Below are 95,014 nucleotides of genomic sequence, written 5' to 3'. Positions count from 1 at the left end.
CCCGATACGGGGATTTAACACCTACAAAATGTGCCGTTGCCCGAGAAAACAGAAACTCAAGGCTAAAGGAGCCATATTAATGGAAGCTAGAACTGACGCCCGTGAAAAACTTGTGAAGTGGAGAGATCCTGCTGACGCCATGGATCAGCTCCCGTTACTTTCCGGACTGGAATATCTGAAACAGATGGCATCCGGTGACCTTCCTGGTGCACCAATCGCGTCGCATCTCAATATGGATCTAGTCGAAGTCAGCGAAGGGTCGGTCACTTTCACAAGTACACCGGATGAGTCTTTGTATAACCCGATTGGGACTGTGCATGGGGGACTAGTTTGTGCAGTGCTGGACTCTGCACTCGGTTGCGCTGCACACTCGACGCTTCCTGCAGGAATGGGATACACCTCCATCGAAATCAAAGTGAACTACCTACGTCCGGTGTTGGCGGATAGTGGACCGCTACGTTGCACCGGAACTGTTACCAAGCCGGGACGTCGAGTGATCTTCGCCGAAGGAGAAGTTGTAGATAAAAACGGGAAGGCAGTGGCTACTGCGTCGGGATCGCTTCTCGTGTTTCCGCTTGATATTCCTAAAGACTGAGTGCTGAAAAGTGTCGGTTACACGGGATAACTTGGATTTACCGCCAATACATTGGCAAGGTGCAAGTTTTCTGATGGGAATGGTATGAAGCTTTCGTCTGATATGAAAGACCGTATCTGTGGAGTACTTACAGGTATGGCCGCGGGAGACGCTCTTGGCGCGGGGTACGAATTTGGTCCTCCCATGCCGGCTGACAAACCGGTAGCCATGATCGGTGGCGGGCTTGGTGACTTTGCCCCCGGAGAGTGGACAGACGATACCTCGATGGCGATCGTGATTGCACGCGCACTAGCGAACTCCGGAGGACAACTCGACGCAGGCGCATCTGACTATATGGTGCGTCAGTGGGCTATCTGGGTGAAAGATGCGCCGGATGTAGGCACCCAGACTCGGGCTGTTCTCGGTGCGGCGGAACAAACCGCACGGGTAAATAAGCGCGATGCTCCGAATACGGAGGATGCAGTCTCGGCTGCGACTGCGATTCACCGGCAAACAGGTCGTTCGGGCGGCAACGGAAGCCTGATGAGAACTGCTCCCGTTGCCTTGGCTTATCTAGACCGTACGCCGGACGAGACGTACCAAGCGGCAGTCGAGATTAGTAAACTCACTCATTTCGATGATGAGGCAGCCGAAGCCTGCGCTTTATGGACGCTAGCAGTACGTCACGCCGTACTCACCGCAGAACTAGATATCCGCGTAGGGCTGCCACTTCTAAATCTTGAACGCGCCTTAGTTTGGGAACGACGCATTCAGCAGGCAGAAGAAAATAGCCCACGCGATTTCTCACATAACGGCTGGGTGGTTGAAGCCTTCCAAGGCGCTTGGAGTTCCATCAAAGTTTCCAATGTTGCTGAGGGTGGGAGTGCTGAGCATCTCGTCGCATCAGTCGAAGCTGCGGTACGTGGCGGGGTCGATACGGACACCGTGGCCGCAATTGCAGGATCGTTGGTCGGGGCTGCTTATGGGTTACCGGCTATTCCGGCGCAGTGGTTGGAAATACTGCATGGTTGGCCGGGTATGAACGCAAAAAATCTCGTTGAGCTCTCACTCAAACTCGTCGATTAGTGGACCGTCGGGCCGCTGTGGTGGTTTCACGCTCACTGCGTGGCGTACCCCGCGGACTCCCAATCCGCTGAGATCAACCGCTAAATACCAGGGGCCTGAACGGGGAACCTTGATTCGGTACGGTGCTTTACGCGCGAAGCCACCTCGGAAATCGTAATCTTCTGAATCTTGGAATGCTGCGAAATTTTCCGGGTCCATGAGCCTGAGGTAGGCAGGTCCGCTGAGCGTGACTACCAAGATGCTGCCACGTTCAAGATGATCCCAAGAGTATTCGGTGAAATCAGGAACGGTCATTGAGATTCCTCTGTAATCGAGCAGCGTTATGCGTAACCGTTAGCTGTGTCCCGAAGCCGCATGCGGATACGGCGTTCGAACTATCAACTGTAAGTTAATAGTTCGAACGCCGTGCTTAGAACGCTGGATACTACTTTTAGACCAAAGTCGCGGTGTCAATCACGAAGCGGTAGCGAACGTCAGACTTCATCACGCGCTCGTAAGCTTCGTTGATCTGCTCGGCGCCAATGACCTCGATTTCAGCACCAATGCCGTGCTCGGCACAGAAATCCAACATCTCTTGGGTTTCTTCGATGCCGCCAATCTGTGAACCGGCGAACGAACGGCGTCCACCGATCAAAGCGAAGGCATTCACCGGCAATGGCTCCGCCGGGGCACCCACATTGACCATGGTGCCGTTGACCCGCAGCAGCTCAAGGTAATTGCTGATATTGATCGAGGCGCTGACCGTGTTAATGATCAGGTCGAAGTTCTTGTGCAGATCCTTGAAGGTGCTCTCGTCGCTGGTGGCGCGGTAATCGCTGGCACCCATGCTCAGTCCTTCGTCTTTCTTCTTCAACGACTGGGAGAGCACGGTAACTTCGGCTCCCATAGCGCTAGCGATCTTCACGGCCATATGGCCTAGACCGCCAAGGCCCACCACTGCCACCTTCTTGCCAGGGCCTGCACCCCAGCGCTTCAGTGGGGAGAAAGTGGTGATGCCGGCGCAGAGTAGCGGCGCGGCCACATCAAGCTCGATACCTTCTGGGATGCTCAAGACGAAGTTTTCGGTGACCACCACGTGGGTGGAATACCCACCCTGGGTGATGGTCCCATCGCGATCGACTGAACCATAGGTTCCGACGGAGCTGTCGCAGAATTGCTGGTCGCCAGCGAGGCAGTTTTCGCACTCCATGCAGGAGTTAACCATGCATCCCACACCAACACGGTCACCGATCTTGTGTTTGGTGACTTCGGATCCGACCTCGGTCACGATACCGGCGATTTCATGGCCTGGAGCCAATGGGTAGGACCGAGGTCCCCATTCGCCGCGCACGGTGTGAATGTCCGAGTGGCAGATGCCGGAGAACTTGATGTCGATCAGGACATCGCGCGGACCTACCTCGCGTCGCTCGATCTGAGTTGGAATCAATCCTTCGGTAGCCGAAGGTGCAGCGTATGCATTGACCATGGTTGTCATAGTTCTCTTTCCTCGTACTCAGTGAATGCGCCTTACCCCAAGAGAATCGGGTAGATCTGATCGGGCAAAGCGTGTGTTCCAGAAATTAACAACAGCCCAAGAAGCCAGAATAATCCCGCCGAGCCTGATTATTTGCCAATTCCCAGCTAGCTCGGCGAAATCCATGAAACTAGGGCTCAAAGGGCTCAAAGGACAGGGAAGAAGGCTGACTGTCATTTTTGTCGTCCCGTTATGAACCTAAGTATTTGATACGTGACAGTCAAAGAGACCCATCCGAGTTACTCAATGGTAGTCTCCCATTTACTAACTGGTGTGGCGTTGAAAGGATCTCTCATGGATGACACTCAAATAGGCGCTGTTACTGGCGCTGGCGCAATCAACGCACTGAATTGGAAATTGCCTGAGAACCTGCACTGGTCTTTTCAGCATATGGCTGATTTCTTGCCCACAGCCGAAATTCCACGTGGTTCAGCGACGCCTTCGGAACTGCCCGTTGCGCTTCGTAATCTGGACTTGGTTCTAGCGCCGTCCAGCATTCCGGGTGCTCCGCTGGTGACCGTTGGATCGATCATGGCTACAACACATACCGATGCCTGGATGGTTTCGCATCGGGGCACAGTAATCACAGAACAATACTTCGGGCAGATGAATGAAGATTCCTCTCACCTATTGATGTCGATGAGTAAATCTCTCATTGGTGCCGTTGCCGGTTCCTTATGCGACTCGGGAGTACTAGATCCCGATGCCCAGATCACGGACTATATCCCTGAATTGGCCGACTCAGGTTATGCCGGCGCGAGGGTGCGTCACTTGCTCGATATGTGTTCAGGAATTGATTTCTCTGAAAATTATTTGGATCCACTCTCCGGGATCCGCCGGATGTCGGAGGCCATCGGCTGGGCACCAACCAGTACGCCTGGACCGACCGGGATGTACCCGTTCCTGAAAACACTTCAACGCAAGACAGCTCACGGCGGAGTATTTGAGTATCGCTCCTGCGAGACTGACATGCTCGGCTGGGTGTGTGAGGCCGCTTCAGGAACCGCAATGCCACAGCTGATGTCTAAAGTTTTATGGAGCAAGCTGGGTAGCGAATCTGACGCGACGATTTGCATTGATCAGTACGGGACCGGAACTTTCGACGGCGGGATCAATGCCACGCTACGAGATATTGCCCGATTCGGTGCAGTATTCCTCAATGACGGACTGTCCTTGACGGGGGAACGTGTGCTCTCTGAAGACTGGATTACACAAACGTTGGAAGGCGATCCGGATTCACGAGACGCTTTTGCCGCTAGCCCGGGGGATTACCGTATGCCCGGCGGTATGTACCGTAACCAAATGTGGTTTCCATATCCCGGTAATGACGTGGTGTTATGCATGGGTATCCATGGACAGATGGTCTACATTAACCGTCCCGCGCAGATGGTTGCCGTGAAACTCTCCAGTTGGCCATTGCCGCAGGACCCGATCAAGCTTTACGCAACATTGGGCGCTTTCGATTCGATTGCTGCTGCCCTAATCGTAGAAGCACAGACCGCGCCAGAAAACGCATAGAAGTTACCAACGTCTTCGTGCGGTGGTGATCGGATTCTGTCGGTGAAGTCGTTGCGATGCTTCTGTGCGGTCTTTGCAACCTGAACTAGTTGGTTTCGCTGCAACAGGGTGAACGCCACCTGCTCCGACATTTAAATAAGAACTGCTGCCAGTTGCGAGGTCAGTGTATTTAGATCTAGCGGTTCCACAACGACGCTCTGAAAATGCGCTCTCATGAATTCAAAAGTCGATCGAGCCCGTTGGCGGTGTTAAAAGTGCGAAGTTCTCAATGAACTGGACGCCAGACAGCGACTCCAGAAGCGGCTGCGGATGGGTGAACTAGTTGGGTCGATCAGTGGGTCTGGTTGTTCTTAGTTTAAATTTGAATTTTTACTTTGATCTGAGCTAATTACCACAATCCGTCGGATTGTCGACATATCGTGGTTGGTATGGAGACGCGGCTAGGACAATCTAAAACTTCAACTATTCACTCATTGGCCCAAGTGAGAGGATTTGTGGCCAGCCACATCTCTTCGACTCGCATGGTGCAATTTCGCGGAGAAGTCATTGGAAAAGTAAGGGGGACAGCCGATAAAAGGTGGCTTACACTCATTGACGGTGGGACTGCATTAGAAATTGAAGCACCGTCGCACGCTTTTCCCAGCAAGCTCCGCGAAGGGCAACAGCTAGTTGTCACAGCCAAGCCGAACTTTGACGTGTGGCGAAGGAACCCGGTATGGAAAGTAAGCGACCCCATTGCCGGTGATAGGCAAGCAGCGGTTCAGATCCTTCCCGAAGTTGGCCCCCTGGAACTTTCCCGACAAAAAGTAGCCCGAGAATTCGGGATTCGACCGAAGCCAATTCGCAACTTAGAAAGTATTCGTCCCACAGGAAAAATCAAAAACGTGGTGGTTATCTGTGGTCAGGACGCTCAGGTGTTAGCGGATTTTAAGAGGGGCCTGCACGAAAGCGACAGAGAGCATCGGGTTTCGGTCATGGCTGTGGAAGCACACATCCAAGGGACACGAGCGGTTGACGATATATCTAGCAGGCTAAAAAATCTCAAACCTAGTGATGCCGATGCCGTCATCATTATTCGCGGTGGCGGATCTTATGCGGATTTCGCTGTCTTCGACGAACGAGATCTCATCGAAGCTGTAGTTCGTTGTCAGGTTCCAGTTATTACTGCCTTAGGGCACAGTGAACATATTCCAGTGGCGGCTAGGGCTGCGTCTGCAAATTTCACCGTTCCGCATGATGCCGGTGCATCGATCCGCAAAGAAAATTCCAAACGTTATTTCGATGGTCAACCTTCATACGCAAATCTCAAAAATGAGAACCAGAGACTAAATGCAGTAGAAAAAACATTGCGGGCGCAGGCAAGAACAAACGAACGGTTGCTCGATAGCCTCAAGCGCGATTTGGATTTGGAACGAATAAAGCACGCAAAGTCACAAGAACAATGCATAGTTGCCCAAAAGGCTGCTAGCGAAGTCCATCAGCAGTCTTATCGGGATTACTTAACGATTGCGCTGCAGTCGGTACGTTTGAAGTCACTATCTAACGGATTGTGGTGGTGTCTTTGGACAACGCTGGTCGCCATCTTGACCTTCTCCAGTGCCAGTCTTTCTGTAGGTTCTGCCGTAATGATCACGGTATTTCCTGCGCTCTGGATGTTACTGACGTTCACAGGAGGATATCGAGGCAGAAAGATTATTGAGTCACAGGCCTGGCGAACGTCATCCATTGGGGAGGACTTGCGGTGGTTAAGGAAGAGCTTGCAGGGAGCGAGCTCACCTAGAGACCTTCGGTGGGTGCTGAAGCGGAGAACCGATATCGAGAATCCTGGATCAAAATAAATACTGCTGTCCGCCGAAGTGCATAGGGCGTTCTCAACACCCGCGAAAATCGCGTGGAACTGCACCTTTTGCCAATTCCCGGTAGGCTTAGAGTAGGACTTGGCCGCTGGCCAAGACCTCAACGATAAAAACACTCCCTTGACCGCGTCACCGTGAGTCCTGACCGCCAGTATCGCGGTCCTCGGTAGTGGCTTTCGCTTTAGCCCATTGATGGCTGAAGCGCGGGTCTCGATCGAAGACCAGATCTGGGTAGGGCGTCACGGATCGCTCGTCAGCTATGGGAGCGATCGAAAGGAGAACCCCCTTAATGGAGGGTCCAGAAATTCAATTCGCCGAAGCACAGATCGACAACGGTCGCTTCGGTACCCGCACCATTCGTTTTGAGACCGGCCGTTTGGCTAAGCAGGCCGCTGGCGCTGCAATGGTTTACATCGACGAAGAGACCGTACTGCTCTCGGCCACCTCGGCCGGTAAGCACCCACGCGAAGGCTTCGACTTCTTCCCACTGACCGTGGACGTTGAAGAGCGCATGTACGCAGCTGGCCGTATTCCGGGCAGCTTCTTCCGCCGCGAAGGTCGCCCATCGACTGAAGCCATCTTGGCTTGCCGTCTGATGGACCGCCCACTGCGCCCAGCATTCGTCAAGGGCCTGCGCAACGAGGTTCAGGTTGTTGTAACCGCCCTAGCCATCGACCCAGATGAGCTGTACGACGTTGTAGCAATCAACGCTTCCTCGATGTCTACTCAGCTTTCGGGTCTGCCATTCTCCGGCCCAATCGGTGGCGTTCGCGTTGCCTTGGTTGACGATGGAGAAGGCGCCCAGTGGGTTGCATTCCCTAAGCACAGCCAGCTGAAGAACGCCGTGTTCAACATGGTCGTTGCCGGCCGTGTTGCAGGCGACGACGTAGCCATCATGATGGTTGAAGCCGATGCTACCGACAACGCTTGGGAACTGATCCAGGGCGGCGCTACCGCGCCAACCGAAGAGGTCGTTGCCGAGGGTCTGGAAGCTGCTAAGCCATTCATCAAGGTACTTTGCGAAGCGCAGGCCGATTTGGCTTCGCGTGCAGCGAAGGAAACCGTTGAGTTCCCAATCTTCCGCGACTACGAAGATGACGCCTACGCAGCGGTTGAAGCAGCAGCTTCCACCCGCCTGGCAGAAATCTACGCCATCGCAGACAAGCAGGATCGCGACAACGCGGCCGGCGAGTTCAAGGACGAGATCGTTGCATCGCTTACCGGTGAAGGCTCAGCCTTCGCCGAGCGTGCAGGCGAAATCTCCAAGGCTTTCGGTGCCGTGACCAAGCACATCGTGCGTCAGCGCATCCTGACCGAGCAGATCCGTATCGACGGCCGTGGTCTAGCTGACATCCGTCAGCTTTCCGCCGAGGTTGAGGTTCTGCCTCGCGTCCACGGTTCGGCAATCTTCGAGCGTGGCGAAACCCAGATCATGGGCGTCACCACCTTGAACATGCTCAAGATGGAACAGCAGATCGACTCGTTGAGCCCGGTAACCCGCAAGCGTTACATGCACAACTACAACTTCCCGCCATACTCGACCGGTGAAACCGGCCGTGTGGGTTCACCTAAGCGCCGCGAAATCGGCCACGGTGCCCTGGCAGAACGCGCCATCGTGCCTGTTCTTCCAACGCGTGAAGAATTCCCATACGCAATCCGTCAGGTCTCTGAGGCATTGAGCTCCAACGGCTCGACCTCGATGGGCTCGGTTTGCGCCTCGACCCTGTCGCTGCTGAACGCCGGCGTGCCACTGCGCGCACCGGTTGCAGGTATCGCTATGGGTCTGGTTTCGGACACCGTTGACGGCGAAACCCGTTACGCTGCCCTGACCGATATCCTTGGTGCCGAGGATGCCATGGGTGATATGGACTTCAAGGTGGCTGGTACTCCTGAGTTCATCACCGCGATCCAGCTTGATACCAAGCTTGATGGTATTCCTGCATCGGTGCTCGCCGCAGCGCTGACTCAGGCTCGCGAGGCTCGCCTGCACATCCTGAACGTGGTCAACCAGGCCATCGACACCCCGGATGAGCTGTCCACCTACGCGCCACGCATCATCTCGGTGAAGATCCCAGTGGATAAGATCGGCGAGGTCATCGGCCCGAAGGGCAAGATGATCAACACCATTCAGGAAGACACCGGAGCTGACATCTCGATTGAAGATGACGGCACCGTGCTGATCGGCGCCACCAACGGTGAGTCCGCTGAAGCCGCACGTTCGGCCATCAACGCCATCGCCAACCCTCAGGTTCCTGAGATTGGCGAGCGTTACTTGGGTACCGTAGTGAAGCTGACCACCTTCGGTGCGTTCATCTCGCTGACCCCAGGCAAGGACGGACTGTTGCACATCTCCGAGCTGCGCAAGATCAACGACGGCAAGCGCGTCGATGATGTTGAGGACGTAGTCTCGGTCGGCCAGAAGATCCAGGTTGAGATCACCAAGATCGATGACCGCGGAAAGCTGTCGCTGTCTCCAGTTGTTGAAGAGGACGAGGCTTCGGAAGAAGCAGCAGAGTAATACTCTCCTCTAGTTTGAAAACCCCGGTTCACATTTGTGAGCCGGGGTTTTCTACTGCCCAGACGCGATTGTTAACTGAAGGCAATCGGAGAGGGGCACAAATTAGCCACTGCAACGCGCAAAGTTGCAACGACTAAATTAAAATGTAGATGTACTACGTTGGCGCATACCTTTAGCAGGAAGCTAAGCGTTCTGTAAGATACCGATTCAGTGAAACTCTCTGGTCGGCAGCAGCGATGGTTAGGTCTCGATGCTTTTCCGGGCTAACGCGTACACGGATGCTCCCGCTGAATTTCCGAACCGAAAAAGGGACAGGCACCTCTTCGCCGGAATCTCTCATATCCTGAATAACTTCGGCGATAAGATCGCGCAGACCAGTCAGGGCCAAGATCTGGTTTTCATCTATCCATGACAATGATGGGAATTCTGCAACGGTTGCAATAAACTCATCATCTTCCGGAGACCAAGACACGTTGTATTTATAGTGAGCTGCGACTGCCGGTGTAGGCAAATTAGTCAACTCCGCTCATCTCCTTCATTTTCTCGATTGCCTCGAGAACTTGCCTTACCTGGTAAGGCTTAGCCATTCCGTCTTTATTTTGAATATTAACTCGAGGATCACCGGGCTAAGGAGTCTTATATACTAAGTGGCTTCCTGCCCGATTTCTGGGTAGTCCAAAGTGCGCATCGCAAACTTTGCGAATGTCAGCGAACTTAACGTTCTTTGGGCTCTCCCTCATTTTAACTTCTATGTCGTCTATTCCCGACATATCTCTATGGTTCCACTATTGGCACCACTTTGGCAAGAGGTGCTCGATGTATGTTGGATCATAGATGAATCATATTGAATATTCGAGAATGCGACTAGAGCTGTGGAAAACTTGCTCACGGAACACGTTTGATCTCGGGACTCTTGTCCTGAAAATAGTCAATGCAAGATCGTCTAGGACGATAAAACCCCGGCTAATCTGCGAAGCCGGGGTTCTGCGTGATTAGGGTATCCTCGCCGTCGATTCCGTTAGGAACCTACAGCTCAGAGACCGAATATAGGGTAGTTCTAGCTAATTGGGCTAGCCGGAATCAGGTGCGCATCATAGAACTCACGTAGCTGAACGCTCTTGGCGATGACAATCGCATCCCAATCGTCCATGCTGGTGGAGCTATCGGCGTAGTCCGAAGGAACCTTGAAGATCTGCAGTGGAACGTCAAAACGCTGGCACATGCTCGCGTAGGCGTAACCTTCCATATCTACCAGCTGCGCATTCAAGCCGGAAATGTGGGCGCGCTGCTCGTCGTTGCTGACAAACACATCTCCGGTAGCCATAGTGGCTTGAGTATCAGGCAGTAGGATCTCGCCGGTTGGCACCACATCATCTGAGGCCAATGGGAAATCGTGCTGGATCAAACGAGTCACCTGGTAAATTGTATCCAAGCTCGGACGGTCTTCGTCGGCATTACCGACTACCCCTGCGGTGCCCAAAACGATAACTCGCTCTATGCCGCCGTCGGCAAGCGCACCGGCAAGTGCTACCGAAGCGTTGACCTTCCCTACTCCGGATACGATGTGTGGCACGTCTGCGAAGGCAGATGCTTCATCACTGTGCGCGAATACGAGCAGGGTCTTCTGGTCCGACATTCGGTTCCTCTCAACAACAAATAAGTCTTTTTGATTCTGACCGGAAACAGATTCGACGGCCAGCATGCTCACTCGAGTTTATCGGTTACGGGCTATGAAGTTTTTCAATTTTGCTAATGGGGGAGCGGATAGACTGAAACCATGAGTGAAATTGAACTTGCAGCTGTTGAAAGTTTTGCCCTGGACCACACCAAGGTCAAGGCTCCCTACGTGCGTAAGATCGGCGTTGAGCGTGGCCCCAAGGGTGACGCCATCACGAACTACGACATTCGTTTTGTGCAGCCAAACCACGGTGAGATCCCTACCGCTGGCCTGCACACCATCGAGCACACCATGGCGGGTCTGATCCGTACCCGCTTCGAAGGTCTCATTGATTTCTCGCCTTTCGGTTGCCGTACCGGGTTCCACATGATTGTTTGGGGCGAGCCAACTCCTGAAGAAGTTGCCAAAGCGATCAAGTCTTCACTTGAAGATCTGGCAGAGCGAGTCACCTGGGATGACGTTCCGGGCACCGAAGCGGTGAGCTGCGGTAACTACCGCGATCACAGCCTGCACTCGGCAAAGGAATGGGCCAAGCTGATTCTGGAACAAGGCATCAGTCTGGACGCGTTTGACCGCAGCAATATTGCCTGAGCGAAAGTAATGGGCCGGTGGCACCAGTAATGCCCGCCCGCGCCCATGAGCATCCAGCGAGGCCCAGCGCTTGCCGTCAGACGGCGCTGGGCCTCGCTGCACTTATTTTCTGCTGAGTATTGCCTGAAGCCTCTTGCTTTACCAAGTCGCTGGATCTTGAATGGTCTCACTCGTATTGCTAAGCGAGCGCCGATCGAAAGCAGAGGACTGATCATGGAGTCGACAAATCCGCATTCGGCAGAAGACTCAGGCCGCACGTTGCCGCCAGATCCAGCCCGGCCGAGTATTCCTGAGGAACCGACGACACCGATTGACCCGCCCGATCCGACGAATCCACCAAATCGTCCAGCTCCCGATGGACCAATTGGACCTCCGCCATTTGACCCAACAGCTCCGGCCACGCCAGATCGGCCGGCAGATCCAACGACTGCAGTGCAGGAACCAGGATCGGAAGACCTCCATTAGCCTTCAGACCCTAATATTCCGGGCGGCAAAACCGACCGAGGCAGCGCTTGGGCCATCAAAGCAGACTGCCTCAGAGTTCCCTAAGGGGTTGTCTGCCAGAGCATTCTGTCCTTGAATGGAAGGAACCTGGCGTGAAGTCAGGAGACTAGGAGAGCATCATGGAGAACACCATCGATCCGACCCACGCGCCCGCTCCGGAACCGCCACCTCCGCCGGCGGAGCCCACTAGCCCGGATCCGACGAGTCCAGGCAGTCCCAGCAGTCCCGAGCACCAACCGTCTGCCCCTGGCGCGCCTCAGGATCCTGCATCCCCACCCGGTGCACCAATGCCGCCTCCTGAGATCCCGAACGACCCTTTCGGGTAAGGCACCGGAGTAGGAGAACGAATCAGACGTGAACGCAGATGCCCTTAAGGTCGCTGAGCCGCTGATGCTAAGCCGGGAACACCTTCCACAGCAGGACCCGGAAGGTGATTCCGGCGTGTTCATGCTGCGGCAGTGAGCTGCAACGAAGCTGAACGCCGTCCACAACCCCCTGTGGGAGAATAGGGACAGTGTTCCGCCCGGCTTGAATTGCCGGGACCCGATGTTTAAGGATGTTTCTCTGTGGTCATGATTCCGTTGCCGTTGCACTCGGTTGAGGCATACCAGTTCTCTCCGATTGATCCGGCTGACCCATCGTTGGTCCACCGCGGCGAGGGCGGGGCGGAAGTACGTCGAAGTATTCTTCCCGGCGGTGTTCGTGTACTGACCGAGGCAATGCCTGGCCAGCGTTCAACCACCGTTGGATTCTGGGTGCCCGTTGGATCCCGCGATGAAGAAGCTGGGCACTACGGTTCGACGCATTTTCTTGAGCACCTATTGTTCAAGGGAACTAAGAAGCGCACTGCGCTTGAGATCGCTCAGGCTTTTGATGCAGTGGGCGGCGAATCAAATGCTGCGACCGCGAAAGAATCCACCTGTTACTACGCGCGAGTGCTTGACTCCGATTTGCCAATGGCCATGGACGTCATCGCAGACATGGTGACCTCCGCTGTCATCGACCCCCTGGAATTGGAGCAAGAGCGTGGGGTGATCATCGAGGAACTAGCAATGGACGCTGACGATGCCACCGAGGTAGCCCACGAACACTCTGTCGCTAAGGTCCTTGGTGATCACCCGTTGGCGCGACCCATTGGTGGCACACCCGCCGAGATCATGGAAATCTCCCGCGAGGCAGTCATGGAGCACTACCGGGCGCATTACCGCCCGAGCGAAGTGATCATCACCGCGGCAGGCTCGTTAAACCACGAGGAACTATGCGCAATGGTTCTCACCTCGCTGTCCGAGGCAGGCTGGGATCTTGACCCGATGGCGGTTCCGGAACCGCGTCGTTCTTCGGAACCGGCAACTATTGTTTCGGTGCCCGGCATTGAAGTGATCAACCGCCCGGTTGAACAAGCCAGTATCATCATCGGTTGCCCTGGTATCAGTGGACAAGATGAGAGGCGGCAGGTACTTGCCGTACTCAACGCGGTTCTCGGTGGGGGCATGAGCTCGCGTCTGTTCCAAGAGATCCGTGAAAAGCGTGGACTTGCGTACTCCACGTATTCATTCTCGGCTGCGTATACCGATGCCGGATATTTCGGTATGTATGCCGGTTGTTCGCCAGCTAAGGCAAGCGAAGTGATCGGTCTACTTGAATCCGAACTGGATCGATTGGCTGCGGACGGTATTACCGACGCTGAATTATCCCAGGCCAAGGGCCAGCTCGCGGGCGGTACCGTGTTGGCTCTGGAAGATCCAGGAAGTCGCATGTCGCGCCTGGGCCGAGCTGAGATGGTCACCGGAGAATTCCAAGACATTGATGAGGCACTGAGCCGTGTAAATGCGGTCACCAAGGAAGATGTGCAAGGGTTGGCTCAAGAGCTTGCTGCCAAGGAACGCACCATCACCGTGGTCGGGCCATTCGAATCAGCAGCCACGCTGGGGCGCTAAATACTTCAACAAAAAATATAAGGGACGCTCACCACTTCAACAGTGTGGGGCGTCCCTTATTTTTTGACGGTGGAGTCTTTGCGCTTAGCCCGCTGCACGGACCAGCTGGGCTAGTTGTTCAAAATGCGAGTAGTTGAAACCGTGCGCTGCATCTTCGAATACCGACAACTTTGCATTCGGAGCGTCAGCCACAAGGCGTAACCCAAAGTCCGGTGGCGACAGTGAATCCTTCGTGCCACAAACTACATCGACAGGAACAGGCACCGATCCTAAATAGTCAATGGTCGGGTAATCGAGCATCTGCGCGCAACTCTTAGCCCACCACGGAATACCGCATCGCAGATAGTCAACGAGCAAGATAGCCTTGACCGCATTTAACTCATGGGGAAAATCCTGCAAGAGCCTGCGAGCCTGCCGGAAGAGCGTATCTTCTCGGTCATTAACCGCTGGCGCAGCAATGATCAGGTGTTTGAGTAGCTCAGGACGACTACGAGCAATCTCGATGGACACCTGAGCTCCCATCGAATGTCCCAAAATGACCGCGTCTTTCACATTTAATGTGCGTAAGGCGAGGGAGACCTCGTGAGCAAAGCGTGCCACGCTGACCGGCCTGCCGTCATCCATGTTCTTACCGTGGCCAGGCAACTCAGGAACGATCACTCGATGGTCACGGGACAACTCTTGAGCTAGGGGAGTGAAATACCGGCTGGAGGCTCCAAGCCCATGAATGAGCACCACATCAGGGCCAGTTCCTGCCACGCGTACCGATAATCGGGTACGTAACGTCTCCGGGATCTGTCCAAAATAGCCGTGCCGCACACGTACCCTTCCGTCCGCGGACGATGCCACGAAAAAACTTAGTATTTATTTGCTGAAGGCTCTACTCTAGCCAAGATCTGCGCCGAGTAGATGCAGGTCAGCTTTAGGGCAGCCCTACGGAATGTTCCTCGATGGCTGCCCGCAAATCTTCTGGGAAGATTTCCTTGAGATCCTCTTCGTAGGCACCTCCGTCGCCAGGGACACGGATCTGATCGCCATCAATGCGAAAAGGATAGGACTCACCCTGTAGTAGTTCTTGCTCAGAAGTTGAAGCAGAAGCTGACGTCATGCAATCGGCCCAGCCATAGGTTGTATCGCCGTCTTGCCGAAATACCTCAACTTGGCAGGAAGGTGATTCAATCCACGAGCTTTGCTCTTCGACTCTATCGACGAGTCGAGCGCGTTCATCATCGCTCAGGGTCGGCGGTACATCGCCAGAACTACACGCGATGGTACCGAACGTGACGACGGCTACTAAAAAAGTGCCAGCGCACCATCGCTTCAGGACAGTCCCCATTTTACTTGCCAACTCCTTGGAAGATCGTGAAGCTTATTTTTCCTTGAGTTGCCCAGCAATACAAGCTGGGCACCGTATATCTCAAGCTGTTCGCAAAAAATCTGATGCGTGTTCAACGCATTGCGGTGAGGACTCGAACGGGTAGACGTCACGTCATCGATGCCAATCGCGACCGTCTGCAAGCGATACGCTTAAAGACATGAGTGCACAAATTAAGGTTGCGGTGCTTGGTGCCGCAGGACGAATGGGCGAGGAAGCTGTTAAAGCTGTTTCCGCGGCCGCCGATATGGAACTCGTGGCCAGCCTCGGACGCGGCGCGGACCTCAACGAGATTCTGGAGGCCGGAGCAACCCACATCGTTGACCTGTCGGTCCCGGCAGCTACCGAAGCTAACGTGCGTTTTGCCGTGGAAAATGGACTGCACGCCGTGGTGGGAACCACTGGATGGGATGAGGAACGCCGCTCCAACCTTGAAGGGTTGCTCGCGCAGCACCCGGAAGTTGGTGTGTTGATCGCGCCAAACTTTGCCCTCGGCTCCGTGCTTGCCAGTGCATTTGCGGCCACCGCTGCTAAATACTTTGAATCGGTAGAGATTATCGAACTCCACCATCCGAATAAAGTGGATGCTCCCAGCGGAACTGCGGTACGCACCGCCGAGCTGATCGCTGCCGCTCGTAAGGCTGCAGGTGTTGCGAAAAGCCCAGACGCCACCGATACACAGCTCGATGGTGCTCGAGGTGCCCTCGTAGACGATGTGCATGTGCACTCGGTGCGTTTACGTGGCTTGGTAGCCCACCAGGAAGTCCTCTTTGGCGGGCCGGGCGAGCAGTTCACCTTGCGCCACGATTCCTATGACCGCGCCTCGTTTATGCCAGGTGTGCTCTTGGGTCTGCGAAAGGTTTCGGCACATGCCGGCCTGACTTATGGACTAGACGGATATTTGGAGTTGGGCCAGTGAAAACGAAACTCTGGGTAGGCGTAATTCTGCTTGTATTTGCCTTGTATATTTTTATGTCCTTCACCCAAGCGGTGCGTTTCATGAGCACCGGCGAACCGATCGCTATCGCCATGGGAGTAGCGGTCTTCGTGATTCCCGCTTTGGGTGTGTGGATCTTGATTCGCGAGGTGCTCTTTGGGCTTCGTACGGAAAAAATGGGCAAGACCCTTGCCGAGCTTGGGGAGCTTCCCGAAGATCTTCCTCGGATGCCCTCGGGGCGGTTCATTCGTGAAGCCGCGGATGCTGACTTCCCACGTCATAAGGAAGATGTCGAAGCGAATCCGGAGTCGTGGAAGTCTTGGTACCGTTTGGCTTTGGCTTATGACGCCAGCGGGGACCGCAAGCGTGCACGTTCTTCGATGCGTACAGCGGTGAACTTCTTTGTTGCCGATAAAAAAGCTTCGGCATCTAGCGACAAATAGAGCTTCAGAGCACTGATAAGGGAGTACCTAAACCCGCTTGGGTTTTGGTACTCCCTTTAGTTTTCGCTGCAGAATCTCGTCGGACTAGGTCACCGGTAGCCAGATGCACCGTTCAACAGAATCATCTTTCTCAACCACGTTATAAAGCTTCCATCCCTCGGGTTCTGAGTCTTCGGTAGTGCTCATCCCGTTGCCTGCGATGCTAATGCCGCGAATTTGATCATGGGCCGCGAACTCTTGCTTCGTTGCTTTGTTTGGTGCCAAATAGTATGGCTCGTCAAAGGGGAGGATATCTCCAGGAATGGCTTCGTTACAGATGCCGCCATAACCGCGCTTTGGGGCGGTCTGTACCGGGAGCCACGTCTTGTTTTTGCCGATCTGCTCTACGGAGATGGTTCTAGTTTCTTTCCAGGTTCCTCCTTGGGCACATGACCGGTCTGTATCAAACATGGTTCGTCGTGTTTCCATGATTTTGATTCCACCTGGTACTGCGGTGACCTTGTTCACCGAGTCCCCGCAACTACGTTCCACAGCAATTGGCTCTAGCAGCTGTTTCGGCTTCTGTTCATCAGCCAGCCAAAGATACATGAAGGTTGCATAGGCATTTCCATCTGAATATTCCAAGGTGGCTGCGGCGTCTTCAATGCCATCGTCGTTCAAGTCTGAGTACACTACGTCGCCGAGTTTGTAGGATGGCGAAAGCTTCTCGTCATCCTTGTTGACGGACTTTCCGTCCTGTAGTTTTACGATGGGACGTGGCTTGTTCTCATACCCTTCGCCCAACTTCCAATCTGTGTTGCCCAAGTCAAAATCTCGAAGGCTTAAAACTGACGGTGAGGGAGAAAGCGTCGGCGCGCTGGGCTGTTCTGCTGGGGCAGAAGAGCACCCTACGAGGGTAAGTAGAAGTGCAATAGCTGAAATTTTTACCGAGAGGGTATCGGTTTTACTTCTGCCACGTCCATGTTTTCTCATAAGGAAAGTGTAACTACACACTTGTCAGTCGTTCAAAACGCCTAACTTTTATTTCGTTCTTGAATGACGCCGGTAGGCTATTTCGGGTCACTATTCTTTTCGTCAGTTGGCAGGATGCTCAGATAACGTACGCCAGCCTCAAGCGGCCCGGCCTTGCCCGAATGGTGCAGTATCAACGCAGCCAGCAACATGAGAACACACAGCGTCCACCATTGAACCCAGGCAGAAAGGCCCACCTGCAACAGCGGCAGTAAGACCAAATGCCCAATGTATAACGTGAGTGGTGCCCGTCCAGCTGCTGCCAGCAGCGCTCCGGCATACCCTAGGTGGGGAGTCACTAAGAGCAGTATTGCCAACAGCGCCAGCGCGCATGCTGCGGCATGAATCGTGAAGATCATCGAACCCGAATGCGCGGTTGGCAACCAGATGTAGGACGATTCGCTCAAAAAACGGTCAAGATTGCCGGACGGAGAACGTCCAGTGACCATTGCGGTGAAAATCTGTGATCGTGGGATGCCAGCGACGGTACCTACTGCGGTTATCCACGGCAAGATTTTGAGCCAACCAATGAGCAGACTTAGTGCCGCGATAACTACTGCGCCGGCGCCCATCCAAGCGACGGTTTTCTTCTGTGAAAGGGGGAGCTTTCCGACAGCAACCCCCAATAAGCCAAAACCTATCCAAATCAACAACGGGTAATAGCCGGTAACTAGCAGATCAGCCAGAAGCAGACCGGGATGCGCGAAGTCGGTAAATGTGGGGTTATGTCCTAAAGATTGCGCAGCTTCGGCTGCAGCAAGCGGCCGCCAAGCCAACGGTGCGATGACCAGCCAGAAGACGGACAGAACCCATAATGCCCGCGCAGGCAGGTAGAGCGCTGGAATTAGCAGCAGAAATAGTAAGCCGTAGTGCACCAGGATGTTTGCTATCGATTCATTGACTGGGCCAATGAGTAAACCTAACACCGCGATGACCAAAGCTCTGCGCACTAACACGCCCACAGAAGCCTTCCGGGATAGCCCCTTGCGCTGTAAGGAACGGGCAAAGAGAGTTAGTGAAACGCCTGCCAGCACCATAAAGAGTACCGAAGCGCGGCCATTGGCGGTCGCTCCAGTGAAGGTCGGGGATAAGATCCCGGAATTGTCGAGGGCAAAGAGATCAAAGATGTGGGCGGCGAACATTCCCAAGATCGCCAACGCCCGAGTAGCGTCTAATCCGGTCAGTCTGCGCGACTTCGTTTGCACGTGCATAGACATATCGCATCACGTAACTACATGAATATGCCATCGTGACACTTCCGCGTGTAGATTTAAGCCATGGCAACTAGTGAAATTGATAATCAGTCATTCCCCTTCGGCACCGTACTGACCGCGATGGTCACCCCTTTCACCGAGGCAGGTGAGGTTGACTATGATGTCGCCGCGAAGCTGGCTATCAAACTCGTTGATGAAGGCTGCGACGGATTGGTCGTTACCGGCACCACCGGCGAGACTTCCACGCTGACCGATGACGAGAATATTGAAATGTTCCGCACCGTCGTTAACGCCGTGGGAGACCGTGCAGCGGTACTTGCGGGGTCCACGACTAATGACACTCGCCACTCTATTCGCCTGTCTTTGCGCGCCAAGGAAGCCGGAGTACACGGCATCCTGATTACCGCTCCGTACTACAACAAGCCAAGCCAGGCCGGTGTTATCGCCCACGTTAAGGCGATTGTCGAGGCCGTGGATCTTCCAGTGATGATGTATGACATTCCTGGACGCACCGGAATCGCGCTGAGCCCAGAAACTATCATTGAATTAGCGCAGATCCCACAGGTGATCGCGCTCAAGGATGCCAAGGCCGACTACCAGTCGACCACCACGGTGTTGGCGAACACCGATTTGCACGTTTATTCAGGCGATGACGGGTTGACCTTGCCGCTTATGGCAGCAGGCGCCGCAGGAGTCGTCTCTGTGACGGCTCACGTTGCGGCGGCTAAATACCGTACGCTTGTTGATGCGATGCATGCTGGCGATTTGGCCACTGCACGCGCTACACACTTCGAGCTGGATCCGATCCAGCGCGGCATCATGGGCCACATTCAGGGCGCAGTTGCTGCAAAATATGGACTTCACTGGCAGGGTGTCCTGCCGAACACCGTCGTTCGATTGCCACTACTGGCACCATCGGACGCAGAACTCGATGCCATCCGCGCGGATCTACGTGAAGGTGGATGGGATCTTTAACGAAAGGGCTTAACCGCTTATGACTGAAAGTTCGGTAGGCAAGGCCGATACTGCGCGTATGCAGAAACCATCCAAGCTGAAGAAGGGGACTTTACGTACCGTTCCGCTGGGCGGATTGGGCGAAGTTGGCCGCAATATGACCGTATTCGAGATCAACGGCAAGCTGTTGATCATCGACTGCGGAGTGCTCTTCCCAGAAGAGCACCAGCCAGGCGTGGACTTGATCCTGCCTGACTTCTCCTACATCAAGGATCGCCTCGAGGACATCGTTGGTGTGGTGCTGACTCACGGTCACGAAGACCACATCGGTGCCGTTCCGTACCTGCTGCGTCTGCGCGAAGATATCCCGCTGTACGGTTCGAAGCTGACCCTGGCGTTTATCGAAGCTAAATTGGCCGAGCACCGTATCAAGGCGATCACCAACGTAGTTGCCGAGAACGAGATCGCTCAGATCAGTGAATTTGAATGCGAATTCGTCGCTGTGAACCACTCGATCCCTGACGCGTTGGCAGTGTTTGTACGTACCGAAGCCGGTACCGTGCTGCACACCGGTGACTTCAAAATGGATCAGTTGCCACTGGATGGCCGCATCACCGACCTGCGCCACTTCGCCAAGCTGGGTGAAGAAGGTGTGGACTTGTTCCTCACCGACTCCACCAACGCCGAGGTACCGGGATTCACCGTGGCCGAACGCGAAATTGGTCCGGTGCTCGAAGCAAAGTTCGCTCGTGCCCGTCGCCGTATTATCGTGGCCTCCTTCTCCTCGCACGTTCACCGCGTGCAGCAGGTGCTCGATGCCGCAGCGATGCACGGCCGCAAGGTCGCGTTCATTGGCCGTTCGATGGTACGCAATATGGGTATCGCTGAGCGTCTGGGTTACCTGCACATCCCGCAGGGTGTCGTTGTAGACCTCAAGCAGATCGATCAGTTGCCCGATGACAAGGTCGTGCTGATGTCCACCGGTTCGCAGGGCGAGCCAATGGCAGCACTGTCCCGTATGGCCAACGGCGAGCACAAGGTTCAGATCAACCCGGGTGACACCGTCATCCTGGCTTCGAGCCTTATCCCAGGTAACGAGAATGCAGTCTTCCGCGTGATCAATGGTCTGATGCGTTTGGGCGCAGAGGTCATCCACAAGGGCATGGCCAAGGTGCACGTCTCCGGACACGCCTCGGCCGGCGAGCTGTTGTACTGCTACAACATCGTCCGCCCTAAGAACGTACTGCCGGTACACGGCGAAACCCGTCACCTGATCGCCAACGGCCGTCTGGCCGCGCTGTCCGGTGTTCCTGAAGAGAACGTGATCTTGGCCGAAGACGGCTCGGTCATCGACCTCAAGGGCGGCGTAGCCGAACTTGTTGGTCAGGTTGAATGCGGTTATGTCTACGTTGATGGTTCCAAGGTTGGCACCATTACCGACGAAGATCTCAAAGACCGCGTCACCTTGGGTGAAGAAGGTTTCATCTCGGTCATCACCGTGATCAACCGCCAGAACGGCACCTTGATCTCCGGACCGGATATCCACGCCCGCGGCGTTGCCGAGGACGATGCGGTATTCAACGAGATCAAGCCGAAGATCGCAGCAGCAATCCTGGAGGCAGTGGCGAATAACCCGAACCACTCCACCCACCAGCTGCAGCAGATTGTCCGTCGCGTCATCGGTTCGTGGGTGTCGCGCAAGCTGCGCCGCCGTCCGATGATCGTGCCGGTCGTGCTCGAAGCCTAAAGAACAAAATAAGTATTGCCTCAAACCAATTCTGGTTTGAGGCATTACTTATATCCGCGGAAGTATCTCAGGCTTATGATGTGCTCATGAGAAAGATTTCGGCGCAGAGTTCAAATAGATTGTTGCTCCCGATGGGAGCACTAGCGCTGATCGCGGGCGTGATCTGTGGCCTACTCGTGGTAGTGCTGATGTGGTTTTCGTCCCGCGATGAGGCGGTTATGGAGCCGGGCTCCGTCTCAGCGACGGGCGGATTTTGGCTCGAATATGGAGTATTTGCGGTTTATGCGGCGCTCATCGGTGGGGGAATTGCATTATTTCCGGGGCTGGGAGCTTATGTTGCAGTCTTCATTCAAGAGCTCAATAACCCGGATGCCTCGGGACAACGTCAAGCACTGTGGGCCGGATGGGGAGCTAGCATTGGTTCACTGCTACCCGCGCTGGTTTTGCTTGTTTTCTACCTCTCGGATCCATCGGATCACAGCATCTTGTATGTGGCCGCAGGCTTTGTTCTTCTCTGTTTTGCGCTGACTTACGTGCTCATTTATATGTTGCTGGGCTATTTGCAACGAAGAGATCACCGGACCGTCAAGAATAGTTTGCAGGCTCAAATCTCCTAATTGGTGATATCAGGTTTTATCGATATCACTGCAACGTCTTAAATATCGACAAGTCGACTTCGACTCGCATACGATCAACCCATGGCAAATCCTGCAAAACAAGCCAATGACTCGTTCACGCTACCGATCTTTGGTGTGGCGATAGTACTAGGGGTGCTCTTCGGGGCCGCACTGAGCACAGTCATTTTCTGGCCGGTGCTAACTCACGGGTCTTCGAATACATCGGTTAATTTTATCGGCGGACTTTTGCTTGCGGCGTTTAACGGTGCCTGGATTGGTGGTGTCATCGCAATCTTCCCAGCCACCGGTGCGGTGATTGGCTTAGCAATCGGTGACAAGAAGAACGCCAGCGCTGACGCCAGCCAACAGGCCAAAGTTGGTGCAATCGGAGCGCTGGTTGGCGGACTATTGGTCGTCGTAGGGCTGTCCTTGTTTCTTTACGTGAGCCTTGGGCCAGCTGTTTTTCTTGCCACCGCTGTCATCTTTCTCGGGCTGTGCTTCGCCGTTGCATGGAAAACTATTGGTTCGTTAGAGCAACGACGCGCGTCAAAGAGGAACTTTTAGCTGAAAATCGGCCGACATACTCGCATGAGTCGCAGGCTAGGTCAACTGAAAGATTCAAAATTAGGTTCGCATGAATCTATTCCGGCCCGCAATTCTCTCCTTGGTTAGAACGGTCTTTAACAAGAATGAACGATATGGTTGGCGAGAAAAAGCGCTGCCTTCTGCAAAAAACTTCGTGGCAGCTGCTTCCGCTGATCTCCAGCATGGTCTGGATGTTCTTGTTGCTCGTAGTGGACCCACTATTGGTTGACGCACCGTGGTGGAGTTACTTTGACTTCAGCTTTTGGTTTGCTCTGGCCATCCCACTAATTCCTTGGCTCGGAATCGCATCTCTCATGGCGATCCTGGGTGTGGCCGTCTCTTCTCGGCTGAGCAGTTTGCTACTTAGCCTGACCGCTTTAGCGATGGGAATTATCCCCGGCATTGTCTGGACGTTGCTGTTAAGTGACGTTTTTGATGGGGCAAGTTCTTTGCCGCTTACGCTCAGTGTCTCCCTCGCTGCGGGAACAATAGCGGTACCCCTGTCGTTGATCGTGCTCGCAAGGACATTTGTGGCCCGACGAAAGAAAGCTAGGGTGCCAACGAGTGCGTTTAATAATGGGTCTGAAGGCCAACCTGACCAATAAATTATGCGGGTAGATCTCCATCCCAGCTGTTTTTCAAGTGACGAAGAAGAAAACGGCATCGGCAGGAGGATCTGCACGCCCTGCACGTCTCTGGAATATTCCAGCAAAACCTTGCCAGTCTAAACTTCCGCGAGTATCGCTGAACCCAACGCGTTAGAAAACCCGCTTGTAACCGCGTCTTCGGCCTGAGCCAGAGGCATTCCACTCAAGCCTGTGATCATCACGGCTGAAGCGATTCGGACGGAGGGATCGGCGAAGCAGTCCTCCACGATAACTTTGAATTAGATACCCTCCTAAGGCTGGCCTGTATGGACCTAGCGTGTCGACACGGATTCCATTAAATGAGTAAATCCTGAACTGCTGTGATCGTGGAGCCGTTTTAAGGCAGAATTAGGCGCAACGACATGACAAGGAGTCAACGATGCTCGGGTACAACGCATGATCGAGTTCGAGAATGTTTCCAAGCACTATGCCGACGGAACGATGGCCGTCGAGAATTTCAGCCTGACTATCCCTGCTCGCAAGACCACGGTTTTTGTTGGTTCCTCGGGATGCGGCAAAACCACCTTGTTGCGCATGATCAACCGCATGGTTGATCCAAGCTCGGGGTCGATTCGCATTGACGAACAAGAAATCTCTACGAAGCCCGCCGTGGCCTTGCGCCGTAGCATTGGTTACGTCATGCAGAATTCCGGACTGCTGCCACACTTTACCGTCGCGGAGAATATTGCCACCGTACCCAGGCTTGAAGGTCAATCCCGCAAAGCCTCACGAGTCCGCGCCTTGGAACTTATGGAAACCGTGGGCCTGCCCGCATCCATGGCAGATCGGTACCCTCATCAGCTATCGGGTGGGCAACAGCAACGTGTGGGCGTAGCTCGGGGCCTAGCTTCAGACCCGAACATTTTACTTATGGATGAACCTTTTGGTGCGGTGGACCCAATCGTCCGCGCAGAGCTTCAACAAGAGCTCATCCGCCTTCAACAGGACCTTGGCAAGACCATAGTTTTTGTTACCCACGATATTGATGAAGCATTTTTGCTCGGCGACCAAGTTGTGATCCTCGCAGCCGGAGCGCAAAAGCTACAAGTGGGCAGTCCGAGCGAAATCATCGAAAACCCTGCCAATGACTTTGTTGCCTCATTCATCGGTACCGATAGGGGTGCCAGAGCGCTGAGCGTCAAACACACGCCACACGGCATGGTCCTCGTTGATTCGCAGGGGCGTACTCAAGGACGACTCATCGAAGACGGCTCCAGCTCGTGAACTGGATATCTGAGAACATAAGCCTCATCGGTTCACTGTCGCTAGAACACCTGCGACAGAGTCTGATTGCGATCTTAGTGGGATTCTTATTGTCGATTCCGTTGGGCTGGGTGGCTTGGAGATATCGACTCGTTAGAGGGCCTGTTGTGACGTTGACCGGGCTGCTCTACACCATTCCTTCGCTGGCCCTGCTGATGATCCTGCCTGTGCTCACCGGCATGAGCGCAATCAGCGAAGCGAACCTCATCGTCGCGTTAACCCTCTATGCTGTGGCAATTATGGTTCGTGGGGTTGTTGATGGACTGGATTCAGTTGACCCAGCGGCGCGCTCAGCGGCGACTGCGCTGGGCTATGGCTCAGCACGCAGGTTTTTTGCGGTAGACCTGCCACTTGCAGGACCTGTGATCCTGGCAGGTCTTAGAGTGACCGCAGTCAGCAGCATTTCTTTGGCAACGGTAGGAATTTTGGTGGGAGTCACCAACCTGGGTTACCTATTTACCAACGGATTACAACGTCGCATCATTGAAGAGGTATTTGCAGGAATTCTCGCCGTCGCATTGATTGCCTTGGCTGTGGATCTATTGCTCATCCTTGTTGGCCGCTGGCTGATGCCATGGACACGAGAACCTAAGAAGTCACAGCAAGCCGTCAAGAACGCTACTCGGCAGCAGGTGTCCTAATGGATCTTATTAACAAAGCAATTCAGTGGCTTTTCGCTCCGGAGCAATGGGAAGGCAGCGGGGGACTGCAGACTTTGCTCGGACAGCATCTACTATTCACCGTGGTGACAGTAGCCATCGCTGGGCTGATTGCAATTCCGGCCGGATGGGCCATTGGGCATACAGGTAAGGGACGCGAGATTGCAGTGGGTGCCGCAGGGATCGCCCGAGCCGTGCCATCTTTTGGTCTTTTGATCTTGTTGGTATTGATATTTGGTGTACTGCACAAGCCTGAGGCCGCGGTGCTTACCTTCGTGTTGTTAGCCATTCCCTCGCTCCTTGCCGGTGCATACACGGGCTTTGAAGCGATCGACAGGAAAACCATCGATGCGGCCCGCGCCATGGGCATGACCGAATGGCAAATCCTCTTCAAGGTAGAAATCCCGTTAGGTTTACCGTTGCTCGTAGGCGGAATCAGGTCAGCTGTCTTGCAGGTAGTTGCGACGGTGACCATCGCAGCCTACGTCAACCTTGGTGGATTGGGACTGCCCATTATCACCGGGCTGAACTTGCGCCGCTTCGACATGGTGCTTGGGGGAGCACTTATGGTTGCCGTGCTCGCGCTGCTTTTGGACTTGATTTTTGCCTTAGCGCAAAAACTCGCGGTACCGGCTGGGGTGGGACGCATAAATACAAAAATGCCTGGCAAAGTTGCGCCGGTCAGCGAAGCCGATAAAGATACAAAGAAGAGCCCTAACTATTTGCAGTCCAACGAAAAGGAAATGTCATGAAGCTAAAACGCATCATCGCTACGTCAGCCGCAGTCATGGCTGGAAGCCTCGCCTTGACTAGCTGCGGTGGGGGAGATCCTCTGGCAACCGAGAGCAACTCCGCTCCGGCAAGTGGTGAGAAAATTGTTGTCGGCTCACAGGCTTACTACTCCAATGAAATCGTTGCGGAAATTTACGCCCAAGCGCTAGAAGGCGCCGGCAAAGAAGTTGAACGAAAGTTCAACATCGGTCAGCGCGACGCTTACATGCCACAGCTCGAAGATGGTGCCATCAATGTGTTCCCCGAGTACACCGGTAACCTGTTGCAATTCTTTAAGGACGATACTAAGGCCCGCGCTTCGGACGAAGTGTACAAAGAGCTCGAAACTGAGTTGCCAGATTCGTTAGCAGTTCTTGAGCAAGCGAATGCTTCGGACCAAGACTCATACACTGTGACTCGAAAGTTCGCTGATGAAAATAAGCTGAAGTCCATTGAAGATTTGGCTGGCGTTTCAACGAAACTAACGTTGGGTGGGCCCCCGGAACTTGCTGAACGTCCATACGGTCCCAAGGGGCTTGAAAGCGTCTACGGAGTCACTGCTGACTTCTCCGGAACAGGCGACACCACAGTAGAAGAGTTGGTCGCCGGTACCGTGAACGTGGCCAACGTATTTACCGCTGACCCGCGCATCAAGACCGAGAATCTAGTGGTACTTGAAGACCCGAAGTCTATGTTCCTTGCCTCGAACGTTGTGCCAGTAGTATCTGCTGACTTGTCTTCGGACCTGGCTACCGTGCTGAATCCAGTCAGCGAAAAGCTGGATGCAGGCACGCTGGTGGAACTAAACGTGCAGAGTACCGTTGATAAAAAATCGGCTGCAGACATTGCTTCGGCATGGTTAGCTTCCGAGGGGCTCTGAGAATACACCCCGCAGAATTTAATATGTAGACGATCGGCTACCAGACTCGGATTACCCGGGACTGGTAGCCGATCGTTTCTGTTCGGTGCTTACGGCCCTTTACCTGATCCTGCTATTCCTTAGGGTCTGCATATTTTTGGGTGTGACTGCCGTCTAAACGATTGTTGACCTCGTCGTTAGTGATCAAGCTTCCGTCCACTTGGCTGGGTAAAGCGGCGGGGCAATTCTCGAATGAATGTCATGGAAGTTGCCGTGGGGCCTGAAGAAGGACAATAGTCATTTTGACAATTGATAATGATTCTCATTAGTGTTTGCTGTTGATGGCCAGGTGCGCCCCTTGAGACCCGACGTCTCAGCACTGGTCACCTCGAATGGAGCACTGATCTATGAAAAGAATCAATCCTTGGATGGTAGCCATGCCAGCACTCATCTTGACCGTGGCAACAGCCTGCGGATCCCCGGTTGGTTCCGCCGATAGCGCACCGACTGGATCATCGGCCGGGCCCATCACCTTGGACAGCTGCGGCCGGGAAGTCGTGTTCGACGCGGTGCCACGCAGCGTGCTCGCGGTCGGGTCGGAGGCGCCAGCCTTGCTGGCAGCCGCCGGGGCTGGCGACAAACTGACGCACTACGCCGGAAGCCTTCAAGTACCTTTCGACGAGGCCACTAAGTCCTTGGTCGATGACGCGGTGCGGATCACCGAGGACTCGCACGATGTCTCCTACGAAATGATTCTCGGCTCGGGGGCGGACGTAGTCATCGGAACCGATATTGCCGCCGGAGTAGATTTGGATTCCCTCGCCGAGCGCCTGGACTCGGCCGGGGTGCAGATGCTGACGGTAAGCGGCTACTGCGCCGGATTCGAAGACCGTTCTACCGGCGGGCTGAGCGGGTTCGAGCAGATCTACCGCGACGTCGAGTCCTACGGCAAGCTCTTTGGCACCGAGCAGGTCGCGGCAGAGTCCGTCCAAAGCATGCGCGATCGCGTCGCCGCGGCCGCGCAGCGCGTGGATCAGGAAGTCGGTCTGCGTGGGTTGCCGTTGTACGTGCCGGCCGCCGGAACCCTCGGCTCCTACGGGCATGAGTCACTGGTCTCCGAGCAAATGTCGTTGTTGGGCATGGACAACGTGTTCACCAAGGTGCCTAAGCGCTACTTCGAACCCTCCACCGAAGAACTGATCGCAAGCGCGGCCGACAAGGTCTTCGCCATGTACCTGCCAACCGGATCCTCAGCACTGGAAACCGACCAAGACGTGCGCGAGGCACTGCGAGATCGGCCCGAGCTGGACGGGCTATCGGCCATCGACGACGACGCAGCCGTGGTGCCGCTGAACTACTACTACTCATCGCCGGGCCCACTGGCCGTGGACGGAGTCGAGTTGCTGGCCGAACGACTGGCCAAGCCATGAGCCAGCCGGCGCAGCTGAGCCGTCCCGCGCACGGTGCTGGTGGCTTTCGCGCACACGCGGTGTCCACCGCGGGCCGGTCTCACCACGCCAAGTCCCAAGACACCCTCGAGGTCGACTTCGTGAAGCTCAGTCCGACCTGCAATACCACCGTGCTAGTCACCAGCAGGCACCCGACGTCTCAGTACCGTTCGATCGCCGACCAGCTGCTGCGCGCCGAGCATGTGCACGCCGAGCAGGTTGGATTTGTTCTGCCCGCCGTTTCATCGCAGGCGCAGGTGCGCCTGCACATGGCGGGGAACGAGTTCTGTGTTAATGCCACCCTGGCATTGGCTGCGTTGCACACCGCGACGCAGCACCTTCCGGGCCCGGCCGAACTTCGTCTGGAGACCTCGGGGTCCGCAGACCTGCTGGACTGCCGCGTCGAACGCCGGAACTCGGGCTACAGCTGCCAGCTGGACGGCCCGTTGCCGGTACGGATCGAACCGTACCGATTCCCGGGCTCCGCCGAGAGGACCTCCATGGTGCGGTACGCGGTCGCGGTGCACCTGGTCATCGAGTGCTCCGCGCACGACCAGGCGTTGCGCGAGCGTGCCGAGCAGGCCGCCGTGCAGTTGGGGCGAAGCGAAGCCGTCTCCGTGGTCGGGGTGATGCTTTATGACCCGGTGCGTGGCGAACTGGCCCCGCTGATCAACGTCCCGGCGCTGGGCAGCCTGGTGTGGGAGGGCAGTTGCGGTTCGGGAACTGCATCGCTCGGCGCCTATCTGGCCGCGAAGGCTCAAGCGCCGGTGTCCATCGCCGTGCGGCAACCCGGTGGCACCATGCACGTACAGGCAGACTACGAACGCGGAAAGGTGACCGGGCTGCGGGTCGCCGGGCAAGTGACCATAGTGGCCGAAGGGACGGCATACATCCATGGCTGAATCAACAATAGACACCTCGCCGGCTCTTGTCGGAAGCACACCGGACATGCCGGGCACGCTGGCTGAATACCTGAGCCGCTTCGAGGCGGGCGCCAACGGGTACGACGGCTCGATGCGGGATGCAGATGAGCTCGAAGAGCTACTGACCGAATATGCGAACTTTGTCACCAACCCGGCCAACGAGGCAGCCTTCGCGCAGTTTGCTGCAGCCACCGGCACTGATGAGTTGGTCGATGGGCTCCGCACCCAGTCGGCGCGCTGCGTGGCAGTTATCGAGAAGTACCGGGCGCTGCGGCTGTTGGAAGGGCAGGCGGGAGCGGAGGGCTACTTCGCCAACATCGAATCCTGCATCGCCGAGGAATTCGGGGCCGTCGTACTGACCGGGGACTCGAAATTGTTACTCGTCGGTTCGGGGTCCTTCCCGATGACATTGCTGAACGTCGCTTCGCGCACCGGCGCGTCCGTGCTTGGGGTTGATATCGACGCCGAGTCCATTGCACTGGGCCGCCGGGTCGTGGCCCAGCTCGGCGCGGGACTGGACATCGCGCTGGAGCAACGCGCACTGCACGAGCTGGACTTCACCGCGCAGGCCACCCACGTGGTGATCAGCTCCACGGTTCCGGTGAAATACGAGCTGCTGCAACAGATGCACGCGCTGACTCGCGAGGACGTGGTGGTGGCCATGCGATTCGGTGACGGGCTGAAATCGCTATTCAACTACCCGATGCAGCAGGTCGATCCGGCGCTCTGGCGGTTAGTGGACATCATTGATCAGCCAGAGCAGGTATTCGACATCGCGCTGTACGTGAAGCAGCAACCTACAACGGAAAGTAATTAGCAGATGGACGAATTAGGAAATATCCTCATCGCCGGGACCGGACCGGTGGCCGTGCAAAGCGCGGTGCTGCTTGGGCGGCTGCCCGGGCAGGTGGGCCTGGCCGGACGCGAATCGCGTCGTTCGGACGCCTTCTTCGCCGCGTTGGAGGCCAACGCGGGTACTCTTCGCGCCGAGGTCCAAAACGTCGCCCACCAGCGGGTAGCAGGTCACCTGCGTCTTGTGCACCGCTACCACGGTTACGGATCGGTATCCGGATCGTGGAACACCCTAGTGCTAGCGGTCACGGCGGATGCCTACCTTCCGGTGCTTCGCGAGCTGCCACCGAGCGTGTTAGCGGGATTCAAACGCATCGTGCTGCTCTCACCAGCCTTGGGCTCAGGGGCACTGGTGCGCGAGTTCGCCAGGACGCAGGACACGGACCTGGAAATCATTAGCTTCTCCAGTTACCTAGGTGATACGCGCTGGCCGGAAGGAACCCCGGGCGCCTGTGTGCTGACCGTCGGGGTCAAGGCACGCATCTACGCAGGGTCTACTCGAGGTGCATCACCGGCGGTGGCGCGACTGTGCGCGGTGCATGAAGCGGCAGGTACCTCGGTCCAGGTACTTGAGCAGCCGGCCGAGGCCGAGGCTCGAAACATCTCCCTGTATGTTCATCCGGCGTTGTTTATGAACGAGGTTGCGCTGCGCGCGGTCTTTGCCCGGGCCCTACCCGGGCAACCGGTGCAGCCTGCGCAGTATGTCTACAAGCTCTACCCGGAGGGGCCGGTCACCCCGGCGCTGATCCACTCCATGCTTCAGCAGTGGCACGAGCTTTCGGCTATCATCGCCGCACTGGGCGGGAAGGGTGTGAACCTGCTGGCCTTCATGCTCCAAGACAGCTACCCGGTGCACCCACAGAGCATCGACCCGGCCGACGTGGCCGCCTTCGAGCAGCTGCCGGCCATCCACCAGGAGTACCTACTCTACGTGCGCTACGCCTCGCTGCTCATCGACCCCTTCTCCAAGCCAGATGAGCAGGGGCGGTACTTCGACTTCTCGGCCATCGCCTTCCGCCCGGTCTTCGAAAATGACCAGGGTCAATGGGATGTGCCGCGGATGCCGAAGGAAGACTACTACCGCACCAAGATCATCCAGGGCCTAGCCCGCCACCTAACGGTGCCCTGCCCGACGATCGATCGCCTGTTGGCCGCCTACGAGGGTGCGCTACAAGAAGCTGCGCGCCAGCTCGATGGGCAGCCGCGCTCCGCGGCCTTCTCCGTCCAGGACTTCGCCGAGGACCTGCGCATGATCTGCTCTGGGATCGCGGTAGGCGCATGAGCGAGGCAGAATTGGACACCACCGAAAAGCTTCCTAGCGAGCGCAAGATCATCACCGAAATCTGGCCGGCCCTGCTGGCCTCGGCCCTTGGGTTGTTGCCCTTCACCGTGCTCTCCACCTTCCTGGTGCCGATTGCCGATTGGGCCGGAGCCGGTTATGCAGAAGTTGGTTCCTTACGCGGGCTGGCCGGGGTGGGCGCGGTGCTCGCCGGGGTCGGGCTAGCCCCGCTGATCGGGCGCATCACCCCGGGCAAGATCGCCGCCGCAGCCCTGGGGCTGATGGGGATCGCCGCGGTGCTCGGCACCTTCTCTGGGATGGCCGCGCTCGCGGCTTTCTGTCTGGCCACCGGGGTGGCCAACGCGTTGCTTTACCCGGCCCTTTCCACCGCGGCTGCAGATCACTTTGGCACCACACCGGCCGCGGGCCGTGCCGCCACCTTAGTCATGACCGCGCAGACTCTGGCCTCCACGGTGGGCGCACCGCTGCTAGTGCTGCCGGCCATGTTCTGGGGCTGGCAAGGCAACCTCATCGCCATCGCGATCGCCTCGATCGCGCTGATCCCGGCTTTGCTGCGCTATGGTCAGGGCGGCGGAGCCACGTCCGTGCCGGAGACAAGCAAAACAGCTGCGCGGCTAGGTTATGTCGCGGCCTTCCGCAACCTGGCTGCCATTCCTGGGGCGCGCGCCCTGCTGCTGGTCTCTTTCGGACGCGCCGGCGCGCTGATGGGGCATTTGGCCTTCCTCGCCCCGCTCTATGCGGACAAGCTTCAGCTTTCGCCCAGTTGGTTCGCCTTCGTCTGGGCCACCAGCGGCGGTGCGTTCTTCCTCGGGCACCTGCTGGCCGGCCGGATGCTGAACGCGGAGGACTCCGAACGACGCACCCGGGCGGTGATGGCGCTCTGCTTGGGCACTGCCCTGCTGGCATTGTTCTGGGTCTACCTCGCGCCGGTTCTGCCGTTGGCATTGGCTGGCACCGCGGTGCTCTCGGCCAGCCACGCGGTGGTTTCCGCCGCGGTAATGACCCTGCTGGTGGGACGTTGCACGCAAGTGCGCGGCACTGCGCTGAGCCTGAACGCCGCGGGGATGTCCCTAGGGCTTTTTCTGGGTACGGCAGCTTCAGGAGCAGCGCTGGCTGCCTCGGGGTACCTGGCTGCGGCGGTGGCGCTCGGCGGGTTCACCCTGATCGCTTTGGTCGCCGCGCTTAGCCTGCGCACCACAACCTCCAATAAGAAACTAGAAAGGTCATCATGACCACATTGGATCCAAAGCTGCTTAAGCCGCGCAGCGCTCCGGAGGTGGCTCCATTGGCGTTCACCGCAGATGATCTGGAGCATGAAAAGCGCACTCGGCACACCGCGCTGTGGATCGCCGGACTGCTGGCCGCGCTACTGGTCACCTTGCCGGTGGCAGTGGGTCTCGGTCCGGTGGCTATCGAGCCGGGCACCGTGCTTCAGATCCTCACACAGCACCTGTCCGGCGGCCAAACGACGGGCCTCTGGACCGACTCCGAAGAATCCATCGTGTTACTGCTGCGGGTGCCCAGAGTCCTTCTGGGATCCGCAGTCGGTGCCGGCCTAGCGCTGGCCGGGGTCGCCCTGCAGGCGCTGACCCGAAATATCCTGGCCGAGCCCTACCTGCTGGGTGTGACCTCCGGGGCCTCGACACTCTCGGCAGCCTCGATCCTGTTTGGGGCCGCGGCCGGCATCGGCTCGGCTTCGCTGGCGACCAGCGCTTTCGCCGGGGCTTTGGCCGCCGGACTCGCGGTGTTCCTGCTGGCCAAGGTCGGCTCACAGATGACCTCCACCCGGCTGGTACTGGCCGGGGTTGCCATCGGCTACGTATTACAGGCGCTCACCTCGTTGCTGATCTTCGCCTCTGATGACCCCAACGCGGGTCGCTCGGTGCTCTTTTGGACGCTCGGCTCGTTGACTCAGGCCACCGGCCAGTCTGCGCTGCTCACCTGGGTGGTCGTGCTCGGAACCGCCGCGCTGTTGCTGTACTGGTCCCGTCCACTAGATGCGTTGGCCATAGGCGATGCCACGGCCCAGACGCTGGGGATCTCTCCGGCGAAGCTGCGTGCGGCGGTGATGGTGGTGACCGCGCTGTGCGTCGGTGCGCTGGTTGCTTCCTCCGGCGGCATCGGTTTCGTCGGGTTGATCATCCCGCATATCGCCAGGCTCTGCGTGGGCTCCACACACCGCAAGCTACTGCCGGTGGCGGCGCTGCTCGGCGCGATCTTCTTGGTCTGGGCCGATGTGCTGGCTCGCACGGCATTGGTTCCGCAGGAGCTGCCGCTGGGTATCGTCACCGCCTTGCTCGGAGCGCCGTTGCTCTTCGTGCTGGTGCGCAAGCTGAACCCCACCCAATGACAACCAACCGCCCAAGGGGGCCCCAAACATGATCACAGCAACCGATGTATCCGTGGGCTACGGCGGCAAACTCGTCGTTCAATCCGCCGGCTTGCAGGCTGGGCCTGGAGAAGTTGTCGGGCTGATTGGCCCGAACGGCAGTGGCAAGTCCACCTTCCTGCGCACCATGTACGCAGCCTTGCGACCACGCGCCGGTCTAGTCACCCTCGATGAGCAGCCAATAGCCCAGCTGCGTGGCACCGAGCTGGCCCGCCGGGTGGCAGTGGTCGCCCAGGAAACGCCGACCGATCTGCCGGTGACCGTCGCTGACATGGTGCTGCTTGGCCGCGCACCGCATCGCAAGGCGCTGACCGCTTTCACTCGAGAGGACCACCAGGCAGTGGCCGCGGCACTGTCCCGGGTCGGTGCCCGAGAATTGGCCGATCGCCGCTATGCCACCCTCTCGGGTGGGGAGAAGCAGCGCGTGCTGGTGGCCCGCACGCTGGCTCAACAGGCGGACCACCTGCTGTTGGACGAGCCGACCAACCACCTGGACATCCGCTACCAGCACGAGTTGCTGCGCATGGTCGGGCAGCTCGGGGTCACCACGGTGGTCGTGCTGCACGACCTAAACCTGGCCGCACGCTATTGCACGAAGCTGGTCATGCTCCAAGACGGGAAGATGGTGGCCAGCGGCACCCCCGAACAGGTGCTCACCCCTGAGATGCTGCTGCGGGTATACGGGATCCATGTCGAACCGGTGTCCGTGCGCGGCACCCTACAACTAGTCTTCAGCATGGCCGACGAACTAGTAAGTGCGCCGGAGACGATTGCGCGATAGTGCTGTGGCCGTCACCACGGTAGAAGAACTGGTTGCCGGTACCGTGAACGTGGCCAACGTATTTACCGCCGAGACGCGCATCATGATTAAGAACCTTGGTGGCAGGTGAAGACCCGAAACCTATGTTCCTTACCGAGCGTTGTTCCAGTGCTTTCGGCTGATTTGGCCTCGTGACGCGGCAAGATCTATGGAGCGTTCATAAGTATCTTGTTTAGTTTCGATACCCGAATCTTTGTACTGTGGACTGCCAAATTTTTAGCCGCGATGTAGCTTTGCGCGCTGTACACAGGACTGAGAGTTTGTCGCTTCGGAGCATGCTCATCGATTCAACTAAAACACCGTAATCTGTTCGCAACCTTCGCCACGAGTGTTTCACTGAATAGCTTGCTGGTTTGCCAAGTAGTATTTTTCGTTTAGGCATGGCACCGAACAACAGCAGGAGAAAAATGTCGGTTTCCCCGAACAACTATCAATACACCGCATCTGAAAATGGTGCGTATAACGGTGAAGGCAAGAAGAACTTCATCGTTACCTGGCTGCTGTCGTGGTTCCTAGGCGTTTTGGGAGTCGACCGATTTTACCTAGGGAAAATTGGCACAGGTATCCTAAAACTTGTCACCCTGGGAGGCTTCGGAATTTGGGCCTTGATAGATATCATTCTTATCCTGTGTGGCACCATGCGCGACAAGTCAGGTTATACCCTGGCCGGCTACGAGCAGCACAAGAAGATGGCGCTGATAGTCACGGTCATCTTCATGGTTCTCGGTATCGGCACTAGCTGGGAAAACTTCAGCTACTAACCCGAACAGTGCTCAGCGGAGTGGCCAAGTACGTCGCACGATTCTTTCTTGGGAGTTTTTGCTCAGACAGCCCATCTACCCCGTACCTAGCCGTCCGCTGGTTGAGTGTTTACCACCTAGCCTGACCGCCGGTCACACACTAGCGCTGTCGGAATCACGCAGAGAATACGGCACTGTGACCAATAGCGGGTAGTACCAATCCCCGGCCAGACGTGTAAATTCGGCTGGTATTCAGTAGGTGGCGATACCCTAGAACTATGGCCTCACGCACTCAGTCGCAGGGGGAGAAGAAGCCGACGACGCGCAAACCGCGAACGTCGAGCTCTTCGCCTGCCAAAAAAACGCCCGAGAACCCGGAACAGGATCTCGCTCTTCCACTGCGCGCAATTCGCAGCATGTGGATGGGCATCGCCCGGATTTTTGGTGGCGCCTTCCGCCGCATCGGCGCGACGGTCAAACCCGACTTTGAGCTACGCCGTGACGGCACCGGACTCTTTCTCACGCTGATCGCGATCACCATTGCCATCGTCGAGTGGTGGGGCCTACGCGATGTGGGCTGGTTCGGACGCGGCGTGCACGCGGTGGCCGGAGGCTCAGTGGGCTTCATGGCGGTACTGTTGCCGGTGATACTGTTCATCGGTGCCTTCCGACTCTTCCGCTACCCGGAAGCAGACGCATCAAATAACCGCATCGGAATTGGCCTGTTGATGATGACCCTGGCAGGGGCCTCTGTGGCCGCCTTGGCCAACGGATCACCGTCGGTCAGTGACGATTTCTCTGCCCTCTGGGCTGCCGGCGGCATGGTCGGGTCGATCCTGGGCACCCCGTTAGGACTGATGATCTCGGTCCCCGGCGCGATGGCAGTACACATCTTCTTCCTTATTCTTTCGGTGCTCGTGATGACCGCGACCCCGCCATTGCAGATCGCCTCGCGCGTGCGCATTGGTTACAACCGGTTGCTCGGTCAGGACCCACACCGCGAACGTACCGCGCCCACGGTGGCGCAGTCTGCGGTACTGGACCCCCACGCCGAAACACACGACCAGACCTATCTATACCCGGATGCTGAGCATGAGCCAGCGGCGAAGCCGAAGAAGAAGAATTTCTTCGAACGCCGTGCGGAGGCTAAACGCGTCTCCGAGGTATACAACGTAGATGGCGACGGACACGACGAGCGCCCCGGTGATGTCGCCTACGATAAAGCCGTCATTGACCCCGCGGAGCCCGCAACCAACGCGCTGCCCCTTTCCGAGATCTACGACGCGGATTCCACCGCCACCGAGGCAATTGCGCGTCCAGACCTGGCCGCTAAATCCGCGGCTGCTGCCGCTCCTGCTGTCCCGCCACCGGGCGTCAAACGCCCCACCAAGGCCGAGGCCGAGATGGCTGCGATCATGGAACAAGTTGGCCTAAACAGTGTCAGCGAACCCGAGCCAGACACCGATGCGATGCCGACCGTCGCGGTGAACCACACCCGACCGGCTCCCGCACTGGAACCAATCCCGCAGCGTACCGAACAGCTTCAGCTTTCCGGCGATGTCACCTATACGCTGCCACAAGATGACTTCCTGCCCGCTGGCCCGCCAGCTAAGGAAGCTTCCGAGGCCAACGAGGCCATCGTCGCGGCGCTGACCAATACGCTGCAGCAGTTCAAGGTGGAGGCCCACGTCACCGGCTTCTCCCGCGGTCCCACGGTGACCCGCTACGAGATCGAGCTGTCCCCGGGCACCAAGGTGGAAAAGGTCACCGCGCTGTCCAAGAACATCTCCTACGCGGTGGCCTCCTCGGACGTGCGCATCCTGTCGCCGATCCCCGGCAAGTCCGCCATCGGCATCGAGATCCCGAACACCGATAAGGAAATCGTCGCCCTGGGCGATGTGCTGCGCTCGAATAACGCGCGCAAGACCGAGCACCCGATGGTGATGGGCGTGGGCAAGGACGTCGAGGGCGGCTTCGTCGTGGCGAACCTGGCCAAGATGCCTCACCTCTTGGTCGCCGGTGCTACCGGCGCCGGCAAATCCTCCTTCGTGAACTCGATGATCACTTCGATCTTGATGCGTTCCACCCCGGACGAGGTGCGCATGGTGATGGTTGACCCTAAGCGTGTGGAGCTCACCGCCTACGAGGGCGTGCCACACTTGATCACCCCGATCATCACCAACCCGAAGAAGGCCGCCGAGGCACTGCAGTGGGTGGTCCGTGAAATGGACACTCGCTACGATGACCTGGCGAACTTCGGTTACAAGCACATCGACGACTTCAACAAGGGCGTGCGTGCCGGCAAGGTGATCCCGCCCGAGGGGTCCAAGCGCGTGATGAAACCCTACCCATACCTGCTGGTCATCGTCGATGAGCTCGCCGACCTGATGATGGTTGCCCCACGAGATGTGGAAGATTCCATCGTGCGCATCACCCAGCTGGCGCGTGCCGCCGGCATTCATCTGGTGCTCGCTACGCAGCGTCCCTCGGTGGATGTGGTGACCGGCCTGATCAAGGCCAACGTGCCATCGCGCATGGCCTTCGCAACTTCCTCGGTCACCGACTCACGTGTGGTGCTCGATCAGCCCGGAGCCGAGAAGCTGCTCGGCCAGGGTGACGCGCTCTTCTTGCCCATGGGTACCTCCAAACCCATGCGTGTTCAGGGTGCCTGGGTGACCGAATCGGAAATCCAGCGCGTGGTCAACCACGTGCGCGGTCAGCTCAAGCCCGAATACCGTGATGATGTCACCCCGGTGGCTGAGAAAAAGAAGACCATCGATGAGGATATCGGCGACGATTTGGACTTGCTGTTGCAGGCCACCGAGCTTGTGGTCACCAGCCAGTTCGGTTCCACCTCGATGTTGCAGCGTAAGCTACGTGTTGGCTTCGCCAAGGCCGGACGCCTGATGGACCTGATGGAATCGCGCGGCGTGGTGGGACCTTCGGAGGGTTCCAAGGCCCGCGATGTGCTGATCCAGCCTGATGACCTGCCAATGGTGCTCGCCGCCATGCGTGGGGACGATGACGCCACCAACCATCAGGCCACCGCCGCCGAAGCAGCACTGGTTAACGAGGCCAATGTGAATCACGCCGAACCGGTGGATCTGGTTGCCCAGGACCTGGCTAAGCGCGAGCCCGCCACCGAATACTTTGATGAAGCCGACGAACCGGGCGAGGACGCCTGGGACCTGACAGGAAGAAACTAAACCATGAGCGCGCACGCCCCGCAGCCCGAGGATTCCCCGGCGCACGCCCCGGTCCCGAACCTGAACATTGCTAACGTCCTGACCACCGTCCGCATCATCATGGTGCCGTTCTTTGTCTGGGCCTTGCTGGCTGATAACAGCGAACAAGGCCTGTGGCGCTGGGTGGCCCTGGCGCTGTTCGTGGTGGCCATGTACACCGACAAACTCGACGGAGACCTGGCCCGCAGCCGCGGACTGATTACCAACTTCGGTAAAATTGCGGATCCTATCGCGGACAAACTGCTCACCGGCTCCGCGCTGGTAGTACTGTCCATGCTCGGCGAACTGGCTTGGTGGATCACCCTCGTGATCCTGGTCCGCGAGTGGGGTATCACGCTGCTGCGTCTGGCAGTGATCCGCTATGGGGTTATCGCCGCAAATATGGGCGGCAAGGTGAAAACCGTGATGCAGGCGGTGGTTATCGGCCTTTACCTGCTGCCATATACCCAGACGATCGACTGGCTGAACATGATCGCGTTCATCTTGATGTTGCTGACCATGGCGGTCACCGTGCTGACCGGTTTGGAATACATCTACAAGGCCGCCAAGCTGCGTTCTGCAGCCAGGGCCAAGTAGTTTAGGTGCAGCGCATGGAACCCCAGGCCATCCCGGTGATCACGGCGGCGATCGCCGCAAACGTTCAAATCGCTACCGCCGAATCGTTAACTGCCGGTTTGATCGCGGCCACGCTTGCCGAGGTGTCCGGCGCTTCGGCCGTTTTGCGCGGGGGAGTGATCAGCTATTCTTCCGAGGTTAAGGCTTCACTGCTTGGGGTGGATCAATCCTTGCTGGCCCAAGCTGGTTCGGTAGACGGGGAAGTCGCCCGCCAGATGGCAGTTGGTGCGCAAAGTGCCTGTGGTGCGCAACTAACGGTCTCGGCCACCGGGGTAGCCGGACCGCAACCCCATGACGGAAAAGCCGTAGGCACAGTATTCATTGGCTGGGCCTACAAGGAAGAATCTGGTTTTGTTGCCCACCACTTTGTGGGGGATCGCGCCAAAATCCGAGAACGAAGCACCATCGCGGCGATCAATCAGCTAGCTGCCATTTTGGGTAAAGCTTCTTCACAGTAAGACGCGAGATACTATTAATACCCAGAAACTTCACAATATTTCACTGATATGTGGCGTACGTCGCATATTTATGATTAGGCTGAGGTGTCGGGAACAAATCCGTATAACGTGTGGTTATACGAATTGAAGGGCCGAAGGTTTGGCTCTTCGGCAAGCTGTATCTTTTGAGAAGGACCTAGGAGTAGAGGCTATACACATGGTGAAGCAACCCGTAACTGTCAATGGTGTCGTCCGTTGGCGCGATATGGGAGAAGCCCATTCGGTCCAGCCCGAGAAGGAGGAACGCAAAATGGTAGTACTCCGGCATGAAATCGGTGACGTCCTGCGCGATGTTCGTCAACGTCAGGGCAGGACCCTACGCGAGGTTTCCCATAGCGCCCGTGTTTCCCTTGGATACCTATCCGAGGTTGAGCGTGGCCAGAAGGAAGCATCCTCTGAGTTGCTTTCCTCCATCTGCACCGCCTTGGAGGTGCCGCTCTCACTGATGCTTCGTGAAGTTTCCGATCGCATCGCATTGGCCGAGGGTGTAACTATTCCGGATACCGTTCCATTGGATCTGACCAATGAATTCGCCGCGGACGTCGAAAGCCGCAACGGCAAGCCACTGGCATCGGTCTAATCTCAACCTAAGTTTTCGACTCGAGGGCCCTCGCAAATGCGAGGGCCCTCGTGTTATGCATGGAAGAATATGAGTCGTGAAAAATAGTGAATTCTGGCGAAATATGGATCATGAATTTGGTTCGATCTATTCGCGCACCCTGGCTGATTCGCTTGCGCTCACTGAGCTGCAGAGCATGAATGCCACCGAAGCACTAGGAAAAGGAATCAAGCCCAGAGAGGTTTGGGAAGCGATCTGCCGCGCGCAGGATCTGCCACCCGAGCGTTGGTTGGGCGTGGATCTGGAAATCAAAGAGCCCTAAGCACGCGACTTCCGCGCGGTGCAGTCTTCGAAGAACTGAAAAATATTCGAAACACGCTTACTTGATTTCGAACATCTGTTCGGATTAGGTTATTCTATTAACAACAGCACACAGAGTTTGTCCACACCTCGGGCCCAAGCGGTCTAAAGTGTCGGTTGGCGCTCATACTGTCTAGATACAGTACAAAGATTGATTGGCAGGTCGCGCAACGGCCTGCATGACCAAAGGTGAACCATGGCAAGTAATGATCGGGAAAAGGCTCTCGAGTCCGTTCTGGGCCAAATCGACAAGGCTTTCGGCAAGGGCTCACTCATGCGTTTGGGTGACACCACCCGCGCAGCCGTTGAGGTCATCCCCACCGGCTCGGTGGCATTGGACGTTGCGCTGGGCATAGGCGGCCTTCCCCGTGGTCGAGTCGTGGAGATCTACGGCCCAGAATCCTCGGGTAAGACCACTCTGGCTCTGCACGCAGTTGCCAGTGCGCAGAAGGCTGGCGGCGTTGCAGCTTTCATCGACGCTGAGCACGCACTTGACCCTGAATACGCAAAGAAGCTTGGCGTGGACACCGACGCACTGCTGGTCTCCCAGCCAGACACCGGTGAACAGGCTCTAGAAATCATGGACATGTTGGTGGGCTCCGGCGCACTGGATATCATCGTGATTGACTCCGTGGCTGCCCTCGTGCCACGTGCCGAAATTGAAGGCGAAATGGGCGACAGCCACGTTGGTCTGCAGGCGCGTTTGATGTCTCAGGCACTGCGTAAGATCACCGGACGCCTGTCGAACTCAAAGACCACCGCGATCTTCATTAACCAGCTACGTGAAAAGATTGGTGTCTTCTTCGGTAGTCCCGAAACCACCACCGGTGGCAAGGCTCTGAAGTTCTACGCTTCGGTACGTATCGACATCCGCCGCATTGAGACTCTCAAGGAGGGAACCAACGCAGTCGGTAACCGCACCCGTTGCAAGATCGTCAAGAACAAGATGGCGCCTCCTTTCAAGCAGGCTGAATTCGACATCCTTTACGGCCACGGTATTTCCCGCGAGGGTAGCCTGATCGATATGGGTGTTGAGCATGGCATGGTCAAAAAGTCCGGCGCATGGTTCACCTACGATGGTGACCAGCTGGGCCAGGGTAAGGAAAACGCGCGTCGCTTCCTGCGCGACAACCCTGATCTGGCCAATGAGCTGGAACGCCAGATTCTGACTAAGCTTGGCATTCTCGAAGACGGCGAAGAAGGAGAGGCTGACCTGCGAATCGTCGAGGGCGATAAGTAGTGGCCTCAGGCTTCAATAAACGTAGCGTCCGACCCGGATTTCGATCCGGGTCGGACGCTACGTCCGTTTCCAAAGAGTTTCATGGCGACCTAGATGACATGCCTGACTGGGCCAAACCCAGCGAGCAGGAACTAGAAGAGCTAAAAAACCCTAAGCCAATCCGTGAACCCCGGGCCGCCAAGGGCAGCGAAGTCACCCAGATACTGTCCGGCGGCTCCAAAACAGCCGCCCCGCAAACCGTAGACGAGCTCCGCTCAGCGATGGAAAACATCGTGGCCAACAAGGCGCCCGTCACCGAAAGCCCGACGAAAAAGGAGCGCCGCCAGGCGCGTTCAGAACGCCGTGCCGCCCGCGAATCCGATGAGCCCGAAGTATTTAGCGATGACCAGTGGCGTGAAAAAGCCCGTGGCATCGTCTTGCGCCAGCTCACCGCTAGCGATAAAACCAACAAACAACTCAAAGATAAATTGCTGGAAAAGGAATGTCCCGAAGACATTGCCGACGAGGTGCTGGAGCGTTACGCCGAGTTGAACTTGGTCGATGACGAACGATTCGCAAAATCCTGGGTTGTGGCACGTGCCCGTTCCCGAGGACTTGCTCGCGGCGCTATTCGCCGTGAACTGCGCACCAAAGGGATCGACGACGAGGTGGCCTCCGAGGCGCTGGAACAAATCGACGATGAAGCCGAAGAACAGCGAGCCCGAGAACTGGCGCGCACCAAACTTCGCCCGGCATCCATGGGGCTAGATCGGGACAAGGCCCTACGCCGACTCGTTGGCATGCTCGGACGCAAGGGCTATCACGGTTCGATGGCATTCAAGGTTGCCCGTGAAGAGTGGGAAGAGCGTTACGGAGAGAAATGACTCGTTAGTCAAGATCGGTCAGCTATGACCCATGGCAACGTGTGGTGCCAATGTCATTGCAGTTGCTAAGGCTTCAAAGCTTCTGAAGATCATCACACTGCGAACTTATCCATAACAAATCGAGCTCACTTAATTGTTGATTTGTGAGAACTTGATGGTGCGAAGGCTCTCAACGCAGGAATCGATTGAGTGAATACGCAATCCAGAATATTAAAGTGAGAATACCTGCAATAGCAGAGGCTCCAAATAAGCCGAATAATACCGAATCAACCCGTGGAAAAGTGACCGCAAATCCGGCGAAACACAACGGAAGCATGATCAGTAGCCCGAGTGTCAACAGCAACATTGTCAGATGAAATTTTGACTCTTGCTCAAACCGGCAACAGATTTTTCCGTTGATTGTTCCTCTAGATGTGGCGATGTCGCACCAGAGTCCTTTACCACATGGTCTCGGTAGGAAGAATTGTCTTCAATGTTCATGGGACCTCCGGTTGGTTCTGCAACGTAGGCGCACTATTTGTCAGTCGTGCTGCAGGCCAGTATTAGAACTGTCCGGATCGACTGCGGCGTGGTAGCTAGTTCTGCTCATATTCATTGTGGCAGAGGCGTGCGGTATAAATTCAACACGAGGTTTAGGCGACTATGACCTGCCTGTGGCAAACGGTCGGTATTCGCTGTGCCCCTCGCGCCAAACAAAGAATTAGAAGATCGCCGAGGAATCCGCAGATCACACCTACATTGCTTCGCCGTGCTCAGAATCGGTTTCCGGATTGATGAGGTTACTGTTTTTCATCGATTTTGGGAGAAGCCATCGGTTAAGCCATGGCTAAGATGTCGCGGGTCACCTAATTGGGTAACCTTGAGGAGTGAGTGAGTTGGACGAGATGACCCCAGTTAGAACCGAAATTTCTGCGCGGACCTATGAGGTTCGCACCTACGGTTGCCAAATGAACGTGCATGATTCCGAACGCCTATCAGGCCTTTTGGAAGACGCGGGTCTGGCACGCAAAGACGAAACTGACCCGGATGCTGTCGCAGACGTCGTCGTGTTCAATACTTGCGCGGTGCGTGAAAACGCCGACAACAAGCTCTACGGAAACCTTGGAATGCTTAAAAGCGTCAAGGATGTAAATCCTGGTATGCAGATTGCCGTGGGCGGATGCTTGGCGCAAAAGGACCGCGAAACCATTCTGCAAAAGGCTCCGTGGGTGGACGTTGTTTTTGGCACGCACAATATCGGCTCGCTGCCAGCACTGCTTAGCCGCGCCGAGCACAATCAGCAGGCAGAACTAGAGATCCTTGAATCATTGGATGTTTTTCCCTCTACTTTGCCTACCCGACGTGAATCGGTATATGCAGGTTGGGTTTCGATCTCCGTGGGCTGCAACAACACCTGCACCTTCTGCATTGTTCCCGCCCTGCGCGGTAAGGAACGAGATCGCCGGCCGGGTGAAATTCTCGCCGAAATCAAAGCATTAGTTGCCGATGGCGCTGTCGAAGTTACTCTGCTGGGACAAAACGTAAATTCCTACGGCATCGAATTTGGTGACCGTCTGGCCTTCGGTAAGCTACTGCGCGCCTGTGGTGAAATCGACGGGTTGGAACGTGTGCGATTCACCAGCCCTCACCCGGCCGCATTCACCGACGATGTCATCGAAGCGATGGCCGAAACTCCGAACGTAATGCCGCAGCTACACATGCCGCTGCAATCCGGTTCGGACAAGGTGCTCAAAGATATGCGCCGTTCCTACCGTTCAAAGAAGTTCCTCGGTATCTTGGACAAGGTCCGCGAGCGGATGCCGCACGCGGCGATAAGTACCGACATTATTGTTGGCTTCCCCGGAGAAACCGAGGAAGACTTCCAAGCCACGCTCGACGTGGTTGAGGCTTCCCGCTTTGCTACCGCATTCACCTTCCAATACTCCAAACGCCCGGGAACCCCAGCCGCCGAGCTGCCCGATCAGCTGCCCAAGGAAGTTGTCCAAGAACGCTTCGAACGTCTGACCGCGCTGCAGGACCGCATCGCCAAGGAAGAAAATGCCAAGCAACTCGGGCGCACCGTGGAGGTTTTGGTGACCGAACAATCCGGGCGCAAGGCCGAGGAAACTCACCGGCTTTCGGGCCGTTCCCGCGATCAGCGTCTGGTGCACTTCTCAGTGCCTGAAGGTGGTGAGACCCCACGTCCGGGAGATGTGGTGACCGTACCAATCACTGAGGCAGCAGCATTCCACCTGGTTTCTGACCCATCGTTGGAGCAGTACTCGCTGCGCCGATCACGAGCCGGTGACGCCTGGGATCGCTCGCAGGCCGATAGCTGTGGCGTACCAACGTCTGGTGGGAGCGCTGTCGGTAAAACCAATCTCGGTATGCCAACGTTGAAGGTACGCGGCTAAGGCGATGACCTCTTCGCAATTGCCGGTGATCACCATCGTTGGCCCGACTGGTACCGGCAAGTCAGATTTGGCGATCGCACTGGCGCAAAAGTTGGGCGGCGAAGTCGTCAACTCTGATGCGCTGCAGTTTTACCGTGGCATGAACATCGGCACGGCCAAATTGGCACCGGGCGAGCGTGGTGGCATTGAGCACCACCTGCTAGACATTATGAACGTGAGCGACGAAGCGTCGGTGGCACAATTTCAGGCCCAAGCTCGGGAACATTTTGAGCAGATTCGTGCGCACGGCAAGGTGCCGGTGATGGTCGGCGGTTCTGGGCTATATGTCCGTGCCGCTTTGGATGTCATTGATTTTCCGCCTACCGACCGCCAAGTGCGTGATCGGCTCGAGGCCGAAGTGCAGGAACACGGTGATGGGCAGGTACGTCGCCGGTTGGCTGAAGTTGATCCGATCTCGGCAGCACGTAATCTGGACACACGCCGGGCGATCCGGGCGCTGGAAGTGTTCGAAATTTCGGGTCGTGCGTTTAGCTCATTTATGCCAAACCGTGAGTACTTCCAACCGGGGTTGCAGATCGGACTAAATTACGAGCGTGCTGCGTTACATGAGACGTTGGCCGAACGTGTACGCAAAATGGACCGAATGGGTTTTGCCGAGGAAGTCGCCGAGCTGTTAGGCAAGGGTTTGCGCGAAGGAAAAACGGCTTCAAGGGCGATCGGCTACCAACAGTACACCGACTATTTGGACGGTAAAATGAGTCGCGCAGACGCCATCGAAGCGACCATCATCGCCACCAGGAAGTTTGCCCGCCGGCAGCTGACCTGGTTCAACGCCGACCCACGAGTGAACTGGCTTAACCCCAAAGAACCTGGCCTGTTGGATAAGGCATTAGCACTACTGAACCCGGCTCACCCCACCAGCTAAGGAGCGAGATGTACCGCACCGAACTAGACCAGCTTGCAGGGCTACCCTTCGCTAAGGGGCATGCCACCGGCAACGACTTCGTGCTGCTTGCGGATCCTGAAGGTACCCGGAACATCACCGCCGAGCAGGTCGCCGCGCTCTGTCACCGTCGTTTTGGCATTGGTGGTGATGGGTTAATTCGCGCCATCCCCACCTCCAAGGTGCCCGGTTTTGAAACACAGATACTCGAACACCCTAAGGCCTACTGGTTCATGGACTACCGCAACAGCGACGGGTCCATCGCCGAAATGTGCGGCAACGGGGTACGAGCATTTGTGCACTACCTGCTCGCTGAAGGGCTGGTTAATCTCCCGATCGGTGCCAGTTTGCAGATTGGCAGTCGCGCGGGTGTCAAAACCGTCACCCGATTAGTCGATGGTTACGCGGCGAACCTTGGCCCGTGGGGACTAGTACACGAGGCCAAAGCCGGTGCGGACTCCGTAGACTCGCTGGTGCTTGCCCGTAATTGGGAACAGCCGCACCCGGCGCTGAGCATCACCATGGGTAACCCACACACCGTGGTGGCGCTACCTGAAGCGCAGTTGCTCGAAAACCTGGACCTCACCGCCCTCCCAGAAGTTTCCCCGACGCCACCGCACGGAACCAACGTCGAATTTGTGGTTCCCTCCGAACCATTGATCAACGACGGCGTGGCTCACATCAAAATGCGGGTATATGAGCGCGGGGTGGGAGAAACCCTATCCTGCGGTACCGGTGCGTGTGCGGCGGCGGCCGCCATGCGCTACTGGGCTCGCGGCACCGCGCTGATCAATCAGTGGGCAGTGGAGGTTCCAGGCGGATTGGTGGGTGTCGAATTTGCGACCACCGCCGATGGCAATGAAGACACGATTCTTTCCGGCCCTGCGATGTTGGTAGCCCGCGGGGTTGTCGGCGCAAGCTAGGCCAACAGATCAAAAATGGCCTGCCGGCGAAATAATGATTCGCCGGCAGGCCGTTGAGGTTTAGTGCTGATGCCAGCCGTTAGACGGGCCGAGCTATCTTCAGCACGCGGAAGGCATTGGAGGTCGCCTCGCGGGTGATCTTCCAATCCTTGGGCAGTACGGTGCCCATCCACTTTTGTAACGAGTCGCTGCCTAGGTTCTTCTGCACTACCATCCAGGCCTCGCCACCCGGAGCCAGCCGAGGCAACCAAAGCAGCAACAATTCATGTAGAGCTTCTTTGCCGACGCGAATCGGTGGGTTGGACCAAATCGTGTCGAACTGCAACTGCGGATCAATCGAGTCGGGGGTGCCCACCGAAACGTTCTTCAACCCCAAGCCTTGCGCATTTAACTTGGCAAGTTCAATGGAACGCTCATTAACGTCGACACCAAAAACTTCGGACTCCGGGCTCTGCAACGCGGCGGTAAGCATGATCGGGCCCCAACCGCAGCCGATGTCTAAGATGCGGCCGCGCGGGTTCGGCACGTACTCCAGCAAAATGGCGGTGCCTTTGTCCAAACCGGCGGGGGAGAAGATCCCCGGAGCGGTCTGCACCTGATGGCGCGCGCCGTTTAATTCGACGGTCACGCTACGGCGTTCGTCGGCCGAGGCGGGGCTGGCACTGAAGTAATGATCGGAGCTCATAAGCAAAAGATTATCGTCTGCGCGCGAGGCCGGGCAAACAACGTGAGCTAGCCGATATACGCGTGGGTCCGTTCACTGATAGAGTTTTACCTATGACTTTGATCTTCGTCTAAGACGTAACCCACATCGGTTACCTAGGCTTACCCCCGACATCCGGCGCTATTTCTATGCGCCGCCGGGGAACAATAAGCCCGAAGACGGCAAAGTCTATTGCTATTTCTAGGCTCAGCGCACCCCACGGTGCATCCTCGCCATCTCCCGGTAACCAGCACTTCATCTGAACATCGACGGCTTTTTGCCCTCAATCTAAGGACCGGTATGAGCGAACACCCACCGACACCCAACCGCGCCACCTCGCAAAGTGGGGGTACACAGCACTATTCTGTATTAAGAAGTTCTTCTAAGGAGACCATGACTAACTCCGAGTCACCGCAGCAGCCAGCATCCATGGACGATGCCCAAATTCAGGCCGCCATCGATCGCATCATTGCGGCCGACGACGCCCAAGCGCCAGCGGTATTCCACGCCGAGCAACCCGCCGAAGACAGTATATTCTCCGGGCAGGCTACCGCGTTGAACCGTTTTTCAGCCGAGCATTCATCCTTCGATGGAGACCAAGAGGACCTGGCCGAGCGCCGGGCACTGCGCCGCGTGGCCGGTCTATCCACCGAGTTGGAAGATGTCACCGAGGTCGAATACCGCCAGCTACGTCTGGAACGAGTGGTGCTCGCCGGTGTGTGGACCTCTGGCACCATCACAGATGCCGAAAACTCATTACGTGAGCTGGCGGCACTGGCAGAAACCGCAGGCTCAGAGGTGCTTGACGGCGTCGTGCAACGACGCAGCAAACCAGATTCCTCCACCTACCTCGGTTCGGGCAAGGCCATTGAGCTGCGCGATATCGTCGCCTCCACCGGCGCAGACACCGTGGTCGTTGACGCGGAACTCGCTCCCTCTCAGCGTCGCGCATTAGAAGATGTAGTCAAGGTGAAGGTCATCGACCGAACCGCGCTGATTCTGGATATTTTCGCTCAGCACGCCGCTAGCCGTGAGGGTAAAGCCCAGGTTGAGCTGGCACAGCTTGAATACCTGTTGCCGCGCCTGCGTGGCTGGGGCGAGTCGATGTCCCGTCAGGCTGGTGGCCGAGTAGGTGCCGCCGGTGGCGGTATCGGTTCGCGTGGCCCGGGTGAAACCAAGATTGAAATGGACCGCCGACGCATTCGCGATCGGATGGCCAAGCTACGCCGCGAAATTAAGGCGATGAAACCTGCTCGTGAGGCCAAACGCGCAAACCGCAAGCGCAATCAGGTCCCCGCGGTAGCCATCGCCGGGTACACGAACGCTGGCAAGTCCTCGTTGCTCAACCGTCTGACCAACGCCGGGGTGCTAGTGGAGAACGCATTGTTCGCCACCTTGGACCCCACCGTGCGGCAGTCGCAAACCTCCGACGGGCTAACCTACACGCTGGCCGACACCGTCGGCTTCGTCTCCAACCTGCCCACCCAACTGGTGGAGGCCTTCCGTTCGACGCTGGAAGAAATCGCCGATTCGGACTTGATCCTGCACATCGTTGACGCTTCCCACCCGGACCCCGAGGGGCAGATTCACGCGGTACGCCAGGTACTCGGCGAGGTCGACGCGCTGAACATTCCCGAAATCATCGTGCTGAACAAATCCGACGTGGCCGATCCCATGGTCATCGAACGGATCCGCAACCGCGAATCCAATACCGCGGTCGTCTCCGCACGCACCGGAGCCGGCATCACCGAACTGCTGGAACTGGTCCGCACCTCGATCCCACGCCCGACGGTGCAACTTGAAATTATGCTGCCGTATAACCGTGGAGATCTGATCGCCAAGCTGCATCAGAGCGAATCGGAAATACTGGAAAACGAGCACACCGAACACGGAACACGGATGATCGTGAAGGTTCGCGAATCTCTGGCAGTTCAATTGGAGCCTTTCAACCTACATGGATAAGCAAGCGCAGGTCTTGGACCTTCTCGAAACCGCGGTGACCTCTATGGGAGGTTCGATGCGTACCGGCCAGCAGGAAATGGTCAAGCATGTAGTCGAAGCCCTCGAAGAGGAAACGCACCTGCTGGTCCAAGCCGGCACCGGCACCGGCAAATCAATGGGCTACCTGATCCCGGCGCTCGCGCACGCACAAACCAGTGCCAAACCGGTGATCGTCTCCACCGCAACACTGGCCTTGCAGTCGCAAATCGTCGGTCGCGACGTGCCGCGGCTGCTTGAATCACTCAAGGGCAAATTGTCGCGTCCGATGGATGTGGCATTGCTCAAGGGCCGGTCCAACTACCTGTGCCAGTACAAGCTCGGCGGGGGCTACCCCGACGATAACGAGGGCACCCTGTTTGAAATGGACGCCCCGGCGGCTCCGGCCGGACAAATGTTCTCCCCGCTGGCCGCCGAGGTACTCAAACTGCGCGACTGGGCGGATAAAACCGACACCGGTGACCGCGACGAGCTGATCCCCGGGGTCAGCGACAAGGCCTGGAAACAGGTCTCGGTGTCCGCCATGGAATGCCTGGGCTCGCAAAAATGTCCGATGGCCGACGAATGCTTCTCCGAAATGGCTCGGGCCCGCGCCTCCGAGGCAGACGTGGTCATCACCAACCACGCGCTACTTGCGGTCTCCGCCTTTGAAGGGCTCTCGGTATTGCCGGACTTTGAGGTCGCGATCATCGATGAGGCCCACGAACTGCAAGACCGGGTGACCTCTTCGGTCTCCGGAGCGTTGTCGGCCCGCACGGTGCTTACCGCTGCCGGTGGTGCCAAACGGCACTGCGGTGTTAACGTCGATGAACTGACCAAGGCCACGGCAAGATTGGAAAAGTCGCTGACCGGCGTGCCTACCGGGCTGCTCGAACAGGGACTGCGCGAAGATATGGGCATTGCCCTGAACGACATCGTCGAACAGGCCCGGTTGGTATTGGCCCTGTCCAAACCGGAGGCCAACGCACCAGCCGACGGTGGCCGGCAGACTGCCCGCTCACAAATGCAGGCAATTATGGACGACGCGATCCGCATGCTCGAAGCCGAGGAGCGCCGCGAGGTGCTCTACACCTCTCGACCACGCGAATTTGTGGAGGGCCGCGGTTATGTAGAAACCGATGATTCCCAGCCGGCAACGCTGAACGTGGCACCGCTGTCGGTAGCCGGCAAACTTCGCGAGGGCCTCTTTGATGGGCGCACCGTCGTGCTCACCAGCGCGACCTTGGCCATCGGCTCACAATTTGATGCGGTTGCAGGTTCTCTGGGACTGATGGGCCAAGGGGCCCCAAGCTGGACCGGCATCGACGTGGGAAGCCCGTTCGACTACCCGAAACAGGGCATTCTCTATGTGGCCAAGCACCTGCCCAAGCCCGGGCGCCAGCTGGCAGCCGAAACGCTGGACGAGATCGAGGATTTGATTAGCGCCTCAGGTGGTGGCGCGCTGGCCCTGTTCACCTCCAAGCGCTCGGCGGAGGAAGCCGCCGCGATCCTGCGCGAAAAGCTTGACGTTAAAATCCTTTGTCAGGGTGATGCGAGCATGAAATCCTTGGTTGCAGACTTCTCCGCCGAACGCGACACCTGCCTGTTTGGCACGATGACCCTCTGGCAGGGTGTTGACGTGCCAGGCGATTCCTGCCGCTTGGTGATCATCGACAAAATTCCCTTCCCGCGCCCGGACGATCCGATCTCTAAGGCCCGCACCGAGGACGTCGCCAAACACGGCGGCAATGGCTTCATGCAGGTCTCCGCTACCCACGCAGCGATCCGCCTCGCCCAGGGCGCCGGCCGACTGATCCGCTCGGTGCAAGATAAAGGTGTTGTTGCGGTGCTTGATTCGCGCATGGCCACCGCCCGATACGGCAGCTTCCTGAAAAGCTCGTTGCCTCCCATGTGGCCGACGACCGACAAAAAGGTCATCACCGGGGTGCTCTCGCGGCTGAAACCAGAAGCATAACGGGCCTTATCCACAGCCTGCGCCCGATCAGCGCGGCACAGCGCACCCCGGGCGCAAGGTGGTGGGTATGGAAGAACTTACCAGCACCCAGTCGCACCTGTTGGCGATGGCCCAAGCCATCACCGCGCTGGATGCTGCCGGTTCCCAGTTCACTTCCGACGCTCTCGCTCCGGGGCACGCGGCCTATTTCGCTTGGCTGACCGAGCGCGCCACCCAGACGCTCTCACGATTACAAATTCAGGCCGCCGACGCCCTGCAACGCAGCGGCAGTCACCAGTTGGACACCGAATCGTTGGATGCGCTCACCGAAGCCGGTACAGATCCCAGCGATGAACAACTCATCGCACTACACGGGCACTGCACGCTGGGCCGGGCCGCCTATAAAGACGCCGCCGATCTGCACAGCGGCTGGCTGGGCATCCCGCACGGCGCGGCAGTTGCTCGGCTCAATGCCGCCGGATCACTGATCGCTACGGTCACCGAGTCAGGGCAACGCACGGAACCTAACTGCCGCCACCTGGCCAACAAATTTACCGACCAGAGCACCGATCCGCGTCCGCTGATCAGCGCGGCTCGCGCCATCTGTAAAGCCACCCCAGATCTGTCCACGCCGAAGGCTCGCCAGGAACTGGAAATGCAGGCGCTGGAACTGATCAAAGCGGAGGATGCAACGAGCGCGAGCAAGCACCTCAACGCGTTGATTACCGAGCAGATTCACGCTCAGCGTCCGGCCGCGGCACTCTTCGCCGAAGCTGGCCTGTTCTCACGCGGTATGCAGCGCGGCCTGATGGTCTACCTGCTCAAGGTTTTCCCGCACGAAGCAGAATTCATCGAATCATTGCGGGCCAAAACGAATAACCCCAACACCATCGCCGGCAACCGGGTGCTACTGAACGAGCTGACGCAGGCAAATTACGCGGCCGCAAACCAGCCGGGTGCAGACCCCACAGACCCAACAGATCCCCTCGAGACAGCGGTGGCCAGCGAACCGGATGGACCCTCCAAGACAGCACCTCAGCCGCCTAGCGCGCCGCGCATCCCGAAGGAATGGGACGACGCACCGACGATGCCTCAGTGGGCTCGCGAGGCACAGGCCACGGAACCAGACGCACCTAAAACACCGGAGCCGAGCATCGATCCTGTGGTAGAGCCTACCGCGCTACCTCCTTTCGAAGACCTCTCCCCGGCACTACGCCACATGACCGCATTGCTGGCAGTCTTGCGTGCCAACCGTGTGGGCAGCAAAGATTCCGGCGCGGCATTGGTCGCTCCACAAGTCATCGTGCACCTGAACTACGAAAAAATGCTTGCCGGTGCGCAAAGTTTTGCCACCACCGAGAACGGTCTGCCGCTCACCGCTGCCGCGGCCCGCACCCTCATGTGCAACGCCGGAATCTACCCCGCGGTACTCAACGGTAAGAGTCAACCGCTAGATATCGGTCGATCCAAACGGCTCTTCCCACCCCATATGAAACGTGCGTTGGCCGCACGAGACCGCGGCTGTATCTACCCGGGCTGCCATATGCCAGCCAGCCGTTGCGAAGCGGATCACGTGGATCCGTGGGAGGAAGGCGGAGAAACACGGGTGGACCGCGGGGCACTGCTTTGCCCAATGCACCATCATGCCCGGCACGCAGGACTATTTACCCTGATCGTCGCCGACGGCAAACCCCCGGCGGTGCTACTGCCCAAATTTTTGGACCCCGATCAACAACCTCGACGCAACACCCACTGGTTCTCGGCCGCCGAGGTGCTCGCCGCCTAATCGGCTGCGCCTAAACAGTGCTCGATGCATCGGTGAATTCGGACTACGCTGGTACCCAGCCACGGAATTTCGACAGCTGGGAGGGGTCCATGAGCACAGCGCATGATCCAATGCACGATCCTCACGCAGACTCGCCATCAGCTGCGCACGATATTACCGATGCCGAACACTGGCACCGTCTGGCCCTGTCAGCCGAAGCCGACATACATGAACGTTTTGGGCATCGGCTGATGGGGATACCCGGTACCTGGATCGGCGCGTTGCGCGCACTGCCTGATCAACCGCTACCTAAGGCAGGCGCACGCCCCTGGTCCGAATGGCATTATTGGTGGCAGGCACACTATCTGGATGCGATCATTGATGCGGCGTTCAGCGCGTTGCAGGCGGGGGACCGCAGCAAGGCACGTGCGAACTGGGAGCGCGCTAAACAGTTGCTGCGTGGCGTCCTCATCCGCAATTTCGCATGCTTCCCCAATTACTTCTACGACGATATGGCCTGGTTACTTCTCGCAGCGACCCGGCTGAACGAGCTGAGTCTGCAACTTTCGGCGCGCCCTGCACTGTTGTCCACCCTCGCAATGCGGGCGTTGGGCCGCCAGATGGTACTCGGCCAAGACGACAAACTAGGTGGCGGGCTTTACTGGTCACGTAAACGGGACTTCAAAAACACCCCTTCCAACGGTCCGGCAGCCTTGTACTTTGCACGGATTAACGATGTTCAGAGCAGTAAGCATCTATTGGACTGGATGCGCCACAATCTGCACGATGAACGCACCGGACTCTACCTTGACGGCATCCGGCTAACTGCCAGCGGCCCGCAGCTTGAACACGCAATTTATACCTACAATCAAGGCACGGTGCTCGGCGCGCTATTGGCCAGCGGGAGCGCCGAACATCTAGCTCAGGCACGATCACTTATTGAGTCGATCAACGTGCAGCTGTCCAACGATGATCATGGCACCGGGTTACGCCTGGACACCGGTGGCGACGGGGATCTGTTCACCGGAATTCTCTGTCGCTACCTTGCTCTAGCCGCGCTTGACCCGCGGCTTCCCGCAGCGAGCCAGCGTACTGCTGCGCGGCTTATTTGCCTCACGGCAGCGCAGCTTGCCGACAGGACTGAGACGCAGCTTTCGGCGGCGATCCAACGTTGGACGATCCTGCAAGCGGCTCAACGCGTGTGCCGTACCGGTGCGCAGCGCGACTAGGTAGGCATGAAAAAACCACCGTCCACGCACTTCTAATCGGTGCATGGACGGTGGCTGACTACTTTAAAAACGTTTCAACATTCTCGGATTAGAGCGAGCGCATGACCGAAACGACGCGGCCCATTACGGTCGCTGCATCACCAAGAATCGGTTCGTAACGGGAGTTCTGTGGAAGCAACCAGGTGTGCCCATCGCGCTGCCGGAAGGTCTTCACAGTGGCTTCCTCGTCGAGCAGTGCTGCAACGATATCGCCGTTTTCGGCGGTCTGTTGGCGACGAACAACCACCCAGTCGCCGTCGCAAATTGCGGCGTCCACCATTGAATCACCAGAGACCTTGAGCATGAATAATTCGCCGTGTCCCACCAACTGACGCGGTAGCGAGAATACATCTTCGACGGTTTGTTCGGCCAAAATTGGCCCGCCGGCGGCGATCCGTCCGACCAGAGGCACCATGGTGGTGTCGGCTGAGGTGCTTAGCTCGATCACCTTGGCATCTTCTACCGGCTCCGGTGTGGTCGAGGTTTCCTCAGTTGAATCGCCATCTTCAGCCAGCTGCAAGGGGAGCAGGATTTCCATGGCGCGCGGGCGGCGGGGGTCTCGGCGGATGTACCCAAGTTTTTCCAGCTGCCCGAGTTGGTGGGTCACGCTGGACAAGCTCTTAAGTCCTACAGAGTCGCCAATCTCACGCATCGATGGCGGGTAACCGTTTCTGCCGATCGAGCGTTGAATGGTTTCGAGGATTTTTTTCTGACGTATGGTCAGCGATCGGGCATTTGACCGGGGAGTGCGCTGTGATGCTGACATGTGGTTTTGCCTTCCCTTGCATTCGGTCCTCAGTTCTAACCTTCAAACTGTCGGTGCCCAATGTTGTGATGTATTTACTGATCTTCTACTTCGAAATCTTAGTTGATTTTGTCGCTTCTTTCAAAGATTTGTTCGAAAGAGTCTGGACAAGTTCGATCAGAGTCTGTTAGAAAAGATGTACTAGTATCGAACAAGTGTTCGAAGTCTGTATTCGAATATCAGTTCGCATCATTAAAATCGTTGAGGAGAAATGTCATGACTACGCTCGCACTCGTACCGCAGCAAGACAAAGCGCCGCTGAAGATCCGCATCAATCGTCGTGGGTGGGCTGTCCTAGTGGGCATCCCAGTCTTCTTGTTGACGATCGCCGCGGCGTTCTTCTTCACGATGCTCACCTCCAGCGCCAACGCATCTACCGACCTCCCCGCCGGTCTGGAAACCGTAGAAGTCACGGTCATTCCAGGGGACACACTATGGAGTCTGGCTAGTGAGTATGCGCAGGGCTATGAGGTTAACGCGGCAATGAACCATATCGAAGAGTTGAACGCGATCGATACCGGCATGCTTTACGCGGGGGACACCATCAACATTCCGGTACTCGCGAACTAGGTATTAGCTCACCATTGTTACCTGCTCTTGTCGTGGATTCACCACGCAGAGCAACTCACCATTAGAATTAATGCGTGAATGACCGTAGTGAACTTCTGAGTCAGCTGCCTTTGCGTGAGAACCTCCGCGGGCTTTCCCCATATGGTGCGCCGCAAATCGACGTTCCCATTCAGCTGAACGTCAACGAGAACACGCATCCGCTGCCAACAAGCGTAGTCGACGCCATCGCCCAAGAAGTCGCCAAGGCGGCCACTACCCTCAACCGCTACCCAGATCGTGAATTTACCGAACTGCGTGAACTGCTCGCCGACTACCTGGGACACAACCTGGATCGCGAGAACATCTGGGCGGCCAACGGCTCTAACGAAATTCTCCAGCAAATTCTGCAAGCCTTCGGTGGGCCGGGACGCAGCCTGCTGAGCTTTGTCCCCACGTATTCGATGTACCCGTTGTTAGCCAGCGGCACCGATACTCAATTTATCGCTGGCACCCGCGCCGAGGACTTCACACTCAGTGCCGAATCCGCCGCTGCACAGGTGCGTACCCACCGGCCAAATGTGATCTTCTTGTGCTCCCCAAACAATCCCACCGGCACGGCGCTGGGGTTAGACGTCATCCAAGCGGTCTACGAGGCAGCCAGTGAAACCAAGGCCATCGTGGTGGTCGATGAAGCCTACGCGGAATTTTCGTTGGCAAACACCAAATCGGCGCTTACCTTACTTGACGGCCGTCAGCGGCTGATCATCTCGCGCACGATGTCCAAGGCCTTCGGGCTGGCCGGAGCCCGAGTAGGGTACCTAGCCGCAGCTCCCGAAGTAACCGACGCGATTCGTCTAGTGCGTTTGCCCTACCACCTGTCTGCGGTGACCCAAGCGACTGCCATCGCTGCGTTGAAGAACATCGACCTGTTGCTGGCCCAAGTTGAAGAGATCAAGACGCAGCGCGATCGAATCGTCACGAGGTTGACTGAGCTCGGCCTGAAGCCATCGGTCTCGGATTCGAATTTTGTCTTCTTCGGCGGGTTGGAAGATCCACACACTATCTGGCAGGGTTTGCTGGATGCCGGCATCATCGTCCGCGACAATGGAATCAAAGGTACGTTGCGCGTTACCGCCGGAACCGAATCCGAAACCACCGCCTTCTTAGAGCACCTAGCCACGTTGCTGGGCGCACAGAAATAGCACTTACACACAAGCGAAGGAAGACATGTCTGCCGAATTGATTGGCGCTCGTCGCGCCCGTATGGAACGCGTGACCAGCGAATCATCAGTTTTTGTCGAGCTGGACCTGGATGGGACCGGAACCTCGGAGATCAGCACGTCCGTGCCGTTCTACGACCATATGCTCACCGCCCTATCCAAACATTCGCTGATCGATTTGACGGTGCGTGCCACCGGTGACATCCACATCGACGTGCACCACACGGTTGAAGACGTGGCAATCACCATCGGCGAGGTACTTCGTGTTGCCTTGGGTAACAAGGCAGGCATTCGCCGCTTTGGCACCTCCTACGCACCACTGGACGAGGCGCTGGCCCGTTCGGTGGTCGACGTGTCAGGCCGTCCATACCTGGTGCACGGTGGCGAGCCAGCAGGTCAGGAATACCACCTGATCGGCGGACACTTCACCGGTTCGATGACGCGCCACGTATTTGAGGCGATCACCTTCCACGCACAGATTTGCGCGCACATCGAGGTGCTTTCGGGCCGCGACCCGCACCACATCGTCGAAGCACAGTTCAAGTCCTTCGCCCGCGCCTTGCGTGAAGCCGTCGAGCCAGACGCGCGCATGGGTGACAAAATCCCATCCACGAAGGGTGCCCTGTAAGTGGCGAAGAAGAAAGTAGTTGTCCTCGACTACGGTTCCGGAAATGTCCGATCGGCAGTGCGCGCGTTGGAAGCTGCGGGAGCAGAAGTTGAGCTAACCGCCGATGCTAAAGCCATCCTCGACGCCGACGGCCTGGTCCTTCCCGGCGTGGGAGCTTACGCATCGGTAATGGAGCAACTAGCCAAAACCGGCGCACTGCGATGGATTGGCCGACGCATTGCAGGCGGCAAACCAGTGCTTGGCATCTGCGTAGGACACCAGGTGTTCTTCGAGCAGGGTGTTGAACACGGGGTGGAAACCGAAGGGATCGGCGAATGGCCCGGTGTCGTCGAACGTTTACAGGCCGAGGTCATCCCGCATATGGGTTGGAATACCGTGCGCCCACCAGAAAATTCGAAGCTTTTTGCCGGCATCGAGAATGAACGGTTCTATTTTGTGCACTCCTACGCGGTGCAAAAGTGGGAATTTGATGTCACTCAGCCGGCGATGACCCCGCCACAGGTGACCTGGTCTACTCACGGAACCGACTTTGTTGCAGCGGTGGAAAATGGTCCACTTTCGGCAGTGCAGTTCCACCCGGAGAAATCCGGCGACGCGGGCGCAAAGTTGCTGCGTAACTGGTTGGAGACGCTCTAAATGATTTGGGCAATTCTCCTGATGGCCCTCGGAGCCTTTTTGGCTGGTGGCGCGATTTCGCTGCAACGCCAGAAGGCACACCTGTCCTGGATCATCGCATTATGGGCCTTAGCCGCCGCGGCAATCGTCGCCGGTTGGGTCCAGACACTCTAGACATTAGTGATAGAAGGAAATTATGAGCGAGCTACCTATTCTTGAACTGCTTCCGGCGGTAGATATCGCCGACGGTCAGGCAGTGCGCCTGGTCCAGGGCGAAGCCGGATCGGAAACCGGATACGGCGACCCACTGGAAGCTGCCTTGTCCTGGCAGCGCGAAGGCGCCCAATGGCTGCACCTCGTGGACCTCGATGCAGCATTCGGCCGTGGTAACAACACCGATGTGGTCCAGCGCATCGCGCAAGAACTGAACATCAAGGTGGAGCTTTCCGGTGGCATCCGCGACGATGCATCGTTGGAACGCGCCCTAGAATTTGGGGCGACCCGCGTAAACCTGGGCACGGCCGCACTGGAAAATCCAGCATGGACCGCTCGGGCCATCGAACGCTTCGGTGACAAAATCGCCGTCGGCATGGACGTTCGCGGAACCACCCTATCTGGCCACGGCTGGACTAAGGACGGGGGCGATCTGTGGGACGTGCTCGCCCGTTTGGAAGATGCCGGCTGCGCCCGCTACGTGGTCACCGACGTGACCAAGGACGGAACACTTCGTGGCCCGAACGTTGAGCTACTGCGTGAAATCTGCGCGAAGACCAGCAAACCGGTCATTGCCTCCGGTGGTATCTCCTCGCTCGAAGACCTGCGCGTACTGCGCGAATTGGTCTCCGAGGGAATCGAAGGAGCGATCATGGGCAAGGCCCTGTACGCAGGTCAGTTCACTCTTGCGCAAGCACTAGACGTGGCCGGCCGCCACTAACCACACGATATCTGCAGGACCCGAGGCAGCGCCTGTGCTACCTCGGGTCCTGCTTTTAATTCGCCATCGTGTCACAGGGCGCGTGGCAAAGCCGGGAACCGTGCACGTCATCGACGCTGAGGGAACGCGAATTTATCGTTGTCGCAAAACTCATTGGGTGGCCAACCTCATGGGCGGAGGGAGCATTGAGGTCTTTTCTATTTGCGCGCGCCAGATAGCATTGTTTTATGAGCGCTTTGCACCCAGAATCAGAACCCGCCCGACACCTGCCAGGCCACATTGCAGCGGCCTTGGCGCAGGCCGGGAATCACGCTGATTCTGCGGGCCAAAGCTGGGATGGTCGCGATCTAAGTGGCGAAGAAAACCCCCTGCACAAATTTGATAAGGACGATGGATCCGCCGACGCTGGAGTGGTCCAAGCCCTGGCCGAACTGCGTGCTGGTACCGGAGATGAAGCGGGGGTCCATCGCGCGCTTTCCCAGGCGCGGATCTTCGTAGCTGTGGTCGCGCAACTGGGTGAGGAAGCGATGACCGAGCACGGTTTCGCCGCCGACAAGGAAGCGGATATGGCCTTGGTGAAAATTAAGGCACCCGATGGCCGCATGGCCTTACCAGTGTTCACTACCGTTGAACGCCTGCAAGCATGGCACGATCAGGCCCGACCGGTTGCGGTGTATGCCCCGCGCGCGGCCCTGTCCGCGGTCAGCGAGGAAGCCCAGCTATTAGTGCTCGATCCAGGCAGCGACTTCACCTTTGTGCTGCGCCGCCCGGGGATGTGGACGCTGGCTAAACAGGTTGACTGGACCCCGAGTTATTTGAATGAGCAGGTGGCCAAGCTGGTCGAAGAAGCTACCACCGGACACCAGAAATTACGGACGGTGAAGCTTGCTCCGGGCCGCGGAGTCGGTTCGCGTGACCAGCTAGGCGCCCCAGTTCTAGGTGGGGGAGCCGGGCCGGAGCTGAATTTGCAGTTCGTGTTTGCCGCCGGCACTCCGGAGGCCGAAGCCCGGCACATCACCCAAAACATTCATGGGCTACTAGCCCAAAACCAAGAATTCGCCGAAGCGGTAGATTCGATCGAAGTGAGCTTGCACAGCGCACCCAACTAATAGAGAAGGAAAAGCCCGGGTATGAAACGGTATTGGCAGATTCTGCGGCAACCGCAGATCTCCTCGCTACTGGTCATCGGAATGATTGCCCGACTTCCGCATTCGGCGCTGAGCATGCTCTTGCTTTTGCATCTGGTCACAAACCTCGATCAGAGTTGGGTATCTGCCGGTCTGGTCACCGCACTTATGACCTTGGGTATCGCAATTGGCGCACCGTGGCGTGGGGCCCGCGTTGATGCGTGGGGTCTACGCCGGGCGCTGATCCCGTCAATTTTTGTCGAAACCCTCGTCTGGTGCACGGTGCCCCACGTTGCACTGGAATGGGTATACCCTCTGGCATTCATTGGCGGTCTGTTTTCCTTACCGGTGTTCTCCGTGGTGCGCACGGCGCTGGGCATCATGACCACCGGAGACCAACGCCGCACGGCTTTTGCGCTCGATGCCACCGGAACCGAACTAGTCTTCATCGTCGGACCGGCCTCCGCAGGAATCGTCGCCACGCAGATCAGCAGCACCATCGGACTGAGCGTCATCGGAATCACCGCCTCGCTCGCTGGCCTCGCGCTCATGATCTTGAACCCACCCACACGCAGCGATGATCCGAAAGCGGTCGCGATGCGTGCCAACGTGCATGAGGAACGTCTCGGCGCGGAAGCCAGCTTCATTGCCGCTGCACCGGTTGGCGTAGCCGAGGTGGAAGGCGAACTGATTACCGCCGGGTGGAAATCCGCGCGCGCCAGAATTAAGAGCCGAGGCCGAGCCTTTAAGGGCAGGTTTAACTGGATTAGCGCCTCGGTGCTTGCGGTCTTCATCGCCGCCGGCGGTGCCGGAGCGCTACTCACCGGCACCGAAGTGGGTATCGTCGCGGAGCTTGAAGCCCAATCACGCTCCGGAGACCTAGGAATCGTGTTCCTCTTCTGGTGCGGGTCCTCGCTCATTGGCGGGTTGCTTTATGGAGCGATGAATCGTTCGATCTCCCCGCTGATGCTGCTCCTGGCCATGGCCATACTCACCGTGCCCATGTACTTCGCCACCGACACCTGGTCCCTGGCCCTACTGTCACTGGCCCCCGGATTCCTCTGTGCCCCAACACTCTCGGCGGCCTCCGAATGGCTCACCGATCTGGTCGCGGAAAAACGCCGCGGCGAGGCGATGGGTTGGTACGGTTCGGCGATGACCACCGGCACCGCTCTCGGTTCACCGCTGACTGGAATCTTCGTTGACACCCTTGGCCCGGCGCAAGCCTTCATCGGCATCGGTGCGTTGGCGGTGTTCATCGTGATCATTGCGCTGATCGCCCAACAGATTCGCCGCCGTGTACGCCGCGCCCGTCGCCGCAGGTTGGAAGCCATCGGATAGCTCCGCGATGCCCGGCATTCGTTCCCGCGCGCTTCTCGCGCAGCGATTTCACCTCAGTAGTGGGCTAAAGAACAATGGACTCGCTTCCCAAAGGGAAGCGAGTCCATGACGTTAATCTCTTAAATTTTGTGTAATAAAGGCTAGTTGACCGGACCGGTGTACTTTTCGCCCGGGCCCTTACCTGGCTGGTCGGGGATCAACGAGGCTTCGCGGAAGGCTAGCTGCAAGCTACGCAAACCATCACGCAAAGGAGCTGCATGCTGCGAGCCAATCTCCGGTGCGCCGGCGGTGACTAGGCCAGCTAGCGCCGTAATTAGTTTGCGAGCTTCATCAAGATCCTTCAGCTCATTGGCATCTTCGCCCTCTGCCAGTCCACATTTGACCGCTGCTGCGCTCATTAGGTGGACCGCTGCGGTGGTGACGATTTCTACTGCTGGAACTTCGGCGATGTCGCGCATCTGCTGTGCGACGGCTTCCTGCTGCGAGTTGGTGTCTTCGGTACTCATACTGCTAAGCTTGTCATAGACCGACTCAATACAGGTACTTGAGAGCGTCCGGTATCCGGATGATGTCCACAAGAGATCAGTGTTGAGCCATGCAAGTGGAGGCCAACTCCCACCCGCTGTAGCCGTTGAGGCTTCCGGGTCATTCGGCAGGATACCTCGCGGTATCCCGAAATAGTTTTGCGATGAGATTCGTTTAACTATTATGTCGTCTATGTTTTGGCCTTCGCCTGCACCTCGCAGACGGAGGCCTTCTTTGTTTGCGAGTAAGTGACTTACGAAAATCAGGAGTGACACATCAGCGATCCACGCATTAATGAGCGCATTCGCGTGCCAGAGGTACGTCTCGTCGGACCCAATGGTGAGCAAGTAGGAATTGTCCGTATTGAGGACGCACTCCGTCTAGCTGTCGAGTCCGATCTGGACTTGGTTGAGGTCGCACCGACCGCCAAGCCTCCTGTATGCAAGCTGATGGACTTCGGCAAGTTTAAGTACGAAGCTGCAGTCAAGGCTCGTGAAGCTCGTAAGAACCAGACCAACACGATCCTGAAGGAAGTTCGCTTCCGTCTGAAGATCGATACTCACGACTACGAGACCAAGGTCGGCCACGCACTACGCTTCTTAGGCGCAGGCGACAAGGTTAAGGCCATGATCCAGTTCCGCGGTCGTGAACAGCAGCGTCCAGAAATGGGCATTCGCTTGCTCGAAAAATTTGCAGCAGACGTCGCTGAGGTAGGACTTGTAGAGTCCACGCCTCGCATCGATGGCCGAAACATGGTCATGGTGGTAGGTCCGCTGAAGAACAAGGCAGAAGCTCGCCGCGAACAGCAGCAACAGCAGAAGTCCGGTGGCCGGGATAGCGCGAAGCGCAAGATCCGCACCGACGCCCCAGATGAAACCGAGGGTCAGAACGTCGCAGCTGCGATGGACGACGATGCTCGTGCCAAGCTGGAGCAGGCTCGCAACGTAGCTGAAGACGAAGCTTAGCCCAAGTCTGTTGGGCCTTCGGGCCCGTCATCGGAAACGATGAAGGAGCTTCCTTGAGAAGTTCCAACTATCAAGAGAACAGCAGCGGTCACCTTGCCAAGAGGGTCCGCTTCGGATGATCCCCACAGATCTAACGATTTATGTGGAGCACGTTAGGAGAACGGCAGCTATGCCGAAGTTCAAGACTCACAGTGGCGCCAAGAAGCGCTTCAAGCTGACTGGTAGCGGCAAGCTCAAGCGCCAGCAGGCTAACCGTCGTCACTACCTGGAGCACAAGTCCTCGCGCGTTACTCGCCGCCTGGCTTCTGACCAGTTGGTCGCTAAGGCCGATGTTAAGACCATCAAGCGGATGTTGGGCATCTAAGCTCTCCCTTTTCGCAATTCGGGGAAGCACCACCCCAACAACCATAGATTTCACTTTCATCGGGTAAGCCCGGTGGGAGGAACTGACTTGAAGGAGTACACACGTGGCACGTGTGAAGCGGGCAGTAAACGCCCATAAGAAGCGTCGCGTCGTTCTGGAACGCGCAAAGGGTTACCGCGGTCAGCGTTCGCGCCTGTACCGTAAGGCCAAGGAGCAGTTGCTCCACTCGTACGTTTACAGCTTCAATGACCGTCGCAAGCGCAAGGGTGACTTCCGTCGCCTGTGGATCCAGCGTATCAACGCTGCATCCCGCGCTAACGGTCTGACCTACAACCGCTTGATCCAGGGCCTGAAGGCCGCTGAGGTCGAGGTTGACCGTCGTATGCTTTCCGAGCTTGCTGTTTCGGATTCGAACGCTTTCGCTACCTTGGTTAAGGTTGCTAAGGACGCTCTTCCAGCAGACGTCAACGCACCACGTAACGCTGAAGTAGCAGTTGCTCCAAAGGCAGCTAAGGCTCCTAAGGCTGCTGCACCAGCAGCTAAGTCCGTCGAAGGCGAAGGCGTAGTCAAGGCCGTTGAGGGCGAAGACGCACCAGAAGGCTTCGTCATCAAGGGCAACGCCGGTTCGAACAAGTACCACGTTCCAGGTTCCACCTGGTACGAGCAGACCGAAGCCGAGTTCTGGTTCAACTCGACCGACGCTGCTAAGGCTGCAGGCTTCGAGCCAGCTGGTGGAGAATCCCGCCAGCAGATGAAGTAAATCCGTTTCTCCCTTTGAGCTAAGCCTCAGGTAGGACAGATCACACCGAAGGGTGGGCACCGCACATAGTGCGGAGCCCACCCTTCGGTGTTTCTACCGGTATTCTCGTTATATGACCAGCTTCTCCAATGATGTGATGTCCAATCCACGCGCCGACCGAGTGAAGGCAGTAGCCCGGCTAGCCCACCGTAAGGGGCGGGAAGCAACCGGCGAATTCCTCGCCGAAGGTCCGCAAGCTGTGCGCGAAGCACTGCTCGCCCACCAAAGTAACGACCAGCTGGTTCAAGAGGTCTACGTGGTGCCCGGATTCTTGGAAAGTCATGAGGAATTTTCGACTTTGCTCGAGGCGGGCAACATCCACACCTTCTTTGTCACTGGCGATGTCATTTCCGCCATGGCAGACACAAAGAACCCTCAGGGTATCCTCGCCGTCGTTGCCATGTCCCAGCCGCAGCTTTTCGAAGTACTGGCCACCAAACCGAAATTGATCGCCGTGCTGTGCCGCATTCAGGATCCGGGTAATGCCGGCACCATCTTGCGCGCCGCCGATGCCGCCGGAGCCGACGCGGTGATTATCACCAAGGACAGCGTCGATATCTATAATCCCAAAGCCGTCCGCTCCACCGCCGGCTCACTCTTCCACCTGCCAGTGCTCAGCGACGTAGACCTCGCACAGGTTGTGGCTGATATTAATAGTGCCGAAGTTTCCTTCCAAATTTTGTCGGCCGATGGCTATGCCGAACACAACCTGGACACGCTGCAAGATAGCGCAGTATTACGCGCTGGTGCACTGGAGTCCGTGAGCGCAGAAGAGCCAGCACTGGAACGACCCACGATCTGGCTTTTCGGCAATGAGGGCCAGGGCTTGAGCGAACAAGAGAAGGCGCTGGCACAGTTCAACGTCGCGGTACCGCTCTACGGGGTGGCCGAATCACTGAACGTGAGCACCGCCGCGACGGTGTGCCTCTACGCGTCGGCTCGCGCCCAGCGATAGGTGTCGCCCGATGCAGCTCAAACAAATCGTCGCGGTAGCGATCATCGACAGTTTTGAATCACCCACCAAGATGTTGGCAGCCCGTCGTAATCGTCCGGTTGAACTGGCCGGGCTCTGGGAATTTCCCGGTGGCAAGGTCGAACCGGGGGAGTCGCAGATCGATGCGGTACACCGCGAACTGCGTGAGGAACTTGGCGTGCAGCTGAATCTCGGCGCAGAAATCATCGGGCCGCATGCCCAGGGCTGGGTGCTCAATGAGCGGGCAGCAATGCGCGTCTGGTTCGCCACGATCAGCGAGGGAACGCCCGACACGCTCGATGGACACGACCAATTGGCCTGGCTAGGCCTCGATGATTCCTTGGGCACAGTAGTGCCGTGGATCGAGGCCGACGCCCCGATTGTGACTGCCTGTCTGGCCCAAGCTCATGCGGGGTCTACCTGCTCAACCGCGTAAGCTGGTCATAGTGCCTGGAATCGGCAACCCGTAACCAACCCACAAAATTTTTAGGAGTAATCCGAGTGAAGAGACTTCTTGGCGTTCTCGCGCTGGTCTTTACCGCAATGCTGGCCCTATCCGGCTGCGTCAACATGAACGCTGAGGTCAACGTGACCGGTGCCGATCAGGCTACCGGTGCATTGCAGCTCACCACTCATCAGGAAAACCTGCAGGGCCAGAAATTCGAGGACGTGCTGGCTACGCAGATGAACACCGACGAGCTGGATAACATTCTGGGCGGACAGTGGAGCTACACCACCATCGACGATGGGGAAAACGTCGGTCTGCGCTTTGAAACCATCGGCAAGATGAACTTTGTCCAGCTACAGGACGCCTTTATGCTCTTCGGCTTCCCAATTACCCTGTCCGATCAGGACGGCGAATTCGGATTCTCGATGCCAGGCGCAGGTGAAGTCGCGGTCAACGAGCAGTTCACCGAGGCAAACTTGCAGGTCAGCTTCCCGGGTAAGGTGCTCACCCACTCCGCCGGCGAGGTTGATCACCACACCGTCACCTTCGACATGATTGCCGGTGCAAACGAGTACAAGGCTACCGGGGCAGCAAACTACACGATGTTCTACTCGTTAGTTTTTGGTGGCGCTCTACTGGTGCTAGCAATGATCCTCGTTTTCGCATTTGCACCGAAGTCAGCCAAGGATTCAGCCGCTCACTAAGGGAATCGTTAGCTTCTTCACGGCCTGGGCCCGTCATCGTTGAAACGTTGACGGGCCTTAGCTAATAGAATAGGGACTAATAGTTCCACGAGATAAGAGAAGGATCGATCGATCCCATGTCTGATCAGACAATCCAAGAGGCAACGGAAGCGGAGCTCAACGCACCGCATCCGACAGATGAAGCAGGCATCAACGCCGCGGTTCAAGCTGCACTGGCAGCCATCGAATCCGCTGGCGACCTGACTGAACTAAAAGATGCACGACTCGCCCACACCGGCGAGAAGTCCGCGCTGTCGCTGGCCAACCGCCAGATCGGCAAGCTGGACAAGTCCGAGAAGGCGGTGGCCGGCAAGCTCGTCGGTGGCGCCCGCGGACGCGTGAACAAGGCGTTGGCCGCCCGCACGGTAGTGCTTGAAGAGGCCGAGGCCGCGCGCATCTTGGAAGAAGAGACCGTCGACGTCACCGCGGCTCCGCGCCGTCGCCGCGTCGGTGCTCGCCACCCACTGTCGGTATTGCAGGACCGCGTGTCCGACATCTTTGTCGGCATGGGCTGGGAAATCGCCGAAGGCCCCGAGGTCGAATCCGAGTGGTTCAACTTCGACGCACTGAACTTTAAGCCGGACCACCCGGCCCGCGAAATGCAGGACACCTTCTTCATCGAGCCGGCCGACGCGCACCTGGTGCTGCGTACCCACACCTCCCCGGTGCAGGTGCGTTCGATGCTGCAGCGTGAGGTTCCGGTCTACGTGCTCTGCCCGGGCCGTACCTTCCGCACCGATGAGCTGGACGCCACTCACACCCCGGTCTTCCACCAGTTTGAGGGTCTCGCCGTGGATAAGGGCCTGACCATGGCCGATCTGCGCGGCACACTGGAGCACTTCGCCCGCCAGATGTTCGGCAAAGATGCACAGATCCGTCTGCGCCCGGCCTACTTCCCGTTCACCGAGCCAAGCGCCGAGCTGGACATCTGGCACCCCGGTGCCAAGGGCGGCCCGCGCTGGATCGAGTGGGGTGGCTGCGGCATGATCAACCCGAACGTGCTGCGCGCCGCCGGGATCGACCCGGAAGAATACTCCGGATTCGCCTTCGGCATGGGCATCGAGCGCACACTGATGTTCCGCAACGACGTTCCCGACATGCACGACATGATCGAGGGCGACATTCGTTTCAGCCAGCACTTCGGGATGGAGATTTAAGTTATGCGTATTCCACTTTCATGGCTGCGCGAATACACGCAGCTTCCGGCCGATGCGAGCGCCGAAGACTTGATGGCCGATCTGGTGAAGGTCGGTTTGGAAGAAGAGGACGTACACCGTCCCTCCGATACGCTCTCGGGCCCGATCGTCGTCGGTCAGGTGCTCTCGTTGGTGAAGGAAGAACAAACCAACGGCAAAACCATCAACTGGTGCCAGGTCCGCGTGGTGCCCGAAGGTACCGAGCAGACGCTGACCGGTAAGGGCATCGAACCGGGCGGCGTGCAGGGCATCATCTGCGGCGCACACAACTTCGTGGAGGGTGACAAGGTTGTTGTCACCCTGCCCGGCGCCGTGCTGCCAGGGGACTTTAAGATCACCCCGCGCAAAACCTACGGACATGTTTCTGCCGGCATGATCGCCTCCTCCCGCGAGCTGGGCATCGGCGAAGACCACGACGGCATCATGGTGCTCTCCAACTACGGACTAGACCCAGAAATGGGCACCGACGTCTTTGAGCTTTTCGGACTGAACGATCAGGCCGCGGAGATCAACGTGACCCCGGACCGCGGCTACTGCTTCTCGATCCGCGGCGTAGCCCGCGAATACGCGCTGGCCACCGGCACCTCCTTCACCGATCCGGCAACCACCATTTCCGTCACCGAGGCAACCGAAGCCGGACACCAGGTCATCCTGTCCGACGACGCACCCATCTACGACGTGCCCGGTTGCACGCGTTTTGTCACTCGCGAAGTCACCGGCATCAACCCATCGCTGCCCACCCCACGCTGGATGGCCTCGCGCCTGCAGCTGGCAGGCATGCGCTCGATCTCGCTGGTTGTCGACATCTCCAACTACGTGATGCTCGAGCTTGGCGCACCACTGCACTTCTACGATGCGGACAAGCTCACCGGTGCGATCACCGTGCGTCGTGCGGCCGCCGGAGAAAAGCTCACCACGCTCGATGAAAAGAGCCGCGAGCTGTCGGTTGAGGACCTGCTGATTACCGACGAGTCAGGCGCTATTGGTATTGCTGGCGTCATGGGTGGCGCGGCGACCGAGGTCGGTCCGTCCACCAGCACCGTGCTGATCGAGGCTGCACACTTCGACGCAGTGTCCGTCGGACGATCCCGTCGCCGCCACAAGCTGCCTTCGGAAGCCTCCAAGCGTTTTGAGCGTGGGGTTGACCCACACATCATGGACATCGCCGCGCAGCGTGCGGTGAATCTGCTCGTTGAGCTGGCCGGTGGCACCGAGACCAGCAAGGTCACCGACGCAGGCGTTGTTCCGGCCGACACCCAGATTCAGTTGCCAGCCGGTTTCGCCGGGGCACTGATCGGCGTGGAGTACACCGACGAGCAGACCATTACCGCGCTACAGGGAATTGGTGCAACCGTCGCGCAAAACGCCGAGGGCTTTTTGGTTAGCGCACCAAGCTGGCGCCCGGACCTAGAAATCAAGGAAGACCTGGTCGAGGAAGTAGCCCGCGTGGTTGGCTACGACCAGATCCCGGCCACCTTGCCGGTGGCCCCACCAGGGCGCGGCCTGACCCGGACCCAGTCCCAGCGCCGGCGCCTCTTGCAGGGCCTGGCCGATGCTGGCCTGACCGAGGTCTTGACCTACCCGTTCGTTTCCGAAGCGCAGAACAACATGTTCGGCACTCCGGAAGCTGGCGCCACGGTGAAGGCCGTGTCGCTGGCCAACCCGATCTCCAAGGAATTCCGTTTCCTGCGAACCAGCCTGCTGCCGGGTCTGCTGGACACCGCACGACGCAATATCGGCCGTGGCTTCCGCGATCTGGCCTTGTACGAGGGCGGTCTGGTGTTCCTGCCAGACGATCAGCTCGGTTCGGCGTTCCTCCCTCCGCTGGGCGTTAAGCCAAGCGATGAGGTGCTAGCGGACCTGTACAACGGTGTCCCCAACCAGCCATGGCAGCTAGCCGCGGTCTTCACCGGCCACGAGGCTTCGGCCGCCGCCGGGTTCGCGCCGCGTGCCTGGGACTGGGCCGACGCACTGGATGCCGCACGCACCGTCGCGGACATCCTTGGTGTTGACCTGGAGGTTGCTCAGGGCGATCATCAGGCCTTCCACCCGGGCCGCGCCGCCACACTGAAGGTTGCTGGCGAAGTGGTTGGCTACGCCGGCGAGCTGCACCCGGCGCTGCTCAAGGACGCCGATCTGCCGCCGCGCACCGTGGCAATGGAGCTGAACGCTGCTGCACTGATGGCTGCCGCTCCGCAGGTGGTCGTGGCGCAGTCACTGTCCACCCAGCCGCTGGCTACCCAGGATGTTGCCTTGGTCGTTGATCAACACGTTGTTGCCGGTCACGTGCTTGACACCCTGCGCGAGGGTGCCGGCGCACTGCTCGAAGACATCACCTTGTTTGATGTGTATCAGGGCAAGGGCATCGAAGAGGGCAAGAAGTCGTTGGCCTTCGGTTTGCGTTTCCGCGCCGCGGACCGCACGCTGACCGCCGATGAAGCCTCCGAGGCGCGGGCCGCCGCGGTAGCTCTGGCCACCGAGAAGTTCGGCGCCACCCAGCGCTAAACCATGCCAATCGGCGCTTCGCGTCGGGCAACCAACGCCCCGAGGTATCTGCAATCACGCGGAATACCCCGGGGCGTTGGTTTTGTCCTGCATGCATCTGCCAGCGCCTGCAGGCGCGCGGTAGAATTAAGCTCCACACAACTTACCTCGGGGGCATTGCCATGGGTTCACGGATCGCCGCGCGACTTGGCGCGGTGCTGCTTATTGTGGTGCTTGGAGCCCTCGCGGTAGCGGTGGCGGTGTTCTTGGCGATGGGCGCGGTAAATCTAATCCAGCGCGGCGCCGGCACACATCTGGAAGAGCCACCGACCCCGAGCATGGAATTCAGCGAACCGCCCGCGGACCCGCTGCCCGGGCGCCCGAGCGGACCCTAGCAGCGAACGCAAAACCATGATCGTGGAACACGCTATCCTGCCGGTGCGCTGGAAGCAGGCGCTGCACCATTTTTCCGATCCTTGTCCCCTGGTAGAACACTTTATCCCGGTGTTCGACTCCGAACTAGGCTCCATCGCGCCCTTGGCCTCACCGCGCTCACGTTGGTTTGTTGTACTGTTCCGGTTCGTAGCCGATGAGCCAGTGCACCCCAAAACGGTCACGCACCTGCCCGTCGCTGGCGCCCCATGGTTTGCGCGCCAGCGGATCAAGTACCGTGCCGCCCTCGGCGAGCTGGTCGAACCAAGTGTGCAGTATTTCGGGTGCCGCCGTGCCCAGCAGGCTGAGCATTAACCCTTGTGTGGACACCGCTTCTTCGCTCGGTGCGGCATCGGCCGCGTACAGAGTGAGCCTCCCGCGCAGCATGCCGTGGGCGATGTGCTCGCCAGGCCCGTCGGTGCGCGCAAATTCTGCATAGCTAAAGAGCGCGAGCGTTCCGCCAAAAATATGTTGGTAGTGTTCCAACGCGTGGGCGGCGGTGCCCGGAAAAAGGATGTAGGGCGCGGGCGCTGTCGCCGGTCGCGCCTCGGATTGTGATGTCTTTGGTTCCGCCATGTTTTTTCCTCCAGAATTCGCGCACCGCTTCGAGGTAGCGTCGCCAGAGGTCAGGCCGTCCCAGGGGCAACGCCGGAGCGTATCGGTTGCCCCAGCGTAGTGCCGGGCGCCACCGAGCTGCAAGAGAGGCGAGTGGCGTGAAGGGCAGGACTAGAACTCTTCGCCGTGGCTGATGACCTTCGCAGCCCGCCCGACGATCTGCGGATCGGGGGTGCCGACCAGCGCGTGGTCCTTACCCTTGTACTCGAAGCGGCTCAGCACGTGGCGCATGGCCTGCAGCCGGGCACGCTTCTTGTCGTTGGACTTCACTACCGTCCATGGGGCATGCTCGGTGTCGGTCTTCAGGAACATCTGTTTTTTCGCGGCCGTGTAGTCATCCCACTTGTCCAGCGAGGCCAGATCCATGGGGGAGAGCTTCCACTGGCGCACCGGGTCGATGCGGCGAATGAGGAAGCGGGTGAACTGTTCGGCGGCGGAGACGGAGAACCAGAATTTCACCAGGTCGATGCCCTCCTCCACCAGCAGCCGCTCGAAGTGCGGGGTCTGCTCCAAAAAGTGCTCGACCTGATTTTCGCTGCAGAACCCCATCGCGCGCTCCACCCCGGCACGGTTATACCAGGACCTGTCGAAGAGCACGATCTCCCCGGCGGCCGGAAAGTGTTCGATGTAGCGCTGGTAATACCACTGGGTGGATTCGCGCTCGGTCGGCTTTTCCAGGGCGACGACGCGTGCCCCACGCGGGTTCAGGTGTTCGGTGAAGCGCTTGATCGTGCCGCCTTTGCCGGCCGCGTCGCGTCCCTCGAAGACGATCATCAGCCGTCGATCGTGCGCCTTGAGCCACTTTTGCAGCTTGAGCAGTTCGATCTGTAGCGCACGCTTCTGCGTATCGTAGGCCGCCCGCTCCATTTTGGCGTCGTAGGGGTAGTCCTCGCGCCAGGTGTCCACGATGGAGCCGTCCGCGCGCACCAGCACCGGGTCATCGTCGTCGTTGTCCAGCACGTGGTAGCCGCGAAATGCATCTTCAAGCAGGGGGAGTTCAACCGTCATGACTCCAGTGTATTTTTGCCAGGTGAACACCTCATGAACAATTGGCTAACCGTTCATTGACTTAGGCGTTTATGACGTATGGCCTGCGCCACGTGGCACCCGTGGTGGGAGGTGCGCTAGCGCGGGAAGGCCGGCAATGCCTGTTCGTAGAGCCAGGGCTCCAACAGCGCGGCGACATCAAGCGTGCCTGGCGCGAACCCTTGGGCGTGCGCGAGGAACGCGGCGGTGTCCACATGCCCATGGGCGTGGGTGGCGACCCATTCCTTGAGCATCGTGTAGAAGGCTTCGGCGCCCACTTCGCCCAGCAGCGCGAACAACGCCAGCGCGCCGCGTTTGTATACCCGGTCATCGAACATCAGCTCGGGCCCCGGGGCGCCGATAACCAGGTCCTGCGCGGACTGCTCGAGCTTTTCCCAAGCCGCTCGGGCCCGATCGGCCAGCGAGAGCAGCCCGGCAGACTCGGAATACAACCATTCGCTGAAGCAGGCGAATCCCTCATGCAACCAGATGTCTGTCCAACGTTTTAAGGTCAGCGAATTACCCCACCATTGGTGCGAAAATTCGTGCGCGATCAGCCGTTGTGCCTCCCAGTCAAGGGATAGGTGGTTGCGCCCAAAAATGCTCAGCCCGGCGGCCTCTAACGGGATTTCCAGCTCGTCGTCGACCACCACAATCTTGTAGCTGGCATACGGGTAGGGGCCAAAATGCCGTTCAAAAACCTCGGCCATCTCGCCCTGCTTGGCAAAGGCGCCACGCACCGCCAAATCCATGCCGGGCACCGCGTAGGCCAGCAGGTGGCCTTCGGTATCAAACGGGATTTCGCTGTAGCGTCCGATCTGCACGGTCGCCATGTAGCTGGCGATCGGTTCACGCTGTTCGTAGACCCAGGTGTCCGCGCTCGCGGCCCGGGAGTAGCTGACCTGTTCGCCATTGGCCACCGCCCGGTAGCCGGCATCGGTGGTGATCGAAAAACGGTAGCTGGACTTGTGACTGGGATGATCGTTGCAGGGGAACCAGGTGGCCGCCCCGGTGGGTTGACCAGAAATCAGCACCCCGTCGGTTAGTTCCTCCCAGCCGACCTCTCCCCACATCCCGTTATCCACCCCCGGGTTTCCGGCATAACGCAGCGCCAGTTCCACCTGTTCGCCGGCGGGCAGCATTGCGGGCAGCTTCACCTCGATACGGTGGTGTCTTTTGGTGGCCGCAAGCTTTTTGCCCTGGCAGGTGGCCTTAAGCACGCGCAACCCATGCAGGTTTAGCCGCACCACATCGAGGTCGACCAGTGCGCGGATGTGCAACACGGCCTTGCCTTCGAGCAGGTTGCTGGCCAGCTTGCACTTGAGCTCCAGGTCATAGTGCTCCACGGTGTACTGCTCGGAACCGTGGTGTTTGGTGTAGTCATCTAGCTGCTGCGGCATGCGGTGCGGTCCTCTAGGCTTTCACGGGCTGATCGGTGGTGATGTTCCAGCGTACCGCCGGATTGCCACGCCAGTAGGTATTGGCCGGCAGTCGTTCACCGCGCAGGATCAGCGAGGCCGGCCCTGCGGTGGTGCCCTCGGAAATAACCGCGGCGGGCAGGATCACGCTATGCGGGCCAAGCGTACCGCCGGCACCCAGGGTGACCGTGTCGATGGACATGATGCGGTCGTGGAAGAGGTGGGTTTGCAACACACAGCCGCGGTTCACCGTGGCGTGATCCTCCAAGGTGACCAGGTCCGCCTCGGGGAACCAGTAACTTTCGCACCATACCCCATGCCCGATCTTGGCGCCCTGGGCACGCAGGAACCAGACCAGCGCCGGGGTGCCGGAGGCCAGGCGCGCAAACCACTGGGCGCAGACCAGTTCGACAAATGAGTCAACCATTTCGGTGCGCCAGATGAACGAGCTCCACAGTGTGTGCTCGCCCGGGCGGATCACCCCGACCACCAGCCATTTGGCGGCCAGCGCGGTCAGTGCGGCCACCGCTCCGGCCACCACCAGCACCGCTCCGGAGAGCAGCGCCGCGGTAAGCGGGTTCACGTGGGTGGCCAGCGCGGACAGCGCCCACAACACACCGCCGGCGATGCCCACGGTGGTGAATACGGCCAGAGCGCGGGTCAGCTCCCACAGCGCGCGCATGACTTTTAGCTTCATCGGCGGCTGATAGGTGCGCTCAGATTCGGCGTCCACGGTGGTGCGGCGCAGCTTATGTGGGGGAGAACCGATCCAGGAGGTGCCGGCCTTCATCTTGCGTGGGGTGGCCGAAAGCACCGCGATCAGCGAGCGCTTAGGCACTCGTCGCCCGGCATGCAAGATGCCGGAGTTACCCAGGAAGGCTTTTTTGCCCACACGCACCGGGGCGATGTGCATCCATCCGCCGCCCAGCTCATAGGAGGCGACCATGGTGTCATCGGCCAGAAACGCGCCCGAGGCGATGGTAGTCATCTTCGGGATCAGCAGCACCGTGGAAATCTCCACATCGCGTCCGACCTTCGCACCGAGCAACCGCAACCATACCGGGGTGAACAATGAAGCGTAGAGCGGGAAGAGCACATCGCGGGCGGTATCCAGCACGCGTTCGGTCGCCCACGCCTGCCAACCGACCCTGGAGGTCACCGGGTGCCAGCCCTCGACGAGACCGATGGACAGCAACCGCACCTCGATAACGATCAGCGCCATCATGGACAGGAACCACACCAGGGCGGCCAGCAACACCGCCGGAATGAATTTCCAGCCGATCGACGTCAGCGAATCTTCGGCACGCAGCAACGGAGTGACCGCCAACACGGCCAAAACCACCGGCAACCACTGCAAGAGGTTCAGCAACACCGAACCGAGAGCACCCAGCACGCGCGGAAGGAGGCGATACGAAGGAATTTGCTCGGGCCAGCGTGGTTTGGCGCGTCCCTCGCGGGCGGCCGGGGATCCTGCATAGCGCGAGTTCTCGCGGGTTTCACCGTAGATGGCGGAGCCGGCTTCCACGATGGTGTGCGGTGCAACCACGGCGCCGGGAACCAGGGTGGTGCGGGCGCCGACGGAGGCGAAGTCTCCGACGCTCACGTGGCCCACATGTACCTTGTCACCGTCGATCCAGTAGCCGGAGACGTCGACCTCGGGTTCCAAGGTGGCGCCCGGTCCGACGGTCAGCATTCCGGTGACCGGCGGCAGGGTGTGCATGGTGGCGGTTTTGTCGATATCCGCACCGAGCATGCGGGCATACCAAGGCAACAGTGGCGCGCTGGCCAGGGAAATCGGGTCCACCACGTCGGAAATGTGCTGTGCCAGCCACAGACGCAGGTGCATCGAGCCCGAACGCTGATAGGTTCCCGGTGTCAGGCCGCGCAGCAAGAGCTTGCTGGCCATGATCGACAGGCACATGCGCCCGGCCGGGGTGACGAAGATCAGCCAGGAGGCCAGAATCGAGTACCACGGGATCGGCAACTGGGCTTCGAGAATTCCCACGCTGAGCAGGAACCAATGCCCGAGCATCAGGTAGGTGAACCAGCGCAAGCCGGAAAGGATGAACAACGGCACCGCGAGCAGAGTCTGGGTGATTTGGGTGATGCGCCGAGTGCGCTTGACGATGCGAGGTTCGATGACCTCGTCGTTGATCTGCTGCCCGCCGAGGTATTCCACCAACGCGCCAAAGCGGGGGTAGTCGTAAAGTTCGGCAACCGTCAGGTCCGGGTAGCGAGAGCGTAGCGCGGAGACCAATTGGGCCGCCGAGAGCGAGCCGCCGCCGGAACCGAAGAAGTCGGCGTCCGCGCTGGACACCGGCGCGCCCAACGCGCCCTGCCACGCGTCGGCCACAAACTGCCCGGTCTCGTCTAGCCCGTGTAGTTCCTCTTCGCTCTGCTCCCCGGCGCCTGCCAACGGCCAAGGCAAGGCATTGCGGTCCACCTTGCCACTGGTTTTCATCGGCATGGTGTCCACCAGGGTTAACAGCGGCACCATCGCCGCCGGTAAATCTTCGAGCAGTGCGGTGCGTGCCGCGCTCAGATCGTAATCTGCGGCTGCGGCGAGATAACCGACCAGCATCTTGTTGCCGGTATTGGTTTCGCGCACCGCCACCGCGGCGTTGGACACGCCTTCGAGCGAAGCCAGTGCGGCGTCGATTTCGCCCAGTTCAATGCGCCGCCCGCCGATTTTCACCTGGTCATCCACGCGCCCGATGAACACCAACCCCAGCGGGTCGTTGATCGCCATGTCGCCCGAGCGGTAGGCGCGGTCCCAGCCCAAGGTGGGCATCGGCGCATACTTTTCCGCTTCTTTTTCCGGATCCAGATAGCGGGCCAGGCCCACGCCGCCGATGATCAGTTCACCGGATTCCCCCTCGGACACCGGGATACCTTCGGGGTCCACTACTGCTAGATCCCAGCCGGCTAGCGGCAGGCCGATACGCACCGGCAAGCTGCCGTCCATGGTGGCGCCGCAGGCCACCACGGTGGCTTCGGTCGGACCGTAGGTGTTCCACAGTTCGCGGCTGTCGGTGGCCAGGCGTGCGGCAAGTTCCGGCGGGCAGGCCTCCCCGCCGAAGATCAGCAGACGTACCGAATCCAGCGCTTGGGCCGGCCAGAGCGCGGCCAGAGTGGGCACGGTGGATACCGCGGTGATCGAACGGGAGATCAGCCAGGGGCCCAGATCCATGCCGCTGCGGACCAGGGCACGCGGGGCCGGGACCAGGCAGGAGCCGTTGCGCCAGGCGATCCACATTTCCTCGCAGGATGCGTCGAAGGCCACCGACAGTCCGGCAAGTACCCGGTCGCTGGTGTTCAGCGGGTCGGCGGGCAAGAACATTTGCGCCTCGGCGTCGACAAAGGCGGCCGCGGAGCGGTGCGTGACGGCAACACCCTTGGGTTTGCCGGTGGACCCGGAGGTGAAGATGATCCACGCGTCGTCGCCAAGGCGTGGGGCGCGTGGGTTGGGGAAGGGGGTCGCACGCAGCGGGTCGATCACGGTGAGCTGATCGGTGCCGGAGATGAAACCGGCCACCTGGGCCTCGTCAAACACGGTTTTGGCGCGCTCGTCGGGATCGTCGGCATCCACCGGAACGTAGGCGGCACCCACCCAGAGGATCGCCAAGATCCACTCGTAGAGCGCGGCGGTCCCGGAGGTGACACGCACGCCAATCCGGTCCCCGGCGCCGAGGCCCGACTGATGCAGGCGTAGCGCTTTGGTCTTAACCTCTTCGATCAGCTCGGCGTAACTTTCGATGTGTGAGCCGTCGTCAATGGCCGGCGCGTCGGGATGGGCCTGCGCGGTGGCCTGCAAGATCTCGATCAGCGTGCGTGGCTCGGGGGCCAGCGAACCGGCCGGAAACTGCGCCGGGTAGATCGTCGAATTCTCGGGGGTGGAACTATCTACGGAGTCCATAAGCGGGCGGATCCGTCCCTTCGGTACGGGTGGGGTGCACCAGTGGGCTGCGAGTTCGTGGGGGAGACGGGTTCGCATGAAAAAGGGGTATGGATCCTGGAGGGGATCGGACGTTGCGACGTCCTGCACCTATTAAAGCCCCTCAAAACGGTCACGGGGAAGCTTTGGGTGCTTTTGGTCGTATGGATCACATCAACAATTTCGCTGCTCGGACACATAACGGGCGGCCAAATTCTCGCCGTTCGAGGCCGTGTCCCGTCCATCGTGGGGATGCGCGCAAGCGCAGCCACCGAGTAGGCTGGGTGATAAGCGCATCGATCGGAATAAATCTCGACACCCCCTCTGGAGGAATTTTCCATGCATCAGCCCCAGTCAACAGGCCTGAGCAGCGTTGCGGTGGCGGCGCGTCGCACCGTGGCTGCCGGATTTGCCGCCACGTTGCTGATGGCCAGCGTGATCCCCGGGGCTTATGCCGCCGCAGCTGAGCCGGACACGCTCGAATCGATCACCGTTGATGACACCGCAAACGTGCTCAATGAAGACAAACTGCGCGACGCAATCGAAGGCCTGGACTTTAACGAGCCGACCAAGGTGGCCGTGTATACGCGCAACGGAGAGTATTCCGATGACATCAACACGAAAACCCTAGATTTTGCGCGCAGCAGCCACAGCGAATGGATTTCGGATAAGCCCGAAGACTACGGGGATTACTGGGCCGATGGCTACTTCATCATCACCTTGTCGGTGGAAGGCCAAGGCGACGGGCAGGTCGGCACCTACTTCGGTGAGGATCGTAAAGTCTCCGAGGGGCAAATGGGTTCCATTCACGAGGCCGGGTACGAGGATTTTAACGCCGGACGCTGGTCCGACGGGGTGATCGCGGTGGCCGAGCGCGGGTCCAAAATCATGAATCGCCCCTGGTATCAGCATCCGGCACTGGGATGGACCGTGGGACTTGGCGGACTCGGAGCGCTGGGCACGGTGGGGATCACCGCCGCGGTGCGCGCACACAATCGCAAACGTTTTAGCCAAGCGCTGGGTGAGGGCACCGAACACCTGACCCGGGTCACGCTGGACTTGGATGCCACCGAACTTGCAGCGAGCACGCTCCCGGCCGACGCCGCGCACGCAACCGTGCTCGCTAGCCGCTTCGCCAACTTCAGCGCCGACTACCGTGTGGTGTTCAGTGAGCGCCAGGAGTTGGAGGCAACGACTAAAAAGCTGCGGTCACGCAGTGTTGGAGTGCTTCGGGCTAAGGATTTTTTGTCCACCGCACAAACTCTGGATTTGACCGACGACGCGATCATTGATGCCGCATCCCTCTATACCCGCGATGCCAACTGGGAAGCGGCCTGGCGCAGGCAGATCGCCCCGCTACTTGAAGACCTCAACGCGTTGCCCGAACTGACAGAAAATTCTACTGACGCCGCGGAAGACGGCGACGAAGAGGTTCGAGCCAGCGTGGCCGCGTTGAATTCCTTCGCGGCTCAAGCCCGCAATCAGTTGCAACGTCTGGGCGATGAGCTGAAAAGTGAAAGCATCGAGGTTGATGATGCGCTTGATGCTCTCTCAGATTTGCGCGTGCAACTGACCGAAAAACTTGATGCTTTGGCCAACGCACAAATCGTGACCTATGCGAAGAGTCCGGAAGAGGAAGAAGAAATGCGCACGGAGCTAAAGCGCTCACGCTATGACGCAACAAATCAAAGGCCGCGCGCTGTCGGCACAATTTTGGACGTCAGCTACCCGGCCGCGATGTACTGGTCCGTGGGTTCCTACAGCACCGGCTACAGCCAAGCGGTCAGCTCGGTGGATAGCTCACGCTCATCGGGTGGGTCTTCGGGTGTTTCCCAGGGCTACTCCGGTGGAGGTAGTTTCTCCGGCGCCGGAGGCTCCTCGCACTTCTAATGTTGCGCCGCAACTACTGAAACTCACGGCGAAGGCCTGCCACCAAAATCGGTGACAGGCCTTCGCTACGTAGTGCTACGCGGTGCCTTCGCGCGCGGGCAGGCGTTTAGGGAACGAGGAGCACCTTGCCGGTGGTCTTTCGCGATTCCAGCGCCCGATGCGCCTGATCCGCATCTTTGAGCGCGAACTCCTGGCCCACCCGAATATCGAGCTCACCGGAAGCCACCCAGCCGAATACATCGCCAAAACGCCAGGCGCGTTCTTCGTCGGTGGCCAAAAAGTCTGCGAGCTTCGGGCGCGTGACGGTTAATGATCCACCCGCGTTTAAGCGCTGCAGATCAAAGGGTGGCACCTGGCCGCTGGCTCCTCCAAAGAGTGCGAGTGTGCCGCGGCGCTTGAGTACCTTCAGCGAAATGTCAAAGGTGTCTTTGCCGATGCCGTCGTAGACCGCATGCACGCCCTGGCCCTTGGTGACCTTGTCAACGGTGGCCTCCACCTGGTTGTAATCCACCACGTAATCTGCTCCGGCGGCACGCGCCAGGTCTTTCTTTTCTTGGGTGGAGGCGGTGGTGATCACCGTCGCGCCCTTCATCTTCAGGATCTGAGTCAGTAACAGGCCCACTCCGCCGGCGCCGGCGTAGGTGAGAATGACGTCGCCCGAACGGACCAGGTAGCTCGAATGCGTCAGGTAGTGCGAGGTCATGCCCTGCAAGGGCAGCGCCGCGGCCAGGCGCAGATCAACGTTGGCCGGCACCTTGCCCAGTTGGTTTTCGTCGACCACCGCAAATTGCGCGTAGCCCTTGGTACCGCTGGAGGTAGCAACGCGGTCCCCGACCTTCAGGTGACGCACGTTCTCACCTAGCTCGGTCACGGTGCCAGAAAATTCGGTTCCCGGGGTGAAGGGGTAGTCCACCGCGTAGACGCCGGAGCGTTGATAGGTTTCAATGAAGTTCACGCCGACCGCTTCGATCTTTACCAGGATCTGGCCCTCGCCCGGGGCTTCGATGGGGGCATCACCTAGTTCCATCACTTCGGGTCCACCTGCGTGGGAGACGAGTATGCTCTGCTGATTCATACGATGCGCTTCCAATCTTTGTCCCTTGCCAAGTTGCTGGCCGTTGCCTGATCCCAGTCTAAGTGTGGCGGGTGTGAGCTCGATGAGCGACAACCCAGAGCTGGCATGAAATGACGAACAATTTATGCATATTTATTAGGTTTGATGCATAACCGGTTGTAGAGTGAGGTCATGACGATTTCAGTTGCTGTCTCCGGCGCCAGCGGATACGCCGGAGGCGAAGTCCTTAGAATTTTAGCCAATCACCCAGAGGTAGAGATTGGTGCGATCACCGCGCATTCCCAAGCCGGATTGCGACTAGGCGGCATCGCCGCGCATCTTCACTCCCTGGCCGATCGAGTGCTGGTGGAAACCACCGTGGAAAACCTTGCCGGACACGACGTGGTCTTTCTTGCCCTTCCGCACGGCGCGAGCGCAGCGGTGGCGGCGGCCCTGCCAGAATCTACCCTGGTCATCGACGCCGGCGCGGATCACCGCCTGGAATCGGCGAGTGCCTGGGAAAAATTCTACGGCTCACCACACGCCGGATCCTGGCCCTACGGACTGCCCGAACTTCCCGGGGCGCGCGAGAAACTCGCCGGCGCCAAACGCGTAGCAGTACCTGGTTGTTACCCCACCGGCGGCCAGCTGGCCCTCGCCCCGGGCTACCACGCCGGGTTACTTGAGCCACAAGACGTAGTGATCGTTTCCGCCTCCGGCACCTCCGGCGCGGGAAAAAGCGCCAAAACCCACCTGCTGGGCAGCGAAACCATGGGCTCGATGAGCACCTATGGCGTCGGCGGTATCCACCGCCACATTCCCGAAATGGAACAGGGCCTTTCCAAACTGGCCGGGGAGGACGTGACCGTGTCCTTCACCCCGACGCTGGCCCCAATGCCGCGCGGTATCCTGACCACCGCCACCGCGCGGGTCAAGCCAGGAGTGCGCGCCGCCCAATTACGCGAGGCCTGGGCATCGGCCTACGCCAACGAACCATTTGTGCACCTGCTGCCCGAGGGCCAGTGGCCCACCACCGGCGCGGTGCAAGCCTCAAACCACGTGCACATGCAATTAGCGTTCGACGAGCACGCCGGACGAGTGATCATCACCGCCGCGCTGGATAACCTCACCAAGGGCACCGCCGGCGCCGCCGTGCAATCGATGAACATCGCACTGGGCTTGCCCGAAACCACCGGATTGTTAATGCAAGGAGTCGCACCGTGAGCCTGACCCACACCCCAACCTTTCCGCAGGCCACACTGGCCGGAGTCACCGCACCGGCAGGATTTAGCGCCGCAGGTGTGCCAGCGGGCCTGAAATCCACGGGTAAAAACGACGTGGTGCTCGTGACCAACCAGGGCCCGAACTATGCGGCGGCCGCGGTCTTCACCGCCAACCGCGTGGCGGCGGCTCCGGTGCACTGGTCCAAACAGGTGATCACCGATGGCCGAGTGGACGCGATCGTGCTGAACTCCGGCGGCGCCAACGCCTGCACCGGAGCCGAAGGCTTTGCCAACACCCACCAGACGGCCGAACATGTGGCCCAACTTTTGAACATTTCCTCCGGTGACGTGGCCGTAGCCTCCACCGGGTTGATCGGCGAACAACTGCCGATGGACAAGCTGCTACCCGGAGTAGAGCGCGCAGCAACCGCGCTCGCCGGCGGTCAGGACGCTTCCGATCAGGCGGCGGCCGGCATTATGACCACCGATACCGTGCCGAAGATCGCCTCGCGCACCGTGAATGGTTACACCTTGGGCGGTATGGCCAAGGGCGCGGGCATGCTCGCCCCGGCGCTGGCCACGATGCTGGTGGTGCTGACCACCGACGCGGTGCTCGACGCCACACAGTTAGATGCCGCGTTGCGCGCCGCGACCTCGGTCAGCTTTGACCGGGCGGACTCCGATGGCTGCATGTCCACCAATGACACGGTGCTGCTGATGTCCTCCGGCGCCTCCGGGATCACCCCGGACGCGCAAGAGTTCACCGCCGCGCTGGCCGATATGTGCCAAGAGTTGGCCGCAAAGCTCATCGACGACGCTGAGGGTGCACAACACACCATCGCGGTCCGGACGTTTAATGCCGCCACCGAGGCCGACGCGCTGGAGGTCTCCCGCGCGGTATCCCGATCGAACCTGGTGAAAACCGCGATCTTCGGCAAGGACCCCAACTGGGGGCGGGTGCTCTCCGAGGTCGGCACCACGCGCGCGGCCTTTGAACCCGATGAACTGAACGTCTCGATCAACTCGGTGATGGTCTGCAAAAACGGTGGTGTCGGCGAGGATCGTTCGCTGGTCTCGCTAGAGGATCGTAACGTGTCGATCGACATCGATTTGAACGCCGGATCCGCGCAGGCCACCATCTTGACCAACGATCTAACCCATGACTACGTCCACGAAAACTCCGCCTACTCCAGCTAGGCACGCACCCTAGGAGCCCGGCCACGATGCCGCACACCGCACAAAGTCACCTCGGCGCCGCCCGTACCAAGGCCGAAGCGCTCATCGAAGCGCTGCCCTGGATTCAACGTTTTGCCGGAACCACGATGGTCATCAAATACGGTGGCAACGCGATGGTCAACGAGTCGCTACGCCGCGCCTTCGCCGAAGACATCGTGTTCCTGCGTCACGCCGGAATCAACCCGGTGGTGGTGCACGGCGGCGGACCGCAGATCAACAAGATGCTCGACACGCTGGGCATCAAGTCAGAATTTCGTGGCGGGCTTCGGGTGACCACACCCGAGGCGATGGATGTGGTGCGCATGGTGCTCACCGGCCAGGTGCAGCGTGACCTGGTGGGCCTGATCAACTCGCACGGGCCCTACTCGGTGGGCATGTCTGGGGAGGATGGCGCGATGCTCCAAGCGGTTCGCACCGGTACCTTCGTCGACGGGCTGCCCGTTGATTTGGGTTTGGTCGGCGAGGTGACCCGCGTACGCACCGATCAGGTGGACTCGCTGGTGGAAGCCGGAATGATCCCGGTTATTTCCACCGTGGCACCGGAATTTGATGCGGCGGGGGAGCCAACCGGGGCGATTCTCAACGTTAACGCGGATACCGCGGCCGCGGCGCTGGCCACCGCGCTGGGCGCCGCCAAACTGGTCATCCTCACCGACGTGGAGGGCCTTTACGCGGCATGGCCGGACAAGTCCTCGCTGATCAGCTCGATTACCAACGATGAGCTGCGCACCATGCTGCCCACCTTGGAATCGGGCATGATCCCGAAGATGGGTGCCTGCCTGAAGGCGGTCGACGAGGGAGTGGCCCAGGCCCATATCGTCGACGGCCGTGAGGCGCACTCGATGCTGCTCGAAATTTTCACCACTGCCGGGGTTGGCACCCAGGTGGTACCCCAGGATAAGGAATCTAAGTGAGTCAGGAATTGCACCCAAACGGTGCGCTGAATCAGGCCAATGAGCTCTCCTCGATGCATGGGGCCGAGCTGACCGAGCGTTACAACAAGTCACTGCTCGGCGTTTTTGGCACCCCCTCACGGGTTTTGGTGCGTGGCGCCGGCTGCCATGTGTGGGACGCCGACGGCAACCGCTACCTGGACTTGCTTGGCGGCATCGCGGTCAACACCCTCGGTCACGCGAACCCTTTGCTGACCAGTGTGATCACCAGTCAGTTGGCCACCCTGGGGCACGTGTCGAACTTTTTCAGCACCCCCACGCAGATTGCCCTGGCGGAGAAGCTACTAGAAATTTCTGCCGCGCCGGCCGGTTCCAAGGTGTTCTTCACGAACTCCGGTACCGAGGCGAATGAGGCGGCGTTGAAGCTCACCCGGCGTAATGTCGGGACCGAGCAGACCCCGCGCACCAAGGTGATTGCCCTGGAACACTCCTTCCATGGCCGCACCCTCGGCGCGCTGTCGCTGACCTATAAGCACAAGTACCGTGAACCCTTCGCCCCGCTGCCAGATAATGTCAGCTGGATTCCGGCCGGAGATATCCAGGCGCTGCGCGAGGCGGTTGACGAAACCGTTGCGGCGGTGTTCATCGAACCTATTCAGGGTGAAGCCGGGGTGCGTGAGCTGGAGAAAGAGTACCTGCGCGCGGCGCGCGAGATCACCCAGGCCGCCGGTGCACTATTGGTTTTTGACGAGGTGCAGACCGGCATGGGCCGCACCGGGCAATTTTTCGCCTCCGCACCGGTGCTCCCGGACGTGATGACCCTGGCTAAGGGGCTGGGCGGCGGATTCCCGATCGGCGCGATGATCGTCTTCGGTGAAGAAAATACCAGCTGGCTGACCCCGGGGGACCACGGCACCACCTTTGGTGGCAACCCGGTGGCCTGCGCCGCGGGGCTAGCCGTCATCCACACCATTGAAAACGAGAAACTACTGGAGCATGTGCGCGAAACCGGTGACTGGTTACGCGCCGCGCTGGCCGAGCTGGACGGGATTAGCGCCGTGCGCGGCCGCGGCCTGCTGACCGCCTTTGAATTGCAAACGGCGGTAGCGCCGAAGTTTGTTTCCGCCGCGCTAGATGCCGGGTTCATCGTCAACGCCACCGACGAACACACCATCCGCCTGGCCCCACCACTGATTATTACCCGCGAACAACTCGAAACCTTCCTCGCCGCCGTGCCACAGCTGCTGACCGCGGCCGTCTAAACCTTGCGAACGAACAGCCCGGCTACCGCCGGAAACTAAGGAATCATCCCATGAGTCTTACCCGCCACTTCCTCACCGACCTTGATCTAAGCCCGGCAGAGCAGTCCAAGGTCTTGGACCTCGCCGCAGCGATGAAGGCCGATAAATACGGCTTCACACCCTACGCGGGCCCACAAACCGTCGCGGTCTTCTTCGACAAAACTTCCACGCGTACCCGCGTTTCCTTCCACGCGGGCATTGCCGAGTTGGGCGGCTCACCGCTGATCATCAACTCCACCGATTCGCAGCTGGGGCATAAGGAGACCATCGCCGATTCCGCCCAGGTGTTGGCGCGAATGGTATCCACTATCGTGTGGCGCACCTACGCCCAGTCCGGGCTCGAAGAGATGGCTGCGAACTCGACGGTGCCGGTCATTAACGCGCTATCTGACGATTACCACCCCTGCCAGCTGCTGGCGGACCTGCTCACCGTGCGGGAACACAAGGGCAAAACCGCGGGGCTGACCATGGTCTACCTGGGCGACTCCGCCAACAATATGGCCAACTCCTACCTGCTAGCCGGGGTCACCGCCGGCATGCACGTGCGTATCGCCGGTCCTGAAGGCTACCTGCCTTCGGCCGAGATTATCGCCGCCGCCCAGATTCGTGCCGAAGAAACCGGCGGTTCGGTGGTCATCACCACCGACGCGGCGCAAGCGCTGGAAGATGCCGACGTGGTCGTCACCGACACCTGGGTATCCATGGGGCAGGAAGATGAGAAGGCGGCGCGACAGAAGCTCTTCGTGGATTACGCGGTGGATGCCGAGGCGATGAAGCTTGCCAAGGACGATGCGATCGTACTGCACTGCCTACCGGCCTACCGCGGCTACGAGATTTCCGCCGAGGTGCTCGACGGCCCACAGTCGGTCGTGTTCGACGAGGCCGAGAACCGGGTGCACGCGCAGAAGGCCATCATGACCTGGCTGATGGTCGCCTCCGGTCTGGCGCAAGATCCCCGAGTGGAGCTCTAAATGTCGGTACAGCCAAGCACCAAAACCGCGCGCCAAGCCCGGATTCGTGCGTTCTTGGGCAATAATTCGGTTAAATCTCAGGCAGAACTGCTCGGGTTGCTCAAAGATGACGGGTTGGAGGTCACCCAGGCTACGCTTTCCCGGGATCTGGTGGAGATCGGAGCCGTACGGATCCGCGACCACCTGGGCCAACTGATTTATGCGATCCGCCAAGAGGGTGGGGACCGTTCCCCGCAGACCGCCATCACCCAGGAGGTGCTCGACGCGCGCCTGGCTAAGATCTGTCAGGAGCAGTTAGTCACCGCCGAGGGCTCGGCAAATATCGTTGTTTTGCGCACCCCGCCGGGGGCCGCGAACCTGTTGGCGCTGGCCATCGACCACTCGCAGATTCCCGCAATTCTGGGCTGTATCGCGGGCGATGACACGATTATGGTGATCACCCGCGCCGCCGATGGGGCCAGAGAAGTGGCCAGCCGCTTTTTGCAGCTGGCCGAACCGCGCTAGCCGGGCGGGACGCACACAAATTTCATGCACGATCAGCGCGCCACCGAAAGGGTTTCCACCCGCGGTGGCGCGTTGCGTTAACCCGTCATTACGTCGGCGCATCATGGGCGCACAACTCACATGCTCAGAGATAAAATTACCCGTCACCGCTGACGCGCGGTGACGGGTAATGATGTTTTCTGACGGTTAGGCTCGTGGTGCTAGGCAGCCAACTGGTCTACCGAAGACATTCCAAAGGCATCTTCGAAGGCCTCTTGAACTTCGTCAGTATGCGACACCATGACGATGCGGCGGATTGGCGAAACATGCTTATTCGTTTCCACCCATGCGCTAATGGTGTTAAAACCAATTTGAGCGACCGTTTGTGCAGGCCAGCCGAAAGCGCCGGCACCCACTGCAGGAAACGCGACGGAGTGCGCCTCATGCCGCGCCGCCAGATAGAGCGAATTGCTAAAACAATCGGCCAGGATCTTCGGGTTGGGTTTAATCAGTGCGAGGTTTGGCGCCGCGGTATGGATGACCCACTTCGCGCTAAGGTTTCCGGCCTTCGTCGCCACCGCAATACCTGAAGGAATTCCGTCGGGGTATCTGGCCGCACGAACTGCACGACAGGCGGCCAGCAGGGCAGGCCCGGCCGCCGCATGAATAGCTCCATCGACGCCGCCCCCACCCAATAACGAGGGATTGGCTGCATTGACGATGGCATCAACGTTCAACGTGGTGATATCACCGCGGTACAACTGGATTTCCATGGGGTTTCCTCCAACGAAGTATCCGTATTCGGCTTTGTGTCTCTCACCATACGCTCGCGCTGGCACCGGCGGAAGTAGCAAACGCACAACTCACCGTGTCCTGACAAAAAATCTATACCTAGTTCACAGGTTCGGCCCCGATCCGGCATTTGCGTTGGGTGCGGCGCCTGGCAGCGCGTGGCGAACGGCGGCATCGGCGATAAATTTGCCGACGATCGTGCCGAGGTCTTAGTAGTGCACGCCGAACTCGCTGAATAATTATGAGTGTCAATGCATAATGCTTTGCTAGAGTGGAAGCAGCGCATCATCAACTTTGCCCGTCGCCCGGCGGGATCTGGCTGAAAGGAACGAGTTATGTCCTCGTCAACAAATGAAGGATCGCTCTGGGGTGGCCGCTTCTCCGGTGGGCCAGCAGAAGCGATGGCAGCACTGAGCAAGTCCACCCACTTCGACTGGCGCTTAGCCGGCTACGACATCGCCGGGTCCCGCGCTCACGCCAAGGTGCTCCAGCGCGCCGGGCTGCTGACCGAGACCGAACTGACCGATATGCTCGCCGCGCTGAACCAGCTCGAAGCAGATGTGAAGTCCCAAGCCTACGTGGCCGCCGAATCGGATGAAGATGTGCACGGCTCGTTGGAGCGCGGGTTGCTGGAACGTGCCGGCACCCAATTGGGCGGCAAGCTGCGTGCTGGCCGTTCCCGCAACGACCAGATCGCCACCTTAGGCCGGATGTTCCTGCGCGACCACGCACGGATCATCGCTTCCGGTGTTATCGATACCATCGACGCGATGCTCGACCAGGCCAAGGCGCACCCGTACGCGCCGATGCCCGGCCGCACCCACCTGCAGCACGCCCAGCCGATCCTACTTTCGCACCTGTTGCTCGCTTACGCGTGGCCGTTGCTGCGCGATGTGCAGCGCTTTGCCGATTGGGACAAGCGCGCGGCGGTTTCCCCTTATGGTTCCGGTGCGCTGGCCGGGCAGACCCTCGGGCTTGATCCTAACTTCGTCGCCGCGGAATTGGGCTTCGACTCGGCGGTCTTCAACTCGATCGATGGCACCGCTGCACGCGATGTCTTCGCGGAATTCTCCTGGATTACCGCGATGATCGGCGTAGACCTGTCCCGGGTGAGCGAAGAAGTCATCCTGTGGGCCACGAAGGAGTTTAGCTTCGTGAAGTTGCACGATGCGTTCTCCACCGGCTCCTCGATCATGCCGCAGAAAAAGAACCCGGATATTGCCGAGCTTGCTCGTGGCAAGGCCGGACGTTTGATCGGCGACCTAACCGGACTGATGGCTACGCTCAAGGCACTGCCGTTGGCCTACAACCGCGACCTGCAGGAAGACAAAGAACCGGTATTTGACGCGGCGGACACCCTAGAAATGTTGCTGCCGGCGATGGCAGGCATGATGGGCACGCTGACCTTTAACACCGAGCGCATGGCGCAGCTCGCGCCGCAGGGTTTTGCACTGGCCACCGACATTGCCGAATGGTTGGTCCGTCAGGGTGTGCCGTTCCGTGACGCGCACGAACTTTCCGGTGCCGCGGTGCAGCTGGCCGAATCGCGTGGCGTGGAGCTTTGGGATTTGACCGACGAAGAATACGCCGGCATCTCGGAGCACTTAACCCCGAAGGTGCGCGAGGTCTTGTCCACCGAGGGTTCGCTCAATGCCCGTAATGGCCAGGGTGGCACCGCCCCGAGCGCCGTCGCAGAGCAGATTGTCGAGTTTGAACGCCAGCTTGATCAGATTCGCGCCTGGGTCAAAGGCTAAAGCAACACTGCACTAATAATCCGCTTTCCGGGCGGCCGATTAGCCACGCATACCGCATGGTTGAGCGGCCGCCCGGCGCGTTGTGGGTGCCGGACTTCTGCCCGGGAACCGGCTCGCGCTAGAGTGTGTGCCATGACACTTCAACTGCCTCCAGCCCAACTCATTGCACACGTGACCACCGCCTTGGACGAACTGGTCGCGCAGCTTTCCAGCTTGGCTGACGAAGATTTCGCCAAGCCCAGTTCGTTGCCCGGCTGGAGCACCGCGCAACTGGTGGCGCACCTGCATTCGTTGGCGCTGGCCGCAAACCGGCAATTTGAGCAGGCCGGTTCCGCGCAGTTACCACCGATGTACGACGGGGGAGCGGCCGGGCGGATCGAGGCGATCAATATGGCCGCGCTGATGCGACCGGAAAAACTACGCGAACTGGTGAGCGCATCCTTAGGCCAGTTACGTGAAACCCTCACCACCGTGCAAGCGCACTGGGAACAGCCAGTGGGCTATCGTCCGGGAGCGAAGGTGGCCGATATGGTCTACGCGGTCTGGCGAGAAATGCTGATCCACGCCACCGACCTGAACGAATTTATCCGTCCCGCCGCTAGCTGGCCCCAAGAATTTTCCGATCACCTCCTGCGTGCCCTGGCGGCTCGGGTGAAGCCAGAGGACCGCATCGTATTGCAACCCCATGGCCGCCAGCGTCAGGTGATTGGTGAGGGAGAGCGATCCTGGGTACTTGAAGGAACAGATTTTGACTTGGCCGCCTGGTTGTCCGGCCGGCCGGTGGGCGGGGTGGTTCGTGCCACGCAGGCCGCGGATTCGGCCGATTTCCCCACCTTACTGCCGTGGCCTAGCGACGTATTGATGGCGCGTTAAACCCCGGTCGACTCCAAACGTGTGCGCGATCGCAGAGCAAAAGACGACTTCCGGTCCTTCTTAAGCCGTTTGACGCACTAAAATATTACGCGTGACTAATAACGAGAGTATAAGTGAGCTGCTAGACCGACTGTGCGCAGTGGTGGCAGACTACCCACAACCCGGGGTCTCTTTTAAAGACCTCACCCCGGTGTTTGCCGACCCTCAGGGGTTGCGCCGACTGGTAGATGAGCTGATCGCGCCCTTCGCCGGACAGTTCGACATCGTTGCCGGGCTTGAAGCGCGTGGATTTGTGCTTGCCGCCGCGGCCGCCTACGCCTCGGGCCGCGGAATGCTGACCATCCGTAAGGCCGGAAAGTTGCCGCGCGAGGTATACCGCGATGATTACACCTTGGAATATGGCTCCGCCTCGCTGGAGCTGCACAAGGATGAGATCGCGCCAGGCACCCGAGTGTTGGTGCTCGACGATGTGCTCGCCACCGGTGGCACCGTGGGTTCGGCGGTACGTTTGATCGAACGTGCCGGCGGTGTGGTGGCCGGAGTCGGCGTAATTTTGGAGCTCGAAGAACTCGGCGGACGTGCCAACTTGGGCGATCACCAGGTGCTCAGCTTACAAAAAGTTTAGTGTTTCGCACCGGAGCCGGTCACCGGTCATGGCCGGAAGATGACGTACGTGACTTCGCGGGATTAACCCCGCGCCGAACAACGCGCGTATCATAATCTGTCCTGTATATAAGCGATATGAGCGCGAGGGGAACCAAGATTGAGCGGTACGATCGAGCAGGATCTGCTCGCCGAAAGCCAGTATGTCTCACGACTATATGACCGGCTTGATGAGTTGCGCGCCGAAAAGGTTCAGCAGCTTGCACGCACCCGGGCTACCGGCGCGGTAGGCACCTTCCAAAACCAGTCCGAACGTGACTCCTTTGCGAGCCTTTACGAGGACCGCATCGCGCAATTGGACGCGGTGCAAGACCGGTTGGTCTTTGGCCGGTTGGACCTGGCCGAGCAGGGCGAAGCGCAAGCGGAGTCCAACGGTGCGGGGAATTCGCCGCGCTATATTGGACGCATTGGGCTCTCCGATGAGGAGCTGAACCGGTTGATGATCGACTGGCGCGCCTCGGAAGCCGCACCGTTTTATCAGGCGACCGCGCTAAACCCGCGCGGTGTGCGCCGTCGTCGCCACCTGATGCTCAAGGGCCGCGCCGTGGCCGGTATCGAAGATGATGTGCTCGACGGAACCTGGCTCGATGAGGGGCATACGCACCACGGTGAAGGTGCGTTGATGGCCGCGCTGCGCGAGAAGCGCACCGGCCGTATGGGCGACATCGTCGGCACCATCCAGGCCGAGCAGGATGCGATCATTCGCGCCGATCTTCCTGGGGCCGTAGTGGTTCAGGGTGGACCGGGTACCGGTAAAACCGCCGTCGCGCTACATCGTGCCGCTTTTCTGCTCTATGAATACCGCGAACGGCTCAAGCACGCAGGCGTGCTCATTGTTGGCCCGTCCAATTCATTTATGCGTTATATCGAACGGGTGCTGCCTTCGCTGGGTGAAACCGGCGTAGTGATGTCCTCGGTGGGCGAGCTGTACCACGGGGTACACGCAGGTCCGGAAACCGCACGTAATGTCGCCCGGGTGAAGGGTCGACTATCGATGGCGAAGGTCATCGGCGCCGCGGTGCGCAACCGCCAGCGTCTGCTGGCCGAAGACCGCACGGTAGTTGTCGAAGGCACCCGGCTCACGCTGACTCGCGGTATGGTGCGCAACGCCCGCGAACGTGCCCGGCATACGCATAAGCCGTATAACGAGGCGCGCGAAACCTTTACCAAGGTGATCGTCGGAGATTTGGCCGAGCAGTTGCGCCGTAAATTGGAGGAATCTGCCGGCCAGCCAAGCGCCGCGGATCGTTCATACCTTCCACAGGAGGTGCGCGAATCCTGGGATGTGCGCGTGGCCATCAACCTCTGCTGGATGCCGATGACCCCGCAGGGCCTGCTCTCCGAGCTTTTTGCTAAACCGCATCTGTTGGAGGCCGCCGCCCCGCGGATGTCGCCGGCGGACCGCGATGCCCTGTTCCGCCCGGCCGGTTCGCCCTTCACCGAAGCTGACGTGCCGTTGCTCGACGAGGCAGCGGAACTGTTGGGCGAGTTTGTGAACCCACAGGACCTGCCCGATACCTCGCAGTACGAGCGCGACGTGGAAAACGCCAAACGGGCGCTGGACAATATGGATACGATGCTCGCCAACGCGGGGATCGACGGAGTGGTGACCGCGGAGCAGGTAGCCTCGGTCAATCAGGAAACCGCCGCCTCGGCCAGCGCGGCCGAACGTGCAGTCTCCGATCGCACCTGGGCCTACGGGCACATTGTGGTCGACGAAGCCCAGGAGCTTTCGCCGATGCAGTGGCGGCTTTTGGTACGCCGTTGCCCGATGAAGTCCTTCACCATCGTCGGGGATATCGCGCAGACCTCCGCCGCCTCGGGTGCCAATAGCTGGGCCCAAGCATTGGAACCGTTCTTCGCGGACCGCTACAAACTCGAAGAACTCACTGTCAATTACCGCACCCCGGCACAGATTGCCGATGCTGCGGTGCGCGTGGCTCAGGCCGCGGGCTTGCGAATCACCACGCCGCAAGCGGTACGCGAAGGTGACTGGCCACCGGTGATCACCACCGTAGGCAAGGGTGAATTGATCCAGAGCCTGATCGAGCAACTGCCTGGCGAATTGGAATACTCAGCCGGCGGGTTGCAAGCGGTGATCGTGCCACAAGAATTGTTGGCTGCCGCCCGTGCTGCGGTCACCGAGCTCTACACAGAGCGGGTGGGCACCGGATCCGGTGGCCTGGCACAGGACATCGTGGTGATTTCCGCCCGCGAATCGAAGGGTCTGGAATTCGACGGGGTCATGATCGTGGAACCGGCACTGCTGGTGGCAGAGGTAGACGGGGGAGTGGGCGACCTGTATGTAGCGATGACCCGCACCACCCAGCGTCTGCACGTGATCCACAACCAACCACTGCCTGCCGGGTTTACCGAAGCCTAAGGCCAAGGTTTTACTCCCGCACGAGTTTTTGTGGGTGTGATCGGCGGTACAAACTACGCCGTGGCGACGGGATTTTGCTAATGTTGAGAGCGTGTCTGAGAATAAGCAGAATCCCGTCATTGCGGGACAGAGTAATGATCCCTCCTTCGAGAACATCTGGCAGGAACTAAAGTGGCGCGGCCTAGTGCACGTGTCCACCGATGAAACCGAGCTAGAGCGAGCCCTGGCCGAGGAGAGTATCACTTACTATTGCGGGTTCGATCCGACCGCACCCTCACTACACCTAGGCAACCTCGTTCAGTTGTTGAATATGCGTCGACTACAGTTGGCCGGTCACCAGCCACTGGCCCTGGTCGGTGGTTCCACCGGACTGATCGGTGATCCGCGGCAGACTGCCGAGCGCACCCTGAATACCAAAGAAACCGTGACCGAATGGGTCACTCGTCTTCAGGGGCAGGTCTCGCGCTTCCTGTCCAACCAGGGGCCGAACGCGGTACGTCTGGTGAACAACCTGGACTGGACCTCACAGTTATCAGCGTTGGACTTCCTGCGCGACGTGGGTAAGTACTTCCGTGTGGGGACAATGATCAAAAAGGAAATTGTTTCTGCACGGCTGAACTCCGATGAGGGCATCAGCTACACCGAGTTCTCCTACCAGGTGTTGCAGGGTTATGACTTCTTGGAGCTCAACCGCCAATACGGTTGTACCTTACAGACCGGTGGCTCTGACCAATGGGGCAACCTGACCAGTGGTACCGACCTGATCCGCAAGGTTCAGGGCAAGTCCGCTCACGCCTACGGCACTCCATTGATCACCAACTCCGATGGCACCAAGTTCGGCAAGTCCGAAGGTAACGCCATCTGGTTGGACGCAGAAATGTGCAGCCCATACGCGCTCTACCAATTCTGGCTCAATACCGCCGATGCCGATGTAATTGATCGTTTGAAAGTCTTCACTTTCTTAACCCGCGAGCAGATTGAGGCGTTGGCGGTCGAGGTCGCCGAACGTCCGTTCAAGCGCCAAGCTCAGCGCGAACTTGCCTGGTTGGTGACCTCATTGGTTCACGGTGAAGACGCCACCAATAAAGTCATCGCTGCCTCGGCCGCAGTATTCGGCAACGGAGATCTGAACGAGATCGATCTGCCAACACTGGAATCAGTGCTGGTTGAGCTGCCTTCGGCTCAGATAAGCGCCGATGATCTAGGTATCTTGAATGTGCTTCATGCATCGGGGCTTAGCGAATCACTTTCGGCAGCGCGCCGTACCGTGAACGAGGGTGGCGCCTACGTAAATAACGAAAAGGTAACCGGCATCGATTCGGTGCTTAGCAACGAGGACTTCCTGCACGGTAAGTACGCCATCGTGCGCCGCGGCAAGAAGAACATGGCAGTTGTCGAGCTAACCGCTTAGTCAAGTACCAACGTATTTCAGCTAAAAAAGAGAAACCGTCAGAAAAGTCTGTGAACCACGACACCTTTCTGGCGGTTTTCTTGTGTTCAAAACACTAAACTACTAGTCAGGCTAAGTTTATTGGTGATTTTTGGTGGGAATAGCCGATTTGCGCGTCGCCGAGAATGAACGTATAGTTTTTCTCTGTTGCCGAAACGAAAACAACGTGGAATACACGAAGAATTCATTCGGTAGCAAAGAGCTTTTCACAAGGCGTTTCGACTGGTTATGACCGGTTCACGAAACATGCTAGAGTTGAAAAGTTGCTCCGGA

At 58.7% G+C, this 95,014-nt stretch carries 86 protein-coding genes; 69 read left to right on the top strand and 17 right to left on the bottom strand.

Annotation, left to right across the window (positions count from 1 at the left end; all coding sequences use genetic code 11):
- Nucleotides 1-79 precede the first annotated feature (79 nt).
- Nucleotides 80-595, top strand: coding sequence for a PaaI family thioesterase (locus tag CIK74_RS04260; RefSeq protein WP_096254531.1), 516 nt, complete (start codon nucleotides 80-82; stop codon nucleotides 593-595).
- Between the two features lie 84 nt (nucleotides 596-679).
- The gene (locus CIK74_RS04255; protein ID WP_096254530.1) at nucleotides 680-1,660 is read left to right on the top strand and encodes an ADP-ribosylglycohydrolase family protein; all 981 of its coding nucleotides are present in this window, start codon (nucleotides 680-682) and stop codon (nucleotides 1,658-1,660) included.
- Here CIK74_RS04255 and CIK74_RS04250 read toward each other — a convergent pair.
- Together CIK74_RS04250 and CIK74_RS04245 are read right to left on the bottom strand one after the other, a co-directional pair.
- Nucleotides 1,640-1,954: a DUF1883 domain-containing protein gene (locus tag CIK74_RS04250; RefSeq protein ID WP_096254529.1), complete on the bottom strand. Its 315-nt coding sequence runs from the start codon at nucleotides 1,952-1,954 to the stop codon at nucleotides 1,640-1,642. The genes CIK74_RS04255 and CIK74_RS04250 overlap by 21 nt on opposite strands.
- A 136-nt stretch (nucleotides 1,955-2,090) precedes the next feature.
- Nucleotides 2,091-3,134: an NAD(P)-dependent alcohol dehydrogenase gene (locus CIK74_RS04245; RefSeq protein WP_096254528.1), complete on the bottom strand. Its 1,044-nt coding sequence runs from the start codon at nucleotides 3,132-3,134 to the stop codon at nucleotides 2,091-2,093.
- 333 nt (nucleotides 3,135-3,467) lie between these two features.
- Here CIK74_RS04245 and CIK74_RS04240 point away from each other — a divergent pair, with 333 nt between their 5' ends.
- The 3 genes from CIK74_RS04240 (at nucleotide 3,468) to CIK74_RS04230 (ending at nucleotide 9,065) form a co-directional block, all read left to right on the top strand.
- Nucleotides 3,468-4,691, top strand: a complete 1,224-nt coding sequence (locus CIK74_RS04240) for a serine hydrolase (RefSeq protein ID WP_096254527.1) — start codon at nucleotides 3,468-3,470, stop codon at nucleotides 4,689-4,691.
- Nucleotides 4,692-5,185: 494 nt separating this feature from the next.
- On the top strand, nucleotides 5,186-6,529 hold the full coding sequence (locus tag CIK74_RS04235) for an exodeoxyribonuclease VII large subunit (RefSeq protein WP_170947738.1): 1,344 nt from the start codon (nucleotides 5,186-5,188) through the stop codon (nucleotides 6,527-6,529).
- Nucleotides 6,530-6,836: 307 nt separating this feature from the next.
- Nucleotides 6,837-9,065 (top strand): polyribonucleotide nucleotidyltransferase, encoded by a 2,229-nt coding sequence (locus CIK74_RS04230; protein ID WP_096254525.1) that lies wholly within the window; start codon nucleotides 6,837-6,839, stop codon nucleotides 9,063-9,065.
- Between the two features lie 172 nt (nucleotides 9,066-9,237).
- Here the strand turns inward: CIK74_RS04230 and CIK74_RS04225 are convergent, their stop codons facing one another.
- Complete coding sequence (locus tag CIK74_RS04225; RefSeq protein ID WP_096254524.1) at nucleotides 9,238-9,585, bottom strand: toxin-antitoxin system HicB family antitoxin; 348 nt, start codon at nucleotides 9,583-9,585, stop codon at nucleotides 9,238-9,240.
- A 537-nt stretch (nucleotides 9,586-10,122) separates the two neighbouring features.
- The gene (locus CIK74_RS04215; RefSeq protein ID WP_096254523.1) at nucleotides 10,123-10,701 is read right to left on the bottom strand and encodes a purine-nucleoside phosphorylase; all 579 of its coding nucleotides are present in this window, start codon (nucleotides 10,699-10,701) and stop codon (nucleotides 10,123-10,125) included.
- A gap of 141 nt (nucleotides 10,702-10,842) precedes the next feature.
- On the opposite strand from CIK74_RS04215, the gene CIK74_RS04210 reads away from it, so the two are divergent.
- Nucleotides 10,843-11,334, top strand: coding sequence for an S-ribosylhomocysteine lyase (locus tag CIK74_RS04210; protein WP_096254522.1), 492 nt, complete (start codon nucleotides 10,843-10,845; stop codon nucleotides 11,332-11,334).
- Nucleotides 11,335-12,410: 1,076 nt separating this feature from the next.
- A complete protein-coding gene (locus CIK74_RS04200) occupies nucleotides 12,411-13,775 on the top strand; it encodes a pitrilysin family protein (RefSeq protein WP_096254537.1) in 1,365 nt (454 codons plus the stop codon).
- An 84-nt stretch (nucleotides 13,776-13,859) separates the two neighbouring features.
- On the opposite strand, the gene CIK74_RS04195 is transcribed toward CIK74_RS04200, so the two are convergent.
- Nucleotides 13,860-14,624, bottom strand: a complete 765-nt coding sequence (locus CIK74_RS04195) for an alpha/beta fold hydrolase (RefSeq protein ID WP_170947737.1) — start codon at nucleotides 14,622-14,624, stop codon at nucleotides 13,860-13,862.
- A 73-nt stretch (nucleotides 14,625-14,697) separates the two neighbouring features.
- A complete protein-coding gene (locus CIK74_RS18455) occupies nucleotides 14,698-14,883 on the bottom strand; it encodes a hypothetical protein (RefSeq protein WP_141392865.1) in 186 nt (61 codons plus the stop codon).
- A gap of 427 nt (nucleotides 14,884-15,310) precedes the next feature.
- Between CIK74_RS18455 and dapB the strand changes: the two genes are divergently transcribed.
- Nucleotides 15,311-16,069 carry a 4-hydroxy-tetrahydrodipicolinate reductase gene (gene dapB, locus CIK74_RS04185; RefSeq protein WP_096254518.1) on the top strand — a complete coding sequence of 253 codons (759 nt, stop codon included), beginning with the start codon at nucleotides 15,311-15,313 and terminating at the stop codon, nucleotides 16,067-16,069.
- Nucleotides 16,066-16,530, top strand: coding sequence for a hypothetical protein (locus tag CIK74_RS04180; RefSeq protein ID WP_096254517.1), 465 nt, complete (start codon nucleotides 16,066-16,068; stop codon nucleotides 16,528-16,530). The genes dapB and CIK74_RS04180 overlap by 4 nt, the downstream gene beginning before the upstream one ends.
- Nucleotides 16,531-16,614: 84 nt before the next feature.
- Here the strand turns inward: CIK74_RS04180 and CIK74_RS04175 are convergent, their stop codons facing one another.
- Nucleotides 16,615-17,334, bottom strand: coding sequence for a hypothetical protein (locus CIK74_RS04175; RefSeq protein ID WP_141392864.1), 720 nt, complete (start codon nucleotides 17,332-17,334; stop codon nucleotides 16,615-16,617).
- 245 nt (nucleotides 17,335-17,579) lie between these two features.
- Entirely contained in the window at nucleotides 17,580-18,758 is a 1,179-nt protein-coding gene (locus CIK74_RS04170) for a heparan-alpha-glucosaminide N-acetyltransferase domain-containing protein (protein ID WP_096254515.1), read from the bottom strand.
- 60 nt (nucleotides 18,759-18,818) lie between these two features.
- Here CIK74_RS04170 and dapA point away from each other — a divergent pair, with 60 nt between their 5' ends.
- The 27 genes from dapA to dapF all read left to right on the top strand — a co-directional run bounded on the left by dapA (nucleotide 18,819) and on the right by dapF (nucleotide 46,967).
- Nucleotides 18,819-19,730: a 4-hydroxy-tetrahydrodipicolinate synthase gene (gene dapA, locus CIK74_RS04165; RefSeq protein ID WP_096254514.1), complete on the top strand. Its 912-nt coding sequence runs from the start codon at nucleotides 18,819-18,821 to the stop codon at nucleotides 19,728-19,730.
- Nucleotides 19,731-19,749: 19 nt separating this feature from the next.
- On the top strand, nucleotides 19,750-21,456 hold the full coding sequence (locus CIK74_RS04160) for a ribonuclease J (protein ID WP_096254513.1): 1,707 nt from the start codon (nucleotides 19,750-19,752) through the stop codon (nucleotides 21,454-21,456).
- An 86-nt stretch (nucleotides 21,457-21,542) separates the two neighbouring features.
- A complete protein-coding gene (locus CIK74_RS04155) occupies nucleotides 21,543-22,073 on the top strand; it encodes a hypothetical protein (RefSeq protein WP_141392863.1) in 531 nt (176 codons plus the stop codon).
- A gap of 81 nt (nucleotides 22,074-22,154) precedes the next feature.
- Nucleotides 22,155-22,637, top strand: coding sequence for a hypothetical protein (locus CIK74_RS04150; protein WP_096254511.1), 483 nt, complete (start codon nucleotides 22,155-22,157; stop codon nucleotides 22,635-22,637).
- A 134-nt stretch (nucleotides 22,638-22,771) separates the two neighbouring features.
- A complete protein-coding gene (locus CIK74_RS04145; protein WP_096254510.1) occupies nucleotides 22,772-23,263 on the top strand; it encodes a hypothetical protein in 492 nt (163 codons plus the stop codon).
- A gap of 438 nt (nucleotides 23,264-23,701) precedes the next feature.
- Nucleotides 23,702-24,529, top strand: coding sequence for an ATP-binding cassette domain-containing protein (locus CIK74_RS04140; protein WP_096254509.1), 828 nt, complete (start codon nucleotides 23,702-23,704; stop codon nucleotides 24,527-24,529).
- On the top strand, nucleotides 24,526-25,209 hold the full coding sequence (locus CIK74_RS04135; RefSeq protein WP_096254508.1) for an ABC transporter permease: 684 nt from the start codon (nucleotides 24,526-24,528) through the stop codon (nucleotides 25,207-25,209). The genes CIK74_RS04140 and CIK74_RS04135 overlap by 4 nt, the downstream gene beginning before the upstream one ends.
- Nucleotides 25,209-25,979: an ABC transporter permease gene (locus tag CIK74_RS04130; RefSeq protein WP_096254507.1), complete on the top strand. Its 771-nt coding sequence runs from the start codon at nucleotides 25,209-25,211 to the stop codon at nucleotides 25,977-25,979. The genes CIK74_RS04135 and CIK74_RS04130 overlap by 1 nt, the downstream gene beginning before the upstream one ends.
- Nucleotides 25,976-26,878 carry an ABC transporter substrate-binding protein gene (locus tag CIK74_RS04125; protein ID WP_096254506.1) on the top strand — a complete coding sequence of 301 codons (903 nt, stop codon included), beginning with the start codon at nucleotides 25,976-25,978 and terminating at the stop codon, nucleotides 26,876-26,878. Before CIK74_RS04130 ends, CIK74_RS04125 begins: the two co-directional genes overlap by 4 nt.
- Before the next feature lie 416 nt (nucleotides 26,879-27,294).
- On the top strand, nucleotides 27,295-28,287 hold the full coding sequence (locus CIK74_RS04120) for an ABC transporter substrate-binding protein (protein WP_240520454.1): 993 nt from the start codon (nucleotides 27,295-27,297) through the stop codon (nucleotides 28,285-28,287).
- The gene (locus CIK74_RS04115; protein WP_096254504.1) at nucleotides 28,284-29,207 is read left to right on the top strand and encodes a hypothetical protein; all 924 of its coding nucleotides are present in this window, start codon (nucleotides 28,284-28,286) and stop codon (nucleotides 29,205-29,207) included. The genes CIK74_RS04120 and CIK74_RS04115 overlap by 4 nt, the downstream gene beginning before the upstream one ends.
- Nucleotides 29,200-30,045, top strand: coding sequence for a class I SAM-dependent methyltransferase (locus CIK74_RS04110; protein WP_205738242.1), 846 nt, complete (start codon nucleotides 29,200-29,202; stop codon nucleotides 30,043-30,045). Before CIK74_RS04115 ends, CIK74_RS04110 begins: the two co-directional genes overlap by 8 nt.
- A 3-nt stretch (nucleotides 30,046-30,048) precedes the next feature.
- Entirely contained in the window at nucleotides 30,049-31,362 is a 1,314-nt protein-coding gene (locus tag CIK74_RS04105; RefSeq protein WP_096254502.1) for an opine metallophore biosynthesis dehydrogenase, read from the top strand.
- On the top strand, nucleotides 31,359-32,612 hold the full coding sequence (locus CIK74_RS04100) for an MFS transporter (RefSeq protein WP_096254501.1): 1,254 nt from the start codon (nucleotides 31,359-31,361) through the stop codon (nucleotides 32,610-32,612). The genes CIK74_RS04105 and CIK74_RS04100 overlap by 4 nt, the downstream gene beginning before the upstream one ends.
- Entirely contained in the window at nucleotides 32,609-33,730 is a 1,122-nt protein-coding gene (locus tag CIK74_RS04095; protein ID WP_096254500.1) for an iron ABC transporter permease, read from the top strand. The genes CIK74_RS04100 and CIK74_RS04095 overlap by 4 nt, the downstream gene beginning before the upstream one ends.
- A 28-nt stretch (nucleotides 33,731-33,758) precedes the next feature.
- Entirely contained in the window at nucleotides 33,759-34,550 is a 792-nt protein-coding gene (locus tag CIK74_RS04090; RefSeq protein WP_096254499.1) for an ABC transporter ATP-binding protein, read from the top strand.
- Between the two features lie 446 nt (nucleotides 34,551-34,996).
- Nucleotides 34,997-35,350 (top strand): TM2 domain-containing protein, encoded by a 354-nt coding sequence (locus CIK74_RS04085; RefSeq protein WP_096254498.1) that lies wholly within the window; start codon nucleotides 34,997-34,999, stop codon nucleotides 35,348-35,350.
- A gap of 257 nt (nucleotides 35,351-35,607) precedes the next feature.
- Nucleotides 35,608-38,535, top strand: a complete 2,928-nt coding sequence (locus CIK74_RS04080) for a DNA translocase FtsK (protein ID WP_096254497.1) — start codon at nucleotides 35,608-35,610, stop codon at nucleotides 38,533-38,535.
- Nucleotides 38,536-38,538: 3 nt separating this feature from the next.
- Nucleotides 38,539-39,150, top strand: coding sequence for a CDP-diacylglycerol--glycerol-3-phosphate 3-phosphatidyltransferase (gene pgsA, locus CIK74_RS04075; protein ID WP_096254496.1), 612 nt, complete (start codon nucleotides 38,539-38,541; stop codon nucleotides 39,148-39,150).
- Between the two features lie 14 nt (nucleotides 39,151-39,164).
- Nucleotides 39,165-39,647: a CinA family protein gene (locus CIK74_RS04070; protein ID WP_096254495.1), complete on the top strand. Its 483-nt coding sequence runs from the start codon at nucleotides 39,165-39,167 to the stop codon at nucleotides 39,645-39,647.
- 196 nt (nucleotides 39,648-39,843) lie between these two features.
- Nucleotides 39,844-40,266 (top strand): helix-turn-helix domain-containing protein, encoded by a 423-nt coding sequence (locus CIK74_RS04065; RefSeq protein ID WP_096254494.1) that lies wholly within the window; start codon nucleotides 39,844-39,846, stop codon nucleotides 40,264-40,266.
- A gap of 76 nt (nucleotides 40,267-40,342) precedes the next feature.
- Nucleotides 40,343-40,567: a DUF3046 domain-containing protein gene (locus CIK74_RS04060; protein WP_096254493.1), complete on the top strand. Its 225-nt coding sequence runs from the start codon at nucleotides 40,343-40,345 to the stop codon at nucleotides 40,565-40,567.
- 234 nt (nucleotides 40,568-40,801) lie between these two features.
- Nucleotides 40,802-41,845, top strand: coding sequence for a recombinase RecA (recA, locus tag CIK74_RS04055; RefSeq protein WP_096254492.1), 1,044 nt, complete (start codon nucleotides 40,802-40,804; stop codon nucleotides 41,843-41,845).
- Nucleotides 41,846-41,943: 98 nt separating this feature from the next.
- Nucleotides 41,944-42,708, top strand: coding sequence for a regulatory protein RecX (locus tag CIK74_RS04050; protein ID WP_240520453.1), 765 nt, complete (start codon nucleotides 41,944-41,946; stop codon nucleotides 42,706-42,708).
- 884 nt (nucleotides 42,709-43,592) lie between these two features.
- Nucleotides 43,593-45,101, top strand: a complete 1,509-nt coding sequence (miaB, locus tag CIK74_RS04045; protein WP_096254491.1) for a tRNA (N6-isopentenyl adenosine(37)-C2)-methylthiotransferase MiaB — start codon at nucleotides 43,593-43,595, stop codon at nucleotides 45,099-45,101.
- A 4-nt stretch (nucleotides 45,102-45,105) separates the two neighbouring features.
- Nucleotides 45,106-46,026: a tRNA (adenosine(37)-N6)-dimethylallyltransferase MiaA gene (gene miaA, locus CIK74_RS04040; protein WP_096254490.1), complete on the top strand. Its 921-nt coding sequence runs from the start codon at nucleotides 45,106-45,108 to the stop codon at nucleotides 46,024-46,026.
- 8 nt (nucleotides 46,027-46,034) lie between these two features.
- A complete protein-coding gene (dapF, locus tag CIK74_RS04035; protein ID WP_096254489.1) occupies nucleotides 46,035-46,967 on the top strand; it encodes a diaminopimelate epimerase in 933 nt (310 codons plus the stop codon).
- A 79-nt stretch (nucleotides 46,968-47,046) separates the two neighbouring features.
- Here dapF and CIK74_RS04030 read toward each other — a convergent pair whose 3' ends face one another.
- Nucleotides 47,047-47,652: a methyltransferase gene (locus CIK74_RS04030; protein ID WP_096254488.1), complete on the bottom strand. Its 606-nt coding sequence runs from the start codon at nucleotides 47,650-47,652 to the stop codon at nucleotides 47,047-47,049.
- Between the two features lie 411 nt (nucleotides 47,653-48,063).
- Here CIK74_RS04030 and hflX point away from each other — a divergent pair, with 411 nt between their 5' ends.
- The 4 genes from hflX to CIK74_RS04010 all read left to right on the top strand — a co-directional run bounded on the left by hflX (nucleotide 48,064) and on the right by CIK74_RS04010 (nucleotide 54,595).
- Complete coding sequence (hflX, locus tag CIK74_RS04025) at nucleotides 48,064-49,632, top strand: GTPase HflX (protein ID WP_096254487.1); 1,569 nt, start codon at nucleotides 48,064-48,066, stop codon at nucleotides 49,630-49,632.
- Nucleotides 49,625-51,622, top strand: a complete 1,998-nt coding sequence (locus CIK74_RS04020) for an ATP-dependent DNA helicase (protein ID WP_096254486.1) — start codon at nucleotides 49,625-49,627, stop codon at nucleotides 51,620-51,622. The genes hflX and CIK74_RS04020 overlap by 8 nt, the downstream gene beginning before the upstream one ends.
- Before the next feature lie 67 nt (nucleotides 51,623-51,689).
- Nucleotides 51,690-53,387: a DUF222 domain-containing protein gene (locus CIK74_RS04015; RefSeq protein WP_096254485.1), complete on the top strand. Its 1,698-nt coding sequence runs from the start codon at nucleotides 51,690-51,692 to the stop codon at nucleotides 53,385-53,387.
- A gap of 89 nt (nucleotides 53,388-53,476) precedes the next feature.
- Nucleotides 53,477-54,595 (top strand): glycoside hydrolase family 76 protein, encoded by a 1,119-nt coding sequence (locus tag CIK74_RS04010; protein WP_096254484.1) that lies wholly within the window; start codon nucleotides 53,477-53,479, stop codon nucleotides 54,593-54,595.
- A gap of 88 nt (nucleotides 54,596-54,683) precedes the next feature.
- On the opposite strand, the gene lexA is transcribed toward CIK74_RS04010, so the two are convergent.
- The gene (gene lexA / locus CIK74_RS04005) at nucleotides 54,684-55,400 is read right to left on the bottom strand and encodes a transcriptional repressor LexA (protein WP_096254483.1); all 717 of its coding nucleotides are present in this window, start codon (nucleotides 55,398-55,400) and stop codon (nucleotides 54,684-54,686) included.
- 255 nt (nucleotides 55,401-55,655) lie between these two features.
- Between lexA and CIK74_RS04000 the strand changes: the two genes are divergently transcribed.
- The 8 genes from CIK74_RS04000 to CIK74_RS03970 all read left to right on the top strand — a co-directional run bounded on the left by CIK74_RS04000 (nucleotide 55,656) and on the right by CIK74_RS03970 (nucleotide 61,853).
- Nucleotides 55,656-56,009 carry a LysM peptidoglycan-binding domain-containing protein gene (locus CIK74_RS04000; protein ID WP_096254482.1) on the top strand — a complete coding sequence of 118 codons (354 nt, stop codon included), beginning with the start codon at nucleotides 55,656-55,658 and terminating at the stop codon, nucleotides 56,007-56,009.
- A gap of 74 nt (nucleotides 56,010-56,083) precedes the next feature.
- On the top strand, nucleotides 56,084-57,190 hold the full coding sequence (locus CIK74_RS03995; protein ID WP_096254481.1) for a histidinol-phosphate transaminase: 1,107 nt from the start codon (nucleotides 56,084-56,086) through the stop codon (nucleotides 57,188-57,190).
- 25 nt (nucleotides 57,191-57,215) lie between these two features.
- Nucleotides 57,216-57,836 (top strand): imidazoleglycerol-phosphate dehydratase HisB, encoded by a 621-nt coding sequence (gene hisB, locus CIK74_RS03990; RefSeq protein ID WP_096254480.1) that lies wholly within the window; start codon nucleotides 57,216-57,218, stop codon nucleotides 57,834-57,836.
- The gene (gene hisH / locus CIK74_RS03985; RefSeq protein WP_096254479.1) at nucleotides 57,837-58,472 is read left to right on the top strand and encodes an imidazole glycerol phosphate synthase subunit HisH; all 636 of its coding nucleotides are present in this window, start codon (nucleotides 57,837-57,839) and stop codon (nucleotides 58,470-58,472) included. It abuts the gene before it with no gap.
- Nucleotides 58,473-58,625 carry a hypothetical protein gene (locus tag CIK74_RS18670; RefSeq protein WP_170947736.1) on the top strand — a complete coding sequence of 51 codons (153 nt, stop codon included), beginning with the start codon at nucleotides 58,473-58,475 and terminating at the stop codon, nucleotides 58,623-58,625. It begins immediately after the preceding gene.
- A gap of 22 nt (nucleotides 58,626-58,647) precedes the next feature.
- A complete protein-coding gene (gene priA, locus CIK74_RS03980) occupies nucleotides 58,648-59,385 on the top strand; it encodes a bifunctional 1-(5-phosphoribosyl)-5-((5-phosphoribosylamino)methylideneamino)imidazole-4-carboxamide isomerase/phosphoribosylanthranilate isomerase PriA (protein ID WP_096254478.1) in 738 nt (245 codons plus the stop codon).
- Between the two features lie 227 nt (nucleotides 59,386-59,612).
- Nucleotides 59,613-60,494, top strand: a complete 882-nt coding sequence (locus CIK74_RS03975) for an SseB family protein (protein WP_096254477.1) — start codon at nucleotides 59,613-59,615, stop codon at nucleotides 60,492-60,494.
- 21 nt (nucleotides 60,495-60,515) lie between these two features.
- On the top strand, nucleotides 60,516-61,853 hold the full coding sequence (locus CIK74_RS03970) for an MFS transporter (RefSeq protein WP_096254476.1): 1,338 nt from the start codon (nucleotides 60,516-60,518) through the stop codon (nucleotides 61,851-61,853).
- Between the two features lie 140 nt (nucleotides 61,854-61,993).
- Here the strand turns inward: CIK74_RS03970 and CIK74_RS03965 are convergent, their stop codons facing one another.
- Nucleotides 61,994-62,359, bottom strand: coding sequence for a DUF1844 domain-containing protein (locus tag CIK74_RS03965; RefSeq protein WP_096254475.1), 366 nt, complete (start codon nucleotides 62,357-62,359; stop codon nucleotides 61,994-61,996).
- Nucleotides 62,360-62,653: 294 nt separating this feature from the next.
- On the opposite strand from CIK74_RS03965, the gene infC reads away from it, so the two are divergent.
- The 9 genes from infC (at nucleotide 62,654) to CIK74_RS03920 (ending at nucleotide 70,745) form a co-directional block, all read left to right on the top strand.
- Nucleotides 62,654-63,343: a translation initiation factor IF-3 gene (gene infC, locus CIK74_RS03960; protein WP_096254474.1), complete on the top strand. Its 690-nt coding sequence runs from the start codon at nucleotides 62,654-62,656 to the stop codon at nucleotides 63,341-63,343.
- 169 nt (nucleotides 63,344-63,512) lie between these two features.
- Entirely contained in the window at nucleotides 63,513-63,707 is a 195-nt protein-coding gene (rpmI, locus tag CIK74_RS03955; RefSeq protein ID WP_096254473.1) for a 50S ribosomal protein L35, read from the top strand.
- A gap of 103 nt (nucleotides 63,708-63,810) precedes the next feature.
- Nucleotides 63,811-64,467, top strand: a complete 657-nt coding sequence (gene rplT, locus CIK74_RS03950; protein ID WP_096254472.1) for a 50S ribosomal protein L20 — start codon at nucleotides 63,811-63,813, stop codon at nucleotides 64,465-64,467.
- 136 nt (nucleotides 64,468-64,603) lie between these two features.
- Entirely contained in the window at nucleotides 64,604-65,461 is an 858-nt protein-coding gene (locus CIK74_RS03945) for an RNA methyltransferase (protein WP_229677056.1), read from the top strand.
- Nucleotides 65,462-65,471: 10 nt separating this feature from the next.
- Nucleotides 65,472-65,915, top strand: a complete 444-nt coding sequence (locus CIK74_RS03940) for an NUDIX domain-containing protein (protein ID WP_096254470.1) — start codon at nucleotides 65,472-65,474, stop codon at nucleotides 65,913-65,915.
- Between the two features lie 65 nt (nucleotides 65,916-65,980).
- A complete protein-coding gene (locus tag CIK74_RS03935) occupies nucleotides 65,981-66,631 on the top strand; it encodes a hypothetical protein (protein ID WP_096254469.1) in 651 nt (216 codons plus the stop codon).
- Between the two features lie 116 nt (nucleotides 66,632-66,747).
- Nucleotides 66,748-67,827: a phenylalanine--tRNA ligase subunit alpha gene (locus CIK74_RS03930; protein WP_096254468.1), complete on the top strand. Its 1,080-nt coding sequence runs from the start codon at nucleotides 66,748-66,750 to the stop codon at nucleotides 67,825-67,827.
- A 3-nt stretch (nucleotides 67,828-67,830) separates the two neighbouring features.
- On the top strand, nucleotides 67,831-70,371 hold the full coding sequence (gene pheT / locus CIK74_RS03925; RefSeq protein ID WP_096254467.1) for a phenylalanine--tRNA ligase subunit beta: 2,541 nt from the start codon (nucleotides 67,831-67,833) through the stop codon (nucleotides 70,369-70,371).
- A 161-nt stretch (nucleotides 70,372-70,532) separates the two neighbouring features.
- Complete coding sequence (locus CIK74_RS03920) at nucleotides 70,533-70,745, top strand: hypothetical protein (protein ID WP_096254466.1); 213 nt, start codon at nucleotides 70,533-70,535, stop codon at nucleotides 70,743-70,745.
- Between the two features lie 157 nt (nucleotides 70,746-70,902).
- Here CIK74_RS03920 and CIK74_RS03915 read toward each other — a convergent pair whose 3' ends face one another.
- From CIK74_RS03915 to CIK74_RS03900, 4 genes are all read right to left on the bottom strand, one after another.
- The gene (locus CIK74_RS03915) at nucleotides 70,903-71,358 is read right to left on the bottom strand and encodes a VOC family protein (RefSeq protein WP_096254465.1); all 456 of its coding nucleotides are present in this window, start codon (nucleotides 71,356-71,358) and stop codon (nucleotides 70,903-70,905) included.
- Between the two features lie 150 nt (nucleotides 71,359-71,508).
- The gene (gene ppk2, locus CIK74_RS03910; RefSeq protein ID WP_096254535.1) at nucleotides 71,509-72,405 is read right to left on the bottom strand and encodes a polyphosphate kinase 2; all 897 of its coding nucleotides are present in this window, start codon (nucleotides 72,403-72,405) and stop codon (nucleotides 71,509-71,511) included.
- 116 nt (nucleotides 72,406-72,521) lie between these two features.
- Nucleotides 72,522-73,823 carry a M1 family metallopeptidase gene (locus CIK74_RS03905; RefSeq protein ID WP_096254464.1) on the bottom strand — a complete coding sequence of 434 codons (1,302 nt, stop codon included), beginning with the start codon at nucleotides 73,821-73,823 and terminating at the stop codon, nucleotides 72,522-72,524.
- Between the two features lie 13 nt (nucleotides 73,824-73,836).
- Entirely contained in the window at nucleotides 73,837-77,757 is a 3,921-nt protein-coding gene (locus CIK74_RS03900; RefSeq protein ID WP_096254463.1) for a Pls/PosA family non-ribosomal peptide synthetase, read from the bottom strand.
- 357 nt (nucleotides 77,758-78,114) lie between these two features.
- Between CIK74_RS03900 and CIK74_RS03890 the strand changes: the two genes are divergently transcribed.
- Nucleotides 78,115-79,665, top strand: coding sequence for a DUF5129 domain-containing protein (locus CIK74_RS03890; RefSeq protein WP_096254461.1), 1,551 nt, complete (start codon nucleotides 78,115-78,117; stop codon nucleotides 79,663-79,665).
- Nucleotides 79,666-79,771: 106 nt separating this feature from the next.
- On the opposite strand, the gene CIK74_RS03885 is transcribed toward CIK74_RS03890, so the two are convergent.
- On the bottom strand, nucleotides 79,772-80,740 hold the full coding sequence (locus CIK74_RS03885; protein ID WP_096254460.1) for a quinone oxidoreductase: 969 nt from the start codon (nucleotides 80,738-80,740) through the stop codon (nucleotides 79,772-79,774).
- 171 nt (nucleotides 80,741-80,911) lie between these two features.
- Between CIK74_RS03885 and argC the strand changes: the two genes are divergently transcribed.
- Genes argC through CIK74_RS03855 form a run of 6 tightly spaced genes read left to right on the top strand, consistent with a single transcriptional unit; the run spans nucleotide 80,912 to nucleotide 86,847 of the window.
- Entirely contained in the window at nucleotides 80,912-81,943 is a 1,032-nt protein-coding gene (argC, locus tag CIK74_RS03880) for an N-acetyl-gamma-glutamyl-phosphate reductase (protein ID WP_096254459.1), read from the top strand.
- Nucleotides 81,940-83,139, top strand: a complete 1,200-nt coding sequence (gene argJ, locus CIK74_RS03875; protein ID WP_170947735.1) for a bifunctional glutamate N-acetyltransferase/amino-acid acetyltransferase ArgJ — start codon at nucleotides 81,940-81,942, stop codon at nucleotides 83,137-83,139. The genes argC and argJ overlap by 4 nt, the downstream gene beginning before the upstream one ends.
- A 26-nt stretch (nucleotides 83,140-83,165) precedes the next feature.
- Nucleotides 83,166-84,092: an acetylglutamate kinase gene (gene argB / locus CIK74_RS03870; protein ID WP_096254458.1), complete on the top strand. Its 927-nt coding sequence runs from the start codon at nucleotides 83,166-83,168 to the stop codon at nucleotides 84,090-84,092.
- Nucleotides 84,093-84,145: 53 nt separating this feature from the next.
- Nucleotides 84,146-85,333, top strand: coding sequence for an acetylornithine transaminase (locus CIK74_RS03865; RefSeq protein WP_096254533.1), 1,188 nt, complete (start codon nucleotides 84,146-84,148; stop codon nucleotides 85,331-85,333).
- A 50-nt stretch (nucleotides 85,334-85,383) separates the two neighbouring features.
- Entirely contained in the window at nucleotides 85,384-86,343 is a 960-nt protein-coding gene (gene argF, locus CIK74_RS03860) for an ornithine carbamoyltransferase (protein WP_096254457.1), read from the top strand.
- The gene (locus tag CIK74_RS03855) at nucleotides 86,344-86,847 is read left to right on the top strand and encodes an arginine repressor (RefSeq protein ID WP_096254456.1); all 504 of its coding nucleotides are present in this window, start codon (nucleotides 86,344-86,346) and stop codon (nucleotides 86,845-86,847) included.
- A gap of 200 nt (nucleotides 86,848-87,047) precedes the next feature.
- On the opposite strand, the gene CIK74_RS03850 is transcribed toward CIK74_RS03855, so the two are convergent.
- The gene (locus CIK74_RS03850; protein ID WP_096254455.1) at nucleotides 87,048-87,599 is read right to left on the bottom strand and encodes an O-acetyl-ADP-ribose deacetylase; all 552 of its coding nucleotides are present in this window, start codon (nucleotides 87,597-87,599) and stop codon (nucleotides 87,048-87,050) included.
- Between the two features lie 354 nt (nucleotides 87,600-87,953).
- Here CIK74_RS03850 and argH point away from each other — a divergent pair, with 354 nt between their 5' ends.
- From argH to tyrS, 5 genes are all read left to right on the top strand, one after another.
- Entirely contained in the window at nucleotides 87,954-89,372 is a 1,419-nt protein-coding gene (gene argH / locus CIK74_RS03845; protein WP_096254454.1) for an argininosuccinate lyase, read from the top strand.
- Nucleotides 89,373-89,504: 132 nt separating this feature from the next.
- Complete coding sequence (locus CIK74_RS03840) at nucleotides 89,505-90,245, top strand: maleylpyruvate isomerase family mycothiol-dependent enzyme (protein ID WP_096254453.1); 741 nt, start codon at nucleotides 89,505-89,507, stop codon at nucleotides 90,243-90,245.
- A gap of 82 nt (nucleotides 90,246-90,327) precedes the next feature.
- Nucleotides 90,328-90,870: an adenine phosphoribosyltransferase gene (locus CIK74_RS03835; RefSeq protein WP_096254452.1), complete on the top strand. Its 543-nt coding sequence runs from the start codon at nucleotides 90,328-90,330 to the stop codon at nucleotides 90,868-90,870.
- 138 nt (nucleotides 90,871-91,008) lie between these two features.
- The gene (locus CIK74_RS03830) at nucleotides 91,009-93,291 is read left to right on the top strand and encodes an AAA family ATPase (protein ID WP_096254451.1); all 2,283 of its coding nucleotides are present in this window, start codon (nucleotides 91,009-91,011) and stop codon (nucleotides 93,289-93,291) included.
- Between the two features lie 91 nt (nucleotides 93,292-93,382).
- Nucleotides 93,383-94,702: a tyrosine--tRNA ligase gene (tyrS, locus tag CIK74_RS03825; RefSeq protein WP_170947734.1), complete on the top strand. Its 1,320-nt coding sequence runs from the start codon at nucleotides 93,383-93,385 to the stop codon at nucleotides 94,700-94,702.
- Nucleotides 94,703-95,014 lie beyond the last annotated feature (312 nt).

Source organism: Glutamicibacter sp. BW77 (assembly GCF_002332285.1).
Lineage (GTDB): Bacteria > Actinomycetota > Actinomycetes > Actinomycetales > Micrococcaceae > Glutamicibacter > Glutamicibacter bergerei.
The sequence above is the reverse complement of the archived record's forward strand: the minus strand, read 5'-3'. Positions and strand labels throughout refer to the sequence as shown.

What these genes read in the sequence shown, in the direction of transcription:
- CIK74_RS04260 (WP_096254531.1), top strand. Translation starts at nt 80, where the DNA reads ATGGAAGCTAGAACTGACGCCCGTGAAAAACTTGTGAAGTGGAGAGAT.
- CIK74_RS04255 (WP_096254530.1), top strand. Translation starts at nt 680, where the DNA reads ATGAAGCTTTCGTCTGATATGAAAGACCGTATCTGTGGAGTACTTACA.
- CIK74_RS04250 (WP_096254529.1), bottom strand. Translation starts at nt 1,954, where the DNA reads ATGACCGTTCCTGATTTCACCGAATACTCTTGGGATCATCTTGAACGT.
- CIK74_RS04245 (WP_096254528.1), bottom strand. Translation starts at nt 3,134, where the DNA reads ATGACAACCATGGTCAATGCATACGCTGCACCTTCGGCTACCGAAGGA.
- CIK74_RS04240 (WP_096254527.1), top strand. Translation starts at nt 3,468, where the DNA reads ATGGATGACACTCAAATAGGCGCTGTTACTGGCGCTGGCGCAATCAAC.
- CIK74_RS04230 (WP_096254525.1), top strand. Translation starts at nt 6,837, where the DNA reads ATGGAGGGTCCAGAAATTCAATTCGCCGAAGCACAGATCGACAACGGT.
- CIK74_RS04215 (WP_096254523.1), bottom strand. Translation starts at nt 10,701, where the DNA reads ATGTCGGACCAGAAGACCCTGCTCGTATTCGCGCACAGTGATGAAGCA.
- CIK74_RS04210 (WP_096254522.1), top strand. Translation starts at nt 10,843, where the DNA reads ATGAGTGAAATTGAACTTGCAGCTGTTGAAAGTTTTGCCCTGGACCAC.
- CIK74_RS04200 (WP_096254537.1), top strand. Translation starts at nt 12,411, where the DNA reads ATGATTCCGTTGCCGTTGCACTCGGTTGAGGCATACCAGTTCTCTCCG.
- CIK74_RS18455 (WP_141392865.1), bottom strand. Translation starts at nt 14,883, where the DNA reads ATGACGTCAGCTTCTGCTTCAACTTCTGAGCAAGAACTACTACAGGGT.
- dapB (WP_096254518.1), top strand. Translation starts at nt 15,311, where the DNA reads ATGAGTGCACAAATTAAGGTTGCGGTGCTTGGTGCCGCAGGACGAATG.
- CIK74_RS04170 (WP_096254515.1), bottom strand. Translation starts at nt 18,758, where the DNA reads ATGTCTATGCACGTGCAAACGAAGTCGCGCAGACTGACCGGATTAGAC.
- dapA (WP_096254514.1), top strand. Translation starts at nt 18,819, where the DNA reads ATGGCAACTAGTGAAATTGATAATCAGTCATTCCCCTTCGGCACCGTA.
- CIK74_RS04160 (WP_096254513.1), top strand. Translation starts at nt 19,750, where the DNA reads ATGACTGAAAGTTCGGTAGGCAAGGCCGATACTGCGCGTATGCAGAAA.
- CIK74_RS04155 (WP_141392863.1), top strand. Translation starts at nt 21,543, where the DNA reads ATGAGAAAGATTTCGGCGCAGAGTTCAAATAGATTGTTGCTCCCGATG.
- CIK74_RS04150 (WP_096254511.1), top strand. Translation starts at nt 22,155, where the DNA reads ATGGCAAATCCTGCAAAACAAGCCAATGACTCGTTCACGCTACCGATC.
- CIK74_RS04145 (WP_096254510.1), top strand. Translation starts at nt 22,772, where the DNA reads ATGGTTGGCGAGAAAAAGCGCTGCCTTCTGCAAAAAACTTCGTGGCAG.
- CIK74_RS04140 (WP_096254509.1), top strand. Translation starts at nt 23,702, where the DNA reads ATGATCGAGTTCGAGAATGTTTCCAAGCACTATGCCGACGGAACGATG.
- CIK74_RS04130 (WP_096254507.1), top strand. Translation starts at nt 25,209, where the DNA reads ATGGATCTTATTAACAAAGCAATTCAGTGGCTTTTCGCTCCGGAGCAA.
- CIK74_RS04125 (WP_096254506.1), top strand. Translation starts at nt 25,976, where the DNA reads ATGAAGCTAAAACGCATCATCGCTACGTCAGCCGCAGTCATGGCTGGA.
- CIK74_RS04120 (WP_240520454.1), top strand. Translation starts at nt 27,295, where the DNA reads ATGCCAGCACTCATCTTGACCGTGGCAACAGCCTGCGGATCCCCGGTT.
- CIK74_RS04115 (WP_096254504.1), top strand. Translation starts at nt 28,284, where the DNA reads ATGAGCCAGCCGGCGCAGCTGAGCCGTCCCGCGCACGGTGCTGGTGGC.
- CIK74_RS04110 (WP_205738242.1), top strand. Translation starts at nt 29,200, where the DNA reads ATGGCTGAATCAACAATAGACACCTCGCCGGCTCTTGTCGGAAGCACA.
- CIK74_RS04105 (WP_096254502.1), top strand. Translation starts at nt 30,049, where the DNA reads ATGGACGAATTAGGAAATATCCTCATCGCCGGGACCGGACCGGTGGCC.
- CIK74_RS04100 (WP_096254501.1), top strand. Translation starts at nt 31,359, where the DNA reads ATGAGCGAGGCAGAATTGGACACCACCGAAAAGCTTCCTAGCGAGCGC.
- CIK74_RS04095 (WP_096254500.1), top strand. Translation starts at nt 32,609, where the DNA reads ATGACCACATTGGATCCAAAGCTGCTTAAGCCGCGCAGCGCTCCGGAG.
- CIK74_RS04090 (WP_096254499.1), top strand. Translation starts at nt 33,759, where the DNA reads ATGATCACAGCAACCGATGTATCCGTGGGCTACGGCGGCAAACTCGTC.
- CIK74_RS04085 (WP_096254498.1), top strand. Translation starts at nt 34,997, where the DNA reads ATGTCGGTTTCCCCGAACAACTATCAATACACCGCATCTGAAAATGGT.
- CIK74_RS04080 (WP_096254497.1), top strand. Translation starts at nt 35,608, where the DNA reads ATGGCCTCACGCACTCAGTCGCAGGGGGAGAAGAAGCCGACGACGCGC.
- pgsA (WP_096254496.1), top strand. Translation starts at nt 38,539, where the DNA reads ATGAGCGCGCACGCCCCGCAGCCCGAGGATTCCCCGGCGCACGCCCCG.
- CIK74_RS04070 (WP_096254495.1), top strand. Translation starts at nt 39,165, where the DNA reads ATGGAACCCCAGGCCATCCCGGTGATCACGGCGGCGATCGCCGCAAAC.
- CIK74_RS04065 (WP_096254494.1), top strand. Translation starts at nt 39,844, where the DNA reads ATGGTGAAGCAACCCGTAACTGTCAATGGTGTCGTCCGTTGGCGCGAT.
- recA (WP_096254492.1), top strand. Translation starts at nt 40,802, where the DNA reads ATGGCAAGTAATGATCGGGAAAAGGCTCTCGAGTCCGTTCTGGGCCAA.
- CIK74_RS04050 (WP_240520453.1), top strand. Translation starts at nt 41,944, where the DNA reads ATGCCTGACTGGGCCAAACCCAGCGAGCAGGAACTAGAAGAGCTAAAA.
- miaB (WP_096254491.1), top strand. Translation starts at nt 43,593, where the DNA reads ATGACCCCAGTTAGAACCGAAATTTCTGCGCGGACCTATGAGGTTCGC.
- miaA (WP_096254490.1), top strand. Translation starts at nt 45,106, where the DNA reads ATGACCTCTTCGCAATTGCCGGTGATCACCATCGTTGGCCCGACTGGT.
- dapF (WP_096254489.1), top strand. Translation starts at nt 46,035, where the DNA reads ATGTACCGCACCGAACTAGACCAGCTTGCAGGGCTACCCTTCGCTAAG.
- CIK74_RS04030 (WP_096254488.1), bottom strand. Translation starts at nt 47,652, where the DNA reads ATGAGCTCCGATCATTACTTCAGTGCCAGCCCCGCCTCGGCCGACGAA.
- hflX (WP_096254487.1), top strand. Translation starts at nt 48,064, where the DNA reads ATGACTAACTCCGAGTCACCGCAGCAGCCAGCATCCATGGACGATGCC.
- CIK74_RS04020 (WP_096254486.1), top strand. Translation starts at nt 49,625, where the DNA reads ATGGATAAGCAAGCGCAGGTCTTGGACCTTCTCGAAACCGCGGTGACC.
- CIK74_RS04015 (WP_096254485.1), top strand. Translation starts at nt 51,690, where the DNA reads ATGGAAGAACTTACCAGCACCCAGTCGCACCTGTTGGCGATGGCCCAA.
- CIK74_RS04010 (WP_096254484.1), top strand. Translation starts at nt 53,477, where the DNA reads ATGAGCACAGCGCATGATCCAATGCACGATCCTCACGCAGACTCGCCA.
- lexA (WP_096254483.1), bottom strand. Translation starts at nt 55,400, where the DNA reads ATGTCAGCATCACAGCGCACTCCCCGGTCAAATGCCCGATCGCTGACC.
- CIK74_RS04000 (WP_096254482.1), top strand. Translation starts at nt 55,656, where the DNA reads ATGACTACGCTCGCACTCGTACCGCAGCAAGACAAAGCGCCGCTGAAG.
- hisB (WP_096254480.1), top strand. Translation starts at nt 57,216, where the DNA reads ATGTCTGCCGAATTGATTGGCGCTCGTCGCGCCCGTATGGAACGCGTG.
- CIK74_RS18670 (WP_170947736.1), top strand. Translation starts at nt 58,473, where the DNA reads ATGATTTGGGCAATTCTCCTGATGGCCCTCGGAGCCTTTTTGGCTGGT.
- priA (WP_096254478.1), top strand. Translation starts at nt 58,648, where the DNA reads ATGAGCGAGCTACCTATTCTTGAACTGCTTCCGGCGGTAGATATCGCC.
- CIK74_RS03975 (WP_096254477.1), top strand. Translation starts at nt 59,613, where the DNA reads ATGAGCGCTTTGCACCCAGAATCAGAACCCGCCCGACACCTGCCAGGC.
- CIK74_RS03970 (WP_096254476.1), top strand. Translation starts at nt 60,516, where the DNA reads ATGAAACGGTATTGGCAGATTCTGCGGCAACCGCAGATCTCCTCGCTA.
- CIK74_RS03965 (WP_096254475.1), bottom strand. Translation starts at nt 62,359, where the DNA reads ATGAGTACCGAAGACACCAACTCGCAGCAGGAAGCCGTCGCACAGCAG.
- rpmI (WP_096254473.1), top strand. Translation starts at nt 63,513, where the DNA reads ATGCCGAAGTTCAAGACTCACAGTGGCGCCAAGAAGCGCTTCAAGCTG.
- CIK74_RS03945 (WP_229677056.1), top strand. Translation starts at nt 64,604, where the DNA reads ATGTCCAATCCACGCGCCGACCGAGTGAAGGCAGTAGCCCGGCTAGCC.
- CIK74_RS03940 (WP_096254470.1), top strand. Translation starts at nt 65,472, where the DNA reads ATGCAGCTCAAACAAATCGTCGCGGTAGCGATCATCGACAGTTTTGAA.
- CIK74_RS03930 (WP_096254468.1), top strand. Translation starts at nt 66,748, where the DNA reads ATGTCTGATCAGACAATCCAAGAGGCAACGGAAGCGGAGCTCAACGCA.
- pheT (WP_096254467.1), top strand. Translation starts at nt 67,831, where the DNA reads ATGCGTATTCCACTTTCATGGCTGCGCGAATACACGCAGCTTCCGGCC.
- CIK74_RS03920 (WP_096254466.1), top strand. Translation starts at nt 70,533, where the DNA reads ATGGGTTCACGGATCGCCGCGCGACTTGGCGCGGTGCTGCTTATTGTG.
- CIK74_RS03915 (WP_096254465.1), bottom strand. Translation starts at nt 71,358, where the DNA reads ATGGCGGAACCAAAGACATCACAATCCGAGGCGCGACCGGCGACAGCG.
- ppk2 (WP_096254535.1), bottom strand. Translation starts at nt 72,405, where the DNA reads ATGACGGTTGAACTCCCCCTGCTTGAAGATGCATTTCGCGGCTACCAC.
- CIK74_RS03905 (WP_096254464.1), bottom strand. Translation starts at nt 73,823, where the DNA reads ATGCCGCAGCAGCTAGATGACTACACCAAACACCACGGTTCCGAGCAG.
- CIK74_RS03900 (WP_096254463.1), bottom strand. Translation starts at nt 77,757, where the DNA reads ATGGACTCCGTAGATAGTTCCACCCCCGAGAATTCGACGATCTACCCG.
- CIK74_RS03890 (WP_096254461.1), top strand. Translation starts at nt 78,115, where the DNA reads ATGCATCAGCCCCAGTCAACAGGCCTGAGCAGCGTTGCGGTGGCGGCG.
- CIK74_RS03885 (WP_096254460.1), bottom strand. Translation starts at nt 80,740, where the DNA reads ATGAATCAGCAGAGCATACTCGTCTCCCACGCAGGTGGACCCGAAGTG.
- argC (WP_096254459.1), top strand. Translation starts at nt 80,912, where the DNA reads ATGACGATTTCAGTTGCTGTCTCCGGCGCCAGCGGATACGCCGGAGGC.
- argB (WP_096254458.1), top strand. Translation starts at nt 83,166, where the DNA reads ATGCCGCACACCGCACAAAGTCACCTCGGCGCCGCCCGTACCAAGGCC.
- CIK74_RS03865 (WP_096254533.1), top strand. Translation starts at nt 84,146, where the DNA reads ATGCATGGGGCCGAGCTGACCGAGCGTTACAACAAGTCACTGCTCGGC.
- argF (WP_096254457.1), top strand. Translation starts at nt 85,384, where the DNA reads ATGAGTCTTACCCGCCACTTCCTCACCGACCTTGATCTAAGCCCGGCA.
- CIK74_RS03855 (WP_096254456.1), top strand. Translation starts at nt 86,344, where the DNA reads ATGTCGGTACAGCCAAGCACCAAAACCGCGCGCCAAGCCCGGATTCGT.
- CIK74_RS03850 (WP_096254455.1), bottom strand. Translation starts at nt 87,599, where the DNA reads ATGGAAATCCAGTTGTACCGCGGTGATATCACCACGTTGAACGTTGAT.
- argH (WP_096254454.1), top strand. Translation starts at nt 87,954, where the DNA reads ATGTCCTCGTCAACAAATGAAGGATCGCTCTGGGGTGGCCGCTTCTCC.
- CIK74_RS03840 (WP_096254453.1), top strand. Translation starts at nt 89,505, where the DNA reads ATGACACTTCAACTGCCTCCAGCCCAACTCATTGCACACGTGACCACC.